Raw genomic sequence first — 115,343 nt, forward strand, 5'->3', positions numbered from 1 at the left:
AATTTTTTGAAAAAAAATGGAACTGTTTGGAAAAGGCTCGGTCTAAATATACGTAACAGTTAGGGCATTTGAAGTTTCACTGGCCGTCAAACTTGTTTCCATCTAATTGTTACGTTGCTGCTTTTTTCTTATTAACTCCTATGTTTGTATCCGCCCAGTCAAATTTTCGGCTGGGCTTTTTTTCGCCTGTAGATTTACCAAGCGCCTCTTTCGATGATTTGCCCCAACTCCATAAGCTAGACCTTAGTTGGTCACAAAAGTAACCACCCTGAAGTGGTTGATGTGCCAATCTGCAGACATAAAAAAGCCTCCCGAATGGGAGGCTTTACTAAACAGTGTGTATCTTACGCTTGCGCTTTCTTAGGCAAAGAAAAGTGCAGTAACGCGTAGCCAAGTAACGCGGCTGTCGTCGAGCCCATTAAGATACCTAGTCGAGCATAGGTATCAAACTCAGGGCTTACATTTCCAAACGCTAAAGAGGAAATGAATATAGACATTGTAAAACCGATACCGCACAACACAGATACCGCAAAGATATGTTTGAAGTTAATGCCTTCCGGTAGCTTAGCTACACCCATTTTCACAGCTGCCCAACTAAAGGTGAAGATACCTAGAGGCTTACCAACCAGTAGCCCCAAAGCAATACCTAATGGCAGCATTGAAGTTAGGCCTGACATCGATACGCCTTCTAGCGAAATCCCCGCATTTGCAAATGCGAATAGAGGTAAGATACCAAATGCCACGTATGGATGAAGTGCGTGCTCCATGTGCTTAAGTGGGGAATGTTCGCCCTGTTTACCCTTAAGAGGAATAGCAAAGCCGATCACTACGCCTGCAAGTGTTGCGTGAACACCAGATTTAAGTACCGCAAACCATAAGATCGCGCCGACTATCATGTATGGCGTCAGTTTCGTTACTTCCTTCGCATTCAACATGAACAGGACACCAGTCATGATGAAGCCAACAAGCAGCGCCATGCTAGAAAGATCACCTGTGTAAAACAGTGCAATAATAACAACCACGCCTAAATCGTCGATGATAGCGAGAGCTAACAAAAATACTTTAAGGCTTACTGGTACGCGCTTACCTAGTAGCGCCATGATACCTAGAGCAAATGCAATATCCGTCGCAGCTGGAATGGCCCAGCCAGAAACCGCCTCTGGGTCGTTAGCATTAAACGCAACGTAAATAAGAGCAGGGGCTAACATACCACCAACCGCTGCAATCGCAGGGAAAATTGCGGTTTCTTTTGATTTTAGCGCTCCTTCAAGTAGCTCTCGCTTCACTTCAAGGCCAATAAGTAAGAAGAAAACAGCCATTAGGCCGTCATTAATCCAGTGAGAAACTGACATACCGAATACATAAGTATGCAGTACAGATTGATAAGTTTCGCCCAGCGGTGAGTTAGCAATGGTCATCGCAATTGCCGCTGCAATTACGAGAAGAATACCACCTGCTGATTCCATTTTGAAAAAGTCACGAATGACATCGTTCATGGTTTCGTCCTTATATTTATTATCTTAATAAACGATTAACAAAGAGTGATAAGAGTGTATAGCTGTCGAAAACTTTAGAATAATCGCTTCTTCAGAGTATAAACTTCGGTTTTTTCGATGTTAAGTTTACTATACATCGTATTTTCCAACATGACACTCAATTTTGATCGGAGATCGTATTTGTTTTTGTCGCACCAAATATTTATCAAGATGATGAGAAAATCAGCATAACACGGCTTGTACCATCATGATAACCCCGTACTTTTGAGAAAAAGCTAGGAAGCTTCGCGCACTAAAAAACCACCCGTAGGGGGTGGTTTTCTTCACAACTCAATAGCCTGTCAGCTGCATAAAGCCCCAAGCCTCATTGGAGCCGGAAGCTAAAGTAGGCCCTTCCCAGTAAGGTATTACAAAGGGTAGCCACATATCTGACTTGATAATACGGGTAGTCAAGTTAATTTGATGCTTCGGAATATTGATAATCCACTGCAAAGGTAACCTTCTTCCATTGGATAAACTGGTCACTTGCATTGGTTTAATACTGATATCATCGTCTGAGAGGTTGATGACTTTACCTGAGCGTGTCGACAACGTGCCAAACACGTGCGGTGTTTGCCCATGGTGACGATAACGGCTAACAGTTAATGCTCGACCATCATCTAAATTGAAAACAAACCAATCCCAGCCTTGTTGCCCCTCACCAATTAAGCCGCTGCCCCACTCTTTTTGCGCCCAAGCAGAACCTGTCACTGAGAATCGCTTACCATTTAAGCTTAAGCTGCCTTTTACTTTTAAAAATGGAGCACTGAAGCTGAAAGAAGCAACAGATTGCAACGCATGTTTAACTTGGAAGCCTTTGTCTCCATTCACCACAAAGGGGCCGCTTGTCATGGTATTGAGCTCAAGTCCAAACGTATCAGTATTCACATTCAAGTTGCCCGGGAAAGGCGTCGCACCGAGTGATCGCCAAGTCCAATTATCAATCCATAACCTGAAAGGACGATTGATCATACCAGCTTGGCCTATCCCACCTCTAGCTACCCGTTGCTCTTTCCATACATGCGAGCCATGACTGACGACAACATGTGAAATGTACAATTGAGGGTTCTGCCAACCGCTGGTTTCTCGCTCGTCCGTCGCAACCCTGAAATAGCTCCATTGAACATTGTAGATCTTGCCTTGCTCATCTTTTAGTTTCGCAAAGTAGTGCCACCATTCATGCTGATACTCGGGATGAAAGCGAAAGTCTGAGGGTAAAGAGACATGCTCATTAGGTAGTACAGGCTCGAAAATCGTTTGATTTTCACGCGTTAAGATAGAATCAAGTTCGCTTTCTCGTGTTGCTGTCGCCTCTAACCAAAAAGTTGAGTAAAAAGCAGCCCCAGTCAGAAAAGCGAACGTAACAACAATGAGCGTTGAAACCAACAAGCGTTTTTTAGAGCCCATTTTTTTCATTACAACGCGTCCCTTAATGACTTCATCGGTGTACTTTTGATCATTCTAATAACTGGCAATGCGCCAGCAACCATAATGGCAAGCATCGCCCAAGCAATGGTTTGAGCATACTCCCATGGAATCGTTTGAAGCTCTAGAGACCAGCCAAATGATTGCTTAATGATAATATCAACGATCAAATGTGCGAGCGCCAAGCCGAGCGGCACTGCAATAATCGCAGAAATGGCTCCGAAGACGAATAGCTGCAAACCACCTAATACGACAAGTTCTTTTCCGGACACACCCATGCACCTTAATAAGGAAAAATGCCGCTGCCGTGAAAGTTCTCCTGCCAACGTCGCAAAGAATAAACCAAACACGGCAATAATCAGCGTGATATTGCCCAAGGTTCCTGCTATCGCAAAGGTATGATCAAACACTCTCATTGCTTGGCTATAAATATTACCGTTATCAAACACACGATCTTGCGGGAGACGGAATACATTCTCTAAGCGATTTTTCAGCCCTTCTCCATTGACGTTATCTTTTAATACGACGCCAAGACCAACATTACCCGTACCTGCAAATGCATACAGCCAATTCCGGTGCGACATCATCACCTGGTTATATGGGTTTCCATAATCGTAGTAAACGCCTACGACTTGCCAATCCCCACCAAGCGGTTCCTGCAAGTTAATGAAGTCTCCAGGGCGGATATCCAGCTTCAAGGCCATCGACTCGCTGACCATTAAGCTCTTGGTAGCGTGCAGTTGATACCAGTAATTTGGGACACCTAACTTGACGGTAAGTGAGTCTAGCTCACCTTCAGAAGAGCCCGTACTCACAACTTGCAGAGCACCATGCTCGGTCGGCATATCTTTTTCCCAGCGCCACCAAACCGAGTTCACCTCAGGCTGATTCTGGAGCCATGCGCTCATCCTAGCGGCTGAATTGTTGGTCGGATAGATGTACACATCAGCGGCTAATCGCTGATTTAGCCACTTATCGGTTGTATCTCGAAAGCTTCCGACCATTGTTTCTACACCAATGTTTGCCGCCAGCGCTAACATAAACGCCATCGTAGCCACACCGCGATAGCTCATGCTGGCTGCTGCATCAGCAAAAAACCAACGGACACGAACCCATCGCATGGTATAAGAAAAACTTTGGAACATATGCCACATAATAAATGGCATAAACAACGCCACACTAACCAACATCAGCGCAATAATAGCAAAGCCGGTTTCTTGTGTTTTCGGCGCCTGATATACCGCTATTGCAGCGACACAAAACGCACATGCCGCAAGCGCCTGCCAAGAGAACTCTCTTCCAGCAAATCGCATTAGCGACAGTCGAGAAGAAAGGCGGATTGGTTGTGACTTCAACAAACGGATTAATGGCCACAGACACGATATCAACGCACCCATCGCTGCCATGATTAGACTGTATAAGCTAGATTGCCATGACCATCCTATGGTTAAGCCTACGTTGGCATCATACAAATCACTCAGGCTCGAAGACACTGCTGGGATAAGTTCATTTGCTAAGATCAAGCCAAAAAAGTTACCACACGCCCACGCAATAAAGACAAGCAAAGACAACTCTAGTAATAAAGCTTGCGCTAACTGTGTTCCGTTAACACCAGTCTGTCTCAAAATACCTACCAAACGTTGTCGCTGGATGAAAGACAGAGACATCGCTTGATAAAAAATAAACAACCCGACCAAAAACGACAGCATTCCCATCGCGGTGAGATTCATATGGAATGCGTTAGTTAGCGACTCAAGCTCAGTACGCGTATTCCTAACAAGCGTCATTCCGTTTGGCAGCATGTTTTTCAGTGCTATTAGCTTTTCCTCTGGCATTTCACCACAAGAAATCGCAGACAAACCTGAGCTCCGCTTGAGCATACGCAACAACGATATATCAGTAACCAGCCGAGTACCCGAAAGCATCTTGTCCTTATCTACTTGAATAGGCCCAAGACGGCTTCCGTCATTCATCTCAATGAAGTCCCCATCCTGCCAACTCATGTAAGCGGCCAAATCTTGACTAACGAGAATAGGATAAGGAGGCTTCATTAGTGATAAAACAGGCATCTCACCTAGCGATTTTCCTTGTTGTAGTGGGATCATCGCGACAGGATCTATCCCCACCAACATCAGGCTCATATCGGTCTTGGCATCTAGATGAAGCACGTCAAACGGTGCACATTGGTTAAACCCAGCTCGACGTAACTGAATATAGAAACCTTGAGGAATTTTATTGGCAGAGTGCTTCGTTCGGATTCGGTATGGCAAAGGATTGGAGAAAAGCTTTTCCCCAGTAGCATAACTTTGTTTTGCATGCTGGTTGATAGAAGTAACACCAACAAGGAGGGACACGCCTAAAGTTAATCCCAGCCAGACAAGAATAATTTGTAGAGGGTAACGACGGTAATGACCGAGTAGTGCCTTAACTACGGGCCATAACATGTAACTGCCCTCCTTGAAGTCGAATCTTTCCTTCCATATGGGCGGCCACTTTTTCACTGTGCGTCACTAACAGCAAAGTACACTCCAATTGGCGAGCGAGACTCGTTAATAAGCGCATTACTGCTTCTGCGTTTCGCTCGTCTAGGCTACCAGTTGGCTCATCAGCAAGCAGGATTTTGGGTTCCATATAAAGGGCGCGAGCAATCGCCGCACGTTGTTGCTGACCACCAGACGCCTCTTCCGGATAACGTCCTAGCAATGGCATTAAGTCCAAAGCAGAAAGAATTTGACGCCACAACTCTTTATCTTCCGGCAGACCTTTTAACTGACGACAAAAACGAATATTGTCGGCAATATTAAGTGTAGGAAGCAGGTTGAATTGTTGGAAGATATTACCAATATTGTTGCGGCGATAAAGGGTTCTTAAATGCTCCGGTGCTTCATGCATAGCAAAATTTGGAAACTGCACTTCACCAGAGTCGGCAGTATCTAATCCGGCGATTAAATTCAGCAGAGTACTTTTACCCGAACCACTTTCTCCCATCAGAGCGACTTGGTCACCTTGCTGCAATGTTAATTCTGCCCCTTGTAATACAGGGTGAAACTCTCCCCCGTCTACATAGCCTTTACATAGGTCTGACAGTTTTAACATTGATTATGCCGCTCGGATGGTGTTTAAAAATTGGGATCAGAATCTACACTAAAATCCTGTTAGTAGAAAGTATTTTGAATGCTTGATCACACTATGGAAGTACAAATGCAACTCGATTCACTTTCTGTTGCTAATTTTGTTGACGTTTTGAGCAGATTTTTGCAGCCAAAATAAACTCTGTTCCTCTTTATTGGCCAATCAGGTTTCTCATCCATTTTCGGCTAACCATTCTTGGCAAGCAAATCGCCCACTTCACAACTTCTTCCGTCAAAAAGAGTAAGTAAACCCATTGTGGGTCCCAATTGAGATAAATCGCTGCAAATGCTGCGAGTGGAATCCCGATCACCCACTGTGCCAAGATGTCTTGATACAAACAAAACTTAACATCACCGCCCGCACGTAATACACCAACAATCGCCATCATCGGCACCGAGCGTAGCACAACACCCAACGCAAGAATCACCATAAACTGTTCAGCTAGCTCGCGAGTGTCTGTTGTCAGTGCACTAAACGCATTAAGGATCCATTGATTTGACACTATCAACAAGACGGCGACCACAAATGCGATAAGCACATTCAAAATGACCGTAGCCCATGCTTGATAATAAACGGGTTCAAAATTACGAGCGCCGAGCTGGTTCCCGACTAGAACTGCAGCCGCATTCGATAAACCAATCATCATCGCCAATGCGATCGACTCAACAGGTGTCATTACGGAAAGTGCCGCCAAACCTTGTACACCTGCTTGCCCCATGATGGCGTGATAAGCAAACAGCCCACCAGCCCACGCCAAGAAGTTAAATGTGGTTGGCAAAGAGAGGCTCAAGAAACGCGTAATTTTATCTAAGACCAATCCTGCGCGTATATCATCCCAACCAAATGCGATTATGTGTTTTTTCAACCATAGATAACCAAACAAGCAACCTACTTCGATCGCGCCACTGATTACCGTTGCGATCGCTGCTCCCGTAATACCCAGAGCAGGAAAGCCTAATTGACCAAAAATTAAAACCCAGTTAAGAAACACATTAGATAAAATGCCTATACCACTAAAAAAAGTGCTTAAGCCTGGTTGGTGCATCGCCCTTAGGCCCACCGACATACTGGCCACACATGCAACAGCAAACATGCTAACCGACGAAATAATGAGATAGCTGGCCCCTAGCTCAATCACTTCTTGTGAATCGGTAGTCAAACTCATGATGGGCTGTGGAAAAACAACAAACAAAGCAACAGCAATCGCAGCAAACATCATTGCGATCATCCATGTTAAAGCGGTACTGCGACGCACCCCAACTTTATCGCCAGCCCCCCAATATTGAGCGGTTAACAATGCACCACCCGTTGTCACCCCAACTAACATAATGGTGGTGACGAAAGTCGCGCGCGCAGCAACTCCAACTGCGGCAATTTCTGCTTCACCAAGTTGACCAAGCATAAGAACATCGACGAGGCTTCGGCTTGAAAACATCATGCTTTGCAGTGTAATTGGTAACGCGATTGCAAATAAACGACGTAAGAATGCTTTATCTGCGTGTATTGAGAGTTGAGAAAGAAAAGTCACAAGCGCTCCAACGACAACTTATTGATAGAATGGGGAAAGTGTCTCATGATTATACTCTGTGGTGTTTATTCCACCAACGATAAAAGGACAGATAATGAAAAAGGTGTTGGTGCTAGGCGCCTCGGGTTACATTGGCTCTCAACTTCTTCCGTTACTTTTAGATAAAGGTTACGCCGTCACAGCAGCGGCGCGACATATTGATTATTTAGAGTCAAGAACTCAGCCTCACCCTAATTTAACGTTAAGGTATCTCGACTTGGCTGACGCAGAGACCACGAAGGCTGTAGTGAACGATTTTGATTTAGTATTTTTTCTCGTGCACGGGATGGCTCAAGGTGATGACTTTGTTGAGTACGAACTAAACCTTGCTTTGAACTTCAAATATGCGTTGGAACAAAGCTCCGTCGAGCATGTTATCTATTTGAGTGCCATTCAACCTCAAACCGGAAACTCTCGCCATTTAGCCGCTCGTAAAGCCACGGGAAAAATAATTCGACAGTCTGGTATTCCAGTAACTGAATTGCGTGCAGGCGTTATCATCGGCCCCGGCTCTGCCGCTTTCGAAATCATGCGTGACTTTGTCTACAACTTACCTATTTTGATCGCGCCTAAATGGGTCGACTCAAAAGCGAACCCTATTGCCTTGCCCAATCTCAACCACTATTTGTTGAAGTTAGCAGAAGCCCCCTCTCCAGAAGAAAGTCAAATTTATGAAGTTGGTGGGCCAGATACACTTAGCTACCGCGAACAATTCAAAGTCATTTGCCGAATCACGAACAAGCCGTATCGACTGTGGTCGACCCCGCTACTTACTCCGAAAATGGCATCGTACTGGCTAGGTTTAGTTACCTCAGTGCCAACTAGTATCGGTAAAGCATTACTTGCGGGCTTAGAGCACGACTACATTGCAGACTCTAAAGCGATTGAAGAACGATTTCCTCAAACGCTGATCAGCTACGAGCAAGCGGTAACTGATACCATTCAAGATGAAGGCACATTTGTACGCAGTAATGTCTGGGGGTTTGAACCCGCAGCGCTTCGTCGATGGCAACCAGGATATGGCTATTACCCAAAACAAGCTGGAGCGAGCATTAAAACCCAAGCCTCAGCGGCAGCATTATGGAAAGTGGCGCAAAAGATCGGGAGTCGCGAAAAAGGCTATTACTTTGCCAACATCTTGTGGCGTACACGTGAATGGCTCGATATCTTTTTTGGTGGCGGAAAACCGATTCGCGTTTCTCCTCCTGGACCAGAGCTTAAAGTCGGTGATTTTATTGACTCTTGGAAAGTGATTCGCTGCGATAATAATCAGTTTCTTTCACTGTTTTTTGGTATGAAAGGCCCAGGCCTTGGGCGTTTAGAAATTACCATCAAAGATCTCGGTGACGAACGAGAGCTGGATATTACCGCCTGGTGGCACCCGCAAGGGTTTCTTGGGCTGCTTTATTGGTTTGCAATGATGCCAGCCCATCTTTTCATATTTAAAGGCATGGTCAAAGCCATCGCGAAAGAAGCAAACCGTTTAGAAAACAAAAAGCCCCAATAACAGGGGCTTCTAAACACTCAAAATGTCACTTTAGTCAGCTTTGAACGAGAGTGGAATTTCGGCTAACTGGTTGCCTTCGTTTGCTGGAAAAATAAGGTACTCGCCATGGTATTTCACCATCGATTTGTAGTCTGTTACCTTATGTACCATAAAGCCCGCTTGCGCTGCTTTCTCAACAAACTCAGCATGATTGCCACGTACAAACCAACTCATTGGCTTTACGAGCAACTCGCCATCAAAACAGCTTTCGCATTGGTCTGCACATAACGCTAAAGAGTTTTGACCTTCAGTGAAGATTTGTACTTTGCCGCACCCAATCAGTTGCTCAGACGTCGAGACTTCCCAGCCTGCTTGCTCCATCAAATCAAGAAAAGACTCAATATCTGAATCTTTGAACACTTTGGAGTCTTCACCTTCAGGGAAGAATTGCGCATAAAAAGCAGAAATACGCTTGAAGATAAACAACAAACTAGCATCGTTCCCCTTTGAGCGACCTGCTTTTTGCCAACGCGTTAAGTCATCGCCTACCGTACGTCCGAAACGTTGTGATTTTAGCGCCTTTGTTACCCAACGCACTAAATAATGGTTATTCGCAACAGGGGCATTGGCTAACTTACCCGAGCGATGCTCTTGATCTAACTCTTCAAGTGCTGAGTTAACCAAGTTTTGAATTTCTTTGGTGTAATTCGACATTACGCCTTTCTTCCTAAAGTCCAATAAAACAGTGCTGAAAGCACAGAACAAGCAAACATTACGATGATCATCGGCCAAGCAACATTCCCGGGCAGTGATGCCACCAGCGCACCAACCAATGAACCGATACCGAATCTTAATGTCCCCGCTAGAGACGACGCCGTACCCGCCATTGATGGGTAACCACTTAAAAGCAGCGCCATCGCGTTACTACCTATCGTCGACAATGTACCGATAAACAGCACAACAAAAGGTACAATGCCCCATAATCCGAAGTCCATTAACCAACTTACGAATAAACCAATCCCCGCCAAAAGTTGCACGAACAACCCAAAACGAAGCATGGCATGGGAACCAACTTTCTTCACCAAGCGACCATTAATACTGGTCATGATGATCATCGCCACAATGTTCAAACCAAATAGGTAACCAAAGTGGTCTGGTCGAACACCATATAAATCAATATAAACAAACGAACCCGCCGTCAAAAATGCAAACATTCCGGAAAATGAAAACGCACCTGAGAGCATCAAACCGATCGCTTCAGGATTGGAGCATAATCTGGCGTAGTTTCTCAGCGTCGTGCGGAAACGAAGAGGCTGACGATTTTCAGGCTGTAACGTTTCAGGGATTTTCCAAAGTACGAGAAAAATCACGACTACAGCGAAAATAGCTAATACCCAAAAAATGGAACGCCAACCAAACCAAATCGCGAGATGGCCACCGATCATCGGTGCCACCAACGGCGCAATAGTAATGACCAGAGTAACGAAGGACATTGCGCGTGCAAAGTCTTCACGGTCAAACATGTCACGCACGACAGCTTGGATAATGACCGCCGCTGCCGCGCCAGCAAAACCTTGTGCCGTACGTACATAGGTCAGCGCATCAATGCCATTTGTTGTCGCACTCACAACAGCAGCCAAGCCGAAGAAAAGTACGCCTAAAATCAACACAGGTCTGCGACCAAAGCTATCGGCGAGCGGCCCGTGAATTAACTGGCCGATCGCAAAACCCGCGGTATAAGCCGTCAACGTAATCTGAACCGCGCCAGGCGCGACCCCCAAATCTTTCGCAATTGTCGGCATCGCAGGCAAATACATATCGATCGCCAAAGGCGTCAAAGCACCAATCGCTCCTAGTACCAGAAACAATAGAAAACTGATTTGGGATTGCGGAGCACTTTGAGCTTTTTCTGTCATTCTTTTACCTCTTGTTGGAGCCCTACCGTCAATACTTGCAGAACAAAGTGAAAATAACGGAAGTTCTCATATCGCTGAATGTAGAAGCCAAAAACCTGTTCTATCCAACGTTCGAGAATCATAAGGGCAAATATGTACCAAGGTGTGACCTTGACGAACTCGACATAGAAAAGCATGTGAAAGCGAAATGTGTTTATGGGAAACAAACACAATGCAGTAAAAATGATGGCGTTGACACCATCATTCCATTCACCGTAGCCGAAGGCTTTGCAATAAGAGTATGCATGCATCAGCTAAATGCAAAGGCATATCACTGAGATGAGTAAGCACACCGGAATTGTCTAGGCACTAATTTTGGTAGGAAAATTTATTTTGAGCCAATTTCTACCAAAAGACTAGTTCCTATTAGGAACTAAAGAATTTCCCATGCCGACAATTAATTCCAAATAGAATCAATTTCTTCTTGCGTGAGGTAGCGATAATCACCTGGTTCTAGTGCCTCATCAAGTTCGATAGAACCAATACGCTCACGATGTAAGTACTCAACTTTATTTCCTAACGCCGCGAACATACGTTTCACTTGGTGATACTTACCTTCCACGATAGTCAACAATACTTCATTCTCGGCCTCGTTCACGATTTCCAAACGAGCTGGCAATGTTGCGTCTGATTCATTGCGCAAAATGATGCCTTGTTCGAGCTTTTCCGCGTAATCTGGCTGAATAGCATCGACGAGCCAAACACGGTACGTTTTCTCACACTTATGCTTAGGTGAAGTAATACGGTGAGACCACTTACCATCATCCGTAATCAATACTAAACCAGTTGTGTCGACATCTAATCGGCCCGCAAAGTGAAGGTTTTCAATTTTAGGCTCATCAAGCAATGCGAATGCAGTTTGGTTGTAGCCATCTTCATGTGAACAAACAAAGTCAGCAGGCTTATACAACATAATGTAACGAGGGCCAGGAGCACCAATAACACGGTCTTCCCACATCACTTCCGCACCTTTAGGTACTTTAAATGCACCACTTTTTTGAACCTCACCGTCAACGGTGATGTCTCCACTTTTGATGATCTTTGTTGCCTGTTTGCGTGTTGCACCCAGAGCGTCACACAAATATTTATCTAAACGCATGAATACCTCATTGAATTATACCCAAGTGATCTCTAAATCTTGGTTTAAAGGTCACTTGGGTATAAAAGTCAGGTATTATAGCGTTCCTCGTTCGAATAGTTGAGCAATTTCACATATTTTCATGTACACACTTCGTCCTTATCAAGCCGACTCGGTTAAAGCCGTTATTCATTACTTTCGTAAACACTCGACACCAGCAGTGATCGTGCTGCCAACCGGTGCAGGAAAAAGCTTGGTGATCGCAGAACTTGCTCGCCTTGCGAAAGGACGAGTGTTAGTCCTCGCCCACGTAAAAGAACTGGTCGAGCAAAACCACGCGAAGTATGAAGGTTATGGTTTAAAAGGTTCTATCTTCTCAGCAGGATTGGGACGAAAAGAAACTGACCAGCAAGTCGTGTTTGCTTCGGTTCAATCGGTCGTACGTAACTTAGATTCGTTCAAAAACCAGTTTTCTCTGCTCGTTATTGATGAGTGCCATCGTGTGCCAGATGACAAAAACAGCAGCTACCAAAAAGTTATTACTCACTTACGAGAACTGAACCCTGGCATTAAGGTGCTGGGATTAACTGCAACGCCCTATCGTTTAGGAATGGGCTGGATTTATCAGTATCATACCCGAGGTCAAGTGCGAACCGAAGAGCCTCGATTCTTCCGCGATTGTATTTTCGAACTGCCGATCCGTTACTTGCTCGACGAAAACTTCCTCACTCCAGCCCGCATGATGGATGCGCCCGTTTTGTCTTACGACTTCTCTCAGCTGAAGCCCGCTAACACCGGACGCTACAAAGAAGCAGAAATGGACATGGTGATCGATAAAGCCAAACGTGCGACTCCACAAATTGTTGAGCAAATCATGCAATATGCGAAAGAGCGCCAAGGGGTCATGATCTTCGCTGCAACTGTTCGACACGCACAGGAGATCCACAGTCTATTGCCAGAAGGCGAAACTGAAATCGTCATTGGTGATACACCTACGCCGGAGCGCGATGCGATCATCCAAGCGTTCAAGAATCGTCAAATAAAATACTTGGTCAATGTTTCGGTACTGACAACCGGTTTTGATGCGCCGCATGTCGATTTAATCGCGATTTTGCGACCAACAGAGTCAGTCAGTCTGTACCAGCAGATAGTAGGACGAGGATTACGCTTATCAGACGGAAAATCAGAATGTTTAGTGCTTGATTACGCAGGCAACAGCTACGATTTATACCAGCCTGAAGTCGGTGATCCAAAACCAGACTCTGACAGTGAAATTATCACGATTCCTTGCCCGGCTTGCGGATTCAATAACAACTTCTGGGGTAAGTTGGATAGTAACGGTTTCTTGGTTGAACACTTTGGCAGACGTTGCCAAGGTTACTTTGAAGATGAAGACACAGGCGAACGTGAACACTGTGGCTACCGTTTTCGTGCCAAATACTGTGGTGAATGTGGTGCGGACAACGATATCGCTGCACGAATTTGTCATGAGTGTGACGCGACGCTCGTTGACCCAGATAAAAAGCTAAAAGAAGCCCTTAGTCTCAAAGATGCATTAATCTTTGAATGCACAGAAATGGACCTATCTGTATTTAAGTCCAGTGATGGTAAATCTCAGCTAAAAGTGACGTATTCTGGTGAACCATACCAAGGCGAAGGCAATGCGTTAGTTCATGAGTTTTGGTCATTGGGTACCAAAAAACAAAAACAAACGTTTAAAGATCAGTTCGTACGTCCCCACTTAGCAGACAAGCATCGCCCTTTTGAAGAGGCTTCACCGACACGCGTTGTCGCTAATCAACATCGTTTCCGTTTGCCTCAGTTTGTTATTGCTAGAAAATCTGGTCGCTTTTGGAAGCTGCGAGATAAAATTTTTGAAGATGAGTTGAAATAACATCGACAACACATGGCAAAACTTAATTAGCTGATTCACTCTCTGTTCATCTATCTCCGATATACTGCGGCTAACGCTCCAGAAAAGGTTTGACTATGTATAAAGCAACGACTTCTCTACATTCTGCGTTACTTTTCGGCCTTATCACGACATTCATGTGTGCACCAAGTTTTGCCAAGCATGGCAACGAGTACACATCACAAAATGGCCACGCCATCGTGCAAGATGTCGAAAAGCCAGGAACACGCATCGAATTCGATGAAGATCAAGATGAGGTCTATCGCGCGGTTCAACAAGGATATATACGACCATTTTCGGAACTTTACGCCGCAGTAGAAAACGACCTATACGGCCGCATCATCAAGGTCGAGCTTGAAGAAGATGATGATGCTTGGGTGTATGAATTGAAAATTCTGTACAACAATAGCGTCCTGAAAGTTGAGTACGACGCCGCCACGCTGGAAATGCTTGAGATCAAAGGTCGCAGCTTTAACAAAGCGTTAAAACCGCAAAACAACTAAACTTGTCTAATGCGTAATCCAGACGCGATGCGTAGCTTACTTCGATAAAAATCCAAACATAATAAGAATCATCAATATGAAAATACTTGTTGTTGAAGATGATCCTCGTTTAGGCGAGCAAATCATCGAAACATTAGAAAGTACCGGCTGGGTACCAGAATTGTCCCAAGATGGCATAGACGCTCTGTATCGCGCGACTTCGGAAGAATGGGACGCCATTGTTCTTGACCTCGGCTTGCCAAAACTGGATGGTCTTACCGTCCTAAAAGGCATCCGAGATGAAAACATTAATACTCCTGTCGTGATTCTAAGCGCTCGCGACACCCTAACGCAGCGAGTTGAAGGCTTAAACGCAGGTGCAGACGATTACCTAACTAAACCATTTGAAATGGTTGAGCTTATCGCTCGTATTCGTGCACAGCTGCGAAGAGCCTCTGGTAATGCCTCTCCTGTAATGCAAATTGGCGACTTGAGCTTGGATACACGCACTTCTAAAGTCATGTGGCAAGGGCAAGCGGTAAGCTTGACTGCGCTAGAGTATAAAGTGGTCGCTTACTTTATGCATAACCCGGAAAAAGTGATTTCTCGAACCGAACTCGTTGAGCACATTTACAAACAAGACTTTGATCGTGACTCCAACACAATCGAAGTTTTTATCGGCCGAATTCGCAAAAAAATCGCACCAAAGATCATCAAAACTGTCCGAGGGTTGGGATACCAATTAAATGCCGAATAGAAACAGGCTACCGTTGAACGCAATAAAACGACTGAGTATCAAAAGTCGCCTCGTTTTAGCGGCGATCGTTTGGTTAACAGCAATGATCCTCGCCGCTGGTGTGACGATACCGACGCAGGTCTATAACTATATGGTTGATGACACTCGCTCACAGCTCAGCATTTTTATGGATGAAGTCGCCGCACAGTTAGAAGTCGATAACACCGGGCATCTTTCACTCGCAGCTCAGCTATCAGACCCTCGATTTAACCGACCTTACAGTGGTTTGTATTGGAGCGCCTCTACAGAGGCAAGCCTCGAACGTTCTCGTTCGTTGTGGGACAAAAAAATCGAATACAAAGGTTTGGATAAAGATGCGTATGGAGCAAGAGGCGAAAAACTAATTACGCTAGAAAAAGCGCTGTATCTTCCTGATTACGATGGTCCTATTCACATTATTATTGGTATTGACGAAGAGCCCATTAAAAATACCCTTCAGACGTTAATCGGCCAACTTTGGCTTATTTTGGGTTTATTATTCGCGGGCGTACTTACCGTCATTTTACTGCAAATTGCTTGGTCATTGAGTCCGCTTACAAAGCTACAAAAAGAATTAGCCGAGCTGAAGTCTGGTAATAAAAAGAGTCTAGAAGAAACCTACCCAAAAGAGATTTCTCCTCTAATCTTCGACCTCAACGCTCTGCTGTTCCATTACCAAGAATTACTAGAGAGAGCTCGCAATCATGCAGGTAACCTATCTCATGCACTTAAAACGCCACTTTCTGTTCTAAAAAATGAAGTTCAGACGTTAGAACCTGAGGCACAATCCCGTCTCCGAGCTCCAATCAATCAAATACAAGACCATATCGATTACCATTTGGGTCGTGCCCGTATGGCCGGATCGATGAACATATTATCAGTGAAGTCGAACCCAGCAGAGCGTGTGGATGCTATCTCAATGGCGTTTGATAAAGTGTATGCGAGCCGAAGCATTACCTTAATTAATGAACTTGATTCAGAGCTGAATGTAGCAGTAGAGCAGACCGATCTCGATGAAATGCTAGGTAACTTGCTAGAAAATTGCTATAAGTGGGCCAACAGCATGATTCGTGTGCACTCCTCTCAGGATAAGGAAAATATACACATCATTATTGAAGATGATGGGCCAGGCATCCCTAAAGAGAAACTGAGTCAAGTAATCAAGAGAGGAGTTAGATTGGATGAAACAACCCCTGGCTCAGGTCTTGGTCTAAACATAGTCAGTGAAATGGCACACAGTTACCGAGGTCAATTAACATTGGATACAAGCGCTTTAGGTGGATTAAAAGCATCTTTAGTCTTACATCTCAGCCGAACATAAAGCATATAACACATAAACTTTGTTTTTCGGACCATGATCAGTAAACCGATAAAAATGAAGTCGATGTGAACAAAACCCAAGCAAAGCGTTAAAAGGGATAGCCTTCCACCCCGCTAAATCATACCTTTTTGTTGATTTGGATACGATTTGGGTTGCCCATTTATAAGTGGAATGATAGTATCCGCGCTCGCTTGAACAGTTCCTGTTTCAAGCTTTACCACGAACAACAAGGTCGCATTGTTGATTGTGAACATTTGATTTTTACTAATTTGAGAGTAAATACTATGAAATTCGAAGCAGTAGTACGTACTGAACTAGGTAAAGGTGCGAGCCGCCGCCTACGTCACGCTGGCAAATTCCCTGCAGTTGTATACGGCGGTGAAGAAGCAGCAGTAGCTATCGTTCTTAACCACGACGACATCGTAAACCAAATGGACAAGCCTGAATTCTACGAAGGCATCGTTCTAGTTATCGATGGCAAAGAAGTTAAAGTTAAGCCACAAGACGTTCAACGTCACGCGTTCAAGCCAAAAGTTGAACACATGGACTTCATCCGCATCTAATTCCCTACCAAGGAATTAATCGGATTAAATCCAAACCTTTTGCATAAAAGATAATCGGACTTACCAACCGAGACATCTAAAAAATTTCAAAACCCCGGAGTCTTACCACCTCCGGGGTTTTACTATATTTGGCATATAGCATTTGATTTATGAGCGGGCAATATACTTCACTAAAGTGAGATCGGTCAGCGTCATACTCTCAATCACTTCCGACTCTTCCTCTCCAGTACGCACAAAACCACACTTCTTGTAAAAGTTAAGCCCCTGTTGATTAGTATCCAGTGCTTTCAAACTGATCTGCATAACTGACGTAGAGAGCAAACGTGTCTCTAACTCATCTAACAGTGCACTTCCTGCTCCTTGCCCATAATGTAGCGGCGTAACGTAGCAACATGTCACTAATGCCGTTTTATCTTCGCTGGTGTGGTTAGGTAACTCGTAACTTAAAAAGCCAACAATTTCTCCTTGCCTCTCAACTACGATCAATTGGGCCAGTTGCTCCGTCATCACTCGTGCCCACATCCTTTCTCGACGCTCAATCGTAAACTGCTCTATGTAGCTCTTTGGCATTAATCCTTTATACGCCACCTGCCAAGAATCAACGTGTATCTTGGCGATTTGGGCTGCTTCCTTTTTGAGTGCGTCCCTTACTGTGTATCTCATAAGCATCCTTTATTAGCGTTCACCACTTACAAATTCTTTTAACCCTACCCTTTAAACCAAAGCTCAAAGATAACAGCTACAGTCGCAACGCTTTACATTAATCCATTTCATTTTCATTAATTAAATGATAGTTCACATCATAATATTCGAACAAGAACGATCCATTATTTACTTTTCATTTTGACTCATTAGGTTGAATCTATTTGTTTAAACACTCGAGTGTCAAATGCGGAATAAGCACGATAAGGTATCGGATGAGGATAAATAAACGATGCCTAAAGCATAAGGTTTCTAAACGATCGCAATTATAGTAAAGAGATAAATACAATTTTTGATAGAGTTAGGCAGAATAAAGCCATAATCAAATGAGTTTCAATTCTGTGCTGTTCATTATGCATACAAACCGAGCCCCTCATCATTAGAGCGAAAATTTATAACGATTTGTGTCATACCTATTAGGGAAAACATAAACTTGGCAAAATTATCACCAAAATCAGCGTAATACTTCGCAAAAATGCGCATTGATTCACACAAACAACACACATTCAATTAACTACCTCACAAAAAATAGAGCTAGCTATATAAAATAAATACTAAATACCAATTCTGTTTATTTATAGACGTAGTTTGCAGGCTTATTAATTCATTTCTCCGATAGAAGTATAAATAAGAGATAGATCACTAAAGTTTCACATTAATTCCGTATATTTCACGCCGTAACAATAACAAAATCACAAAGAAAGGATCCCTTATGAAGTTTTCCAAATCTCTTTTGGTAGTGGCAGTGGGCGCTGCGCTAGCAGGATGCGGCTCAGACAGCGACAATTCTCCAGTAACCTGCGAGACTGCAGATTCTTGTACTAAGTTCACCGTTCTCCACACTAACGATAACCATGGTCGCTTTTGGCATAACAGCGACGGCGAATACGGCATGGCTGCGCGTCACACTTTAATCGAATCTATCCGCGCAGAAGTCGAAGCAAAAGGCGGTGAAACCATTCTGCTATCTGGCGGTGATATTAATACCGGCGTACCAGAATCAGACATGCAAGATGCGGTTCCAGACTTCGTAGGGATGAACCTACTTGGTTACGATGCAATGGCTGTCGGTAACCACGAATTTGATAACTCACTAGATATTCTCGATATGCAAGCCGAGCTAGCTGACTTCCCTATGCTGGCTGCGAATATCTATAAAAAAGATACAAACGAGCGTTACTTCGACCCTTACAAAGTATTTACTATCAACGGCCTTAAGATCGCTGTTATTGGTCTAACAACGCAAGACACTGCGAAGCTAGTCAATCCAGACAACGTATCAAACATCCACTTCGAAGACCCTCAAGTAGAAATCAAAAAGGTACTGAAGGAAATCGAAGAGAACGAAAAGGTAGACCTAGTATTTGCAACGACGCACATGGGTCACTACGAAGATGGCAAAAACGGTAGTGAAGCACCAGGTGACGTTAAACTCGCTCGCTCTCTTGAAGAAGGACAGCTAAACGCTATCATCGGTGGTCACTCGCAAAACCCTGTATGTATGGAACCAGGTACCAATGAGTATGCTGATTTCAAACCTGGGGATGATTGTGCCCCAGACCAACAAAAAGGTACTTGGATTATGCAAGCGCATGAGTGGGGTAAATATGTGGGTCGTGCAGACTTCGAATACTACGACGGCAAGCTTCACTTAGCAAACTACGCACTGATTCCTGTAAACCTTCTAGACGAAAACGATGAAGTTATCGGTGAACGAATTCAACAAGATGCAACAGTAAAAGCGTTACTACTGCCATACCAACAACAAGGTCAAGAGTTATTAGATGAGAAGATTTCTAATACGACGGGTAAGTTAGAAGGTGATCGTAACGTAGTTCGCTCTCAACAAACTAACCTAGGTCACCTACTCGGCGAGGCATACCGTACTTACAAAACGGTAAATGCTGACTTTGGTGTGATGAACTCTGGCGGCGTGCGTGATTCAATCCAAGATGGTGATATCACTTACCGTGACGTACTAACGGTTCAGCCATTTGGTAACTTCGTGACTAAAGCAACTATGACAGGTAAAGAAGTTAAAGAATACCTAGACGTGGTTGCGACGAAATCTGCAGGGTCTGGTGCTTACGCTCAACTAGATAACATCACTTTAGATGTAAATTGTGATGCTGGCTCAGTAACCATTACCGATATTAACAATAAAGGCTTCGATCTAGACGCAACGTACACATTCTCTGTAATCAGCTTCAGTGCTGCTGGTGGCGATAACTATCCAATTATCGATGTTCAATCTACACAGCTAACCGATGCATACGTTTTGCGCGAGTTCTTCGTAAACAACCCACAAATCTCTGCGGATAACTACAACAAGAACTTAGAGAACATCAAGTACTTCAGTAATGGCCAACCAGTAAAAGGTTGTCCTGCAACTGGTAGCTAATACTCAACACCTTACCCCTGGCGCTAAGAGCTTTTACAAGCAATTTCGTCAGGGCTTTCCTTAAAACCGAAGCTTTGTGCTTCGGTTTTTTATTTTCGATAAATTACTGAAAACTCTCCACCTTCACAATATGTTCAAAAATTGTTCATTTGTGTTATTGACGCCCCTGTGTTGGGCTTCTATGTTTGATAAGGTCTTTTAAATATGCAGGTTCATCGGCTAAATTTCGCGAAACATTTTTAATCGCATAGTCAATGATTCTGAGAAAGATGTGAATGGCGTTACAAACACTGCTCTCAAACAATTTGTCTTTGGACTTCAAACGATGGTGATGTGCCTCCACGCGCACACTAATGAGCAGCGATCTGGACGTCAATGTGTTCAAACTGCTGCCATCGAGTTCTGGAGGTCAAAAATGAAACGAGCCAGCAATAGCTACAGACTCCAAATGATCAAAGAAGTAGTTACCCGTAGAGAGCGTGAAGCTTGTACGGATCCTATGGCGAGATATATTCATCAACTGATGGATGAACGCCCAACAAGTAAATTAGATGTTGAATTCAATCATCGATTTTCAGGAAATCACTTCGACGAACAAGCGGGAGGCTGGGTTAGCGACCGTTGGTCGATGAAATAACGCCAATTACCGCTCTATAGGGAAAATGGATAGGAGATTCCCGGTTCTTAAAGGACACCTTGCCGGACCGGGAATATGTAAAAGCCTAATCAGAACCGAAAGCGTAAACCCATTGATTGAACAAGAGTTCTAGAATAAGTCTTGTTGAGGCGATGACTCATCTTGAAGCTGTTCTGGCTTCGTCTTCCCCGCCAACATCTTTCTTCTGTACCTTTGACGACACAACTTAATAACGTGCAACTGCTGAGCGGGGGTTAAGTTAAGCCAATTAAACCTTTCCTCTCTCTTTCTCATACACCCCTTGCAATACCCTTTTTCATCGGAGGTACATACTCCAACACAAGGGCTTGGGACAGTAAAAAACTCCAGTTGCTCCATACTAAAACCGCTCTTTCCATATTAGGGCGTATTGGCCTAGTTTAAATAATGAGAAGATTAGTCAGCAACAAAATCTGCTATATACTTCGTTATGTCAAAAACATACGAAACCATAACCTTATGCTGACAAAAACAGTGTTTTATTACTTATACTTACCGCGTTTATAAAAACGGAGTCTATAAAATGAAGCTTAGCCTAAAAACGTTAGTTACAGCAATCTCTCTCCCTGTTCTTATGACTGCTTGTGCTAGCAACGGTGATGATGTGAAAGAAATAACGGCTCAAGATTTGCAGCACCACAACTGGGAACTTGTTCAAGTTGATGGCAAAAATATCGTTCTAGACGAACACCAAAAAGCTGCTCGCCTAGAAATCGGTGAAAATCTAACCGCAAACGGCAACGCAGGTTGTAACAACTTCTTCGGTCAAGCCGAGCTGAAAAACAACCAACTACGCATCGAAAAAATGGGCATGACCATGAAGATGTGTATGGAAGATCAAATGAAGATCGAAAACGCAATGACACAAACACTATCTAACTGGAGCGATATCACGCTAACTAAAGATGGTCTTGTTCTGAAAAGTGCCGATCACGAATTGACGTTTACACTACGTGACTGGGTAAACTAATCCCAACTAAGTAAACCAAATAGTATTTTGAAAGCAGCCAGACGGCTGCTTTTTTATATCGATGAATCGTTAGTCATGCATGCTAAAGTCATTTAAATGGCCAACTTTCTTTCTCTTTTCGCCCTCAATTCCATGCTTTAGACATCAATTTTGCTCTGTAAAACAACCTATTCATATCTCTGGGGACAATAATTTTCAATTACTTGAAAGAATATCCTCAAACAAACGGTCCGCTCCTAAAATGACACCAAATTTGTCCTTTCTTCGTTTTGCTTCACATTGAGAGTAATTCTTTGAATCAATGAGTGATTCCGTTTGGGATTGGCATTGATAATAGAGAGAGATGAATTACTATCCTTGTAACAGAGCGGAACGACTTGCGAAAACATCAATAGAAACGAAAGCAAGCACCAAAAGACATAACACGGAATAGATATGAAAAAGCTACTCAGCAGCATTGGCATTTTAGCCACGACTTTTGCGACACCTTCTTTTGCCGATTCATCAGTGAATAGCGAATGGCAAAAAATCGAACAGCAAGCCGACGGGCAATCCGTCTACTTTCATGCTTGGGGCGGGAGCCAAGAAATTAATCGCTACATACAGTGGGCGAGTAGAGAGCTAAAATCACGTTATAACGTGACGCTAAACCACGTTAAAGTAACTGATATTTCTGAGACCACTACTCGACTTATCGCAGAAAAAGCAGCAGGCAAAAACAGCGGTGGTAGTGTTGATATGGTTTGGATCAATGGCGAAAACTTCAAATCAATGAAGGATAACCAATTGCTATTTGGTCCTTTTGTCGAAGGTTTGCCAAGCTGGCAATATGTGGATAAATCTCTACCAATTGATGTGGACTTCTCCGAGCCAACAGAAGGTCTAGAAGCACCTTGGGGAGTAGGACAATTAGTGTTTATCCATGACGAGCAAACCCTCCATAACCCTCCAAAATCATTCGCAGAAATGCTGAGCTATGCAAAAGCGTTCCCGAATCGCCTGACTTACCCTCGACCACCAGAGTTTCATGGCACAAGCTTTATCAAAGCATTACTCATTGAACTGTCTAACAACGCCCCTGAGCTGCAACAACCAGTTACCGATGACACGTTTGAGCAAGTCACTCAACCGCTGTGGTCTTATCTAGATGAGTTCCATAAAGTCGCTTGGCGCGGTGGTAAGCAGTTTCCAGGCGGTACAGCAGAAACCCTTCAGCTACTAGATGATGGTCAGACTGACCTGGCGATTACCTTTAACCCGAACGCGGTTTTCTCTGCGCAGTCGAGCGGTAATCTTGCAGAGAGCACCAAAGCGTACGCAATGGACGCAGGAGCACTCTCAAATATCCACTTTTTAGCGATTCCTTGGAACGCAAATGCCAGTGCTGGTGCACAAGTTGCGATAAACTTTTTATTGAGCCCTGAAGCACAGTCTCGCAAAGGTAACCTAAACATCTGGGGCGACCCTTCGGTACTAAACAACCAATACCTAACTGGTTCGGCCAAAAACACTCAACAATTCAAATCTATCGCTGAGCCACATCCAAGTTGGCAAGCGGCGTTAGAAAAAGAATGGTTGAAACGCTACGGGAATTAGTAAGAATCCATGTTAAGAGCGCTGTATTTAGTCATTATCGCAGTTTGTATTTTGCCTACCATTCCGGGACTATTTGGAGTGGTGGTCTCTGCGCTCGGTTATGTACCTCCTATCGGTCTACACCACTTTTCTTTTGATGGCTTCAATGCCGTCTTTGATTCGGAAGGTGTTTGGACATCCATCGGGCTTACTTTCTACTCCGCCATTTTCAGTAGCTACTTGGCTTGCTTCATCACGTTTGCCATTCTACAGGCGTCTTGGGGCAGCAAGTTTTGGCGAAAAATTGAAGTTAGCCTTTCCCCACTTCTCGCTATGCCGCACGTCGCGTTTGCAATTGGCTTTGCGTTCTTGTTTGCCCCAACTGGTATGGGCGTTCGTGTTCTCAACCAACTGTTTGGTTACGACCCGAATGCACAAACGGTGAATGACTTAGCATTGCTGATTAAAGACCCACATGCACTCGGTTTGGTCATCATGCTTGCGATTAAAGAAGTGTCGTTTTTATTGTTGATGAGCATTCCGATCCTTCAGCAATTGAAAGTCGACAAGATTGAAAAAGTCAGTCACTCGATGGGCTACAGTTCCGCGCAAGCATGGTGGAAATGCGTATTTCCGCAATGGTTAGCAAAACTTCGTTTCCCAATGCTGGCGGTATTGGCTTACAGTTTGTCCGTTGTCGATGTCGCCCTGATTATTGGCCCTACCAACCCACCCACGTTTGCGGTTTTGGTATGGCAATGGTTTAACGATCCAGATTTATCGCTCCTACCAAGAGCTGCCGCTGGCGCAGTAATACTGTTTGCGATCGCTAGCCTTTTGATTGGATTTGCACGCTTAATGGAATGGTGTATTACCAAAGGCTTCAAACGCTGGCAGTACTCTGGTCGAAACGGTTTTCGTTTACCCGGTAAAACCCTATTTTCACTGATTACCCTACTCGCACTTCTAATGATTCCACTCATGGTGGTGTGGAGCTTTGCTCAACGTTGGCGCTTTCCAGATTTGCTCCCAAGCCGTTACAGCCTGCGTTTTTGGGAATACGAATGGCACAGTATTCTTGGCACGCTGGAACAGAGCATGCTGATTGCCGTTATCAGCGCGACTGTCGCTCTAGCCCTTGCCTTGATCGCACATGAGTATCGCCTTCGTTATCGCTGGCAGGTGCCCGGTTACATCATCGCCATCCCAATGCTGATTCCTCAGCTATCCGTGCTATTCGGTATGCAAGTAGTGACGCTGTACTTAAACAGTAACGCGTATTTCTTTTGGGTATGCTGGGCGCATGTGTTCTTCGCATTCCCATTTATTTACCTCTCGCTAGACGGGCCGTGGCGCAGCTTCGATAACAGCTTAACTCGCGTCGCACTCAGCTTGGGTAAAACACCGATGCAAGCTTGGTTAAAAGTGAAACTGCCAATCCTCCTGCCTGCGATTGCATTCGCGTGGGCTGTCGGTATTAGTGTCAGCCTAGCGCAATACCTACCTACATTAGTGCTAGGGGCTGGGCGCATTAGCACCATCACAACCGAAGCCGTTGCACTATCCAGTGGTTTTGACCGACGTGTCACCGCTATTTACGCCATTTGGCAAGCTCTGCTGCCATTCTTGTTCTTCTCTTTTGCGATACTGCTTAGCCGCTTACACGTGAAGTATCGCCGCTTGTCTATAAAAGGTTTACTACTGAATGAGTCTTTGTCTCGAAAACCTCGCCATCCGTAAAACCAATGGCGACGCGCTTTTCTCGGCGTTCAATATGACCGTAGAAAAAGGTGAAATCGTTACCCTGATGGGGCCTAGCGGTTGTGGTAAATCCACTTTGTTGGATGCCATTGCCGGGCACCTATCCGCCGAGTTCAACTACTCTGGATCCATTACGCTTGATAACGAAAAGTTGGATGCCCTCCCTGCCCATAAGCGTCAGGTCGGTATTCTATTCCAAGAAGATTTGCTCTTCCCTCATTTAACGGTGTGGGAGAACCTTGCCTTCGCGCTACCAAACTCAATCAAAGGTGAAGAGCGTAAAGCTCACGCTATGCAAGCGCTGAAGAACATTTCATTGACCAAACTAGCAGAGTCCTTTCCTGACCAAATTTCGGGAGGGCAACGCGCCCGTATTTCATTGACTCGTATGCTGCTAGCAAAGCCGAAAGTTGCGCTACTTGATGAGCCCTATAGCAAGCTGGATAAAGACCTGCGTGTACAATTTCGCAATTGGGTGGTCGAACAATTGCAGCAAGCGAACATCCCTACTTTGATGGTAACGCACGATGAAGACGATATTCCTGATGGCAGCCGCTGCCTAAACTGGCCGTGGGAGACAAATCATGCTTGATAGCCTGAGTATAAAGCTCATCCGCAAACCGCTGGCACTCAGTGCGACATATATCGATAAATGTGGCATCACCGCAAATCAGACGACAGTATTTGGTTTTGTGCTTGGCTGTTTTGCCCTGCCTGCTTTGATCGCCGAACAGTACTTGTTGGCGTTGCTGTTTATTTTGCTGAACAGAATCTGTGATGGGTTAGACGGTGCACTGGCAAGGATTCAAGGCATTACCGATGCGGGTGGTTTTCTTGATATCAGCTTAGATTTTTTGTTCTATTCGTTGATTCCTTTTGGCTTTGTGCTTGCCAACCCAGAGCACAATGCCGTTGCAGGCGCATTTTTGATTTTTTCCTTCATCGGCACTGGTAGTAGCTTTTTAGCTTTTGCCATCATGGCAGGAAAACAAGGCATCGATAATCCGGTATATAAAAACAAATCGCTTTACTACATGAGCGGCTTAACCGAAGGTACAGAAACCATTGGCTGTTTGGTTTTATTTTGTTTGCTACCGCAACACTTTGCCGTCATCGCGTATATCTTTGGCGCGGCATGCTGGTTTACCACTTTTACACGTATTTATTCAGGGTTTCATACGCTTAACGATCATTAATACTGCTTAGACAATCGCGTTTCCTTAAGGGACAGGCCGCTAAGCCACTGTTTTATAAAGCACCAAAACGCAGGTTAAATTGGGGTATATACTCTTTGAATGAAGAAACCATTCGGAGGCTATATGAAAAAACAGATCAATTTAGGCATGTTGCTCACCATTACTTGTGCGCTCGTGCTTGGCGGCTGTAGCTCACCTAACCCGTACGGAGATGCATACGGCTCATCCGACACTCGCAAAGTTCAGCAGGTTTACTACGGCACAGTAGAAAAAGTAGAACCCGTAACCATTGATGCCTCTACCCAATCCAATGCCATTGGCACCATCGCTGGTGCTGCCGTGGGCGGGATCTTAGGCTCAAAAGTTGGGGGCGGTTCTGGCTCGGATATCGCTGCCATTGGTGGTGGTCTATTGGGTGGCTATGCAGGCAGCAAAGCGGCTGAAGCAACCGCGAAAAGAAATGGCGTGAATCTGACCATTCGTTTAGAGGACGGAAAGATTATCTCTATTGTTCAAGAAGCAAATCCAAACATGATTTTCCAACCAGGCCAAGCGGTCCAAATCAATGTTTCTGGTAATGACGCCAGAGTCGTTCCTCGTTAATTCGGACGAACCAAACCTTTGGCCTGCTTTAATTCAAACACCTAACCCGCGCAAGCTTACATCACTGGCTTGTTAACTTGCGCGTTTCTTTTCGTATCAAACTTGATCGTCGTCAATGGAACATCAATCTCCCACACCTTTCGATGTTCAAATGACATCAAGTTGCTAGCATGAGCCCATTCCAGATAACTTTGGGCTTGTTATGACTCCGACTGTTGACCACGTACTCCTTAATATCGCGCTAAACCTCAGCTCAAATCGCTCTCACGAGCAGCAATATCAAAATCTCATTGATGGGGTCGCGCAAGTATTCCCATGTGATGCGAGCTGCCTGTTTATCTTCGATGAGGATGGTTTTCTAACTCCTGTCGCGGTAAAAGGCTTATCCAGCTCGGTCTTAGGTCGTCGCTATTTCCCCAAGGCGCACCCTCGCTTAGATGCCATTATTCATAGCCGTGAACCGGTGCGTTTCGATGCCGATTGTTCACTGCCGGATCCTTTCGACGGCACACTATTAACTGAAGACCAATGCATTGATGTTCACGATTGCATGGGCTTTAGCTTGTATGTCGAAGGCCAACTTGTTGGCGCACTAACGATGGATGCACTAACGGTGGGCGCGTTTGATGGCATCGATCCTGTCGCTATCGAAACCTTTGCGGCTTTGACCGCTGCGACATTGCGTAACATTGCTCAGTTAAAAGCGCTCAAAGCGCAAAACCAGAAGCAAAAAAGCGTCACTCAAACCCTTATCCAGCAAGCCCGTTCTCAACATGGCGAAATGGTGGGTTTGAGTCCACAGATCAACCAGTTACGAAACAACATTGCGACTGTTGCTCAATCAGATTACGCAGTACTTATCACAGGAGAGACCGGTACTGGTAAAGAACTGGTCGCGCACTCGGTACACGCGCAATCTCATCGTAGCGATAAGCCGATGATTTACGTCAACTGTGCGGCCCTGCCTGAAGGTCTGGCTGAGAGTGAACTGTTTGGCCATGTCAAAGGCGCATTTACAGGTGCTAATAGCCACCGTGCCGGTAAGTTTGAACTGGCAGACGGTGGAACGATTTTCCTTGATGAAGTGGGCGAACTGCCTATGATTTTGCAAGCAAAATTGCTGCGCGTAATTCAGCAAGGCGAGCTGCAACGTGTGGGTAGCGATCAGCATTTGATGGTCAATGTGCGCATCATCGCCGCGACCAATCGACAATTAGAAAAAGAGGTCGAAGCTGGCACGTTTCGAGCAGACCTTTTCCACCGTTTAAACGTATTCCCAATCCAAGTTCCCCCACTTCGTGCCCGTGACGGTGATATTCCCGTTTTAGCCGGATATCTGTTAGAAAAGGTACGCCAACAATTTAATGCGCCCAATCTTCACGTTCACCCTAAAGTGTTGACTCAACTGGAGTCTTTACCTTGGTACGGAAACGTACGCGAGCTCGAACACACTTTAACTCGCGCGGCTTTACACGCTATTCAACAAGGTGCAAGCACGATCATGCTTAACCATTTTGACACCTCATTGGCTCTCGATGATGTAAAAAACACATCGCATTATCTGCCTAAAGAAAGCCAACCAATGCGAGAGCTAATAGAAAGCTATCAACGTGATTTAATTGAACATGCTTTGAGCCAAACTGGTGGCGTTTGGGCAAAAGCAGCGGAGTTTTTACAAATGGATCGCGGGAACTTATATCGGATGGGTAAAAAGCTCGGGATCAATAAATAACCGACCACAAGAAGTCGATGTGATTAAGACATCAACCCCGTTGTCTTAATTACATCAACCACTCTCCTAAATCTGATAAAATTCAATATAAATCAACAAGATAATAATTGGCACACATTCTGCTCTCTAGTGGTCAACATCACGACTATTAAAACAATCACTGGAGAACCCAATATGTTCTGTATTCAATGTGAACAGACAATTCAAACCCCTGCTGTTAAAGGTTGTTCTTTTGCACAAGGTATGTGTGGTAAAACTTCTGAAGTATCTGACCTTCAAGACGTGTTGGTTTACACACTGCAAGGGGTTTCTTTTTGGGCATCAAAAGCACTTGAATTCAACATCATTAACGATGAAATCAACCAATGGGCACCAAAGGCATTTTTCTCTACATTGACGAACGTAAACTTTGACCCTGAACGTGTCCTAGAGCTAACTTCTCAAGCGGCAACGTACAAAGCATTGCTAAAAGAGCAAGTAATGTCTGCTGCAACTTTGTCAAACACCAACCTTACTGACATTCCTGCCGTTGCCAACTTCGAGCTACCAAACAGCGCAGAAGCGATCTTAGCTTTTGCTCCTCAAGTCGCGGTTAACCGTGGTAAAGACCAAGTACATGAAGATGTTATTGGCCTACGCCTACTTTGCCTATACGGACTTAAAGGTGCAGCCGCGTACATGGAGCACGCACGTGTTCTTGAGCAAACCAACAACGATATCTATGCCGAATACCATGAAATCATGGCGTGGTTGGGCACAGACCCTGAAGATCTTGGTGAACTACTTGATTGCTCAATGCGCATCGGCCTGATGAACTACAAAGTGATGGAAATGCTCGACCAAGGTGAAACAATGACTTTCGGCCATCCAGAACCAACCACGGTGAACGTCAAGCCAGTAAAAGGCAAATGTATTCTTGTTTCTGGCCATGATTTGCATGACCTAGAAAAAATCCTGCAACAGACTGAAGGCAAAGGCATTAACGTTTACACCAACGGTGAAATGCTACCTGCACACGGCTACCCTGAGCTGAAGAAATACCCTCATCTTGTCGGCAACTACGGCAGCGCATGGCAAAACCAGCAGAAAGAATTCGCAAACTTCCCTGGCGCAATCGTAATGACGTCAAACTGCTTGTTGAATCCAAATGTGGGTCAATACGCAGACCGTTTATTCACTCGTAGTATTGTTGGCTGGCCTGGTGTGGCTCACATCGAAGGCGATGATTTTAGCCAAGTGATTGAATGTGCTCTAGCGCAAGACGGTTTCCAACACGATGAAATCGAACACCACATCACGGTTGGTTTTGGTCGAAATGCACTGATGAACGCCGCCCCTGCGGTTATCGACCAAGTGAAGCAAGGCAACATCAAGCACTTCTTCCTAGTCGGCGGTTGTGATGGTGATAAAGCGGAACGTAGCTACTACACCGATTTTACGGCTGAAGCACCAGAAGACACGCTAATCCTGACCTTGGCGTGTGGTAAGTTCCGCTTCAATAAGAATACGTTCGGAGATATCAACGGCATCCCTCGCCTATTGGATGTGGGCCAATGTAACGATGCTTACTCTGCAATCCAGCTTGCACTTGCACTGGCGAAAGAGTTTGACTGTGATATCAATGAACTACCACTCACGCTTGTGCTTTCTTGGTTCGAGCAAAAAGCGATCGTTATCTTGCTAACGCTATTTGCATTGGGCGTGAAAGGCATTTACACAGGCCCTACTGCACCGGCATTCCTAACGCCAAACCTAATCGCCATCATCCAAGAGAAGTTCGATATGCGCAGTATTGGCAATGTTCAGGATGATCTAAAAGCCATCCTAGCAGCTTAATAAACTTGCTTGTTCGCGCCTCCTTACGTGGAGGCGCTATCTATTTCGAACTAAAAATAGCCACAACCAAAGAGATTGTTATGTTTTTTGAATGGCAAGGTAACCAACCCGTCACACTCCGTTGCATCGACAAATACTTCGAAACACACGACACCGTCAGCATCAAATTGGCCGAACTAACCGAATCACTTCTGTTTCAGTTTAAGCCTGGCCAGTTTATTAACTTGGGCGTCGAAATTGATGGAAAAATGGAGTTTCGTGCCTATTCAATCAGCTCGATCAATGAAGACGATCACCTTCAACTCACCATCAAACGAGTATCTGGCGGTAAAGTATCGAACTACATCGTTGACTCGCTGCTGCTTGGTGATACCGTTCAAGCATTACCACCAGCGGGCGAATTTAACTGCATTGACCATCCACCCGTTTTACGTGATGGCGAAACAAAAGCCTTGCTTATCAGTGCAGGTTGCGGCGTCACGCCCGTATTTTCGATGGCAAAACACTGGCTGAGTAATCAAGATGAAAACGACAACGATGTGGACATCGCATTTCTTCATATCGCACGCAGCCCAGAAGAGACGATTTACTACGATCAGCTAGAAACGTTAGACGCCGTATATCCCAACTTCCATTTAAAGCTGTTGCTGAAAAACCGCGAAGGAACGTCACACCCACAAGGTCGTTTGAATGCCGACTGGATTAAAGAGCTTGTTCCTGATTTCAAGCAACGCACCGTTTACCTGTGTGGTCCAAGCCAGTTTATGCAAGATGTTCACGGCTATTTGAATGATCTTGGTTTTGACATGACGAACTTCTACCAAGAGAGTTTTACGCCAGCGACTGGCGCAGAATCATCGGTCTCCGATGAGACGGTTAACGTTTCTGTTCCTGATTTTGCTCAAAGCATCGATGCGCAAAAAGGTCAGGTACTGGCCGATGTGCTCGAAGGCGCAGGTTTACCATTAATCGTCGCTTGTCGAAGCGGGATTTGTGGCTCGTGTAAATGCAAGGTTCGTAAAGGCAACGTCTCTTCCACCAGCCTAGAAACATTGACGCCAGAAGAAATTGAACAAGGCTATGTGCTCGCCTGCTCATCAACCATCGAAGCGGATCTTGAAGTGCAGATCGGTTAATGCTGCTGGTATCGATCTTTTATTGTTTCCCGTCATTCCGGCGAGCCTAGGCGAGATCAGGAACCTAATATCAGCGTGTTAAGAATAACTCATTCTGATAATAGACTCTGAATCACACTCGCGTCTCGCTATTCAGATTGACGGGGTATCGCGGAAATGCCAGCCGTACTCAAACGGCTGGTATTATAGATAGGTACAACTTTCGTTTCGTCGTCATTGCTTCTCGCTAAACAACAACACTTTCAATGCTGCTTCGCTGTCTACGTCCATAAACTCTGGCGGGTTATCCAGACGCTCACGGAATGTCAACTCTGGCGCTTCTTCTTTCATGCTTTCAATCAAGAAGTCGCTTGTCACAGATGGTGAGTTCACACATGCCATCACTTGACCGCCTTCTGCCAACAAATCCGGCAATCGACGTAGAATCTTTTTGTAGTCTTTAGTCAGCGCAAAGCTGCCTTTCTGGAATGAAGGCGGATCGATGATGATCAAGTCATACTGACCAGATTTCTTAATCTTACCCCAAGATTTAAAGATATCGTGCCCCATAAAGCTTACCTGGTTGATGTTATGACCATTTAGCTTGTGGTTCTCACGACCTTTAGACAGCGATGCTTTCGCCATATCGACGTTAACCACTTTATCTGCGCCCCCCGCAATGGCAGCGACAGAAAAGCCACACGTGTAAGCAAACAAGTTAAGCACGTTTTTATGCTTCGCATTTTCGCGTACCCAATCACGACCGTAGCGCATGTCCAAAAACAGACCGAAGTTTTGGTTGCGGCCAATATCCAATTGGTATTTCAAACCGCTTTCTTCAACGACAGGGCGAGCGTCTAATTCACCGACAAGCACTTCTGAAGGCGCACCATCAGCATAACGGTGCTGAAGAACCATAGTGCGACCTTGCTTGTCTGCCCACAGTGGTGATTGTACCAACGCATTGAGGCCGCTTTTCAGCTCAGCGAGAAACGCGTCGTCGACTTCTTTAAACAAGTTGATGATCAACTGACCTTGTAACCAGTCACAGGTGATTTGCTCTAGGCCCTCAAAACGACGACCACGACCATGAAACAGTCGACGAATTTCATTCGGAGCTTGCGCTAGCTCGGTTTCTAGATGCTGAAAAAACAGCGGAAGTTGTGATGCTTGCATCGAGTTCTCTTATTAGTTTTCTTTGTGACGGTTATTTGATCGTAGGCCAGTTCAGTTCCCAGGGGGAAAGCCAAGTATCCAAACCCTGAGAGACGATTTCACTGTGCCATTTGTTACCAAGCACTTTGTATTCTCGTGGATCGCAAACAAAGCGATATTGCTCATCTCGGTATTGGAAGCAAAGTGAAAATGCATGCAGATAACCGCGATCAGCCTCATTGCCTGCATTGTAAATCGGGTCGCCAACAATACCTGAGCCAACCGATTTTAATGCCACGCGGATTTGATGCGTTTTACCAGTGTGCGGCTTACATAAAAATAAACGCTCTCCGGGCTCTGCCGCAAGAGAGAAAAACTGGGTAACGGCTGGGTTATTTTTGCTGTTGACCAGCTTCCATGATGAACGGCGCGAACGCTCCATATCACCAACGACCAAACCTTGTTTCTTTTTCGGCTTTTTAGAGCCAATCGCCAGATAGAACTTTTCCACTTGGCGGTCAGCAAAAGCTTGCGATAACGTACTGGCCGCTTTAGCGTTGCGTCCGAGGAGCAGAATACCCGATGTCATTTTATCCAAGCGATGGATAAGATAGAGCTGCTCATCACCACTCTGCTTAGCCACTTCTTGCAGCAGCATTGTGTCGCCATCGTCTTTATGAACAGAGACGTTAGGATGCTTATTGATGATCAGAAAATCGGGATGGGTATGTAGAATATCGAACATAAAAAACTGGCTCCACGTTTGGAGCCAGCAGTATACATAAGTTACCGGACAAAGCTATCGAGGCTTGCCCCCCAAGGTCTTTGCTAAAGCTTCTTCGAGAAAATGCCAGCAAGACCAATGATTGCGATACCCAGCAGCATGATTTCACCTTTGCCACTATCAAAGCCAGACTTAATCCCCATGAAGGCAACAATAGCAATCGCAACAGGAATCAGGTATTTAACTAGGTTGTACCACAATCCAAATAGCGGGAAGGATACTTCGCCGTCATTAGTGATCTCTTTTTCTAACTCAGCACGGCTTAGGCGCCATCCTGCAAAGATACAAACCAACATACCACCAACCGCTAAGAAGATTTTGTCCGTTAGTAAGTCGAAGATATCAAAGGCACCGGTACCAAACAGCGTTGGTCCCATTCCACCTAACGATAGTGACGCAAAAATACATAATGCCGCCATAACTGCACTTGCAGACAGAACTGCGTTAGAGCGCTTCATGCCTTTCTCGTCAATTAGGTAAGACACGACAACTTCCAATAGTGATACTGAAGAAGTTAATGCCGCCACCGTCAAACCGATGAAAAATAGCAACGCGAATAGCAACCCAATCACACCGCCCATTTCAGCAAATAGCTGAGGAACGACAACGAATACAAGACCAGGGCCTGCTGCAGGCTCCATGCCAAAGGCAAACATTGCTGGGAACATAGCAACACCAGCAAGAATCGCGACACCTGTATCCATCGCAGTAACCATACCGGTTGTTTGAACTAGGTTCTCTTTCTTCTTCAGGTAAGAACCGTACGTCATCATACAACCCATACCTAAGCTAAGTGAGAAGAACGCCTGCCCTAGTGCAGCAAGAACTACGTTGCTGTCGACTTTAGAAAAGTCCGGCATGAATAAGAACTCAAGGCCAGCCATTGCACCTGGCAGCATCAAGCCTTTAACAGAAACAACGATTAGGATTAAGAACAGAAGCGGCATCAGAACCTTACCAGCTTTCTCAATACCACCCGAGATCCCTTTCATCACAATCATGACGTTAAGGAACAGGTAAACACCCATCCACATTAAAGGTTGAATCGGATCTGAGATGAAACCGCCAAAGCTGTCGCCAATTGCTTCTGGCGCGCTGAGTAGACCACCACCCACTTTAAAGATGTAGGCCAATGCCCAACCACCAACCACAGGGTAGAAGCCCATGATCAAAAGACCACTGAAGACTCCCATAACGCCAGTGAACGTCCAGCGTCGGTCAGTTGTTTTGAATGCACCTACGGCAGAAAGACCTGTCTTACGACCAATAGCGAACTCTGTCAGCATCACGCTAAAGCCGATAAAAATTACAAAGATAAGATAGATAGCAACGAATGCACCGCCGCCACTCTCACCTGCTGTGTAAGGGAATTTCCATATATTGCCTAAACCGACAGCGGAACCCGCTGCTGCCATTACGAAGCCTAGTTTAGACCCCCACGTATCACGTGGTGCTGCTGTATTAGTTGTAGCCACGCTTTTTCTCCAAAATTAGTTTGTTGTGTATGCATAGAGATAGGCGTCTAAAAAGTTTATGTAAAAATTATTGTACACTTATAAAATAAGCGTTCGACGCACTATGTCTAGAAAGTAAAGCAGCTCCCCTTTAAAATTGGAACCCCAAAAAAGTACATTTATCGCACAAGTGTCGAGTTACGCAGGTTAAATGCTGCTTTTTTGTTCAAAAGTTAAAGAATGGCCTTATTTTTCACATTAAAATAACAGAATCAGCTGTTATGAAATTCGTTCCTCATATAAGGTCAATCCCACGTCTGAATGGGAAATCTATTCCCCCAACCCACTTTTATGCTTAATATCCTAGAAGGGCATATTACTCTGAGCGTATATGGACAAGTTTTATCACTTTCTTACTTTAGCTGGCATCGGGCTATATTGGTTACTGGTCGCAGGTGTGACCATTCGTGTCGTTTTAAAGCGCCGTGCAGTGAGCGTGTCTTTAGCTTGGCTAATGATCATTTATATCCTTCCCGTTCTGGGTGTCGCATGTTATTTCCTCTTCGGTGAACTGAACTTAGGCAGAAAACGAGCCGAACGTGCGAAAGAGATGTTTACACCATTCGAGAAGTGGTTCAGTCAGCTTAACGACTGTAACGCGCACAACCCAGAAACGATGGGAAGGCACATCTACCGAATTGATGAACTTTGTAACAACCGCCTTGGTCTTCCCGCATTGAGCGGTAATACATTGTCGCTGCAACAGTCACCTAATGAGATTTTGCATTCCATTATTGAAGACATCGAAAACGCGCAGAGCAGTATTCGAATGGTATTCTACATTTGGCATCCGGGTGGTTTGGCTGACTCTGTCGCTTCTGCACTTATCCAAGCGGCTAAACGCGGCGTAGATGTCAAGCTATTGCTCGATTCAGCAGGTAGTCCACGTTTTTTCAGAAGTCCTTGGTATCGAATGATGCAGGATGCTGGAATTGAAGTTATTCAAGCGCTAGAAGTGAAGATGTGGCGTATTTTCTTACGTCGTCTTGATCTTCGCCAACATCGCAAGATCATCGTAATTGATGATGAAATTGCTTATACCGGTTCAATGAACCTGGTTGACCCGGCTTACTTCAAGCAAAACAGTGGCGTCGGGCATTGGGTGGACATCATGGTTCGCATTACGGGACCAACGGTAAACGTATTGAGTGCCATCCACTGTTGGGATTGGGAAGTCGAAACTGGCGAACGTCATTTACCAAGACTACCTGAATGCAAGATCGATGAGAGTGAATTCCAACACCCTATTCAGGTTGTGCCTTCTGGCCCAGGTATGCCGGAATATCTGATCTATCAAGTATTAACATTGGCAATAAACCAAGCCAATCGCTCGGTACGAATCACAACACCATATTTCGTGCCCAATGCTGATTTACTCGAAACGTTAAAGATGACAGCACAACGAGGCATTGACGTTGAACTCATTATTCCCCATAAAAATGACTCTATGATGGTGCAATGGGCGTCACGCGCTTTTTATAGTGAGCTCTTGAGTGCAGGGGTCAAGATTTATGAGTTTTATGGTGGTTTGCTGCATACAAAATCTGTCGTAATTGACGACCAATTCTGTTTAGTTGGCACCGTAAACATGGATATGCGCAGCTTGTGGCTGAACTTCGAAGTGACCCTCGCCGTTGATGACGAAGAGTTCACCAAGCAAATGTCTTGGTTACAAGATAGCTATATTAAGCAATCTCACACTGTTGTATTGGAAGAATGGGAGAAAAGGAGCCTATTTTCTCGGTTCTTAGAGCGAGTGTTCTATCTCTTCAACCCACTCCTCTAATACCTCAAATACACCGACTAAAAAACCTCCAGCGCTACATGCATCCTGCTGGAGGTTTGTTCTTTTAGCTCCCTATCTACACGATACCTCTCGACATCATTACCTGTTCATCTTGGCTGTTATTGGCTGATAGTTGACTTTTCCCTTGCATAACCTACGTCGTCCATGTTTTAAATATTCAAAACCGCAATATTTAAGACAGGGAACTTTTATGTCAGAGGGAAAAAAAACCAAACTCATTACCGCTGGCCGCGATAAAAAGTGGACAAATGGTGTTGTAAACCCACCCGTTCAACGCGCTTCAACTGTGGTATTCAATACCGTTGCAGAAAAGAACCAAGCCACCATTAATCGTGCAAACAAAACGTTGTTTTATGGTCGCCGAGGCACCAACACGCACTTTGCTTTCCAAGACGCAATGGTTGAGATTGAAGGTGGAGCTGGTTGCGCGCTTTACCCTTGTGGAACGGCAGCAATTTCAAACGCCATCCTCTCTTTCGTTGAAACTGGCGATCACATTCTAATGGTGGACACTTGTTACGAACCAACTCGTGACTTTTGTAACACCATCATGAAGAAGATGGGTATCGAAACCACCTATTATGACCCAATGATCGGTGAAGGTATCCGAGACTTGATTCAGCCGAATACCAAAGTCCTTTTCTTGGAGTCTCCTGGTTCAATAACCATGGAAGTCCAAGATGTACCTACATTAGCACGCATTGCCCATGAGCAAGATATCATCGTGATGCTAGACAATACATGGGGAGCTGGCGTGAACTTCTCTCCTTTCGAGCATGGCGTAGACATTTCCATTCAAGCGGCAACTAAGTATATCGTTGGACATTCAGATGTCATGCTAGGTACTGCTGTGGCTTCTGAAAAGTATTGGGATCAGCTTCGTGAACAAAGCTACCTGATGGGTCAGTGCGTTTCTCCTGACGACGCATACCTAGGTCTTCGAGGTATTCGCACGTTGGATGTTCGCCTAAGACAGCACGCAGAAAGCAGTTTAAAAGTCGCTCAGTGGCTCGCTTCTCGCCCAGAAGTTGATCATGTCCGCCATCCAGCTTTAGAAACAAATCCTGGCCATGAGTTTTTCAAACGAGATTTCACAGGTGGAAACGGCTTGTTTTCATTTGTTCTCAAAACGTCTTATCCAAAAGCGACGACGGCTCTGCTTGATGGTATGAAACACTTCAGTATGGGTTACTCTTGGGGCGGTTATGAAAGCCTCATTCTAGCTAACGAACCTAAGAGCTTTAACAGCCTGAGAACCATAGCTCACCCACACTTTGAAGGTACTTTGGTTCGTATTCATATTGGCTTAGAAGACGTAAATGACTTGATCGCTGATTTAGAGGCTGGTTTTGCGCGTTATAATGCCTTAATGCTTGAAAAAGAAGCCTCCCTATAACAATGATTGAATCGCCCTGCATTGCGGGGCGTTTTTATAAGCCCCTGACTTAATTAGAATTAACTAACATTCACCCGAACCATCAATTAATGTTAATCATTTGTGTTGTTTTTCAATTGAGCAGTCACAGAATGAAATAATGTGCCACAAATAGGCTTTCCAAATTTAGAGTTTCTCTCCTACTTTTTATCATTCATAAGAGGTCATACCACAAGGAGATAGTTTTGAAACTCAAATTTATAGCGCTAATGCTTTTTACCTTAGTTACCGTCCCAATAACCTCCGTATCCGCTGCAACAGGTTATACCCAAACCAAGTATCCGATTGTTCTGGTTCACGGTTTGTTTGGTTTTGATACCCTGGCAGGCGTTGATTACTTTTTCGGAATACCACATTCCTTAACAAAAGATGGCGCTACGGTTTATGTTGCACAGGTATCCGCGACCAATAGCAGCGAAGTTCGAGGGGAGCAACTGCTTGCTCAAGTAGAAACCTTACTTGCAGCAACAGGCGCAGAAAAAGTCAATCTCATTGGTCACAGTCATGGTGGTCCAACAACGCGCTATGTTGCCTCTGTCCGTCCTGACCTAGTCGCATCAGTTACGAGTATAGGAGGCGTTAATAAAGGGTCTAAAGTAGCAGATTTAGTTCGTGGCACCGTATCTGAGGGTTCGGGTAGTGAGCAGCTCGCGGTAAAACTGGCGCAAGGCTTAACTACTCTTATTAATCTTCTATCAGGTGGTTCTGATCTCGACCAAGACCCTTTAGCCTCACTAGCAGCATTAACCACGGAAGGATCATTAGCGTTTAACCAACACTACCCGGAGGGAGTCCCTACCAGTGAATGTGGTAATGGTGACTTTCTGGCTTCAAATGGCGTTTATTACTACTCATGGACCGGATCATCCACTTTTACAAACGTTTTCGATCCGACCGACGCTGCCATGATGGTACTTGGCTTAGCCTTTGATGGGCCAAATGATGGCTTAGTTGGTGCGTGCAGCACACATTTGGGCAAAGTCATACGTGATGATTATCAAATGAACCATTTGGATGAAATTAACGGCCTACTCGGTATTCATCATCTTTTTGAAACCGATCCAGTCACGCTTTATCGCCAACATGCAAATCGTCTCAAACTTCAAGGTTTATAAGAGGTCATCACAATGAAGAAAGTCGCTCTCACCACTTTTATCCTGCTCTCGATATTTGGCGTGGGAGCGCTTTCTCTGTTGCAAAGCGACAAACAACAAGAGATAACCTCTAACCATTCGCCATCTCAGCAAGATATAACCGCCGATGTCTCTTCTCCAAAAGATTTCTTCGAATATTCTCTTAGCCGGCTGGGCGAAGAAGATCTCGATACGATCAAAGCGGAAGTCAATGATGACACTTTAGCAAAGCAAACTCTGAATATTGATGCCATACTTTTTCAAGCCTACCTTTCCTACAAGCAAGAACTCACTGCATTAGAGCCTTTTGAGCACAACCACCTAACGCTTGAACAGTTAACCATGCTGAATGAAGCAATACTGAACTTACAGCTTCAATACTTTAACGAGGTGCAGATAACCCAGTTGTTTGACGAAGAAAACCGACTTCGCCAGCTTGCATTAGAAAAGCTGACGATCAAAAAACAGGCATCGGATATCGAGAGTCAAACACACCTTCTCAATCAAGCGTTATCAGAACAACCGGATTACATACGAGAAAGTGAACGCAATAACGCATTAGCAGAGCAGCTCGAGCAAGCTTCTCAGCTTGATTCACAAGATAAGTACATCGCCCGTGTTGCTCTGGTAGGAGATGCCGGAGCGCAGAGGCTGCAAAAGCTTGATGAGCAAAGAGCATCATTTGAGACTCAACTCGCCACTTACTTAAAGCAGCGTCAAAATATTCTGAATAGGGATTTTCTAGGGCAAGACGAAAAACAGGCAGAAATCATTGCTTTAAGAAAACAAAGCTTCGATGCCACTCAATGGCGTCGAATCGAAGCTTTGGAACGTATTCATGATAGCCAGAACTAACAACATTAGCTTAATAGCCAAACGTTACTTATGCTACTTTTTAGGACATCCAACGATATGGTCATCCACCATGCCGACGGCTTGCATGAAAGCATAACAGATGGTTTCACCGACAAACTTGAAGCCTTTCTTTTTTAAGAATTTACTCATGGCTTTGGATTGCTCTGTCGAAACTGGCACGTCACTCATATGTTGCCATTGATTAATGATTGGTTCGCCGTCCACGAACTGCCACAACGCGTCTGATAAACTTCCGTATTCAGCAATTAACGCTTTGGCCGCTTTGGCATTACTGAAAACCGAGTTAATCTTTCCGCGATGCCTCACAACATCGAAGTTTTCCACGATGTATTCAGCGCGTTCTTCATTTCTTTGTTCCAACGCATCTAGGTCGTAGTTCTCGAACGCTTCTCTATACCCTTCGCGCTTTTTAAGAATGGTGATCCAACTAAGCCCGGCTTGCGCACCTTCCAACGTAATAAATTCAAACAGGACTTGGTCGTCATATACTGGCACGCCCCATTCGGAATCATGATATTCGCGCTCTAATGGGTGATTCATCGCCCACGCACACGTTTTTTGTTCTGTCATTATTCTTCCTTAAAAAGCGCCTCTAACTGATGAGCTAGAGGCGCGATATTTTTCATCGTTATATCAGTAGCACTAAGCCTTTTTCGGTACTGCCACTTTATGGAACAAACGATACAACACTGGCACGACAATCAGTGTCAGGACTGTCGCAAAACCCAAACCAAACATAATCGTAACCGCCATTGGTTTGAAGAAAATATCTGACAACAGTGGGATCATACCAAGGATCGTCGTGATAGCAGCCATACAAACGGGACGGACGCGACTTACCGCAGCATCAACGACCGCGTCATAAGCCTCTTTACCGGACTTCATTTCAATTTCAATTTGGTCCAGTAATACGATGCCATTTTTGAGCACCATTCCCGATAAGCTTAAGAAGCCGAGCAATGCCATAAAACCAAACGGCGTGTTGAGTGCCAACAAACCGGTAGTGACACCAATTAACGCCAGCGGCACGGTAAGCCAAACAATGAGTGGCTCTTTGATAGAGTTAAATAGGAATACAGTGATCAAGAACATGAACAAGTACCCCATTGGCATAGTAGTAAACAGTGACTCTTGAGCATCACCAGAAGATTCGTATTCACCACCCCACTCTAGTGAATAGCCAGGAGGCATTTGAATCGCTTCGATTTGGGGCTGTAAACGTTTTTGCAACGTCGATGCGGTTTCTTCACCTAGAATATCAGGGTCTGCCATCACAGTGAGCATACGCTTACGGTTCTTACGCACAATAATAGGATCCTCCCAACGCATGTCGTAACCCATTGTGACTTGTTGAAGTGGAATAAACTCACTCTGTGCTGGACTCCATATTTTCATGCCTTCGATGTTACGAATATCAATACGTTCATCTTCAGGTAAGCGAGCCACGATAGGCATGAGCGTCGTGCCGTCTCGGTAAAGGCCTATCGTCATTCCAGAGAATGACATGGACAAGAAGTCATCGACATCTGATTTTGTAATGCCATAGCGACGTGCCTGACTCTCGTTAAACTGCGGTTCAAGAACTTGGGTTCGTTCACGCCAATCATGCCTGATATTTGTTGCCTGAGGATCGGCGTACATGATGTCCTTGACCTGAGCGGCTATCGTACGAAGGACGGTTGGATCTGAACCAATAATGCGCGCTTCAATTTTTGCACCACCACCAGGTCCTAACTCAATCTGTTTGAGCTTGTAATTGATTTCTGGGTAGTTGGCTTTTAAATACTCTCGAAACTTCGCCATTAATGGTTTTAACGCTTCGTAGTTTTCCATACGAGTGGTTATCTCACCATAAGCCGCATAACTTTTCTCTGGCGCGTACGTTAACATGAAGCGCTGTAAGCCTTTACCTGCGGTCGTCGTGATATGGTCAACATGCTCTTGCTTAGCTAACCAACTTTCTAACTCTTTAAGCGTTGTGTTGGTTGCTCGAATATCAGTTCCTTCTGGCATCCATACATCTAACTGAAAAATAGGCGTTGTCGACGATGGGAAAAACGCTTGCTTCACAAAAGTAAATCCATAAACACTTGCCGCTAATCCCGCAATCAGCACCACAACGGTAAACCAAGCACGACGCATACAAAACTGAAGAAACTTTTTATAAATAACGAAAATAACCCCGTTATATGGATCATTTTCTTCCCCTTCACCTTGTTTAATCTTCTGGCCTTTAAAGAAGATGTCAGCAAAGAATGGTGTCAACGAGATAGCGGTAAACCAGCTCAACATTAAAGAGATCAGCAGAACCGTAAATAAAGTGCCACAGTATTCGCCCGTCGAGTCTTCAGACAGTCCAATGGGCGCAAATGCAGTTACCGCAATCACAGTTGCCCCAAGTAATGGCCACTTGGTTTGGGTAACGATGTCAGTCGCCGCTTGGAGTCGAGTTCGCCCTTTTTGCGTACCAATCAAAATCCCCTCAACCACGACGATTGCATTGTCCACCAACATACCTAACGCGATAACCAAGGCACCTAATGAAATCCGCTGCAAATCTATCGCGAGATACTTCATGAAAATGAACGTACCCAACACCGTCAGCAGTAAAATTAAACCGATAAGCAGACCTGAACGTAGCCCCATAAAGAACAGAAGTACGATAATGACGATACCGACAGCTTGAGCCAAGCTGACAACAAAACCGCTAACCGATTTATCCACCTCTTTAGGCTGACTGTAAATTTCCGAGATTTCGATACCAACAGGTTGTTGGTACTTTAGCTCTGCAAGGCGATGATCAAACGCTTTTCCGACTTCAACGACGTTGACGCCTTCAGCAAAAGAAACACCCACGTTTAGTGCGAGGCTGCCGTTAAAATTAATAATATTATTCGGGACTTCTACGTAACCACGTTTTATTTCCGTCACATCTTTCAAGAAGATGAGCCCCTGAGCACCCGACTCAGTAATCAACAAATCGCCTAGCTCATCCACACTCTGGAACTCGCCAGTCGGCTGAATTCTGATGTACTCATCACCAATTCTGATCGCTCCTGCGTCAGAAACTACGTTTTGCGTCGAAAGAAGATTAAACACGGTATCCGGAGCAAGACCTATACTGCTCAATTTTTTCATCGATACTTCGATGAACACTTGCTCTTGCTGTTGCCCAGATACCGAAACTTTACTCACGCCATCAACCAGTTCGAGCTCTCGGCGTAAGTAATCGACGTAATCCAGTAGTTCTTTATAGCTATAACCGTCGCCAGTCACCGCTAACAAAATCCCGTAAACATCACCAAAATCATCGATCACTTGAGGTTCATTCACACCTGGAGGCAACGTCCCTTTAAGGTCGTTCACTTTACGGCGCAACTCATCCCAAATTTGTGGTAGATCATCAGGGCCATAATTGTTCTTCATCGTGACCGTGATTTGAGATAAGCCTCGGCTAGAAATCGAATTTACTTCATCAACATAAGTAAGCTGCTGAATCGCTTTTTCGATTGGATACGTCACTTCTTCTTCGACTTGTTGCGGTGTCGCACCAGGGTAAGAGGTCACTACCATCGCATCTTTAATAGTAAAAGCAGGGTCCTCAAGACGCCCTAAACCAAAGAATGCGGCGATACCACCAATCAAAAATATCAGTGCGACCATCCAACTGATGACGCGATTTCGGATGAAGTACGCAGCAATACCGGTCACATCATCATCACTTTGAGGCACTGATTTATTAAGATCGCTCATAGACCGGCCTCCTGCGTAGCCATTTCCTGTATCACTTCCACTTTCATGCCATCCCTTAATCGAGAAACACCGGCAATCACAACTTTGTCTTTGAGCATGAGACCATCAAGGATTTGAATGGACGTTTTAGATGCCTTACCTGCTCGCACCTGTTTGCGCGATACCGTATTGTCGTCATTCAGTACCCAAACAAATTTGTTTTCGCGCCCCAGCTCGTCACCATCCGCATTAAAAATGGCTTCGATAGGGACATTAATTCCTAGGTTGAGATCAAGCCCAACATTCTCGTCTTTAGACGTTACTTCAACAGCCATCCCATCTAGGATATACTCTTCTTCCGGCATAGGAAGCGACAGTGTGACAGTAAACGTACCTGTTGTTGGGTCGGGTTCGGTTGTAAATTCTTTTACCGTCGCGTTATATTCGTTACCACTGGGCACGCGCACTAATGCTTTGATCGCGGTAAGCCTTTCTTCCGTTGGCGGTTGGTTCACATAGAGGCGGTCAGGAAGCTGAATCAACACTTCGACTCGCTCCAAGCTGTGAATATTAACGATATGCTGTCCGACTTGAACATTTTCGAATTGGTCGATATTAACTCGCGAAATAATCCCATCCACGGGCGCTTTTAAGGCAGTAAATGATAGACGAAGTTTGGCTAACTGAAGCTCAGCTAAGGCGATTTGTCGTTGTGCTGCAATTTCATCAAACTGAGACTTAGCTAATAGGCCTTTATCAACCAAAGGGCGTGAGCGGCGATACTGACTGTCGACAACAGAAAAACGCGCACTCGCATTATCTACATCCAACTCATAGTCAGTGGGATCTAGCGTTGCAATAACATCACCCTTCGTGACTTTGTCGCCCTCTTTTACCATGATGCGGCTGACTTCTCCTGTCACTCTGAAGCTCAAATGAGAGCGATCCGCTGCATTCGCAACCGCAGGGAAGTACAAGTTGTCATCCACCTTGTTTCCCGCTAATGACGTAACTCTAACTCGTGGCGTTTCGAGCTCTTTTTCTGGCGCCTTATCCCCACAGCCAACGAGAAAAAGCGTTGAAAGTAAAGTCGCTAGAGAGATGATTCCTTTCATATTACAACCCTCTTTCCTTAATCCACGCTCTTACCTTAATTCCGGGTTCAATTACACTGACACCCGAGATAATGATTTGGTCGCCATCGTTAAGCCCGGCTAACACTTGATTTTTGTCATTCATCTCAATTGCGGCTTTGGATACAATGCCTTGCTCATCGACACGCCAAACGTATGTTTTGCCGTTTTCTTCTAGCAACGCGGAGTTAGGAATCTTTGTCGCTCCTGCACTTTTGGACAGGAGGTAAGCATTGCCAGACATTCCCGGCAAAAGGCCAATTTCTGCTGGCCGCTCCATGACCATCGTGACTTTGTAACTGCCCGTTTTAGGGTCGGCTTCTGTATCGATTTCCTGAAAGGTTAAGTCAAAGGCTCGCTCGGGGAACGCATCAAATATCATTCTGGCAGAGACATCGCTCCCCTGCGTGTAACGATTTAGAAGATAGTCTGGGATTTGGAATATCACTTTGAGGAGTTGGTTGGACTGAATATTCATCACCCCTTCTTTCGCGGCAACATATTCATGGTTTTCTGCTGGAATGTACGAAATAGTTCCATCATATGGCGCGACAAGTTTGGTATACCTTAAGTTTGCCTTTGCTTGATTCCATTGAGCTTTTGCCGAGTTGTGGTTCGCTTTTGCCTCATCAAAATCTTGCTCAGATACTACTTGGTCTTTACGTAGCTTTTGGTATCGCTTGTATTGCACATCTGCGAGCAAAAAATTTGCCCGAGCTTGCTGTTCGAGCAGAGAATATTCATCTGGGTTTAATGACGCCAAAACATCACCTTTACTGACGACTTGACCTTCATTCACTTCTATCGTTTGAAGAAGCCCAGGAACTCGAAATGTCAGTACTGCTCTATCGCCAGCTTCCGTCGTGGCAGGAAAATGTCGCTCAAACTGGGCATTGCCAACAGATACTGTAAATAGCTTCGCAGGGCGCGATTCAGGTTCAGGAACAGGAGGAAGTTCTTTACCGCACCCCGACAAGACAGCCGAGATGGCAATAGGAATGAGCAATTTTCTCATTACATTCATCCATAAAAATTGGGGGATTATTTTTAAAGTAGATGAATTTTGAACGAACTTCCAGAGCAGAAAAGATTAATAGTGCTTTAAAATTAGTAATTTGTGATAAAAAAGCAGGCTTTATGCCTGCTTCAGTTAAATCTTCTTTGGATACAAAATGCCTAAAGCTTACTGAATTCTCTGTTCACCCTATATGTATCAGACGTAACATAAGCTTCCATGTTACGAATTTTGCCATCAAGACGGTCAAAATCCCTTTCCAACACACTGAGCAGTTGATCAGGGCTTTGCCCTTTCTGCCAAGGCTTACTTTTGAGCGTATGCTCTTGCTGCGCTCTGATATTTTCAGAATACGTTACTGGTTGCTTTTCTAACATAAACGCCATCGCGACGTACGCTAACAATACCAAAAACGTACCACCTAACAGCGCTGCAGAAATCACTACAATACGAATCAACCAAACTTCTGCACCAAAGTAGTTGGCAATACCGGCGCAAACACCGGAGATTTTGCCATTTACTGGATCACGATACAGTTCTCGATTATTCATACTTGCGTCTCCATGTTGGTGACTCAGCATCCAAGATGCGCTCCAATGTATCAACTCGGGACTGCATCGCTTCTGCTTTTTCAGATAGTACCTGAAGGCGCTCTAAATCCTGGCTCGACAGTGCACTATCTGTTTTGCGTTTGCTGCGATAGTGTAAGAAGAGCCATAGTGGAGCGACAAAGATTAAAAAGACAATCACTGGTCCTGCTATAAAAAATGCCGACATAAATGGCTCCTTTCTTATTTATCTTTCGATGACATCTGTTCTTTCAGTTTTGCCAACTCTTTTTCAATTTCGTCTTGTGCCTGCAACTCTGCAAACTCTTGTTCTAGCGATTTAGCATTACCGGTTTGAGCATACAGGTCTGCTTCCGCTTCCATTTCATCCACTTTACGTGAGTATTGCTCGAATTTCGCCATCGCTTCATTAGTACGGCTAGTGTGCAGGTGTTTTTGCACATCACGACGGTTAGATGCAGTTTGGTTACGAATTGCTAGTGCTTGCTGTTTTGCGCGCGTTTCAGCAATTTTGCTTTCCAACTTACCAATCTCGCCAGTAAGCTTATCGATCGTTTCTTCCACTAAGGTTTGCTCAGTGTGGAGGCCTTTAATCACTTGCTCTAGCTTTTGCTTTTCAATTAACGCTGCACGAGCTAGATCTTCACGCTCTTTAACTAATGCTAAGCTCGCTTTTTGGCCCCATTCGCCAATTTGCTCTTCTAACGTTTCAACCTTACGAGCCAACTCTTTCTTGTCTGCAATCGCTTTAGCCGAGTTAGTACGCACTTCAACAAGTGTGTCTTCCATTTCTTGAATGATAAGACGGATCATTTTTTCAGGATCTTCCGCCTTGTCCAGTAATGCACTGATGTTTGAGTTAACGATATCTGCAAATCGAGAAAAAATACCCATAACGGAACTCCTCTTTTTTCCTATTAAAACTCGACAAGGTGGTGATTAACCTTGTGTCTCCCTGAATATATAACAAGTAACGTGCCAACTTATAATTTTCTTTTAAATCAGAGTGTTATTCATTTTGTTGTCGTTACACACTATTGTGCTATGATGTTTTTCACCAACTGTTGGTGAAATTTACCAACTCTATCTCTAAATCATGGCTCGGCTGTTAAATAAGAAGGACTTTATGAAGCAAAACCTGATTGGTGAATCACCTGCTTTTCTCGCTGTACTAGATAAAGTATCACAACTTGCACCCATTGAGCGCCCTGTCCTCATCATTGGTGAACGAGGTACGGGTAAAGAACTCATCGCTCAGCGTTTGCATTATTTATCAAGACGTTGGGATAAACCACTACTATCACTCAACTGTGCGACATTAAGCGAAGGGCTAATAGATTCCGAATTGTTTGGACATGAATCCGGCTCCTTCACAGGCTCTAAAGGTAAGCATAAAGGGCGTTTCGAGCGTGCCGAGGGCGGTACTTTGTTTCTTGACGAGCTGGCGACCGCACCACTTTTAGTTCAAGAAAAGCTATTACGCGTCATCGAATATGGTGAATATGAGCGAGTTGGCGGTCATACCGCTCTCAATGCGGATGTTCGACTTGTTTGTGCAACCAATGCCGACCTACCAAAATTGGCAGAGCAAGGTGATTTTCGTGCAGATCTGCTCGACAGGCTAGCCTTCGATGTCATTATGTTACCGCCTCTTCGCGAGCGCAAAGAAGACATTCTCTCTTTAGCAGAGCACTACGCGATGAAAATGTGTCGTGAACTGCAACTGGAATACTTTGTCGGTTTTACCCCAAAAGCGCAGCAGTCGCTTATTGAATATGAATGGCCCGGTAACGTCCGCGAACTAAAAAACGTGATTGAACGTGCGATTTACCAACATGGTCTGAATGCTCACCCAATTGATGAACTGGTTTTCAATCCTTTTGAAACGGTTTGGCACAGCGCGCTTGGCCATAGTGCAAAACAAGCAGAACAACAAGAAGAGGAAGCATCAAGCAACACCATCCAATTCCCTCTAGACTATAAACAATGGCAAGAGGAACAAGATATCCATTTACTCAATCGTGCATTGGAAGAAGCCAAGTTTAATCAACGACAAGCAGCCGAGCTACTTGGCTTGAGCTATCACCAATTACGAGGGATGGTTAGAAAATATGGTTTGGTCGGACAAAGCTAACTTGACCGAGAGTACTCAATCAATACACGAGCTCGTGACTGCGCTCTAATTCGCATGCATTTATGGCATAACACCTTACAGTGTATGGATTTTATGTTTGGAGCGAGTTCACAAAGGTGATAAATTAGCGAGATCATTTTCGCTTGTTAGCTTTGAAAGAGTAAGATCAAACGAAACGAGCAAGATCCAATGAACATTTCATATTATGAATGCTTTTATAAGATTATCGCTGAGCCTTATTGGGATTAGCCTACTGACCGCTTGTGGCGATGAAATTGACCACAATGATATTCGCAAAGCTGGCTTTGTGTTTTGCGGACAAGGTAAGCCGACCACGTTTAACCCTCAGCTTATTGATAGCGGTATTACCGCAGAGGCTCTGAGCCCGCAGCTGTACGATACGCTGCTCACGCTCGATCCTAAATCACATCAGCCCGTGGCAAGCATCGCCGAGAGTTGGTCAGTAAATGAATCAGGGACGGAATACACGTTTAAGCTTAAACGTGGTGTTAAATTCCAAACCACACCTTGGTTCACACCCACTCGCCCATTGAATGCAAAAGATGTGGTATTTAGCTTCAAGCGAATCATCGATGTAGACCATCCTTTTCACCAAGTAGGTGGTGGTTTTTATCCATGGTTTGCAGGGTTAGATTTTCAAAACCTACTCCAAGACGTGGTTGCAATAGATGAGTATACGGTAAGGTTTACGTTATCTCAGCCAAACTTTTCTTTCTTGGCCAATATTGCCACCAGCCATGCGGTTATCTTGTCTGCGGAGTATGGACAGCAATTGGCAGCAAAAGATCATAAAGAAGAAATCGACCAACTTCCTATCGGTACCGGCCCTTATCAATTAAAAGAGTACCAAGTGAACGACTTGATTCGATTAGAGCGTCATTCAAATTACTGGAAGTCACCAGCAAAAATGGAACAAGTGGTGTTCGATATCTCTCACAGAGGGACGGGTACATTAGCTAAACTTTTAAGAAACGAGTGTGACGTACTCTCTTCACCTATTTCGAGCCAAATACCTGTCATTCAAGAAAATGACAACCTTGAGCTGACGGCTACACCAGCTAACAACGTTTCCTTTATTGCGATAAACACAGAAACCACCGCGCTGAGTGATGCTCGAGTTCGCCAAGCTCTTAACTTAGCAATCAACCGTCAAAATATTTTAGATTCGGTTTACTACGGAACTGGCTCCCAAGCTTATACCTTGCTACCACCTAATTCATGGGCTTATCAAAAAGACAGCGTAAAAATTCGTTATGACCGGAATTATGCATTGGCACTACTTCGAGATGCAGGCTACGAAGACGGCCTAGAATTGACCATGTGGGTACCACTTGAACCACGTGCTTTTAACCCAAGCCCTCGCAAGACCGCAGAGCTAATCCAAGCGAATTTTGCCGATATTGGGGTTAAATTAACGCTACTTACCGATGATAGGTTTGAACGTGTGGATTTGGAGAACATCAACGATATCGATTTACTTTTAACTGGTTGGATTGGTGATACCGGGGATCCTGACAACTTTTTCCGCCCTTTATTATCTTGCGAGTCTGACCGCGTTGGCCTTAACGTGTCCATGTGGTGTAACGATGACTTCGATTTCTTGCTCGATTTGGCTTTAGAAACTCAAGAACCGCGTTACCGTTTGAACCTATATCGCCAAGCACAGAACATTTTGAATCAAGAGTTCCCGGTTATTCCTCTGGCGCATGGCGTGCAGTTCCGTGTGCACGACAAATCGCTGACAGGCTTCAAATCAAGCCCTTTCAATGCCCAACCGTTTGATAGAGTTGAGAGAATTCACTGATGTTTTGGTATACCGTTCGACGCTTTAACCTATTTATCATCACTTTGATGATCCTTACATTAGTGGGTTTTTCTCTGCTGCGCCTTGACCCTCTCTCGCACTGGGCAAACGTTGATTTTTGGTCTGGCTGGCAAACTTACTTGATCAACCTTTCTCAACTCGATTTTGGCATAAGTAAAAACGGCAATGCGATTTACGACGAGCTCGCCGTTGTATTCCCAGCCACTTTGGAATTGTGTTTCTTTGCCTTTTTGGTGTCCCTTTTGATCGGCATTCCACTTGGAACCGTGGCTGGGATGAAGCAAGGTAAATGGCTCGATACCAGCATTTCATTCATGTCAATGTCTGGTTATTCCGCCCCAATCTTTTGGGTTGCTCTGTTACTTATCATGGTCTTTTCATTGGAATACCAACTCTTTCCCGTTGCGGGACGGTATGATTTACTTTACGAAATTGATCATGTAACCGGGTTTGCCATTATCGACGCATTCATGGCGAAAGGCGAATACCGCGCTCATGCACTGCAAAGCGTTATTGAGCATATGGTGCTGCCATGTTTGGTGCTCGCTTTGGCTCCAACCACCCAGGTTGTCGGACTAATGCGTTCCTCGGTAGCGGAAGTGATGAGCCAAAACTACATCCGTGCAGCGAGAATCAAAGGTCTTTCTAACCGCGAAATCGTAACTCAACATGTATTGCGGAATGCGATACCGCCTATCATTCCCAAAGTTGGTGTTCAACTTTCGAGTATGATTACCTTAGCTATCATCACGGAGTCTATTTTTAACTGGCCAGGTATTGGTCGTTGGCTTTTAGATGCGCTAGCAAGCCAAGACTATGCATCTATCCAAGCTGGCGTGATGGTACTTGCGACTTTGGTTCTTACCGCTAACATACTCTCGGATTTGATTGGCGCGATGATTAACCCTTTAGTTCGAAAGGAATGGTATGCTAACAAATAACGTTTATCAGGAAGAGCGTATTCCAACACAGTTTGAGCGTTTTTGGCGAAGCTACCGCGCCAACGGACTAGCCATGTTTGGCTTGTGGTGCTTGGTGTTTATCGTCCTTATTACCATTTTTGCCCCCCTACTTGCACCATTTGACGCCCAAGCACAGTCAGGTGAGTTGCTTGTGCCGCCATCATGGGCCCCAGCAGGAACGGTTGATTACTTTTTGGGGACCGATGACTTAGGTAGAGATATTCTTTCGCGCCTGATTATGGGCTCTCAGCTGACATTTGGCGCTGCTGTCGCCATCACCGCAATTGCTGCCGTTGTAGGCTGTTTAATTGGCGTATTGGCAGGTATGACGAAAGGCTTACTGTCGAGTACTCTCAACCACTTGCTCGATACCGTCATGTCGATCCCGTCGCTCTTATTAGCAATCATTTTTGTGGCATTTCTCGGCTTTGGTGGGTTCAATATTTTACTCGCAATCTGCTTGGCTTTGATTCCGCGTTTTATTCGCTCCGTTTATATCGCAGTCCACACCGAAGTTGAAAAAGACTACATAATGGCAGCACGCCTTGATGGCGCTAATGATTTCTACTTACTGTGGAGTTCAATTCTTCCTAACATTCTGACGGTCATTGCCGCTGAAATCACACTCGCGCTCTCTGCTGCGATTTTAGATATTACGGCACTGGGTTTTCTTGGCCTAGGCGCACAGGCCCCAAGCACCGAGTGGGGAGCAATATTAGGTGACTCTGTCGAGCTTATTTATATTGCACCTTGGACAGTGACCCTACCCGGCCTGACCATCATGTTTACTGTTATTACCCTAAACTTAGTAGGTGAAGGTGTACGTCAAGCGCTTAATGCGGGGATCGAATAATGCCGTTGTTAGATATTCGACATTTGACCATTGAGATCGAAACACCTCAAGGGTTGGTCAAAGCCGTTGACCGAATGAGCCTAACTTTGAACGAAGGCGAAATTCGTGGTCTTGTAGGTGAGTCTGGCTCTGGAAAAAGCTTAGTTGCAAAAGCGATTGTCGGGGTAAGTAAAGATAACTGGCGCATCACCGCTGACCGTATGCGCCTTGGCAATATTGACTTGCTTCAGCTTACGCCAAAAGAGCGTCGGCGCGTCATTGCTCGTGATATTGCGATGATTTTCCAAGAGCCTTCAACTTGTCTTGACCCTTCAGAGGAAGTCGGGCGTCAATTGATTGAATCCATTCCATCTCGCGCATTTGAAGGGAAATGGTGGGAGCGATTTAAATGGCGTAAAAAACAGGCCATCGCGCTTTTGCATAAAGTGGGTATTAAAGATCACAAGCGTTTAATGGGTAGCTACCCTTATGAACTGACTGATGGTGAGTGTCAAAAGGTCATGATTGCCATGGCGATTGCGACCAAACCAAAGTTGCTGATCGCAGATGAGCCAACCAACGACTTAGACCCGATTACTCAATCGCAAATTTTGCGTCTGTTGAGCCGCATGAACCAACTTAATAACACAACCATTTTGCTTATCGGCCACGACTTAGCGACCATAACACAGTGGGCAGGACGTATTACGGTAATGTATTGTGGTCAGTCGGTGGAGTCTGCCGATACCAGTAAAATCATTGCGGCACCCAAGCACCCGTACACCGATGCCTTGCTTAAAGCGATGCCTGACTTTAATGATTGGGTACCACACAAGCAAAAACTCCAATCCCTACCGGGCTCGATTCCGCCATTGCAGCATCTGCCTATCGGTTGTCGCCTCGGACCACGTTGCCCATATGCGCAGAAACAATGTGTAGAAATTCCACACACCAGACGAATTAAGAATCATAAATTTAACTGCCACTTTCCATTGAACACGGAGAAAAAGTCATGAGTGCGTTACTTGAAGTCGATAATTTATCGAAGCAATTTGTTACGCGCTCCCGTCTGTTCAAACGTCAGGTTAATGAGGCAGTTAAACCGGTAAGCTTTACTTTAGAGCCAGGACAAACTATTGGTTTTATTGGTCAAAACGGGTCAGGAAAATCCACACTAGCTCGTATGCTTGCTGGCGTTGTTGAACCAAGCTCCGGAGAGATCCGTGTGAATGGCGAACGATTGGAGCACAAAGATTACGCGACACGCTGCAAGCTCATCCGCATGATTTTCCAAGATCCAAACACATCGTTAAACCCACGAATCCAGATTGGTCGTATTTTAGAAGGTCCGCTAAAGCGAAATACCAACATGCCGCCAGATGCGCGCATGCAGCGTGTAAAGAACACCCTACTCCGCGTAGGATTGCTGCCTGAGCACGCCTATTTTTATCCACAAATGCTAGCGGCAGGTCAAAAACAGCGCGTGTGTTTGGCTCGTGCACTTATTCTTCAACCTTCCATCATTGTCGCTGATGAGGCGTTAAACGGTTTGGATATGGCAATGCGCTCGCAGATCATTAACTTATTCCTCGAGTTGCAAGAAGAGATGGGATTGTCATTTGTGTACGTGTCTCAGCATATTGGCATTGTTAAGCATATTACTGATAAAGTGATGGTGATGCATGAAGGTGAAGTGGTCGAGTTTGGCGAGACCAACCAAGTACTGACTCATCCCGAGCATCCTATTACTCAACGACTAGTCGAAAGCCACTTTTATAAAGCGCCAAGCCATCAAACAAAATAGCTTATCAAAGATGTAATCGTGCAAATGTAAAGAAGCCTGCTTTAACGCAGGCTTCTTTATTGCATGGGTACTAATCAAAGAACTAACGGCGGCTCGCTTGTTTGCGCAGTTCAAAATCAAACTCGTCAGGAAACAATACGACCCCTTCTTCATTTTGATTTGGGAATACAACAATCGATAGCTCGTCATCCTCTAGACCAGAGGTCCAACGGCTGTGCCACTTGTTTAAAGAGATCGCCTCAGGCTCGCAATCTTCCCAATCACCATTCGCCCATTGCAAAGCAAACTCTTCGTTTGGCCATACTGGTACACAATCATCATCTTCTGTATTTAACATGACACAGCCATGTTCGTCTTTCAGAATCCAAACCTTACGATTCGCCACAATCTCTTTTACGCAGTACTTTAAACGTTGCTCTTCGTTGTAGCGATTAATGGTATCCATCTGCTCTTGGGTCAGTTGCTCAGACATATTCGTCTCCTATTTCCCATAGAAAAATGCCCGCAGCTAGGCGGGCATTTAAAGTATATGCTAGAAAATTAAGCTAGCTCAGTTTGAAGCCAAGGCCAACCTTGCTTCTTACGGCTTAGCGTGTTTTCCATCATTAGCATGCCGTCTTTTTCGTGCTTAACAAGCTTCTCAGCCCACTCACCTTTGTATAGAAGACGAGTTTGAGCAGTCGTGATGTCTGTTAGCATTACAGCAGCGAACGCTAGGTTATCTTTCTCACAACGAGATTCTAGGTCTGCTTCTAGTGCTTCGATCATACCGTCAACTTGCTCAAGAGTTGCAAGTTCAACCTGACCAACCACTACGTCACGACCGTTGAATGGGTAACCTTTAAGGTCTTTCTCAACAAGCTCAGCCGCTGATAGACCTTCGATGTTTGTTTTAGCAATTAGAAGATCTTTAGTGAACGCGTCAACATCTTGTACGTCTGCGATTGCCGCTAGTTCAGCAACGGCATCTTTGTCTTTTTGTGTACAAGTTGGAGAAGCAAAACCTACTGTGTCAGATAGAATTGCTGACATCATTAGCTTAGCAATTTGTGGAGTAATCGCGTGACCTTCAATCTTGAACATGTTGAATAGAACAGTGTTGGTACAACCAACAGGCCAGATCCATGCTTCCATTGGGTTTACTGTCATCACGTCACCTAGACGGTGGTGGTCAACAATACCCGCAATTTCAGCTTCTGCGATATCGTCTGGTGCTTGTGCTAGATCTGAGTAATCTACTAGCCAAACGGTCTCACCCGCAACTGATGTGCGAAGCTCAGGAACTTCAGCGCCAGCAACTTCTAGGATGTGCTGAGTTTCACGGTTGATTTCGCCTTGGCGAATTGGCATAGCTTCAACGCCACGCGCTTTTAGAAGTTCAGTTGCAACGAGTGCACTACAAATACTGTCACTGTCTGGGTTCTTATGACCTACAACTAGAATCATGTTTCTTCCTATTCAAGTCAATTTTATACGCCGCCTAATACAGTTAATTAGGGCGTGTTTGCTCACAAAGGCCGATACTTTACCTGATTTCAGAGAGTTTGACACGAAGAAAAGTTCACAATGCTATTGCGAATAAATCTCATTTACATATAATGATAATTATTCCTATTTGCATTTGAGTAAACGATGAACGCGACCCAATTATTACACTCTGCACAACAGTTGTTTCAGCCTACTCAGTTTCGTTTAGCTTATAAGCGATTGCTGATCCCTATCGTCATGCTCATTTTGCTAGGCAATGAAAATACACGTGACGTAGCCGTACAGACGCTATCCGACTCATTCTGGGCGGTGTCATGCTATGTTGCTGCCACATTGGCTATTTATCATTATCTTTCAAACTTTATGTCGAAAACCAATCGAATTACCGAGCTATATCATCGCTCGCGTAATCATCAGGTTTTCTTTGCTTCTTTGTTGGGTGCTTTGCCTGGCTGTGGTGGCGCTATTGTTGTGACAACGCAATTTATTAGTGGCCGAGTAGGATTTGGTGCGATTGTCGCGGTACTTACTTCAACAATGGGTGACGCTGCCTTTTTACTTCTGGCCGCCAAACCAAGTGTTGGATTAGGCGTGGTTGGATTAGGCATTATCGTGGGTACTCTTTCAGGGTTAGTCGTTAATGCTTTTCATGCTGATAACTTTCTGCGACCAGAACCAAAAGAAGCACCTCAGACACATGCTTGTTGCCAACACCAGACAGACCGACACACACCCCTTGAACAACGTGCAATCAATCTACAAGGCGCATTTTGGAAATGGCTTATTGTGCCTGCTAGTGTCGTTGCTGTGTTAATGTCTTTCCAAATAGATATTAATCAGTTGCTATCTTTGAAAGCCAACACCATTGAATGGCTGGGCGCTATCTTCGCGGTGATCACAATGTCGTTGTGGGCTATGACAAAAGAGCTCGGCGATTATCAGTCAACGGTCTCTGAAGATGAAAAAATCGTGGACTCACACCCGATTCAAAAAGCAGCACAAGATACGAATTTCGTCAGTGCTTGGGTGATCGTTGCTTTTCTGGCGTTTGAGCTGACAACCTATTTTTCTGGACTCGACCTTGTAGAAACCTTTTCTCATTGGGGAATTTGGATGCCATTAGCTGGCCTAGCCATTGGTATGTTGCCTGGTTGCGGACCGCAAATTTTAGTCACTAGCCTATACATTTCTGGTGCAGCGCCACTTTCTGCGCAACTGGCCAATGCGATTTCTAACGATGGTGACGCCCTATTCCCCGCCATTGCAATGGCACCGAAAGCTGCTTTGGTCGCGACTATTTATTCGTCCATTCCTGCGTTTATTGTTGGATACGGGTATTACTTTTTATTCGAGTTCTAACGCCCAGAGCATCAAAACGAGAAAGGAGCCGCAATAGGCCCCTTTCTTGATCTTGGTATTGGGCGATTTACTTCACGTTATGCTGTAACGATCGCTTTCGCATTGAGCCCTTTATCCACGCTCACCATTAACAACTGGCAAGGTTCTTGGTTTAGCTTTTCCCCTGTCCAGTAATCATACCAGTCCACCGGTTGATCAGACGTCAGCGTAAATTCCATCGCTCCGTAACTCGCATAATTAAACAAACAATGGAGGTCATTCTTCGTCGTTAGTTTTAAAAACGCGTGATTTAAACTCAAAGCGGTAAACTTTGCAGATTGTTGGTTACGTTGTTGACGTAACATGAGCTTAGCCAGTGTCTTCTTAGCAAACGGCGTAATCTCAGGGAGCGGGTCACCAGACAGCAGCAAACCACCACTCGCTAATAACACCGTGCGATGAAATTCATACTCTTCTCTGGATGCAGATTGATTAGCTAATGAAGTGAACGTGGCGCAATCCGGGTCAATTTGCCACAATTTTCGATGCTGCCAACTACGGTAAAAGGTTTCTTTGGCTATCTGTTCGAATCGACGACTATGACGCTCTACATCGTCAGAAACACGCATTGCATCCACAAGTCCCAGAGATGGCCACATTGGCGCGTTACAACCTAATAGCCATGCATCTCCTGCGCCTTTAGCAATCGCTTCCATTCCTAAGCGATACGCCTCAACGCCTGTAATACCAGATTGTTTACGAACACCTTTTAAGGTGCCCCAATAGTTCGCGTCTAGCTTGAACAACTCAACGCCCCACTCTTGTCTCATGACAGAGACCACATGCGTCAGATGGTCTTGCACTTCTGGGTTTGAGGTATCGAGTATGTACCAAGGCGTGCATCGCCAACCACCGTATGTGACATCTTCTGCTTTAAGTAAGCCACCATCCTTGTGGCGAACAAACCAATCTGGATGCTGTTTGAAGATCTCCGACTCAGGCTGTGCAATGAAAGGCGCCATCCAAATCGCCGGCTTTTTGCCTTTTGCACGGATACTATGAATGAGCTCTTTCACACCACCAGAAAACTTATCCGATGGGATTAACCAATCGCCCATAAAGGCTTGATAGCCATCATCCAGAAGTAGCCACTCTAGGTCTTCGAGCTTATCTTGCATGCAATCCACGTTCTGCATGATGTTTTGCTCTGTCACGTCCGCGTAGTACGCGTACCACGAACACCAACCAACAGGCGCATCTTGTGTCACACCTTGGCGAACAGGATGATGCTTTGCAATCATCTCGCCATAGGTTTGATAAAGCTCGGACAGTGATTGACCGCAGAGTACCGCCACGGATTCAAGTTGATTACTTTCCCAATCCGCCACTTGAGTCAACTCACCATCAATTGCGGCTGATAAAACCCAATGACCATCACGCAGTACAACATCAAAATAGCCAGCAAAGCGATGACATGATGTGAAGCCAAACAATGTGTAGCCCGCTGAACCTTCCACCACTAAATAGTTGTAATAACGCTTAGGGGCATCTTTAGGGTAGATTCGATAAGAAGGATTATTGTCTGGGCAGCGACCAATATCAATGGGGTGATTGATCGTTCCCGCCGTTTGCGCCAACATTTGAAAACCATCCCCAATTACGTTGGCCTCGTGCTCGTACAAAAACGGCATTTCGAATAACACTTCACGGTCGGTAAAGGTTTTATTGTGAAGACCAGCAAAAGAAAAATGTAATTGATTACCCTCGACTTCAACTTGGAAGTCATTGTTATTCACAGTGATCTCAGTGTGATTTGCTAATTGAATGCTCTGAGCCATAAAGAGTCTACTCACTTAATTATTATTGTTTAGCTTGGCGCATTATCTCCTGCTTGTCTCACCCAATTCGTTACCATCATCACGAATACCAGTCTTGTTTAACGTTATGAAGTTACTATTGAGACAACGCTCACTGAAATTTTGATAAAAAAATACCAGCCCTGAGGCTGGTATTTCGATTTATGCAAACTGCACTAATTAAGCAACTTCGATCGGACCACCAAATGAAGTGACTGGCGGCACTTTACCTGTGAACTTCTCGAAGTCTACGATACATGTGTTCGCAGAAGTCGCCTGTGCAAGCTCAGAAGAACCGATGTCTTGCGTTAGCGTGTTAGGATCACCGTAGGTACAGATTGCGCCCTCTTTCTCGTTTAGAGGACCGTACCATGCACCTTCTTCGATACGAATAACGCCACGTGGGTAGCTGTCAGTCAAAACAGCACCAGCTAACAGCTGACCACGACCGTTGAATACACGTACCAAATCACCATCTTTGATGCCTTTTGCTTTGGCATCCGCTGGGTTGATGTAAACCGGCTCACGACCTTGTACCGCGTAAGTCGCGCGGAACTCTTCAGACTCACACATTTGAGAGTGAAGACGCTTATCAGGGTGGCAAGACTGCAACCAGAATGGATATTTATCTGAACCAGGACCACCGTGTGAACGCTCTGATTTTTCGAACCACATTGGGTGCTCTTGACAGTGTTCGTAACCGTAACGGCCGATCTTGCGTGATGTAATCTCGATGAAGCCAGACGGTGTACCTAGTGGGTTAAGCTCAGGATCTTTACGGAAGTCCGCATGACGAACCCAAGGTTTACCTTCACCGAAGTCTAGTACGCTCTTCTCCCAGAACTCGTTGAATTCTGGCATTTCGAACTTACCTTCGTTCGCTTTTTTACAATCGTTGTAAAGGCTTTCGATCCATTCCATCTCGCTCATACCACGAGTGTATTCTTCGCGGCGACCAAAACGCTGAGTGAGTTCACTCATGATTTGGAAGTCAGGCTTAGATTGGAACAATGGATCAACGAGGCGATGCATCGCAATCAGACCTTTGTTCGAGTATGAACCGTATACGTCGATGTCGTTACGTTCCCATTGCGTACACGCCGGTAGAACGATATCTGAGAAACGACATGTCGCAGTCCAAGCAAACTCGATCGTTACAACCGTTTGAAGTTTGCGGAACGCTTTCTTCATGCGGTTACGATCTTGATGGTGGTGCCATGGGTTACAACCCGAGATAACCATCATCTTGAAGTCTGGCAGTTTCACTTTACCGCCGTTGTAGTTGATCTCTTTGCCAGGTTCTAGCAGACAGTCGATCCAACGTGCAACTGGGATAGTACGACTGTAACCGTTAAAGTCGTTGTTGTCCCACTTCGGTTTCATACCTTGGTCAAGGTTACGAGGGAAACCACCAGGGCCCGCGAAACCAGTAGAAGGCACACCGATACTTGAGTAATGGTGACCGTAAGAGATACCACCGCCAGGTAGACCGATTTGACCAACCATTGCAGCAACCACAGCCGCTGCCCAGTATGGCTGCTCACCGTGCTCTTGACGCTGGATACACCAACCCATCAGGATCTGTGTACGACCGCTGACTAGCATGCGTGCGAATTCACGGATCTTGTCCGCTTTCACGCCACAAATCGCTGCTGCCCATTCGGGCGTCTTCTCTACTTTGTCTTTTGTCTTACCTTGAACGTATTGAATGAACTCTTCAAAGCCTAGACAGTAAGTATCAATGAATTTCTTATCGTACAGGTTTTCGTTGTACAACACGTGTGCCACAGCGAGCATGAACGCTACGTCTGTCAGCGGGTTGATGTACAAGTGATCGTTCTCTAAGTAGCGCTGAGTTTTGTTCTTCACTGGGTCTACAGATAGAACGTTGATCTCACCTTTCGCCACTTTTTCTTTTAGTTGTGCAAGGTACTTAAACGACTCATGCGTTTCGCAGTTCCAACCTACTTGAAGGTTTTTCACTGGGTCGTTAGCCCAAAGAACGATGTTGTCAGAGTTTTCTAGGATCTCAGACCAAGACGTACCTTGTGCGTAAACTTCGGTTGAACCTAGCACGTACGGCATAATGGTTTGGCCTGCACCCGTCGAGTAGTCACCTACTTTCGTGATGAAGTTGCCATGCATACCCACTGCACGTTGCATGTGCGCGGTACAGTTGTTAAATGAACCCGTTTGATTCCAACCTGTTTGACCTGCATGCAGCGCCCATGGGCCGTAGTCTTTTTGAATACGTTCTAGCTCACGGTAGAACAAGTCTAGCGCTTCATCCCAAGTTACTCGGATGAAACGGTTGTTACCGCGAGTATCCGCGCTGTATTTGTGTTTCTTCAACCAATCTAGACGAACCATTGGGTAACGAACACGTGAAGGGCTGTAGATAATACCCTTAATGCCGTTCAACATTTCTGTTGGGTTTTTGTCTAGCTCTAGCGGCTTGATCTCTTGAACTTTACCCGCGTAGATGTGGGCGCGGAACGCGCCCCAGTGAGAACCGGTTACTTTCCAAGTACCTGTCGTCTCAACGGCATTTGCAGAGGCGGACGCCAATAAGCTAGGACCAATTACTGACGCTGCACTTGTGGTTGCTACACCTTTAAGAAAACTTCTTCGTGTAATAGCCATTTAAAATTACTCCAATCCGACGCTTATTAGTGGTGACCTTCAGCATAATCTGAAGAGTGTTTCTGTAGATACTTCAAGATCAGTGCTTCACTGTCTGTATCTAGGTTAACGAACGCCAACATACCGTCGAACATACCTGGCCAGGTGTTCGCGTCGAAGTGCGCTTCCGCAGGTTGAGTGTGACATACAGAACAATTGGTCTTGTAGGCTTCACGAGATTTTTCCCAAACAGGATTGATGTCGTTCAGCATAGACTCTTTCTTAATCCATACTTTCGCCGCTACTTTTTCCCAAGGAAGGCCTGTTAACTCATCCACTTTTTTCTCACCAGTCGTCACAATGCTGCTGTCTGTTGCTGCTTCTTTCATCAGAGACGCAGTCGCAATGTTCTTACCGAAGTCTTCTTGAATTACACGACCAAAACCTTTTGCTTTGCGCCAACCGTCAATTTCGATCTCAACAAACTCGCCTTTGTCTTCAAGAACTTTAACGGTCGATGCAGGATTAAGAAGACCAGCTTCTTTACTGCCTTGCGCATCAAAGTAAATTGGTAGGTGACGAACGCTCACGAGTTGCTGACCAACGCCGTAATCTGTGTTAGAAGTCATACCCTCTAGATCACCCACGATACCGCCAATGCTGTCCATGCCTGCTGGTAGGTTGTGTGCAATACCCTTGTGACAGTCAACACAGCTTTGATCTTTCTCAGCGGCTTGCTTCATTTGGATACGAGCCGTAGGAGACATTTGCTCGAAATCCATCGATTCGTAGTTGTGACAGTTTTTACACTCCAGAGATTTGTTTGCCGAGAAACGATCCCATTCGTGTTTAGCAAGTTCGATACGACGCTCTTCGAACACACCCGGTTCGTCGTAGTTGCCAAATACTTGTGCAAATACTTCTTTAGAAGCTTGCATCTTACGAGCGATCTTATCTGTCCAGTTATGTGGAACGTGACAATCAGGGCAGGTAGCACGAACACCAGAGTGGTTTTTCCAGTGCACCGTTTCTTGTAGCTCAACGTACACGTTGTCACGCATTGTGTGACAACTAATACAGAATTCTTCTGTGTTGGTTGCTTCTAGAGCGGTGTTAAAGCCACCCCAAAAGATAACACCAGCAATAAAGCCGCCCATAGTCAGCACACCTAGGCTGATATGTACAGCTGGGCGCGTCATGGTACGCCACAGTTTAATGATTAATGATTTCATTATTTGCTCTCTTAAAATCTTTTCAAAAGTGTGGTTATGAGCTCACTGGCTTACATGCCGTGCGCGCCTGGAGGCCCAAAGAAGAAGACTTGCAACATCCAAACTATGAACCCGTAGCCGCCAACAAAGGCCACACTCAGAATTGGGAAGAGAACAACTGCAATGAAGAGGAACGACTTCCACTCCAGGGAGCGTTTTTCACCACTCTCAATTTTATTAACATCACTCATACATTTGCCTATTTTGTATCTAGTGTTATTGAAAAGCCCGCGTAACCAAGCTTAAGTTTTTTACAATCTCTAATGGAAAATGTTAGACCATACTAATAGTAGGGTTCAATCAAATAAGCGACCTCAGACCTTGTAATTCAACACTTTTTTGAGCTCATCCAGAGATATGATGGATTGATGTTATTTATTAAAAAACATGAACAGATGTGACAAAATAAGTCTTTTAAGGGGTTGTTAAATAAACAACATTTAAGAAACATCGATCACATTTAAATCGTAATTACCATGCCATAAATCGACTTAAAAACTCCGAAAAAGATAACCGTTTGTAAACAAAATGCTGCGTATTAATGTCGAAAATAGCACTCAAGATTTACTTTAAGAACAGCAAAAAGTGCACGTAGTGGTTCATATAAAGGGGAGGCTTAGATACAATTATTCGCGTATTTTCAAGGAGCGATTATGGATAACGTGGTGGATATAAGCTGGGTCAAACTGGCACTGTTTGGTTTGATTTTATTGGTCCCCTTTTTTATCAATGCTCGCTACAAATTAGGGATAGCAAAAGACACCATAATCAGTGTTATCCGAATGACACTTCAGCTCATATTGATTGGCGTGTATTTAGAATATCTTTTTCAATCAAACAGCTTACTTGTCAATATACTTTGGCTTGCCATCATGCTACTGATTGGTGCCAGCTCAATTGCGGGAAAAGCTCGCTTACCTAAAAAGCCACTTATGCTTCCGCTACTAACGGGCCTTACCTGTGGTCTAATACCACTTCTGATAGCAATTACAGCAGGCTTAGTGCAACCATCCCCTATTTACAATGCGCAGTACATGATCCCACTTGCTGGTATGTTATTGGGTAACAGCTTGAGTAGTAATATCATCGCTCTTCAGAATTTGTTTACGGCTTTTGAGCAGAGACAAGCAGAATATGAGGCTGCAATCTCACTTGGAGCATCTCCTCGCTACGCATCCTTCCCCTTCATTCAAGAGGCTCTAAGAAAGTCCCTTGCCCCGACTTTAACTTCTATGGCCACTACAGGGCTGGTTACCTTACCGGGTATGATGACCGGTCAAATTCTAGGTGGCGCGAGCCCGATGGTTGCGATTAAATACCAGTTAGTAATTATGCTGGCGATTTTCGTTATGTTGAGTGCCTCCGTAACCATAACGTTAGAAATGACATTGCGCTGGGTACAAACCAAAGAAGGCCGAATCAAGATAAAAATCGAGCAACCCGAATCGACCAAAACTCATGGTTAGCTGGCGCTTGTAGGTAAAGACCGTTAAACAACTTATATTGCCAAGTCGAACGTACTTATAACTGAATAACTCAACTATTCTTCGAGCACTCATCAAGACGCTTTCAGATGAAAAGTCAGGCAGAATTCTTTTTGATATAAGCCTCTAATTTTATGAAATTTTCTTTGCAAGTTTAGATACGCACGACCTTTGATACAGGTTATCCACAGAAAATGTGGATAAGCCCCCAAAACCTATACGCAACCAGAAACATAGCAACATAAGTGATCAATCGAATCGTCATGCATTGATCACGTGACTGACATGTTCTAATTTTAAAGTAAAGGCAGTGACCACAAACTTGGAGAGACGTACATGGATGTCTTAATGATCAAAGAAAATTACGATGAACTCCTGTCCGATGCACCTCTGGATTGGCTAGTTCAAGAACCAAAGGAAGTAACTTCTCATTGGCTCCCAACCGATTTTGGCATCAACGAAGAGTTGATTTAGCATGACTCGACTTATTTGGCATTTGCAGAGACAAATAAAAAGAAAGGCGAACCATCTGGTTCGCCTTTCTTGTGATCTTCTAAACTTATCGCAAATGGTTATCTTCATCGCGTAGATAAATCATCCAATACCACATGCCAACAAATACGCCACCACCAATAATGTTTCCTATCGTAACAGGAATTAGGTTGTTTACGATGAACCCCATCATGTTTAAGTCCGCGTAGTTTGCAATATCTACCCCTGTCATTTGCCAAAACGCTTCTGGCGCAAAGTACTTAATACCAATCGCCATAGGAACTTGGAACATATTCGCAATACAGTGCTCAAAACCTGCCGACACGAACATAGCCACAGGCAAAATCATGACCGCTATTTTATCTGTCAATGTTCGCCCACTAAACGTCATCCAAACTGCAATACAAACTAATACGTTACACATAATGCCAAGCGCAACAGCAGCAAAGAAACCATGATGTAATTTGTGTTGGGAGATCGCCATCGCGTTAAGACCAACTTGGCCATGATCAAACATATATTGCTTGGTAACTAGCATACAGGCCACGAGCAAAATGGCCCCAACCATATTGCCAAAGTAAACCACCAACCAGTTTTTGATAAGTGCTTGCCAAGAGATTTTTCCACTCGCACGCGCAACTAGTGTTAGCACAGAGCTAGTGAAAAGCTCGCCGCCAGTAACCACCACCAAAATCAAACCAAGGCTAAATGCCAGACCACCAATGAGTCGTGTAATGCCCCAAGGCAGCTCGCCTGCGCCTGTCGTTACTGTGGTATAGAAGATGAAAGCAATACCAATATGAAGCCCCGCAGAAATGGCGAGCAGAAAAGATTTGATTGGAGCTTTCGTTGCTTTGCCTACCCCCACTTCAGCCGCGCGTTCCGCAGCTTGTGGCGGTAATAGTGAGTCAAACTGATTAAAGTTCATTCTGGTGTAACATTTAGAAACATTTAAAGAGGCGCGGATAATCGCTCTATTTCCCTATTTTTTCAAGTGCTATTTGGCGTGTTTACTAAAATCGTTGTTATTGGGAGATCAAGCAATAAATAGCGCCTATCATTCGCTACCGTAAGTATCATTGATACTTAACAAGTATTCGGCCTTTCGAACAAAGATCCTGCGTTATATCAGCCTGATAGCGCCATACTTAACACTTCTTGTCGTTGAATGTTGCCCAACGCTACTTTTCAGACTAGCTTGGTAAAAAAAGCGCAAAGGAATCATTTATGAAATATTCAGCTGAACATATCGCCGAATTGAATCTACTTCTTCAGTTCGACCTAAGTAGTGCTGCAACTGGTATTAAAGTTCATACAGACGCGTCAGAAGAAATGCAGGCAGCCGTTGCTCGTCTATATGAGAAGCAACTTTGTACACAGCCTGACGGTGGTTATCTAACAGACGAAGGCATTGAAGTTGCAGAACATGCAGATAAGATTTTAAGAGTTTTGTCTGTGTAATTTGAACAAAAAACGCCACCGAACTCGGTGGCGTTTTTTAGTCCTATATTTTTCCTGTCGATGCCTGCGGCAATAATCGCTTTTTCATTTTGCTAAATGGTTGAACCTTGTCATACAACCAGTTAAAACCAGTAGCATAAAATAGGAAGAAAACGAGGAAGCCGGCTTCCAGCATCAGAGCTTGAAGAAGCGTAATTTCTAAGAACCAGGCAATCACAGGTAGAGAGATAAAGATCAATCCTCCCTCGAAACCAACAGTGTGTCCAAGCCGCATCGCTAAACTTCGCTCAGCTCGATTGCCACCAAACCACTTATCAAAGTACAAGTTGTAGATGTAGTTCCATATCACGGTATACATGCTCAACCCGACCCCAACCAACGCAAGATCACTAGAGCCCTTTCCAGTGATCAATGAAGCCGCTGGTACAATAATCGCGAGTGCGATTAACTCAAAAAGTACTGCATGAAAAATTCGTTCGTTACGAGTCATATTTCTCTGTCCAAATAGTTCTACTCAATGCTTAGAATTTTATCTATTATTTAGATAACCAAAAGTTAGATACCATCGGTTTAAGCGATATGTTTACCATCGAACAACTGCAAGCTTTTATTGCTACATCAGAAGCAGGATCATTTTCAGGAGCAGCTAGAAAACTGGGGCGAGCTCAATCTGTAGTGAGCCAGCACATCATGAATATGGAGATCGACTGTGGCGTTGAGCTTTTTGATCGATCAGGCAGGTACCCTAAATTAACTGAGAATGGCCTCGCGCTCGTACCTTATGCACAAGCAACAATCAGCCAACTCGACCGCCTAAACAATAGGGCATCGCAGCTCTTTTCCACGCCAACGAACAAATTAGTCTTAGCTATTGATGAAGGGATTCCTCTGACTCGCTTGCCGGATGTGCTAAAGAAGTTAGAGCAACGCTTTCCACACTTACAAGTTGAATGCTTAACGGCATCAAGCCCTGATATCATTGAATTGGTTAAGTCGGAACGCGCCACGACTGGGATTATTTTGAGTGATTTACAAATGCCAAGGCACATCGATTTCACCAATCTTGGCAATATTGCATTTGATGTCTATGTCTCTTCAACGCATCCTTTAGCAAAGCAGCAAATCACTCACATTGATCAACTAAAACAACATCGTCAATTGGTCATACGATCCAAAAGTGCAGAGCCATGTGGTCTCAATCAAGCATTTAGCCCAGATATCTGGTACGCTGATAACTACTATATTTTGTTGGAATTGGCGAATAAAGGGTTTGGTTGGTGCTTTCTACCACAGCATTTAGTCGCGTATTCACCTAATACATTAAAAAAAGTTGGGGATGATTTCACAAAACTGGCTTGGCAAGTCAATGTTGACCTTATTCAGCACCAGAAATGGCATTCAGATCCCCTCCATCAACAAGCCAAAGCAGAACTGCTCAACCTATTCGGGCAGACATAAGTAAGTAGGAAGACCCAAATGGCAAATACATTGATCGTAGGTGCAGGCTGGCTCGGAACTCCGCTAGCAGAAACATTGATGAAAGATGGACACTATGTTGTCGTCACTCGTCGTAGCCAAACTCGATTAAAAGAGTTACCCACCTCATTAACTCACTCCGCATTGTTCGATTTCAATCAATTGAACGCCACAGCACGGCTAGATGAGCTGCTCAAACAGCATCAAATTACGCACGTTATCGGTGCTTTTCCTCCAGGATTTCGTAAAGGACGCGGTCAAGAATATGCACAGCAATGGCAAATACTTGCCAACGCAGCTAAGCAAAACAACGTTGAAAAACTTCTCATGATCAGCTCTACCACGGTTTACCCTAACCTTGCTTCCGATATGGAAGAAGCTGACGCGTCACTCTCTTTAGCAGCCGAAAGCCCTTATTTCTCTGACAATGCACGTATTATGCTTCAAGCAGAGCAGCATGTTATCGACTCGAATATTAACTTTGTTATTCTACGTTGTAGCGGATTAATCGGGCCAGATAGACACCCATCTCGCTTTGCAGCAAGGCTTCAACAAGTTAGTCGTAAAGCACCAGCTAATATGCTTCATCAAGATGATGCTGTCTCGGCTGCGAAATTTGCCTTAGGCAATTTAAGCAACCAAGTCATTAACGTTACGACACCTCATACTGTCAGCAAGGCTGAGTTCTACCAAGCTGCCATAAACAAAATCGGAAGTGAGATACCTCTTCCACCCGTCACAGAGCAAGCTGACAAGCGTATTCTTGCTGACAAACTACTCTCACTTGGTTATCGATTTCACTTCAATTCAACTTTGGATGCGCTATGAGACTCTATAGACATATAGAAACGCTTTGGGATTACATGCAACTCAAACATGAACTGAAACCTGCGGACTGTTTGTTTGTGATGTGCAGTAATGATGTGCGTGTAGCGGAGCACGCTGCCAAGCTCTACCACCAAAAGTTGGCACCTTTGATTGTATTTTCAGGGGGTGAAGGTCGCTTCACAGATGGACTGTTTGAAAAAAGCGAAGCAGAAACCTTTGCCGAGATTGCAAAGATGTCGGGCGTTCCAAGTGAAGCAATTTTGCTCGAAACTGAATCCACAAACAGTGGAGAAAATGTTCGCTTTACTGAGCAACGATTAAAAGAGGAAGGAAAACAGTGTTCCTCGTTTATTCTGGTACAAAAACCGTTTATGGAGCGTAGAGCAATCGCGACATTTGAAAAACAGTGGCAGTCACCCTACACTCAGCTCCAAGTAAGCTCTGCGGCTCTTCCATTTTTTGAATACATTAATGAAGACATGCCATTAATGATGGTGCTAGAAGCACTAATGGAAGATTTCTCTCGCGTAAAAAGCTATCCAGAGAAAGGATTTCAAACCGAGCAGAACATCCCTCAGCAAGTCGAATCTTCTTACCAGGTTTTACTCGAGCGGTTTGGTTTTGACTTAGTCTAACTTTTTCTAACCGGCAACAAAAAGCCACCAAGTTCGGTGGCTTTTCTGTATCAATACGGCTTATTTACCGAGCGCTTCTTTGTAATGTTGGCGGCATACGGAGACATACTTATCGTTACCGCCGATCGCAACTTGATCGCCTTCTTTAATTGCCACGCCGTGTTCATCGGTACGAATAACCATATTCGCTTTGCGGCCGCAATGGCAGATTGTTTTGAGCTCAACCAGCTTGTCTGCCCAAGATAATAGATACTTACTGCCTTCAAAAAGTTCGCCTAGAAAATCGGTGCGAAGGCCGTAACACAATACTGGAATATGCAACTTATCAACGACTTCAGTAAGTTGATAAACTTGTTCTTTCGACAAGAACTGACACTCATCAACAAGAATACAGTGACGTTTTTCAACCTCATTCAGAGCTGCGATCTCCTGATACAAATTGGTATCCTGACGAAATAAATGTGCGTCAGATTGAAGACCAATACGAGAGCTCACTTTACCGACACCAAAACGATCATCTAGCGCAGCCGTAAAAATAACTGGCGTCATGCCGCGTTCTTGATAGTTGAAAGAGGATTGAAGAAGCGTTGTTGATTTACCCGCATTCATTGCTGAGTAATAGAAATACATCTGAGCCACAGAGCATTACCTAAAGTTAAAGTTTTAATTTATGGAAATGGAAAATAAAAGGGCTGAATTATCAGCCCTTTAAAAATGAAAATTCAATTACTTACGACGCCACGTTGTGCCTTCTGGACCATCCTCCAGAACAATGCCCATTTCGGTCAGCTTGTCACGAGCCATATCTGCATTCGCCCAATCTTTCGCAGCACGAGAGTCGTTACGCAGCTTGATCAGAGCTTCGATTTCAGCCACTTCATCATCGTTACCCGCATCACCTTTTAGGAAGGCTTCAGGATCTTGGTGAAGAATACCGATCACGTCAGCTAGTTCACGCATTAGCGCACCGAGTTCGCTCGCTTTCTCTAGGTTTTCTGTCTTCAGGCGGTTAACTTCGCGCGCCATGTCGAACAGAACTGAGTACGCTTCTGGTGTGTTGAAGTCATCGTTCATCGCTGCAGTGAAGCGAGATACGTATTCTTCACCACCAGCAGGCGCCGCGTTTAGGTCTAAACCACGTAGAGATGTGTACAGGCGCTCAAGCGAAGCACGTGCTTGGTTTAGGTTATCTTCGCTGTAGTTTAACTGGCTACGGTAGTGACCAGACATTAGGAAGTAACGCACTGTTTCAGCATCGTAGTGACCAAGAACGTCACGGATAGTAAAGAAGTTACCTAGAGATTTAGACATCTTCTCACGGTCTACCATTACCATGCCGCTGTGCATCCATGTGTTCACGTATTGTGTATCGTGTGCACAGCATGATTGCGCGATTTCATTTTCATGGTGTGGGAACTGAAGGTCAGAACCGCCGCCGTGAATGTCGAAGTGGTTACCTAGGATTGAAGAGTTCATTGCTGAACACTCAATGTGCCAACCTGGACGACCAGGACCCCATGGTGACTCCCACGTTGGTTCACCCGGCTTAGACATCTTCCAAAGTACAAAGTCTAGAGGGCTGCGTTTTGCTGTTTCGATATCAACGCGCGCGCCAGCTTGAAGCTGATCAAGGTCTTGCTTAGAAAGCTTGCCGTATTCGTTGAACTTACCCACTTCAAACATTACGTCACCGTTATCTGCAACGTATGCAAAACCGCGCTCGATTAGCTTCTCAACCAATTCGATGATTTCAGCAATAAACTGTGTCGCACGAGGTTCAACGTCCGGACGTTTCATGTTCAGCGCATCAAAATCAGCGTGCATTTCACCAATCAAACGCTCAGTCAATGAATCGCAAGACTCACCATTTTCTGCGGCACGTTTGATGATCTTATCGTCGATATCTGTGATGTTACGTACAAACGTCAGATCATAGCCCAAGTAGCGAAGGTAACGTGATACAACGTCAAAAGAGACGAAAGTACGACCGTGACCAATGTGACAGAGATCGTAGATGGTAACTCCACAGACATACATACCGACTTTGCCAGCTGTAATTGGTTTGAATTCCTCTTTCTGTCTTGTGAGTGTGTTATATATCTTTAACATGATCTCTATCTATGATTGTGAATGAATAAAAGAAGATGAGTATATCAACTCCAACCTAGTTAGGTAATAGCAATTAACCGATAAAACGATAATCGGCTAAACTTCAAGCACAAAACGAAGAATTTCCTCTTCCTGAGTTTTTAAAGCACTAGAACTTAGGCTAGAATCTCGGGCTCAACACAACACAGTAAAGGAAAGTAGCATGATCACCCTTCACACTAATTTTGGTGACATCAAGATTCAACTAAACGAAGAGAAAGCGCCAGAGACAAGCGCAAACTTCCTTCAGTACTGCCGCGACGGTTTCTACGACAACACGCTTTTCCACCGTGTAATTGACGGCTTCATGATCCAAGGTGGTGGTATGGAGTCTGGTCTACGTGAAAAAGCGACTCGTGCACCTATCAAGAACGAAGCAAACAACGGTCTTAGCAACAAAGTGGGTACACTTGCTATGGCACGTACTATGGAGCCGCACTCAGCAAGCTCTCAGTTCTTCATCAACGTAAACAACAACACATTCCTAGACTTCCGTAGCGAAAGCCTAGACGGTTGGGGTTACTGTGTGTTCGGTGAAGTAATCGAAGGCATGGACATCGTAAATAAGATCAAAGGCGTTAGCACTGGTTCTTACGGCATGCACCAAGACGTACCTCTAGAAGACGTAGTAATCACTGGTACAACAATTGAAGAGTAATTCTTAGGAATTATTTTTAAAAGATAAGTTAATGGGGAGGCATAGCTTCCCCTTATTTCTATGACGACATTATTTATTTCCGATCTTCACCTTACCCCATCACGTCCTGATATCACGGAATGTTTTGTGACGTTCATGCGAACAGAAGCAACAAAAGCTGATGCACTTTATGTACTCGGCGATCTGTTTGAATTCTGGATTGGTGACGATGACAACACCCCTTTTGCAGACCAAATCCGTGCAGAATTTAAAGCACTGACGGATGCGGGTGTGCCAACTTTTTTCATCCAAGGCAATCGAGATTTTTTACTCGGCAAACGCTTTTGCAAAGAAACCGGTATGACATTACTCGACGATGTCTGCACGATTGATCTTTATGGTCAAAAAGCCGTAATCCTACATGGCGATACGCTCTGCATTGACGATGTGAAATACCAAGAGTTTAGAAAAACCGTTCACAAGCCATGGCTACAATGGTTGTTTAACCGTATTCCTTGGTTCATTAAGAAGAAAATTGTCTCAAAAGTTCAATCCGATATTCGTGATGATAAAATGAGCAAGTCATTAGATATCATGGACGTCAACCAAAATGAGGTCGAGAAAGTGATGTCTCAGAACTGCGTCAACTTAATGATTCATGGTCACACACATCGCCCGAACACACATTTTTTTGACGTCGATGGCGTTAAAAAGACCCGAATTGTTTTAGGGGATTGGTATACGCAAGGCTCAGTTTTAAAAGTAAATTCTGATAGTTTTGACCTACAAACGAGACCGTTCATACAGAATTTGCGTTAAGCATGTAGAGCGCGTAGAAGATTCACGCTCAAGTCGTAGATATTTTGTAAAAAATCGCTATTATCATAATACTAAGTTAAACAGAACGAAGTACCTAATTGAAGTATTCTTACGTAGCTCGCCAACCGATTCTGGATAGAGAAAAACGAACCATAGGTTACGAACTCCTCTTTCGAGACGGCCCTAAAAATACCTTCCCTGAAGTAGAACCAGAGCTGGCTACTAGTCGACTGCTATCCGATCATTTTTTATCGACGCATTACAACACATTAGGAAACAAACTTGGCTTTGTTAACTTTCCGCATCAAAGCTTGGTGAACTTGGTCCCAACTTTGTTCCCTAAAGAATCTCTCGTCATTGAAGTCCTTGAAGACTGCGAACCGACAGAAGAACTGTTAGAAGCCATCAAGCACCTTCATGAGTGCGGATACAGAATTGCTCTGGATGATTTTGTTCCGACGAAAGCTTGGAAGCGTTTTCTTCCATACGTTTCCATGATCAAGTTTGATATTAGACTTGTGCCGATTAAGAAAGCTGCCATTTTTATTCAGGCGTTGAGCCCATTTAAAATCGACTTTCTTGCGGAAAAGGTAGAGACCTATGAAGAGTTTGAGCAAGCTCTAGAAGCCGGTTTTAACTATTTTCAAGGGTATTTTTTTAGCAAACCTGAGATGATCCAGAAAAAGCGGTTGAACCCCGCGTTTCTTACCGTCATCCAACTTTGTAAAGAGATTGCAGATAAGCCCATCGACTTCAATGAGGTTGAACGTCTGTTTTCGATTGATGTGACGCTGTCATACAAGCTGCTTACTTACGTAAATTCAGGCTATACATTAACGACTAAGATCAAATCGTTCAGACAGGCGCTTATTTATCTGGGTGAAGAGCGACTACGACGCTTTATTTCCTTAGTTGCAATTGCCTCCGTTCAAGAAGATAAACCTGACTCTCTTTACTCTTTAGCGATTCAGCGTGCACGAATGTGTGAACTGCTACTTAGTCAAATGAACACTAGGTATGACCCTGGGCAGGCTTTTTTGACAGGCATGTTTTCTTTGCTCGGATCTTTGCTCGATCAACCGCTCTCGGATGTCATTGAAGATATCCCCGTTGACGAAGATATAAAACTCGCATTAACCAGTCGAAAAGGCGTACTTGGTCACTTACTTTCGATGACGATCGCCTACGAACAAGCGGACTGGGAGTTAGCCGAGCGATATTGCACCGTTCTTAAATTAACCGAACCTCAATTAGCAGACGCTTTTAATCAATCGACGGAATGGGCTCAAGAACTGCTGTCTCAAACGCCCTAAACGGCTATAATGCCCCAAAGAATACCTGCGACCTCACTTATGTGGGGTTGTTTGTTTTTACCGCTTAATTAATCGAGATTTCATTTTATGGCTTCTTCTTGTCCTTGCGGCTCTAACCGCACCTACCAACAGTGTTGTGAAATTGCCCACAATAACCACGCTGACGTCACCACTCCGGAGCAGCTAATGCGCTCTCGTTACAGCGCGCATGTGTTAGGTCTAGTGGATTACGTGGTGAACACATACCACCCAAGCTGTAATGCAGAAGAGCAACGTGAAGGCATTGCCCAATCTATCGACAGCGATTGGTGCAAGCTTGAGGTAGTGAAAGCTGAAGCGGGTTGTAACGAGAATGAAGGTTTTGTTGAATTCAACGCTTACTTTGACGAAGACGGCAAACGCTACTGCATGACAGAGCGTTCTCGCTTTGTAAAAGAAAATGGGCTTTGGTACTACATTGACGGCACGTTTCCAGAAGAAGAGCTAGAAGAAGAACCAGAACAAGATCCTCGCCTAAACCAACCAGTGAGTAGCCTAAAAGTAGGTCGTAACGACCCGTGTATCTGTGGAAGCGGTAAGAAATTTAAGAAGTGTTGTGGGTAAGAGCATCCACTCCTAGCTTATTGAGCTCGATTTAATTGGATTCTTGACTTCGCCTAGGTTCGTTGGAGTGACGTGAATATATGTACCTATTTGAAGTAAATAACTCTACTGCAAGTACCATTAGAAAATATACCGTCATTCTGAACAGCTAGGGACGAGCGTGATTCAGAATCTAATCGCCACCAGCACTGTTGCCGGTTTTTGCCCCGAATCAAGAACACTAAAGTAAAAAGCCCCTAGGCTCGAGAGCATAGGGGCTTTCACTTATCGCAAGCTTACTTATGACGCTCTTTCAGTTTGTTCACTACGTCATTCATCGATAAGCCTTGGTCTTGAAGCAATACCATTAAGTGATAAATCAAATCTGCAGATTCACACACTAACTCCGCCTTATCGCCCGACGTCGCCGCAAGCGCGACTTCAACGCCTTCTTCGCCCACTTTTTGCGAAATACGCTTGGTGCCACGGGCATAAAGACTGGCAGTATAAGAGGAATCTGGGTCGGCACTCTTGCGGGCAGCCAATAGCTGCTCAAGTTGATGAAGCCACACCATTTGTGACTCCTCTTGAGGGTCCACATCCCAACAAGTTGTGTTACCCAAGTGACACGTAGGACCAATGGGATTCACTTTCACCAGTAGCGTATCGTTGTCACAATCGAGCTGAATGTTCACCAATTGCAATACGTTGCCAGAAGTCTCACCTTTCGTCCAAAGACGTTGCTTGGTTCGAGAGAAAAACGTCACTTGACCCGTTTCGCCCGTTTTTGCCAACGCATCTTGGTTCATGTAACCCATCATCAGTACTTGACTTGATTGGAAATCTTGTACGATGGCAGGTACCAGACCATCCACCTTTTCCCAGTTGATTCGCTCAGCTAGCGAACTTACTTCGGCGGCTTTTACACTCATAGTCGTACCTCAATGCCTTGTTGTTTCAAATACTGCTTTAGTTCACCAATATTGATGACTTGCTTGTGGAATACCGATGCGGCAAGCGCGCCATCCACATTTGCTTTTTGGTAGGCTTCTGCGAAGTGCTCTATGGCACCTGCACCACCCGATGCAATCAGCGGTACATTACATACTTCGCGCACCATATTCAGTTGTTCGATATCGTAGCCGTTACGCACACCGTCTTGGTTCATCATGTTCAGTACGATTTCACCAGCGCCGCGTTTTTGTACTTCTTGCACCCAATCACGCGTTTCCCATTGGGTCGCTTTGGTGCGTTCTTCATCACCAGTAAACTGGTAAACCTGATACTTGCCCGTCTCTTTGTCGTAGTATGAATCGATACCAACGACGATACATTGCACACCAAACTTATCAGCAAGGTCAGTAATCAACTGAGGGTTCGCCAAGGCAGGAGAGTTAATAGATACCTTATCTGCACCAAACTCAAGAATGCGCGCCGCGTCCTCTGCTGATTTAATGCCACCAGCCACACAGAACGGAATATCAATCACTTCTGCAACGCGAGCGACCCAACTTTTATCAACGACACGCCCATCACTTGAAGCGGTAATATCGTAGAACACAAGCTCGTCAGCGCCTTCTTCAGCATAACGCTGCGCCAGAGGAACGATGTCGCCAATGATTTCGTGGTTGCGGAACTGGACGCCCTTCACCACTTGTCCATCACGAACATCAAGACATGGAATTATTCGCTTTGCCAGCATGCAAATGCCTCCTCTGCTGTGAATTTACCATCTAACAGCGCACGACCAACAATCACACCAGCCACACCGCTGCCTTTTAGCGCTTCGATATCTGCTAATGAGCCAATGCCACCTGAAGATTGAAACTGCACTTGTGGGTACTGTTTACATAGGTCGACATAAAGCTCTACGTTTGAGCCTTCTAGCGTACCGTCACGAGAAATGTCCGTACAAAGCACGTGCTGCAAACCTACCGTCAGGTAATCGTTGATCAGAGCTTCGATAGTCACGCCTGAATCTTCTTGCCAACCAGAAATCGCTACTTTACGTGTGCCGTCTTGATCGATGTTGATGTCTAGCGCGAGAACGATTTTCTCTGCACCGTATTTTTCCATCCAACCTTTCACAAGCTCTGGCTGTTTTACTGCTGTTGAGCCAACGACAACACGCTGAGCCCCCGCTTCTAGCAGATCAATCACGTCTTGCTCTGTGCGCACTCCGCCACCGATTTGGATGTTCGCTGGCGTGCTTGCTAGTAGCTTTGCAATTAAATCAAGTTGACGTGCTGTCGTGTCTTTCGCGCCAGTTAAATCCACCAAGTGCAGCCAGTTAGCACCAGCTTGGTGGTACAAGTTGAACTGCTCTGCTGGGTCGACTTTGTACTCAGTTACTTGGCCGTAATCACCTTGATAAAGGCGAACCACCTGTCCTTCAATTAAATCAAGAGCTGGAATAATCACACTAAATCCCTTTTATAATTCTAAGAAGTTTTGAATAAGCTTCGCGCCCGCTTTTGAAGAACGCTCAGGGTGGAATTGCACGCCGTAATAGTTACCGCTTTGTACTGCTGCTGTGAACGGGTTGCCGTATTCACATTCCGCAATCGTGTAATCCCCAACAGGCATCGCAAAGCTGTGCACGAAGTAGAAATACTCTCCTTCTTCAATATCTTTGAAAAGTGGATTACCTGCTTTTGCAGAGACCGTGTTCCACCCCATATGCGGCAACGGCAAATCGCCAGTTTGTAGTAGCTTCACTTCGCCATCACAAAGTCCAAGACACTCAACTAACACGTCGGCTTTCTGCCCTTTCTCTTGAGACACTTTGCCCAACAGTTGCATGCCTAAACAGATACCTAGTAATGGCTTTTCTACCTGTTTTACCAAGCTGATCAGATCGCGCTCTTCTAGGTTCTTCATCGCTTCGCTGGCGGTTCCCACACCCGGTAGGAATAGCTTATCTGCGGATAATACGACTTGCGGATCTTTTGAAATCGTTACGTCATAGCCTAGGCGTTCAATGGCAAACTTCACCGAAGAAACGTTGGCACAGCCAGTATCGATAATGACAACTTTCTGTTCTGTCACTGTTTTTCTCCTTGCTAACGTTAGCCTTAAAGCACGCCTTTACTACTTGGTAGCTCAGTGCCTTCTACTTTGATTGCTTGGCGTAACGTACGACCAAACGCTTTAAATAGACTTTCAATGATGTGGTGATCATTGTTGCCCGCAGAAGAAAGGTGCAACGTACACGCTAATGTGTCAGTCAGAGAGCGGAAGAAGTGAACCACCATCTCTGTTGAAAGATCACCCACTTGCTCACGGCTGAATTGCGCGTCGAACTTAAGGTAAGGACGACCTGATAGGTCTAGTGCGCATTGCGCCAAACACTCATCCATTGGCAAACTAAAGCCAAAGCGACCAATACCACGCTTGTCACCCAGTGCTTCTTTCAACGCTTGACCCAACGCAAGAGCGGTATCTTCTACTGTGTGGTGATCATCAATGTGCAGGTCACCTTCTACTTTGCACACCATCTGGAACCCGCCGTGTGTCGCGATTTGATCCAGCATGTGGTCGAAGAAGCCAAGACCTGTAGAAATGTCATTACCGCCTTGCTCGTCAAGATTAACGAATACTTTGATGTCTGTTTCTTTTGTGGTGCGGACCACTTCAGCCACGCGCGCCTTCACTGTGAGATCTTTTAGGATCTGTTTCCAGCCCATGGTTTCTGGGTTGTATTGAATACCACGAATTGCCATGTTTTCTGCAAGTTGAAGATCGGTTTGACGATCGCCAATCACAACAGAGTTTTGGAAATCTACTTTGCCACCTTGAAGATACTCTTTTACCAAGCCTAGTTTAGGCTTACGGCAAGAGCAGTTATCTTCCTCAAAGTGAGGACAAATCAGTACGTCATCGAACTTCACACCTTGAGACTCAAAGATCTCCATCATCATGTTGTGCGGTGCATCAAAATCAGCTTGTGGGTAGCTGTCTGTACCCAAACCATCTTGGTTCGTGACCATCACTAGACGATATCCTGCATCCTGCAACGACAACAGGCTTGGGATAACAAATGGCTCTAGCTTTAGTTTGTCTAAACGGTCTACTTGAAAATCAATCGGCGGCTCGACAATTAAGGTGCCATCACGATCAATAAAAAGGATTTTTTGTTGTTTGCTCACTCGAACTTCCTTATTGCTATTCTTTTGGCGCTCCCGCTATTGAGCGAGAGCGATAAATTCTGTCTCTATTTATGCGTAGTAGTTTCTGATAAATCCAAGCGTTTTTTCGCACTCGTCACGGTTACCCACACTGATACGCACACAATTTTCAATTGGCGAGTTACGCAAAATAATGCCCGTATCCCAAGCCGCTTTGAAAAGGTCATCGCCATCTGGGAATTTCACCAATAGGTAGTTCCCCCACCCTTCAAACACTTCCAAGCCCGGAATCATTGAAAGGCCAACTTGCAAGTAAGCACGGTTTGCATTCAAATCGAGAACTTGAAACTTCGCTCGCGCTAAACCAGCTTCCGAAAGCGCCTGAGTCGCAATTTCTGCCACTGGAACTGGGACTGGGTAAGGTGCGATAACTTTAAGAAGTACATTAATCAGCTCTTCGTTCGCAAGCGTAAATCCACAACGCAGACCTGCAAGCGCAAAAGCTTTCGACAGAGTACGCAGAATTGCAAGGTTCGGGTATTGCGCCAGCAAATCTACCGTTGACGCTTCTGGACAAAAATCAATATACGCTTCATCCATCACCACGATTGCACGGTCTTTTGTCATCTCAAGCAGAGAGACAATATCTTCACGCTTAACTAAGTTACCTGTTGGATTGTTTGGCGAACATACAAAAACCAGTTTCACGTTATCCAGATTGGCTTCGATACCTGCAAGGTCTAGTTGCCAATCTGACGCTAGCGGCACAGTTTTTCTCTCTACACCAATGGTTTCTGCACTAATGGCGTACATACCGTAAGTTGGTGGACAGTAAAGAATCGCATCTTCGCCCGGCTCACAGAATGCACGAATTAATAACTCAATACCTTCGTCTGCGCCGCGAGAAGTCAGTGTTTGTTCTGGTTTCACACCCGCATAGGCTGCGTAAGCAGAAATCAGTTCTTTCGGCTGACATTCGCTGTAACGATTGAGACGAGCAAAGTCTGTTTTGTATTCATTGTTAAATGGTGATTCGTTGGCATTTAGCCATACGTCACCCGTACCACCGATTCGGCGAGCCGACATATAAGGGGTAAGCTGTTGGACTTGTTTACGCGCTAGCTTTTCCATCTCATTACTCTCTTATTCTTTCTTACTTGCTAATTTTTCTACGCGGATAGTAACAGCACGTTTGTGAGCGTCCAGACCTTCTGCTTCAGCCATCGTGACTACCGTTGGTGCAAGGTTCTTTAAACCATCAGCAGAAAGCTCCTGAACCGTCATTCGTTTAGAGAAATCCGCCAAACCTAAGCTTGAATAAGTACGTGTGTAACCGTAAGTAGGAAGAACGTGGTTAGTCCCCGATGCGTAATCTCCCGCAGATTCAGGCGACCAATCCCCAAGGAAGATAGAGCCTGCATTATCAAGTAGAGGTAGAAGCTCACGAGGGTTCTTAGTCTGAACAATCAAGTGCTCAGGACCGTAGTAATTGGAAATAGAAACTGACTGCGTCATCGACTCGGAAATAATGATCAAGCTTGATGCCAGAGCCTTTTCTGCGATGTCTGCACGAGATAGCTCCTTAAGCTGACGTTGAACCGCATCCGTCACTTGATCAGCAATCACAGGAGAAGGAGTCACAAGTACCACTTGAGAATCAGGACCGTGTTCTGCTTGGCTCAAAAGATCCGCAGCGATGAAGTCTGCATCTGCGGTTTCATCTGCAATCACTAACACTTCTGATGGCCCTGCTGGCATATCAATCGCAGCACCGCGGAAATCATTGCTAACCTGTCGTTTTGCTTCGGTCACGTAAGCGTTGCCCGGACCAAAGATCTTATCTACTTTCGATACAGTCTCAGTGCCATAAGCCATTGCAGCAACTGCTTGGCCACCACCGACGTTGTACACTTCATCAATGCCACACAGCTTCGCGACATAAAGGATCTCATCAGCGATTGGCGGTGGAGAACAAAGAACGACTTTACGACAACCTGCAATTTTTGCAGGAACGCCGAGCATCAAAACAGTCGATGGCAAAGGCGCACTGCCACCAGGAATGTACAAACCCACTTTTTGAATTGGACGTGTTACTTGTTCACAAAGAACACCTGGCTGCGTTTCCACCTTGAGCGGTTGCGGCTTTTGCGCTTTGTGGAACTTAGAAATATTGGCGTAAGCTTGCTCTAGTGCGCTCTTCATTGACTCTGACAAACGCTCTGACGCTGCCTTAATTTCCTGAGAAGAAACACGAATGGATTCAGGCTTAACACGGTCAAACTTTTCTGTCAGCTCAATAAGAGCAGAGTCACCTTCTTCTCGAACTTTAGCAATAACTTCGGCCACAGCAGTGGTGATATTGGCACCTTCTGCAATAGCAGGGCGCTCCAAAATAGAGTCTTGCTGATTCTCACTTAATGATTGCCAAACGACTGTTCTCATGATGCTTACTCCATCATTTTTTCAATTGGTAGAACGAGAATTGAACTTGCGCCCAACTCTTTCAGCTGTTCCATTGTTTCCCAGAATAGGTTTTCAGAACTCACTAAGTGAACAGCCATTTTCTGCTTATCTGCAGAAAGAGGAAGAACAGTTGGGTCTTCAGCACCTGGCAGTAGTGCTTTAATTTGATCTAACTTCTCTGCTGGGGCGTGAAGCATAATGTACTTAGATTCTTTCGCTTGCTGCACGCCTTGCATGCGAGTTAACAGCTTTTCGATTAGCGCCACTTTGTCTGCGTCGAACTCACCTGTGCGTTGAATCAATGTCGCTTTTGATTTAAAGATAATTTCAGCTTCTTTAAGGCCGTTCGCTTCCAGTGTTGCACCTGTAGAAACCAAATCAGCGATAGCATCAGCGAGACCCGCGCGAGGGGCAACTTCTACAGAGCCTGTCAGCATACATGTAGAGAATGGAACGCCGGCTTCATCCATGTACGCTTTTAGAAGTTGAGGATACGTTGTAGCAATACGCTTGCCAGCTAAGTCTTGTGGACCGTTGTACTCTTCGTCCTTGTCGATTGCGATAGATAAACGACAGCCACCAAAATCAAGTCGACGAAGCTGAACAAACTCGCAGGGTTCACCTAATGCTTTGCGGTCAAGGCGAACTTCTTCTAGTTCATTTTCGCCAATAAAGCCAAGGTCAACCACGCCATCCATAATTAAACCTGGGATGTCGTCGTCACGAACCAAGAGTAAATCAATTGGCATATTTTCAGAATGGACAACTAAACGCTCGCCCATTACGTTGAACTTTACGCCGCACTGTTTTAGTAGAGCTTGACTCTCTTTGCTAAGACGACCTTTTTTCTGAATTGCGATTCTTAAACGTTGTGTTTGCATTGCTTTGTCCCTATGCAAGATTTTGATATCTAAGTATTTTTCAAACTAATAAAACTAAAAAACCCTCGGGAGATTGAAGTCTCCCGAGGGTTTAAAATCTGCTTTTACTTTGATTTTACCTCCGGGAGTTTCCTGCCTCCCGGGTATGCGTACATCGCCCGAAAGACTAGATTGGGTGATGATGGTGATGAATGTTCATTACAAAATTACGCATACTTATTTCAAGGCTCTTCTCATTTGCTTTGTTACCAACCACACTAACCAAGCTGATTACTTTTTTCAACCCTTAATTTTAAAAAAATTCGAATTGTATAATACAAATAAAAAAGGAGGCCGAAGCCTCCTATAAATTTACTTTTTAAATCAGTGAATTACGCACTCTGGCAAGACGCTATTTTAGACTTTGAAAGCCATGACAAAATAGCGCAAACGATAACGAATGTTATCGACGCTGCAATGAACGAGAACGCTATTGAAGCAGTCATACCAAGGGCAATAAAGCCGACGCATGAAACAAGCGCGACTGATAATGCATAAGGTAGCTGTGTTGATACGTGATCAATGTGGTTACAACGTGCACCCGTCGATGACAAGATAGTCGTATCTGAGATTGGTGAACAATGGTCACCGAATACCGCACCAGCTAAAACCGCACTCAGCATCGGTAGCATTAGCGCTACGTCTGTTGCGCCAGCCATGTCTCCAGCGATTGGAAGCATGATGCCGAACGTACCCCATGAAGTACCTGTTGAGAACGCCATCAGGCCAGACAACAAGAATAGGATAACTGGGAGCCAATGAGGGTTGATATTGCCCTGCGCCATTGTCGAAAGGTAAGTACCAGTCTTCATATCACCGATAACAGAACCAATGGTCCAGGCAAATACTAAGATTAGAATCGCACCAAACATAGACTTAGCACCAATCCAAAGTGTACGTGCGATCTCAGCCATTGGTAGACCTTGCTTCACAACAGTAAACAGTGCAACTGCTAAGCCAAGCAAGCTACCGTAGATTAGTGATGTACCTACATCTGTATTTTCAAAAGCACCAAGAAGCGCAAACTCCTTACCATCAGCAGCCAATGCTTGGCCACCCGTGTAAAGCATTGAAGCGATAGTCGCGATAATCAGCGTCACGATAGGAAGTATCAAATCTGACACTTTACCCTTTTCACTTTCACGGATATCTAGCTCTTCGTTTAGGTCATGCGCTTCTTGCGAGTCATTTTCTTTGTCTTTATCAAAGCCACGACCTTGCGATGCAGAGATCTCATGCTCACGCATTTTACCAATATCAAGACCAAACCACGCAACAGCGAACACCATTAGCAGCGCAAAAACGGCGTAGAAGTTCATTGGAATAAGACGAACATATGCGCCAAGAGCCGAATACTCTGTGATCCCATGTGAGACTAAGATCCCGCCAATAATAGTAATAATGTAAGCACCCCAGCTAGAAGCAGGCATAATTACACACATTGGAGCAGCGGTTGAGTCTAGAATGTACGCAAGCTTAGCGCGAGACACATAAAAGCGATCGGTTACTGGGCGAGAGATCGCACCAACAGCAAGGCTATTAAAGTAATCATCGACAAAAATGAATACGCCTAAAAAGGCGGCAAGAAGTTTGGAGCCGCGTTTACTCTTCACTCGAGATTGTGCCCATTCAGCAAAAGCACGAGTACCGCCAGATAGCGTTAATAAAGCTGTTGTCATACCTAATAAGATTAGGAAACCAACAATGCTCATGTTCCAAGTGTTAATTCCGCCATCTTCAATAAAGACAGAAGAAACTTGAGAACTGACGTAACCTGCGGTGTCGCTGATAGACCAGCTATTAAGTAGCACCGCACCTAGCACGATACCTACACCCAAGGAAACTAATACACGTCGAGTCAAAATCGCCAAAGTCAAAGCGACAATAGGTGGCAATAATGAAACAGGAGAACTAGAAAAATCTATTAAATTCATGATCTTCAAAAACCAAAGTTTGGCTAGAGATCTACTGCAGACAAGTCACGTAGCATACGATACGTGCTCATGTTGAACTTAGCGACAGGGAAGCGAACACTCCACCCAACCCTACAGTAGCGCTCCATAGTTTAATGTGAATATATACTATGGCAGTGTTGTTCCTTTCAGATACAACCCCAGCAAGTAACTTTGATGAGTTACTTACTTCGGCAATCTTCGCCTTCCACTATTATTCATTGGCATCACCCCAATAATAGCTACTCTTCGAGACCGCGCCTCTACGGCAACAACAAACAATTAACCACTAACTGTACAAATTAACAACAAATTGTCTGCAATATTGCATCAGGTGGCAGCCATTGTACTTATGATGAGAGTCAATGCAACACATCAAACTAAATTAAACAAATAAATAATGGCTGAGATAATTTATAAACCTTGCCTAATTCCATAAGTTTTGTGCAACTGAAATCACATCAATCATGTTATTTATGAAACATTATTACTACCTTAGAAATATCATGGTTTATCTTATATCAATAAATTAAGGATATATGACACACCATTAAAGATGGATGCTTCATATTTTTAAGTAATAACTCAAATTTTTTTATAAAAAACCAAGCTGTCACTCTCTCTATACAATAATGATTGTTGATTTTAGTTCTCATCTAATAATGATTTATTTCGAGTGTAATAATATTAATTGCTTTAAAAAATAGTCAAATTTAAACAAAATCTTGATTTAGCATTTGCACATAAGGAAAAGATAAAGTTAAATATAAGGACTCTTTGTTTATTTATAGATTGGCATTATTTAATCGTAACGATAAAAAGTGCCCAACACATTAACCTTTTAATAGGAATCGTTATGTCAGAGCTGACTAAAACCCTTCTAAATATCCGTAGCCTTCGTGCATTTTCTCGTGAGCTGACTCTAGAACAATTGGAAGAAGCTCTAGATAAACTCACTACTGTCGTAGATGAGCGTCGTGAAGCAGAAGAAGCAGAACGCGCAGCACAAGCAGAGCAAGAAGCTAAGCTTGCAGAGATTGCTGAGAAAATCGCTCAAGACGGTATTGATGTAGAAGCACTTATTACTGCGCTATCTGGCGAAACTAAGACGAAAGGCAAAGCGAAGCGCGCACCTCGCCCTGCTAAATACAAATACACAGATTCAAACGGTAATGAGAAAACTTGGACTGGCCAAGGTCGTACACCTTCGGCGATTCAAGAGCAACTTGATGCAGGTAAATCTCTGGATGAGTTCCTAATCTAGATCCGTGCTATTTTTAAAAGGCTCCCATAGGGAGCCTTTTTTATTTAAACCATTACAAATAAAAAAGGCACATTTCTTAATGCGCCTTTTACTTTAGTTACAGAATAGTTAATTAAACCGCTTCGTATTAACGTTCCCAGTATGCTTCTTCTAGGCTATCTTCTCGCTCAGGAAGTCCGCGCGACAATCGTGGTGAATGTTGCACGAGAACTTCGTAGCTCGCACGGTTTGCGTATTTGCAGACTTGAGAAAAAGAAGAGTAAGTTAAATACTCGTTACTGTGCTTGCTTGAATTAGGCACATTTTCTTTATGGTATTTATTTGCTGCCATATCATGAAGAACCGCAGATAACGCGGCATCACCTGCGCCATTTGTATTCTTAATTTTTTCTGGACCACCCATATATGGCGAGATATGCGAGTACACTTTTATTGGCGTCTCGCATGAGTCTTTTTTCGCCGGACGACTAAATTCATAACGATTAAATTCAGCAATTGACCCTGGAAGTAATGGCAAAGAAGTTTCGCGCTTCGCGCTATCTTCCGTATACCCAGCCATAAATAGACCTACAGGACCCGCCGTGCACAATACTAGATCAGCCCACTCCAATGTTTTATCAGACGCAGCAAGTGGATCAGATTCCCCCGTCAGTGCTTCTGCTTCATCTTCATTCATCGCAACGACTGAAACGTTATCTCTAATGAATTCTTGCCAATATTTAGGGTCATCTTGAATAACAAACTTTGTGCCTAAAGTCAGAACAACAGGCACATCATTCTTTTTCGCGTACTCAATCGCTTTCATTGTTGCTTCCGGCATTGGGTCGCCGTCTTTGCAACGTACTAGATATGACGTCAGTACAAGTGCTGATGCATTTTTAAAGATTTTCTCTGGAATGCTATCAGGATGGAGTTGGTTCATTTGCCCTTCGCTGATAGCAAAAGTACGTTCACCGTCTTCTGTGATAAGAGCAAAACAACGGCCAATTGCACCATCTACACCTTGTAGGTAGTTCAAGTCCATGCGGCTTGATGTATTACAAAGATAACGGTAACCGTAGCTGCCAATCTTAATATCCTGGCTCATCACTCCAAGTAGTGTGGAGCGATCATCCGCTAGCACGGAGTAGTTATGTAGCGTGTTACCAATTGTACCGCCCGCATACTCATTGGTAATCAAGTTCTCTTCTTTCAGTTGCTGGTATAACTCTTCTGCTCTTTCGTCATCGATAACCAGAGAGTGACCTTTACTCAGACCGTACTTTTCAATCACATCCGTTGTAACTTTTGCTTCAATATCAACCAAGGTTTGGTCAATACCAATGATGTGAGTGCGCGTCATCTTCTTGCTTTCTTGTGCTTGGCTCACCAGCGGGTCACGAGCATGAACAGGAAAATAGTGCTTCGATTTGCGTTGTCCAGGAAATTTCATATTGTCAGTCTGAGTAAGGGGATGAAAAGGAGAGCGGATTCTATACCGCTAATAATAAAGCAGCAATAAAAGCGATTATAGCAAACGTTTGCTGACTACTTTTTTCTTTTAGGTGGCTTATTCACCTTCCATAAAGCTGAGATCTGGTAGTTGCTCAAGGTGCTCGCTATAACGCTTTAGGTTGAACTCACCTTCATTCTTCATCACATCAAAAATCTCAATTGACATCGCACATGCCATCATCGCAACCGCATCTTCACGTGGTGTGCCAGTCATCATTAAACGCATAAGGGTTTCTTTTACTTTAAGCGGGTTGCCATCTTCGAGCTGATTTTCAACAATTTCAATCAACTCACTTTCTTGCATAAATTGGTTTTCTTCTGTCATTTGGTGTTTCCTCTTGGATTTTGGCCAACTATGCCATATATACCTCTTCTATACTTGCGAAATTACTCGTTCGAATCTTTGTTGAAGAAAAATCCAGCGAAACGAATTGTGATTTCGATCTCGGATCTGTCACCGGTCTGTGGATTCTGATAGAATCTGCATCCCGTTTATTTAAGTGGTGTTTAGTAATGTCTGATAACAGCCAAAAGAAAGTCATCGTCGGTATGTCCGGCGGCGTTGATTCATCTGTTTCCGCGTATCTTCTAAAGCAGCAAGGCTACCAAGTAGAAGGCCTTTTCATGAAGAACTGGGAAGAAGATGACAACGAAGAATATTGTACAGCGGCAGAAGATCTTGCTGACGCTCAGGCAGTATGTGACAAGCTAGGCATCCACCTACACACTATCAACTTTGCTGCCGAATACTGGGATAACGTATTTGAGTACTTCCTTGCTGAATACAAAGCTGGCCGTACTCCGAACCCTGACATTCTTTGTAACAAAGAAATCAAGTTCAAAGCATTCCTAGAATTCGCTGATGAAGTACTTGATGCTGATTACATTGCAATGGGCCACTATGTGCGTCGCTCTTTCCCAGAAAACGGTGAAAAACCACAGATGCTACGTGGTCTAGATGGCAACAAAGATCAAAGCTACTTCCTGTACACATTAAGCAACGAGCAAATTGCGCGTAGCCTATTCCCTGTTGGTGACCTAGAGAAACCAGAAGTACGCCGCATTGCGGAAGAACAAGACCTAATTACTGCTAAGAAGAAAGATTCAACTGGTATTTGTTTCATCGGTGAACGCAAGTTTACGGAATTCCTAGGTCGCTACCTTCCAGCTCAGCCTGGTAATATCGAGACTCCAGAAGGCGAAGTGATTGGTCAACACCAAGGCCTGATGTACCACACACTTGGTCAGCGTAAAGGTCTACACATCGGTGGCCGTAAAGGCGGCGGTGGTAACGAGGACCCATGGTTCGTTGGTGAGAAAGATCTAGAACGTAACGTTTTGATTGCTGTTCAAGGTAAAGACCATCCAATGTTGAAATCAGAAGGTCTACTTGCATCACAACTTCATTGGGTAGATCGTGAGCCAATTCGCGATGTTATGAAGTGCACAGTGAAAACTCGTTACCGTCAGGAAGATATTCCTTGTACAATCATCCCTATCGATGATGAAAACATTAAAGTTATCTTTGACGAGCCACAAATTGCTGTAACTCCAGGTCAATCAGCAGTGTTCTACAAAGGTGACGTGTGCCTAGGTGGCGGCATCATCGAGCAACGCATTAAATATTCTCAAGCTTAGGAGTCGTTACGTGGCGAATACACTTTATGACCGTACTATCGCTTTCGCTGGGATTTGCCAAGCTGTTGCTTTAGTTCAACAGGTAGCGAGAAACGGACATTGTGATCAAGATGCTTTTGAAACATCAATCAACGCTATTTTGAGCACGAACCCTGCTAACACAGTTGGCGTATTCGGTCGCGAAGCCGATCTAAAGCTCGGCCTAGAATGCTTGGTTAAAGGGATTGATAGCACACCATCAGGCAGTGAAATTACTCGTTACATTATTAGTTTAATGGCGTTAGAGCGTAAGTTAAGCTCTCGTAACGATGCTATGTCTCAGCTTGGTGATCGTATTCAAATGGCCAAGCGTCAGTCAGAGCACTTTGAGCTACTAGACGATCAAATGATCAGCAATTTAGCGAGCATCTATCTGGATGTCGTTAGCCCTATTGGCCCACGCATTCAAGTAACGGGCACGCCATCTGTACTGCAGCAGACGGCAAGCCAACACAAAGTTCGTGCGCTGTTGTTATCTGGCATTCGTAGTGCAGTTCTTTGGCGTCAAGTTGGTGGTAAGCGTCGCCACCTAATCTTCGGGCGCAAGAAGATGGTAGAGCAAGCACAAATCCTTCTTGCTCGTCTGTAGTAAAATATCAAATAAGCAGCTCGCGTTTATCGCGAGCTCATTTTTTTCGACTAAAACAAATCTCGCGCAAACGTTTGCGCAATATTCGTGACAATTGCCACAGTTATTGGTATAAAGCTCACGAAATTTAGAAACCCAATTCAGGAGAACATCATGGAACTGTCAGCATTGACTGCTGTTTCACCAGTAGACGGCCGTTACGGAAGCAAGACAATTGCGTTACGCGAAATTTTCAGTGAATACGGTCTACTAAAGTACCGTACTATCGTTGAAATCCGCTGGCTACAAAAGCTTGCTGCTACTGCTGAAATTGCAGAAGTGCCAGCGTTTAGCGCAGAAGCAAACCAATTCCTAGACGACCTTGCTGCAAACTTCTCTGAAGAAGATGCACGCCGTATCAAAGAGATCGAGCGTACAACTAACCACGACGTAAAAGCGGTTGAGTACTTCCTAAAAGAGAAAGTAGCAGACGTTCCTGAACTGCACGCAGTAAACGAGTTCTTCCACTTCGCATGTACTTCTGAAGACATCAACAACACATCACACGCTCTAATGCTTAAAGAAGCGCGTGAGAACGTGATTCTTCCAGAAATCCGTAACCTAATCGACGCTATCAAAGCACTAGCAGTGGAATACCGCGACATTCCTCTTCTATCTCGTACACACGGTCAGCCTGCTTCTCCATCTACTATGGGTAAAGAAATGGCAAACGTGGCGTACCGTATGGAGCGTCAATTCAAGCAAATCGAAAACGTTGAGATCCTAGCGAAAATCAACGGTGCAGTAGGTAACTACAATGCACACCTTTCTGCTTACCCAGAGCTAGATTGGCACAAGTTCTCTGAAGAGTTCATCACAGAGTCTCTAGGCGTAACTTGGAACCCTTACACAACTCAAATCGAACCGCACGATTACATCGCTGAGCTGTTCGATGCTATCGCTCGTTTCAACACTATCCTGATTGACTTCGACCGTGACGTTTGGGGTTACATTGCACTAGGCCACTTCAAGCAAAAAACTATTGCGGGTGAGATCGGTTCTTCAACAATGCCTCACAAAGTTAACCCAATCGACTTTGAAAACTCAGAAGGTAACCTAGGTCTTGCGAACGCTGTATTCGGCCACCTAGCACAGAAACTGCCTATCTCTCGTTGGCAACGTGACCTAACTGACTCAACGGTTCTACGTAACCTTGGTGTTGGTGTTGGCTACGCTATCATCGCTTACACTTCTACGCTTAAAGGCATCAGCAAGCTAGAAGTAAACCGTGAAGCGCTTCTTGCTGAACTAGACAAGAACTGGGAAGTACTAGCAGAGCCAGTACAAACAGTTATGCGTCGTTACGGCATCGAGAAGCCATACGAGAAGCTGAAAGAGCTAACTCGTGGTAAGCGTGTAGACGGCGAAGCAATGCGTAACTTCATCGACGGTCTTGAGCTTCCTGAGCACGAGAAAGCACGTCTGAAAGAGATGACGCCAGCGAACTATATCGGTCAAGCAATCGAGCTGACAGATAAGCTGTAATCCTCCTGTAACGACCAGATACCTAAAAGGTTGACGCGAAAGCGTCAACCTTTTTTAGTTAGGAGAGTTAGGTCGGGAGAAAATAATTTTAGTTATATGGAATGGATTATTAATTGAAGATCAGCCCCATTTGTTATGGCTGCTTTTGGAAGAACAAGGTTATTGTTCCTACTTCCACACCAAACTTTTTTATTTTCGTTAGATTGAAAACGTGTCTGTCATCCTGACGATAAAGCCAATCATCAAAAGCAACCGTCACTGATGAATCCTCCATTTGTAGCTCAAAGTCATATTGCCACTGTAGCGCATTGCCCTGCTCTTCCCCTGTTGCTACACCTATAATATCGTCTGCCTTACCTTCATAACTACCGTCTTCTAATCTAGTGATAACCCAAATTCGCTGGTCCACCTCTCCGTCATCAAACACGAAGTCTTCCACCAGCGTCAGCGTATCACCTTCTACAGTACCCACTATATCGACTTCAAAGCGACGGGTTTGCTGTTCGGTATAATCTTGCACCATCCCCCACGCCTTTATGTCGCCTTCGAAATAACCGAATACGTCAAAAGTCGGTGTAGAAGAGCGGTAATTATCAATGTCTGCGGAACATGCCGAAAGAAAAACAGCTGCCACTAAAGTCGCTGATTTAAAAATTCGTTTAAGCACTATCTAACCTGCCCTATCAATTGTTTTCGGAGTTTCGGGAATTCTGTGTTGGGTGATAACCATATAGCCAAAAATGCATCGTTCATTCGTTCGTCTTCAATGATGCCAACGTTCTTTACTTGCACGTCCCCAACCTGCTTATAAAACAGCTGACCAGATTTTCCATCTGTTAGATAAGTAAGCTCGTCACCTTTTTGAATATCAAAAAACATACGATCGAGCTCGCTGATCCAAGTTTTTCGATATGAGTCAGTAAAACCCAGTTTCGCCCACTGCTCATCCGTCACATCAAGCAGCTGTTGCTTACTGATGTCTCTCTTGTAATTAATTTCCAATGCAAGGGGATGTGGCGATACGTCATCGCTTACGATGAACTTTCCATCAGGCGCTTTTAATCTTGAGTGATAAATATCGAAGATGAACCAAGTAAGTTGGGCTTCTCCAACAGTTTTCCACCCCTTCCAATTCGCAATGTTGCTGGCAGCTTCGCTATTTCCAACAGGTTGAGCTTGCAGAGCAAAAGAACCAGTTACTATTACCAACGCAAGCAACCTAGTCAGTCTCTGAGTTAAGTCTCTCTTCAAGCTTTTCATTTCCGTACACCTTGAGTATCAAGAGCATCATGACGCACCATTCGACAAACAACATTGCCAGTGTAGCGCCAGTGCTGAATCCAAATTCAACGGCTTGGAGTTTATGGCCAGCAAAGTAGCTCGCCGTTCCTCCGAGTCCGCCTACTATTGATACGTAGGTTTTTGGGAAACGGTACAAAATTGACTTGAGTTGATAGGCATACCAGGCGAACAGAACCCAAAGGCACAAAAGCCAAAGGGGTAACCATTGAGTGGCAAACATGAAAATTGAAAATTGCTGATTTAATGTATCAAGCACGAGACCAATCGTGGCGATCACACCAATACTTTTGAGCGAAGATGCGTCAGTTTTCAAACAATATAGTAGGGTTGCCAAAGTAAGGAATAACGTCACCCATTGCCATTGATAGGTTCCAAGCACCGCTGCAAACCAGCAGAGTTGGAACCATGTCGAAGCAAGAAATACCTTCATAACGAACTACGGGCGTTGAAACGTCATGTGAACTGCACTGATCGTGCGAGCCAAAAAGCCACCTTCACAGTAGCTCAAATAGTAGCGCCACATACGCACAAAGCGGTCGTCGTAGCCAAACGAGCGCACTTCACTCTCTGCTCGATTAAAACGAAGGTGCCATTCGTTCAGCGTCTTGGCGTAGTCCAAACCAATATCGAACAAGTCTCGCGTCACTAAGTCACTGTACTTTGTTGTTGCTTGGGTTAGTGAGGTTACCGACGGTAAAAAACCACCCGGGAAAATGTACTTTTGGATAAAGTCGACGTTGTTACTGTAGTAATCGTAACGCTGATCGGCAATCGTAATCGCTTGAATCGCCATCACGCCACCGGACTTTAATAAAGACTCACAGACCTTAATGTACGAAGGCAGGAATTGTTTGCCCACAGCTTCAATCATTTCAATAGAAACGAGCTTGTCATAAGTTCCGGTTAGGTTTCGGTAATCTTCTTTGAGTAGAGTGATTTTGTCTTCTAAGCCACGCTCTTTGATTTTTTGCTCCGCGTACGCGTGTTGCTCTTCAGATATCGTTGTTGTGGTGACCTGACAACCGTATTGTTCTGCCATGTAAATCGCCATAGCGCCCCACCCAGTGCCAATTTCAACAACATGATCAGTGGGCTTCAGCTCAAGTTGCTGACATAGACGATCCATTTTGTTGATTTGAGCCTGCTCTAGAGAGTCATCCGCATGATTGTAAAGCGCCGACGAGTACAGCATATTGGTGTCAAGGAACGCTTCGTATAGGTTGTTACCCAAGTCGTAATGCGCATGGATATTTTTACGTGAGTTCTCTTCAGAGTTTCTGTTTGACCAATGGCTGAACTTGTACAGTATTTTAGTCAACCAACTGCCTTGCTCTTCGAGTTTATCTAGAGCACGCATGTTAAGGGCCATCAGCTTCATTAATGAGGTTAAATCGGGGCTATCCCACCACCCATCCATATAAGCCTCACCAGCAGCAATACTGCCGCCCTGCAAGATCCGTGAATAAAAACCTGGATGTTTTACCTCTATAGTAGCGACAACAGGTTGACCACTGTACTCCCCATTTGGCGCACTAAAACGCTCGCTTCGCTCTGTCGTTTCCGTCTTAAAACTTTCAATAACTGTTAAGCAGCCGATTTCCATTTTTTGCAGACATTGAAAAATAACTCCGCGAGCCGCTTTTTGCGTTGTAGTCAATTTACGCGGCAATGTCATAGAACTAGTATTTAACATGCAGAATTCTCCTTGTGCTTTTTATTTTTTTTGTCTGTTTTTTCAGTATCGGCTTCTATTTCTTCATGCGTTGAATATTTAGGATGAGAATAAAAAGGTGCGCCTTTCACCCAAAGTTTTAATGCGTGCCAATAAATACCAACCATTACTTTTACCGTTTGTATTGGTGTAACGATCAAACACCTCAATAAGGTTTTGCTTGAAAGTGGCTTGGCTTTCATAACCATGGTGGCATCAAAGTGTTTCTCTCCTTTGTGACATTCAAGATGAATATTCAACTTGTCTGTCAAAGGTTTAATTCTCCAGCGGTAGAGTTGGTCAATCGGGTTGAATGGTGAAACATGGAATGCTTTAACTTGTTCCCAACCAAACTTTTCTTCTTCTTTATCTGCTGACACCACGTAGTAATGTCGTTCATTCCAAGGAGTGTTACTCACCTCTGCGAGGAGATACTTCCATTCTCCTTCCGCGTTATAAACGTAGTAGAAATTAACGGGACTGAAATAAAGTCCTAGATAACGCAAGTGACAGACTGCGATTACCTTGCCGGTACAGCGAACACCTGTCAGTTCTTCAATTTTGCTGTGCACTGCCGACTTGACGCTACCTTCACCAATGTAATCACTGCGCTTGAAGCGAGCCCAATGCCACCAACGCGAACCAAAACCCCATACTTTTTTCTCTAAAGCATCGATCTCGTCTACATCAATGGCGGGCATAAATAAAGAGTAGTTCAACTCATGATTCACCGGCGTGAATCGACGGTGACGAACGTTGCCTATAAACAATCGGCTGTTCATTTGGCTATCCATATCACGCTGCGCCTTTTTCGAAAGGAACCACATTTTGTTCGCGGTACTTTTCTTCTAGTTCTTTCACAACATCAAGCGCGCTACGCACGCCATCTTCATGAAAACCGTTGTACCAATAAGCGCCGCAGAACCAGGTACTTTGTTTACCCTGTATCTCATTTTTGCGCTGCTGCGCTGCAATAGACTCAGTGGTGAATACTGGATGATGATAAGTTAACGAACGCAAGACTTTATTTGAGTTAATTTGCTCAGTACTATTCAACGTTACACAAAACGTGTGTTCTGATTGAATATGCTGAAGAATGTTCATGTTATAAGTGAGCGAAGGGAGGCGTTGCTGTTCCTCCTCACTGCCTTCCAATAGGTAGTTCCATGATGCCCATGCTGCCTTACGTTTTGGTAGTACGGCAGAGTCGGTATGAAGAACAACTTCATTTGCTTGGTATGTCATATCCCCCAAGATTTCCTGCTCAATTGGGCTGATATCCTCTAGCATTCTCATTGCTTGATCACTGTGACAAGCAAAGATAACGTCATCAAACCAATGCGTTTCTCCGCGAACTTGAACGCCAACCCCTTTTTCGTTGCGAACCACTTTTTCGACAGGACTATTAAGACGAATATTCTCGGCAAAGCCTTTGGTCAATGGTGGAATGTATGAACGTGAACCACCTTTAATCACATACCATTGTGGTCGGTTAGTCACATCTAGCAGACCGTGGTTGAGGAAGAAACGTAAGAAGAACATAAGAGGGAATGCGCGCATGTCAGCTAAAGTCGACGACCAAATCGCAGCACCCATCGGTAAAATGTAGTTATCGGTAAAGAAAGCACTGAATTTGTGTTCGTCAAGGAACTCACCTAACGTCTGAGAGTGCGTGGACTGCTCGCTAGCGAAGCGCTTGGCAAGTTTATTGAAACGAAGTATCTCGAAGATAAATCGATAAAATTTAGGGTTTGCCCAGTTACGTTTTTGAGCAAACAATGTCGACACTGTGTGGCCGTTGTACTCTAGTCCGTTCCCATCATTTCTGACACTGAAGCTCATTTGAGTCGGCAGACCTTCAACGCCAATCTCGCTCATCATTTTAATGAAATTAGGGTACGTACGATCGTTATAGACGATGAACCCAGTGTCTATCGCGTATTCTCTACCATCAAGGCTCACATCAACGGTTGCAGTATGGCCACCGATGTAATCGTTCGCTTCAAAAAGCGTTACATCATGTTCTTTATGCAAGTAATAACCACAAGTAAGGCCAGAGATTCCCGTTCCCACAATCGCTATCTTCTTTCTTCCTGCTGTTTTCATTTTTATTCCTTCTTATGATACGAGTTTAGCAGTTAGGCGAGCTTGCCAACTGTATGGAAGTAACGAGATAAAACGTAAAATACTGGTAAATCTCGCTGGGAAATAGATATAGGTCTTGTTGGCGGCTAACTGCTTCCTGATAGAGTCCGACGCTTGCTGAGTAGAAATGATCATTGGCATTTCGAAGTCGTTTTTGTCAGTCAACGGCGTTTCAACAAAACCAGGAAACACCGTTACCACTTTGATCCCTTTCTTTTTCAAGTCGACGGCGAGCGTGCGTGCAAAATAACTGACTGCCGCTTTGGATGCGCCGTAAGCTTCTGCACGAGGCAGTGCCACTTCTGATGCGATAGAGCCAACAATAACAATGCGGTGCCCTCTCTCTAAATGTACTTGGCAGCCTTCAACGCAGTTGGCAACACCGACAACATTTACGTTCATCACACGCGCCATGAGTTTCGCGTCGACCACTCCCTCATCCATGTACTCACAATCGCCTGCGTTAAAAACCCATGTGTTTGGCGTAAAGGGCAAATTAGAGAGCGCCTGCTGAGTTTCCTCATAATTTGTCACATCAAACTGCAATGTATGAATTTTGGAAGAAACTGCCTCCAGTTCTGCAAGAACATCTTGATTCCGACCACAAGCAATCACATTCCATTCTGAGGTCGCGTAATCTAGGGCAAGCTGTCTTCCTATTCCGGAGGTGGCGCCTGTGATTAAAATGGTGTTGTTCATTGTCCTAACCTCTGCTTGATGGTTTTAACGACTGAACCAAGTAATGGTAAATGCTCATAGAGCATCTCTCCGAGATCAAAATAGTCTCGGTGATAAATGACCTGACCTTCGCTAAATTTGAGGTGCGAAACACCATTGACGATAATAGGCGCACCCTTCTGAAGTTTGGGATGCTGAAGGTCCATTGTCCAAGTTAGGAAGCCTGTATCTCCGACTTGTTGATGCTCATGGATTACAAAATCACAACTGATGACGTTGGCATATAATGAGGTGAAATAATCCGAAAGTGCTGGCCATCCTTCTAAACGATGCGCTGCGTCCTCAAATACTACATCTTGGTGATATATATCCTTAAGCAGATGTAAGTTCGCTTTGTTGAGCTTTTGATAGATATTGCCAACAGACTGTATGTCCATTTTTTACTCCTACACGCCCATTAAGTTGTACAAAATTATTATATGTACAAGATAGTTCATTCCTCCAAAGTTGTACAAAAATAATTTTGTATAACTTTATTTCTGTAAGTAGTACGTGATGAAGTTCGCACGCGATCAATCGGCGAAAAAAAAAGGCTTGGTCAAAACCAAGCCTTTTCAGCAGATTAACAATTATTTAAGTAGGAACAATTAGTATTGCTGGCCTCGCAACGCTGCAATACGTTTATCTAGCGGAGGGTGGCTCATTAGTAGCTCAGTCAGCGACTGCTTGCCATTGATACCAAACGCCATCATGGTGCCATCCAGTTGAGATTCATGACTCACCTTCAAACGCTCTAGAGCCGCAATCATTTTTTCTTTGCCAACGAGGCGCGCAGCACCTGCGTCCGCGTGGAATTCGCGATGACGGCTGTACCACATAGTCAAGAAGCTAGCTAGGAAACCAAATACCAGTTCAAGCACCATGGATACGCCAAAGTAAACCATCATATTTGTACCTTGGCCTTCTTCATCATCGTTCGATGCCACGATATTGGCAATAAAGCGTGATAGGAAGATAACAAACGTGTTCACGACACCTTGCATCAACGTCATCGTGACCATATCACCATTTGCAATATGGCTCACTTCGTGTGCAAGTACTGCCTCTGCCTCATCACGAGTCATATTGTGTAAAAGACCGGTAGAAACTGCGACAAGAGAGTCATCTCGTTTTGCACCTGTCGCAAATGCATTGATGTCTGGTGAATCATAAATAGCCACCGTTGGCATACCAATACCCACTTGTTGAGCTTGACGACCCACAGTTTCGACTAACCAATGCTCCGTTTCGTTGCGCGGGCTTTCAATGACCATACCACCAACCGAGCGTAGCGCCATACCCTTTGACATCATCAACGAAATAAATGCGCCACCAAAACCAAATACAGCAGCCATTACAAGTAAACCTGACAGACTGCCTGGTTGCATTCCAGTTACAGCGTAAACAATATTCAGAACAACACTAAGCACTAGCACGACAGCTAGGTTAGTTGCTAGGAATAACATAATTCGCTTCATTACTTTTCTCCGAGGAAGCTTATCGTTTTTTTAAAACGGATTGTTATAAGGAACAAATGGTAATCGCTATAAAAGCCAATTCCGTTGATTTTCATGTTCCGTACGTTATAGATATAGTCTATCCGCGATAAAAACAAGGTTAAGCAATAAATTGCAACATTTGTTTTCGGGACTGAAATATTTGATTCAAGCGATTTCAAAACATACTTTGGTAGGAGCTGGAACCTCCGTTCATATACATTTATCAAAATGATAAAATAAGCTCTGAGCTACCCATCATCTATTGATAGATGATCTTGGTGTTAAATCTATCACCTCTTCGCAACTTAGCTAGAAATTTTTTAATAGACCAAAAACAGTACGTTAGCTCTGCTATAGACTTTGGTCTTATTGTGCGGCTACATGGACATGCTAAATTCGAATGAGATGAACAAAACAGAGCCACTCTAAGTACATTGCAAAAAGTGCATTGGGTGAGCTCAAAAACTCCATGTATTGAGGGAAAAACCATGGTAGAAACTAACGACTATCAAATGGCTATTGATTTACTACGTTGTCACCTAGGCATCTCAGAGGACGAGGCAAAGCAACAACTTGGTATTTCAACCGATCATCATATGTCTCAGCGTGTTGCAGAAACACAACAAGCATTGATGGGGCTCAGCCAAGATAAGTAATCTGACTTTTTAGGTTACACCAACAAGAAAGGGCTGCATTGCGCAGCCCTTTGGTTTTTTAGTCTTTTATCCTAAACACCATTAGTCAGTGTTTAGCAACGGCTCTACATTAATGTACTTGCCTAGCTCTTTGCGTTTAGCACTTGGAATATATGGAATTTCCCCAAGCTTAGGTGCATCGATACGTGCTTCTAGCATCTCGATAATGTCAGCGTAGTGCTCTGTGCCTGGGTTGACGCGGTTTGCCACCCAGCCAACAAGATTCAAACCATCCGCTTTAATACTCTCCGCTGTGAGTAAAGCGTGGCTCAAGCAGCCTAATTTAATGCCAACCACCAGTACAACAGGTAACTGCTCTTCTTTTACCCATGTAGATAAACAGTCCGTATCGGATACTGGCACACGCCAGCCTCCAGCACCTTCAACGAGAACAACATCGGCTTGCTGCTTATGTTGAGCCAGTTTTTGACTCAGAACATCGTAACTTATTTCGACATGTTCATGCTTCGCTGCAATGTGGGGAGAAGCAGGCAACTCTAAAGCGTATGGGTTCACATCATCATAGGCCACATCGAGTGTTGCGGCGTCTTGTAAGTGTAAAGCATCAGAGTTACGCCATCCGGCTTCAGTCTTGTCACTCCCTGCTGCCACTGGCTTATAACCAATAGTGTTTAGTCCTTTTGCAGCGATCGCTTGCAAAATGGCTTTAGACGCTACCGTCTTTCCAACATCAGTATCCGTACCAGCAATAAAAAAAGCATCAATCATAGATGTATTACTCCAAAACAAACCTGATAACTTGCAGGTAGAAGACCTTGATCGTTTTTAAACGCTTGGTACGCATGCTCAACTTTTAACAAAGTCTCGCGACTAGTTAAACCGTGTGAGCGCCCGCTTACGTGATTTGCACCTATACCTTTGAGGTCACGCATAACTGAAAATGCAGAGTCGTACCAAACTGTGATGGTGGTCAAGTCTAGTTGATGGCTGTCACATCGAGATTGCGCTAACGCAATTTTTACCTGATTGAGCGTTAGAAAGTTATTGACGTGTTGATATGCATCAATTTTTTCCCATGATGCACGCAGCTCATACAGTGATCCATCAACCAGTGTAGAGAACCACGCTTTCCCACCATTTTTTAGCACGCGGCGCACTTCTTTTAGTGGGTAACTTAAATCTGTACACCATTGCAGCGCTAAACTTGAAAACACGTAATCGAAGCTATCATCGTCAAATGGTAAGTTTTCAGCATCAGCAACTTGGTAATGCATTCGTACTGCACCACAACGCTGCTCTGCTTTATCTAACATGGCTTGAGAGATATCGCCGCAGACTACTTCCGCACCGCGTTGTTGAAGTAGTTGGGAGAAATAACCCGTGCCACAACCTAAATCCAATACACGTTTTCCCGTCAAGTTTTCAGGAAGTTTATCAAGCAGCTGATGCCCGACATCACGTTGAAAAGCCGCATGTTTATCGTATGTTTCTGCTGCTTTACCAAACGAAGAGGCAATCGCGTCTTTATCTTGATGGAGACTCTCTAACGCGAGCGTTTGCGCTAATGCGGTAGTTGCATTATCCATTACAGCGCTCCTAATGCTTGCTTCAATGCGATTGAAAGCGTTTTAACTTGTTCATTAGTGTGATTGGCAGTGAGTGTGATTCGAAGACGAGACGTTCCTTTAGGCACCGTCGGAGGGCGAATAGCAGTCACCCAAATACCGTTTTGGCGACAAGCTCCTGCTACTCGCAAAGCCAATTCAGATTCACCAATCAAAAAGGGCTTAATCGAAGTTTGAGTCTCAACAAACCCCTCAAGGTCGCTAAGACTATCTCGATATACTTCACTAAGCTCAGAGAGCTTTTCACGTCGCCAAGACTGCTCTTGAACCATCGAGACTGCATGAGTCAACGCATACGCTTGTGCTGGCGGTATCGCCGTGGAATACACATGGTGACGAGCAAACTGAGTTAAAAAGTCCCCCGTTGCGTGGTCACATAAAATAGCTGCGCCAGACGTACCAAACGCTTTACCGAAGGTAACGACCAATAACTCAGGCTTAACCGCGGCAAGCTCGCAAGAGCCACCACCGGATTGACCAAGAACGCCAATACCATGAGCGTCATCGACAGCAAACCAAGCATCATGACTGCGAGTGACTTCAGCTATATCACTGAGCGGCGCACAGTCGCCGTCCATGCTGAATACCCCTTCAGTCACAACTAGGTGGTTGTCTTCGCTATTAATCAGCGACTTTAGGTGCTCGATGTCATTGTGTTTGAAGCGCTTCATCTTAGCTGGTGACAACGCCCCCGCTTCCATCAGTGAGGCATGGTTCAAACGGTCTTGGATCAATACGTCTGATTTTTCCAACAAGGTGAACAACAAGGCTTGATTAGCACTGAATCCAGAACCAAACAGAATTGCTCTGTCGTAACCCAACCATTCGGTCAGTGCGGCTTCTAAATTGCTGTGCGCGGCACTAAAGCCAGTCACCATCGGCGATGCTCCACTGCCACTACCATATACGCTTAAACCTTGCTGCCAAGCCCGAACAAGCGCTTGGTCATTAGCCAATCCCAAATAATCATTACTTGAGAAATTAATGTAGCGTCTACCTTCGTGTTCCAAAACGGACTGGTTACCGGCAAACACCACATTCATAGAACGATTCAACCCTTGCGTTTTACGCTCAGCAAGGGCGGACTCGATACGAGATTTAAACGCTGGCATCGTAGAAAAGGTCGTCTTTTGTCGGACGGGCAGCAACGCGCTCTACGACGCGATCGAGTAACTCGTTTTCTTCGATTTCATCAGGCTTTTGAGACACCTCTTGGCTGTTAATACCGAGCTTGTTGAACAGCATCATGTCTTTGTCTTCAGAAGGGTTTGGCGTGGTCAGAAGCTTGCAGCCATAGAAAACGGAGTTTGCACCCGCCATAAAACACAGCGCTTGCATTTGTTCGTTCATGTTTTCACGGCCAGCGGATAAACGAACGGCTGATTGAGGCATCATGATTCGTGCAATCGCAATCAGGCGAATGAAATCGAAAGGCTCAACATCATCCACTTCTTCCAGTGGTGTCCCCTTTACCTTCACGAGCATGTTGATTGGAACGCTTTCAGGGTGTACCGGTAAGTTAGCCAATTCAACCAACAAACCAGCTCGGTCGTTAGCACTTTCACCCATGCCGATGATGCCACCGGAACAAATCTTCATGCCAGCATCACGAACGTGAGACAAAGTATCTAAACGGTCTTGGTAAGTACGTGTGGTAATGATGTTGCCGTAAAATTCAGGTGAGGTATCTAGGTTGTGGTTGTAGTAATCCAGACCTGCGGTTGCCAATTGCTTTGCTTGATCTGGCGTCAACATGCCTAATGTCATACACGTTTCTAAACCCATGCCCTTCACGCCTTTGATCATGTCGGTCAAATGTGGCATGTCACGCTCTTTCGGGTTTTTCCATGCTGCGCCCATACAGAATCGAGTAGAACCAGCATTTTTGGCTTTTTGCGCAGCATCGAGTACGCGTTCTACTTCCATCAGACGCTCTTTTTCGATGTCTGTGGTGTAACGAGCACTCTGAGGACAGTACTTACAATCTTCTGGACAAGCACCTGTCTTAATCGACAGAAGCGTGCTTACTTGAACATGGTTGGTTTGTTGATATTGACGATGTACAAGCTGCGCTTCGAATAGGAGATCCATGAATGGTTTTTCCATGAGATCGCGCACTTCAGCATGCGTCCAGTTATGACGAACTTCCACGTGTATTCCTTTAGTCACTTTTGTTGTTGTGTTGACAGTCTACTGAGTCTCGATAAACTGTCAACACAACACAAAAGAGCAAAGTTTACACCTGTTTATTTTTTAACCTCAATTACTATTGGAATCGCACATGGATCTCGCCTTCGACCGCCAGCATATCTGGCATCCTTACACTTCTACATTGACACCTCTGACCTGCTACCCAGTGGCATCGGCAAATGGTGTGCACATTAAATTGGAAGATGGTACTGAGCTGGTCGATGGCATGTCTTCTTGGTGGTCGACGATCCACGGCTATAACCATCCGCACTTAAATCAAGCCGCTCACCAGCAAATCGATAAGGTCTCTCACGTGATGTTTGGCGGGATTACCCACCAGCCAGCAATCAGTTTGTGTAAGAAGTTGCTATCCCTAGCACCAAGTAATCTTGAACATGTATTCCTTGCCGATTCAGGCTCTGTTGCCGTAGAAGTCAGCTTAAAAATGGCACTTCAATATTGGCATGCAAAAGGCGAACGCCGACCGAAGTTTCTTACTTTGCGACACGGTTATCACGGCGATACGTTTGCGGCGATGTCGGTCACCGATCCTGACAACTCAATGCACTCTCTCTACAAAGGCTTTTTGCCTGAGCATATCTTTGCGGAGTCACCAACTTGTGGTTATTGGGATGAATGGAAGCCAGAAGACCTTACCGACTTCGAGCACAAGATTGAGACGCACCATCAAGAACTTGCTGCGGTGATCCTAGAGCCTATCGTTCAAGGCGCAGGTGGCATGCGTATCTACCATCCAGAATTTCTCAAAGGCGTGCGTAGACTTTGCGACAAATACGGTCTGTTATTGATTGCAGATGAGATCGCTACCGGTTTTGGACGCACAGGTAAATTGTTTGCCTGCGAACATGCGGATATTCAACCAGACATTCTGTGTGTCGGGAAAGCACTTACTGGCGGCTACATGACCCTCTCTGCGACCCTCGCGAGCAAACACGTAGCAGACACTGTTTGTGGTGGTGATGCTGGTTGTTTTATGCACGGTCCAACCTTTATGGGGAATCCACTCGCTTGTGCCGTAGCTACTGCAAGTTTGGAATTGATCGAGCAAGGTGATTGGAAGCAACAAACCCAACAAATTGAAACGCTGTTTTCTGAGTTACTACCAAAACTTGAAGAATACGACTTGGTGAAAAACACCCGTTGGTTGGGTGCTATTGGCGTAGTGGAGACGCTTCGCCCTGTGAATATGGAAACCATCCAAGCCTTGTTTGTTGAACACGGAGTGTGGATTCGTCCATTTGGCAAACTGATTTATATGATGCCGCCGTTCATCAGCAAGCCGGAAGATATTGAGAAGCTAGTTAACGCGATTGATGCGGCGTTGCAACGTAAAGACTGCTTCGCTTCATAGTCCAATTCAATACGAAAACGGTTTGAGTATGAGACTCAAACCGTCTCATTATTTATTAGAACAGTAAAGTTATCGGAGTTGACTGTCTTTACTCGCTCGTCGATTGAACAATGCTTGGCGTTGAGATACCAATTCGATTGTTGACCGACATTCGATACACAAACGAACGCCTTTCATTGCAAGACGACGCGCTTCTGGAATCTCATCACCACACTCATCGCAGTAATGGGCGCTCTCACCCTTTGTGATACTGCCACGAACACGGGAAATCTCGTCGTCTATTGTGTTTTGAATTTGTTGGCTGACGCTATCGTCATTTGCCCACCCTACGGCCATAAGCCCTCCTCGTTACTTGAATGAGAAAATCTACTTACCGTGGTAAGGTGGACGATTATATCGATTACAAATAACAAGATAATTAGGGTAAATTCGAAAACATTATTACGCTTTGGTAATAATTACTCTGCAATCGATTATTCAACACTCTCATGGAAAAGCAATGCAAGGTTACTCATACTCCCTTCCTCACATTCAAAGTACTGCGTTTGCTCAGGCTCTCTCAAAGTAACACTGAGTATCTTCTCTACCTCACCAAACTCCTCGCTAAAGTACTCACTGACTAATATGACGCGCTCACCAATACTAAATTCCAGTGACTTCTCATCTACCAACGCTCGATGATACTGGTCTAATTTAAAGTCCTTTATAACTAAGGTTCTTTCAATACTGCTCCCCCCTAAATTAAGCTCCGACAGTAGAACCTGACTGTTTATATTTTCTATTGATATTTCTAGACGGTTAGGATGTGAAACATCACACTTAAATAGCGCAGTATTAGTGTGGCTGGAAGCACAAGCAGATGAACTAAAAATAAGTCCAAGCAAAGAAATGTTACGCAGCATTTTTAATCGAAGCATATTTTTTGTAAGCCTTTTCTAATTTGACGTCGTATTGATTTTTCTGATACTCAGAACCATTGTAACCACGAGCAAAGGCAGCCCAATTTTTATCTCTTATATGTTCACCTAAGCCAGACTTTTGGATAAACGTAACAAAAGCCTCAAGTTGTTTCTTCTCCGACTCGAATACAGCTTTAACAAAGGATTCAGCGGTAACATGGCCAGCTAACTTGAAATTAAAGCCCATAATTTGGAAACGTCCCCAAGATGCGGAGCGGATTGCTGCATTTGAATTCAGTTCAATCGCTTTATTTAAACGTACGTATTCTGAGATACCACCAACGTACAGACTTCGATTCCAATGCCGACTTGAAATACTTGGATGACTGTTATCGTAGGCTCTTGAAGTGAGTCTCGAAAATATATGAGCCTCAAACAAAATCTTTGGCTTACCATTGCTAAAGTAGGCTTCTCCTCGGCTCTCAACTTCCGCTACAGCTTTAATAGCAGCGACTTCGCATTCAAGGGTTTCAGCTACTTTGCGATAATCCAAGTCCGTCAACGCATCTCTTGAGCCAACCAAAGGTAACGTATATGCCACCGCGGTCTCAGGTGTTCGTTTTAAATAATCATTCAGCTTACGATGGCTTCTTCCATTCACATCTATCCTTCCATCTGGACGAGCCATCCCAAAAAGGTTTTTCTGAAAAGCTTTAATTGCGCCGACAGTTTTGGAGTTTTCCGGTCTAGAGCCTAGTTTCCCATCCACTTTAAGTTCCTTTACTCCCTTTAAAGAACCAAGCAATTGGTTAATAGACCTTTGTACCGTACGAATGTCACCATCCACATTTTTACCACCCAAGCCAACAGAGCCGCTTATTCTTATTGAAGCCATGAAAGTACCTCCTCTTTATATTTTGGAGGAGCTTGTCATGCTCAATGAAGCTTAGAAAAATATCATTAGGGACTGGTTTTAATAATTTAGGCTAACTATGCAATACCTCATCCTACATTTACATAACAACGTATTTTCACTCGACGCAGATAACAAGAAACCCAGCACTAAGGCTGGGTTTTGGTGTTCTAGTGGTTAATGGATTAACCGATGTGCGTTGCGCCCGCCATGTACTTCTGAAGTACTGTAGGGATTGCAATGCGGCCGTCTGCTTCTTGGTTGTTTTCTAGGATAGCAACCATTGTACGACCTACAGCAAGACCAGAACCGTTTAGCGTGTGTACAAGCTCAGGTTTCTTCTCGCCTTTACGACGGAAACGCGCTTGCATACGACGAGCTTGGAAGTCCCACATGTTAGAACATGAAGAGATTTCACGGTAAGTTTCTTGAGCAGGAACCCAAACTTCTAGGTCGTAAGTCTTACGAGCGCCGAAGCCCATGTCACCTGTACATAGAACCACTTTACGGTAAGGAAGCTCAAGAAGTTGTAGAACTTTCTCAGCGTGACCTGTTAGCTCTTCTAGTGCGTTCATTGAATCTTCTGGCTTAGTGATTTGTACTAGCTCAACTTTGTCGAACTGGTGCATACGAATCAAACCACGAGTATCACGACCGTAAGAACCTGCTTCTGAACGGAAACATGGCGTGTGAGCTGTCATCTTAATTGGTAGATCCGCTTCGTCAGAAATCGTGTCACGAACTAGGTTCGTTACAGGTACTTCTGCAGTAGGGATTAGAGACAGTTTACGTGGCTCTTCGTCGTTTACTTTTTCTACTAGCGGCTCAGTGTGGAAAAGATCTTTACCAAACTTAGGAAGCTGACCAGTACCGAATAGGCTGTCAGAGTTTACTAGGTAAGGTACGTACATTTCTGTGTAGCCGTGCTCTTCAGTGTGAAGATCCAGCATGAACTGAGCGATTGCACGGTGTAGACGAGCAAATTGGCCTTTCATCACGATGAAACGTGCGCCAGTGATCTTAACTGCACTTGCGAAGTCTAGACCGTCGCCCATTTCGCCTAGGTCAACGTGATCTTTCAGTTCGAAGTCGTAAGACTTTGGCTCACCCCAACGAGAGATTTCAACGTTGTCGTTTTCATCTTTGCCATCTGGCACTTCATCTGCTGGGATGTTTGGTACAGAAAGCGTGAATTCGTCTAGTTGAGCCATTACTTGCTCAAGTTCAACTTTCTTCGCATCAAGATCGCTACCTAGCGTACCGATTTGTTTCTTGATCTCTTCTGCGCCTTCTTTGTCGCCAGCCGCCATTTTTTGGCCGATTTGCTTGGAGATGGAGTTACGCGTGGATTGTAAATTTTCTACTTCTACTTGAATGGACTTACGTTGTTCTTCAAGTTTACGAATAGTATCTACGTCTAGCTTAAAGCCACGACGCGCCAGTTTAGCAGCTGTTTCATCCAGCTCTGTACGAAGTAATTTAGAATCCAGCATTGTTAATCCTATGCTTTTTGTTGTGAAATCACGCGCACTTTCCAAGCGTACGCGTTAAAAAAATTTACTGAACAAATGTATCCAAAAACGCCTACTTTTCATAGCGCTTTTGTGGGCTATTTGCGTCTAAAGTAGCCAAGTAATCTAACTTTTCGCCGATTTTGGTCTCTAGACCACGATTTGTCGGCTGATAGTACCTACGATCGTCCATTTCAGGCGGCAAATATTGCTCACCGGCTGCGTAAGCACCAGGCTCATCGTGAGCATAACGATATTCAGCCCCAAAACCCATGTCTTTCATCAAACTGGTTGGCGCATTTCGAAGGTGATGCGGCACTTCATATTCAGGTAAGTTATGAGCGTCCGTTAGCGCTTGTTTCCAAGCAACGTAAACGGCATTACTCTTTGGAGCGCACGCGAGATAAACAATAGCTTGAGCAATCGCACGTTCACCTTCTGCTGGACCAACGCGCGTAAAACAGTCCCACGCGGAGAGTGCCACTTGCATGGCTCTAGGGTCCGCATTGCCGACATCTTCCGATGCTATCGCAAGTAATCGACGGGCAATGTAAAGAGGATCACATCCCGCTGCAATCATACGTGCAGCCCAGTAAAGCGCAGCGTCCGGGTTTGAACCACGAATGGATTTGTGGACCGCAGAGATTAAGTCGTACCAGATATCACCTTTGTTATCGAAGCGAGAGACTTTCTCCCCTGCCACTTCAGCCAGCAACTTAAGCGTGATCTCTTTTTCACCTTGCGCATTGTCTTCTGCCATGTCGTAGAGCAGCTCAAGATAATTGAGAGACATGCGAGCATCACCGTTTACCAGTTCTGCTAGGCGGTCTAATACGTTATCAGCGAAGTGTGCAGGTGTATTGCCCAAGCCACGCTCTTTGTCACTGATCGCTTGGTTCAGCGCCAGTGAGATTTCATCTCTATCAAGAGACGTCAGCTTGTAGACACGTGCACGTGACAGCAATGCGTTGTTTAACTCAAACGATGGGTTTTCTGTCGTCGCACCAATAAAGGTAACCGTGCCATCTTCGATATGCGGTAAAAACGCGTCTTGTTGAGATTTGTTGAAGCGATGCACCTCATCCACAAATAAGATGGTGCGGCGGCCCGCCATTTTGTTCTCACGTGCTTTCTCGATTGCAGCACGGATTTCTTTCACACCAGACGTTACCGCAGACACACGCTCTACTTCAGCATTGGCATAGTTTGCAGCCACTTCCGCTAATGTCGTTTTGCCTGTGCCTGGTGGTCCCCAAAGGATCATAGAGTGAATGTGACCCGCCTCTAGCGCACGGCGCAGTGGCTTACCGGGGCCTAAAATGTGCTGCTGTCCGATGTATTGTTCGATCGTTTCCGGTCTCATACGAGCAGCAAGGGGACGAAAATCTTCGTCCCCCGAGAAATCTAATGTGTAATTACTCACTACCAATTAATTCCTTTGGTCATCCACTTCCACACCTTTTGGAATTGTGAATGTGAATCTGTCTGCTTTTGGTTTACCCAGCTTCACGTTGTTAAAGGTGAACAAACCTTTTTGACCGTCTTGCTCAACCACGTTGAAGCCTTTCACCACACCTTTGGCATCAATATTAATCTGGAATTGACCTTGTGTGGAGTCTACTGCGGTAGGAATGAGAGTGAACTGGTCACCTTTTTGAGATATTTTGTAGTTATTCCAATCACTTGCTCGGTTACGCGTTAGCAAAACAAATGGCGTTTGCTCTGTTGCTTGCTCTTGCCAGTAGATGCTCACTTGCTCGATGAATGGGCTGTAGTACCACAATGTCTTACCGTCAGAGACCAATAGGTTCTCATCGGGGAATGTTGTACTCCAACGGAACAGGCTTGGGCGAGCGATTTCAACCGTACCTTCTCCTTCCATCACCGTTTCGCCTTCAGGGCTGATAACCTGCTGAGAGAAATCCGCACTGAAGCCATCATTCATAGAAAGGCGTTTGTTTAATTCATCTTTAGGAGATGCTGCGTGTGCGGTAGAAAAGAGGGAAAAGCTTAAAACAAGCGCAGAGAAAAGTTTCGCTGAAAATAGTTTTTTCATTCAGATACCTATTATTAGAACCACTCACCTCAGTTGGACTGAGGTGAGTAACACAAGTTCATTAATCTTTTGGTGGCGCAGGTGCCAGTACTTCACGGTTACCATTATGACCCGGAGCACTTACGATGCCCTGCGCTTCAAGCTGCTCTACAATACGGGCGGCACGGTTGTAACCTATCTTAAATCGGCGCTGAACACCGGAAACCGAACCTCGACGTGATTGAACCACGTGCTCAACAACTTGATCGAAGAGCGGGTCTACATCTTCATCCGCTTCCATTTGCTCACCTGGCAATAGACTTTCTGGAGTTTGATCTCCACTGATGATCTCTTCAATGTAGTTCGGTTTACCACGCGCTTTCCAGTTGTTTACAACAGCATGAACATCATCATCTGATGCAAATGCACCGTGAACACGAGTTGTATGACTTGATCCCGGCGGTAGATACAACATATCACCCATACCAAGTAGTGATTCTGCGCCGCCTTGATCTAGGATTGTACGAGAGTCCGTTTTAGTCGATACCGTAAACGCAACACGAGTTGGAATGTTCGCTTTAATTAGACCGGTAATAACATCAACCGATGGACGCTGAGTCGCAAGAATTAAGTGAATACCTGCCGCGCGCGCTTTTTGCGCCAAGCGAGCAATCAGTTCTTCAACTTTCTTACCTACCACCATCATCAGGTCAGCAAATTCGTCAACAACAACGACGATGTAAGGCAGCTTTTCTAGCAATGGCGGTTCAGTATCCATGCTGTCGCCTTCCTGCCAGAACGGGTCATGGATTGGGTGGCCCGCTTCTGCTGCCATCTTCAATTTTTCGTTGAAGCCCTTCACATTACGTACACCTAATGCCGACATCAATTTGTAACGACGTTCCATCTCGCCCACACACCAACGTAGAGCGTTTGATGCGTCTTTCATATCAGTCACAACTTCAGAAAGAAGATGAGGGATACCTTCATAAATAGAAAGCTCTAGCATTTTCGGGTCAATCATGATGAAGCGTACATCTTCTGGGCCTGCTTTATACAGCATGCTCAAAATCATCACGTTCACACCCACCGACTTACCAGAACCTGTTGTACCTGCTACTAGCACGTGAGGCATCTTCGCAAGATCGGCCACCACAGCTTCACCCGCAATGTCTTGACCTAACACAACCGTTGTTGGTGACGTTGCTTGCTCAAACTGAGGGCTACTGATGACATCAGATAAATAGACCGTCTGACGACTCATGTTTGGCAGTTCCAAACCGATGTAAGGCTTGCCAGGGATTACTTCCACGACACGTACCGCCATCGCAGACAATGCACGCGCTAAGTCAGTTGAAAGACCAGAAATACGACTTACTTTCACCCCCGGCGCCAAATCAAGCTCAAAACGAGTGATCACTGGACCAGGATAAATACCAACCACATCGGCTTTGATTTTGTAGTCAGCGAGTTTGCTCTCTACCAATCGAGCGACCTGCTCTAACGCATCACGGTCGATAAAGTTATCACGTTTTTCTGGATGATAAAGCAACTCGAGCGTTGGGAGTGGCTCTTCCGGAACTGGCAAGTTTTCTTCTTTCTGTACCAAAAATGGGTTCTGTGTTGCAGCGACTTTGGCTTGCGCATTGGAAACCATATCTTGGAATGCGGTAACGTCTTGGTCGTTGTCTTGGACCTCTTCTACCTCCACTTTTTGAGGTGCAGGTTCAAATGTTGTTGAAGGTGTTGCAACTTGCTGATGAGGCGTTGTTGGCTGTACTTGCTGCGCAGGCTGAGACTCCACTTCGTCTTCATCATCTAACACATCAAAGTCAGAGATCGTAGGCTCAATATGTTGGCTCGATTCCGTTTGCGCCGTGATGCTATCTAATACAGCAGAATCAATTGCAGGCTCTTCATGTACAGGATGCTCAATACTTGGCTGCTGTACTTGCTCTGCTTCAAATTGTTCGTACTCCGCATAATCTGGTTCAACACTGATCGGTTCTTCTGTAGCTGTATGTTGCTCGACATAGGAAGAATAAGTGTCTGCAAATGATGGGGTAGCCTGTTCTTCAGTTCCCCAGTCATCTGCTTGTTGCGCCGCTGCTTCAAGCTCCTCTATCGTAACATTCAGTTGCTTGGTGCGTTCCAAGAGCGGATCAACGTTATCAGTGTTAACCGTATGGATAGGTTGTATTTTAGGCTCAGGTTCAGAATAAACTGGCGCAGCATTAACCGTAGCCTTGCGTTGTGGTGGAGTCGGTTCTACCATCGCCTGTTCCGCAGGCTTATCAGGTTTCGCTTGCGGCATATAAATAGGATACTCATGCGCTGGCGCCGACTCTTTCGGTTCATCGACATCGTACGCCGTTAAATGAGGAAGCGGCTCATCATCAATTTCATGGTCTACATTATGTTTAGGCGTAGAGACTTTATCTTCTACAAACTCATCAAGCTGAGGTTCTAAAACTTCCTGCTCTGAACCTCTTGCCTTATTTGCAAGCGCGGCGATTAGTGCTAATGCACGATCACCAAGCCATTCCACGATGTTAAGCCATGAGATGCCAGTGAAGAGCGTAAAGCCCGCTCCCCACAAGAACAGCAGTACCAATGTGGTACCGAGTACATTTAATGTAGGTAAAGCGAGGCTAGACAACACATCCCCGACCACACCTCCGGATGAAAAATACCAAATGTCATCAAAATTAATATCGGCAAGACCGCAACTGGTCATAATAAGGACTACAAGACCGAGCAGCCTTGTACCCCATAGCATGAAATCAATGGGCTCATCTTCTCCTCGTTTACGGCAAATCACCCATGCAGCCGCCGCTAGCAAGAAAGGGATTGGGTAAGCGAGAGAGCCAAATGTGAAGAATAGAGTATCGGCTAGCCAAGCGCCGAAAAGGCCACCAGCATTATCGATATCCCCTCCCCATGCGGTTTGGGACCAAGAAGGATCGGCCGGACTGAAGGTAAATAGTGCAACCGCAAGCAATACCGAGCTAAGAACGCCAACGATAAAGCAGCACTCTTTTAAGCGTTGGAAGCCATTTAAGCGTGAAGACTGGGGCTCTTCACTGGTTTTGATAATGGTTTCGACTTTCTTTGCGTTCTCTTTGAACATAAATCAACTTGAATATGGAAATGAAATAGGAAATTGCAAAACATTCCGAGCGGCATCAAGCCGCTCGGTAAATTGATTTAACCATATCAAGGAGAAAAACCCAATTACTCTCTGGCGAAAGCGGAAGCATATACCGCTTTCTTTGCAAGAAATTAACGAGTTTTGATCACAAGCTGGTTAGATTGTTTCACTTCTTCCATAACAACGTATGTGCGAGTGTCATTTACGCCAGGTAGACGTAGTAACGTATCGCCCAATAGTCGGCGGTAAGCACCCATATCTGATACACGGGTTTTAAGAAGATAGTCAAAGTCACCTGAAACAAGATGACACTCTTGTATGTCGTCTAGCTTTTGAACAGCTGAGTTAAACTGCTCAAACACATCCGGCGCACCACGGTTTAGCGTAATCTCAACGAATACTAATAGTGATGCATCCAGGAACTGCGGATTCAATAATGCAGTATACCCTGTGATATAACCCTGACGCTCTAAGCGACGTACACGCTCCAAACATGGCGTTGGAGAAAGTCCCACACGTTTTGAAAGCTCAACGTTTGAAATACGACCGTCTTTCTGCAGCTCATTAAGAATGTTGCGGTCGATACGGTCTAGTTCCTTGGACGGCTTTTTATAGTTGTCTGCCATTTTTTATTCCACCTTATTACTTCCTTGCAAAAAAATATACTACAACTTTTTAATATTTGGTGCCAAATTTTACAAATCTATAACTATACTAGTTATTAATTCGACAATAACACCCTACTAACAGTTAATACAACCATTATAGAAAGAGGATACAGGATGATCATTGGCGTACCTAAGGAAATCAAGAATCACGAATATCGTGTTGGTATGATCCCAGCTAGCGTGAGAGAACTCATCTCACATGGTCACCAAGTTTTAGTTGAGACCAATGCAGGTGCCGGCATTGGTTTTTCAGACGATGATTACATCGCTGTCGGCGCATCCATTCTCCCTCATGCTGCTGACGTATTTGCGCAAGCAGACATGATTGTAAAAGTAAAAGAACCCCAAGCAGTAGAGAGAGCAATGCTCCGCGAAGGGCAAATTTTATTTACTTATTTACACCTAGCACCAGATTTTCCACAAACTGATGAGCTAATCAAGAGCAAAGCTGTCTGTATAGCCTATGAGACTGTAACAGATAATATGGGTCGTTTGCCACTGTTAGCACCAATGTCAGAAGTGGCAGGTCGGATGTCTATCCAAGCTGGCGCGCAAACGTTGGAAAAATCGCACGGCGGTCGTGGTCTACTCCTAGGCGGCGTACCTGGTGTTGAACCTGCAAAAGTCGTTATCGTTGGTGGTGGCGTTGTTGGTGCAAACGCTGCTCGTATGGCGGTTGGCCTTCGCGCTGACGTCACTATTCTAGACCGTAACGTAGACACACTTCGTAAGCTTGACGAAGAATTCCAAGGTCGCGCAAAAGTGGTTTATTCTACTGAAGACGCTATCGAGAAGCATGTTCTAGAAGCGGACCTTGTTATCGGTGCCGTTCTAATTCCTGGCGCAGCAGCACCTAAACTGGTCACTAAAGAGCACATTGCTAAGATGAAGCCTGGTGCGGCAGTGGTTGACGTGGCAATTGACCAAGGCGGTTGTTTCGAAACTTCGCACGCAACAACTCACGCAGATCCAACTTACATCGTTGATGAAGTGGTTCACTACTGTGTAGCAAATATGCCTGGCGCAGTTGCTCGCACTTCAACATTTGCACTCAACAACGCTACACTTCCATACATCGTGAAGTTAGCAAATAAAGGCTACCGCGAAGCACTTCTAGAAGATAAAGGCTTCCTTGAAGGTCTAAACGTTATTCACGGAAAAGTAACGTGTAAAGAAGTAGCAGAAAGCTTTGACTTGGAATACGTTGAACCAACTCAAGCTATCGCTATGTTTAATTAATGACAAAATAAAACATAACTTGTCACGTTTTGTTTACAAAAGCCCACTCATAAGTGGGCTTTTTCATATAGAGCGTTTGGCTATAAAGAATAACTAAATCTTATATGCACAAATTAAAATATTTCTAGGCGTGACCGATTTAGGGCAAAACTCTGACAATCTAACACGGTAACCACGTTCTTCAAGATAAAGCACTTTGTCTAATGCGAGCCAGATCTCCAACGGACGTTGAAAAACAAGTTGCACTAAGCTCATTCTCTCCATTTGCCAGAAGCGTTGTTCGCTTAACTTTTCAAAATGAGAGAAATCGATTTCTTGAGGAAGAACAATGCCTTTTTGCTCCGCTGCCCAGCGACATAAAGATTCAAAACCATCACTTAATTGCGACTTACGGATACTCGGCACAGGCTGATACTCTGCCATTCCCAAAGCTTGTCGCGTGATCAAATCAAACCCAAGACGAAACATCATTTCCTGCTGACGATGACGACGCACGCGCTCTCCTCCTGTCACCGTTTGTTGTAATGGGATACGCAGTTCTTGCTTAGACAATGAGAGAGAAGAAGCCCTGCCCGATTCCGACATCGGCTGGTATTGTTCCGACTGAATCAAGTGGTAACAACAAGGTGATATGGTCATCGCAGCAATCCCATTTTCACTGCCGTACTGCATTAGACGAACGTGAAGGTCACCGCATGCATGCAGTGCTACTGCGTGTTGC

Annotated in this window: 108 protein-coding genes, 1 riboswitch and 1 other annotated feature (1 of these 110 cut by a window edge); of the genes, 45 read left to right on the forward strand and 63 right to left on the reverse strand. The window is 44.7% G+C overall.

Annotated elements, in window-relative coordinates:
* Positions 1 to 344: 344 nt before the first annotated feature.
* The 5 genes from nhaA to J4N43_RS09440 all read right to left on the reverse strand — a co-directional run bounded on the left by nhaA (position 345) and on the right by J4N43_RS09440 (position 7,620).
* Complete coding sequence (nhaA, locus tag J4N43_RS09420; RefSeq protein ID WP_005378034.1) at positions 345 to 1,496, reverse strand: Na+/H+ antiporter NhaA; 1,152 nt, start codon at positions 1,494 to 1,496, stop codon at positions 345 to 347.
* 330 nt (positions 1,497 to 1,826) lie between these two features.
* The gene (locus tag J4N43_RS09425; RefSeq protein WP_042521997.1) at positions 1,827 to 2,951 is read right to left on the reverse strand and encodes a lipocalin-like domain-containing protein; all 1,125 of its coding nucleotides are present in this window, start codon (positions 2,949 to 2,951) and stop codon (positions 1,827 to 1,829) included.
* Positions 2,951 to 5,404 carry an ABC transporter permease gene (locus J4N43_RS09430; RefSeq protein WP_005378038.1) on the reverse strand — a complete coding sequence of 818 codons (2,454 nt, stop codon included), beginning with the start codon at positions 5,402 to 5,404 and terminating at the stop codon, positions 2,951 to 2,953. The genes J4N43_RS09425 and J4N43_RS09430 overlap by 1 nt, the downstream gene beginning before the upstream one ends.
* The gene (locus J4N43_RS09435) at positions 5,385 to 6,056 is read right to left on the reverse strand and encodes an ABC transporter ATP-binding protein (protein ID WP_005378040.1); all 672 of its coding nucleotides are present in this window, start codon (positions 6,054 to 6,056) and stop codon (positions 5,385 to 5,387) included. The genes J4N43_RS09430 and J4N43_RS09435 overlap by 20 nt, the downstream gene beginning before the upstream one ends.
* A gap of 187 nt (positions 6,057 to 6,243) precedes the next feature.
* Positions 6,244 to 7,620 carry an MATE family efflux transporter gene (locus J4N43_RS09440; RefSeq protein ID WP_033905119.1) on the reverse strand — a complete coding sequence of 459 codons (1,377 nt, stop codon included), beginning with the start codon at positions 7,618 to 7,620 and terminating at the stop codon, positions 6,244 to 6,246.
* A 94-nt stretch (positions 7,621 to 7,714) separates the two neighbouring features.
* Here J4N43_RS09440 and J4N43_RS09445 point away from each other — a divergent pair, with 94 nt between their 5' ends.
* The gene (locus tag J4N43_RS09445; RefSeq protein ID WP_053349522.1) at positions 7,715 to 9,166 is read left to right on the forward strand and encodes a DUF2867 domain-containing protein; all 1,452 of its coding nucleotides are present in this window, start codon (positions 7,715 to 7,717) and stop codon (positions 9,164 to 9,166) included.
* Positions 9,167 to 9,196: 30 nt separating this feature from the next.
* On the opposite strand, the gene J4N43_RS09450 is transcribed toward J4N43_RS09445, so the two are convergent.
* The 3 genes from J4N43_RS09450 to rsuA form a co-directional block, all read right to left on the reverse strand.
* Entirely contained in the window at positions 9,197 to 9,859 is a 663-nt protein-coding gene (locus J4N43_RS09450; RefSeq protein ID WP_053349521.1) for a DUF2913 family protein, read from the reverse strand.
* Positions 9,859 to 11,061 carry a Bcr/CflA family multidrug efflux MFS transporter gene (locus J4N43_RS09455; protein WP_017820848.1) on the reverse strand — a complete coding sequence of 401 codons (1,203 nt, stop codon included), beginning with the start codon at positions 11,059 to 11,061 and terminating at the stop codon, positions 9,859 to 9,861. The genes J4N43_RS09450 and J4N43_RS09455 overlap by 1 nt, the downstream gene beginning before the upstream one ends.
* A 436-nt stretch (positions 11,062 to 11,497) precedes the next feature.
* The gene (gene rsuA, locus J4N43_RS09460; RefSeq protein ID WP_053303189.1) at positions 11,498 to 12,199 is read right to left on the reverse strand and encodes a 16S rRNA pseudouridine(516) synthase RsuA; all 702 of its coding nucleotides are present in this window, start codon (positions 12,197 to 12,199) and stop codon (positions 11,498 to 11,500) included.
* A gap of 121 nt (positions 12,200 to 12,320) precedes the next feature.
* Here rsuA and radD point away from each other — a divergent pair, with 121 nt between their 5' ends.
* The 5 genes from radD to rplY all read left to right on the forward strand — a co-directional run bounded on the left by radD (position 12,321) and on the right by rplY (position 17,231).
* Positions 12,321 to 14,072 carry a DNA repair helicase RadD gene (radD, locus tag J4N43_RS09465; protein WP_047100738.1) on the forward strand — a complete coding sequence of 584 codons (1,752 nt, stop codon included), beginning with the start codon at positions 12,321 to 12,323 and terminating at the stop codon, positions 14,070 to 14,072.
* A gap of 155 nt (positions 14,073 to 14,227) precedes the next feature.
* A complete protein-coding gene (locus J4N43_RS09470; RefSeq protein WP_372008595.1) occupies positions 14,228 to 14,593 on the forward strand; it encodes a PepSY domain-containing protein in 366 nt (121 codons plus the stop codon).
* Positions 14,594 to 14,669: 76 nt separating this feature from the next.
* Positions 14,670 to 15,329: a response regulator transcription factor gene (locus J4N43_RS09475; protein WP_005378073.1), complete on the forward strand. Its 660-nt coding sequence runs from the start codon at positions 14,670 to 14,672 to the stop codon at positions 15,327 to 15,329.
* A complete protein-coding gene (locus J4N43_RS09480; protein WP_054576423.1) occupies positions 15,319 to 16,668 on the forward strand; it encodes an ATP-binding protein in 1,350 nt (449 codons plus the stop codon). The genes J4N43_RS09475 and J4N43_RS09480 overlap by 11 nt, the downstream gene beginning before the upstream one ends.
* Before the next feature lie 284 nt (positions 16,669 to 16,952).
* The gene (gene rplY / locus J4N43_RS09485) at positions 16,953 to 17,231 is read left to right on the forward strand and encodes a 50S ribosomal protein L25 (protein WP_005378066.1); all 279 of its coding nucleotides are present in this window, start codon (positions 16,953 to 16,955) and stop codon (positions 17,229 to 17,231) included.
* A gap of 147 nt (positions 17,232 to 17,378) precedes the next feature.
* Here the strand turns inward: rplY and J4N43_RS09490 are convergent, their stop codons facing one another.
* The gene (locus tag J4N43_RS09490; protein ID WP_017634886.1) at positions 17,379 to 17,894 is read right to left on the reverse strand and encodes a GNAT family N-acetyltransferase; all 516 of its coding nucleotides are present in this window, start codon (positions 17,892 to 17,894) and stop codon (positions 17,379 to 17,381) included.
* A gap of 751 nt (positions 17,895 to 18,645) precedes the next feature.
* On the opposite strand from J4N43_RS09490, the gene ushA reads away from it, so the two are divergent.
* Both ushA and J4N43_RS09500 read left to right on the forward strand, forming a co-directional pair.
* Positions 18,646 to 20,334, forward strand: a complete 1,689-nt coding sequence (gene ushA / locus J4N43_RS09495) for a bifunctional UDP-sugar hydrolase/5'-nucleotidase UshA (protein WP_005378064.1) — start codon at positions 18,646 to 18,648, stop codon at positions 20,332 to 20,334.
* Between the two features lie 415 nt (positions 20,335 to 20,749).
* Positions 20,750 to 20,971: a hypothetical protein gene (locus J4N43_RS09500; RefSeq protein ID WP_005386686.1), complete on the forward strand. Its 222-nt coding sequence runs from the start codon at positions 20,750 to 20,752 to the stop codon at positions 20,969 to 20,971.
* Positions 20,972 to 21,100: 129 nt separating this feature from the next.
* Here J4N43_RS09500 and J4N43_RS09505 read toward each other — a convergent pair whose 3' ends face one another.
* Positions 21,101 to 21,349: a DUF1289 domain-containing protein gene (locus J4N43_RS09505; RefSeq protein ID WP_005378062.1), complete on the reverse strand. Its 249-nt coding sequence runs from the start codon at positions 21,347 to 21,349 to the stop codon at positions 21,101 to 21,103.
* A gap of 184 nt (positions 21,350 to 21,533) precedes the next feature.
* Between J4N43_RS09505 and J4N43_RS09510 the strand changes: the two genes are divergently transcribed.
* The 9 genes from J4N43_RS09510 (at position 21,534) to J4N43_RS09550 (ending at position 31,819) form a co-directional block, all read left to right on the forward strand.
* Complete coding sequence (locus tag J4N43_RS09510; protein ID WP_005378077.1) at positions 21,534 to 21,980, forward strand: META domain-containing protein; 447 nt, start codon at positions 21,534 to 21,536, stop codon at positions 21,978 to 21,980.
* Positions 21,981 to 22,415: 435 nt separating this feature from the next.
* A complete protein-coding gene (locus J4N43_RS09515) occupies positions 22,416 to 23,576 on the forward strand; it encodes an ABC transporter substrate-binding protein (RefSeq protein ID WP_053349520.1) in 1,161 nt (386 codons plus the stop codon).
* 9 nt (positions 23,577 to 23,585) lie between these two features.
* Complete coding sequence (locus tag J4N43_RS09520) at positions 23,586 to 25,295, forward strand: ABC transporter permease (protein WP_053349519.1); 1,710 nt, start codon at positions 23,586 to 23,588, stop codon at positions 25,293 to 25,295.
* Positions 25,261 to 25,908 carry an ATP-binding cassette domain-containing protein gene (locus J4N43_RS09525; RefSeq protein WP_042522013.1) on the forward strand — a complete coding sequence of 216 codons (648 nt, stop codon included), beginning with the start codon at positions 25,261 to 25,263 and terminating at the stop codon, positions 25,906 to 25,908. The genes J4N43_RS09520 and J4N43_RS09525 overlap by 35 nt, the downstream gene beginning before the upstream one ends.
* Positions 25,901 to 26,512, forward strand: coding sequence for a CDP-alcohol phosphatidyltransferase family protein (locus J4N43_RS09530; protein ID WP_005386693.1), 612 nt, complete (start codon positions 25,901 to 25,903; stop codon positions 26,510 to 26,512). Before J4N43_RS09525 ends, J4N43_RS09530 begins: the two co-directional genes overlap by 8 nt.
* A 123-nt stretch (positions 26,513 to 26,635) precedes the next feature.
* A complete protein-coding gene (locus J4N43_RS09535; RefSeq protein ID WP_005386695.1) occupies positions 26,636 to 27,115 on the forward strand; it encodes an outer membrane lipoprotein in 480 nt (159 codons plus the stop codon).
* Between the two features lie 202 nt (positions 27,116 to 27,317).
* Positions 27,318 to 28,847 carry a nitric oxide reductase transcriptional regulator NorR gene (gene norR, locus J4N43_RS09540; RefSeq protein ID WP_053349518.1) on the forward strand — a complete coding sequence of 510 codons (1,530 nt, stop codon included), beginning with the start codon at positions 27,318 to 27,320 and terminating at the stop codon, positions 28,845 to 28,847.
* A 174-nt stretch (positions 28,848 to 29,021) separates the two neighbouring features.
* Positions 29,022 to 30,683, forward strand: coding sequence for a hydroxylamine reductase (gene hcp / locus J4N43_RS09545; protein ID WP_053349517.1), 1,662 nt, complete (start codon positions 29,022 to 29,024; stop codon positions 30,681 to 30,683).
* An 80-nt stretch (positions 30,684 to 30,763) separates the two neighbouring features.
* Positions 30,764 to 31,819: an FAD-binding oxidoreductase gene (locus J4N43_RS09550; protein WP_062730697.1), complete on the forward strand. Its 1,056-nt coding sequence runs from the start codon at positions 30,764 to 30,766 to the stop codon at positions 31,817 to 31,819.
* A gap of 213 nt (positions 31,820 to 32,032) precedes the next feature.
* Here J4N43_RS09550 and J4N43_RS09555 read toward each other — a convergent pair whose 3' ends face one another.
* The 3 genes from J4N43_RS09555 to J4N43_RS09565 all read right to left on the reverse strand — a co-directional run bounded on the left by J4N43_RS09555 (position 32,033) and on the right by J4N43_RS09565 (position 35,152).
* Positions 32,033 to 32,974: a class I SAM-dependent methyltransferase gene (locus J4N43_RS09555; protein WP_158159622.1), complete on the reverse strand. Its 942-nt coding sequence runs from the start codon at positions 32,972 to 32,974 to the stop codon at positions 32,033 to 32,035.
* Positions 32,975 to 33,005: 31 nt separating this feature from the next.
* Complete coding sequence (locus tag J4N43_RS09560) at positions 33,006 to 33,698, reverse strand: TIGR01621 family pseudouridine synthase (RefSeq protein ID WP_158159621.1); 693 nt, start codon at positions 33,696 to 33,698, stop codon at positions 33,006 to 33,008.
* Between the two features lie 83 nt (positions 33,699 to 33,781).
* Entirely contained in the window at positions 33,782 to 35,152 is a 1,371-nt protein-coding gene (locus J4N43_RS09565; protein ID WP_042522154.1) for a sodium-dependent transporter, read from the reverse strand.
* Between the two features lie 430 nt (positions 35,153 to 35,582).
* Here J4N43_RS09565 and cls point away from each other — a divergent pair, with 430 nt between their 5' ends.
* The 4 genes from cls (at position 35,583) to J4N43_RS09585 (ending at position 40,481) form a co-directional block, all read left to right on the forward strand.
* Complete coding sequence (gene cls, locus J4N43_RS09570) at positions 35,583 to 37,037, forward strand: cardiolipin synthase (RefSeq protein WP_005378105.1); 1,455 nt, start codon at positions 35,583 to 35,585, stop codon at positions 37,035 to 37,037.
* 211 nt (positions 37,038 to 37,248) lie between these two features.
* Positions 37,249 to 38,454 (forward strand): cystathionine beta-lyase, encoded by a 1,206-nt coding sequence (locus J4N43_RS09575; RefSeq protein ID WP_053349514.1) that lies wholly within the window; start codon positions 37,249 to 37,251, stop codon positions 38,452 to 38,454.
* Positions 38,455 to 38,678: 224 nt separating this feature from the next.
* Positions 38,679 to 39,608, forward strand: a complete 930-nt coding sequence (locus J4N43_RS09580; RefSeq protein WP_136976062.1) for an esterase/lipase family protein — start codon at positions 38,679 to 38,681, stop codon at positions 39,606 to 39,608.
* A 12-nt stretch (positions 39,609 to 39,620) separates the two neighbouring features.
* Complete coding sequence (locus J4N43_RS09585; protein WP_053349512.1) at positions 39,621 to 40,481, forward strand: lipase secretion chaperone; 861 nt, start codon at positions 39,621 to 39,623, stop codon at positions 40,479 to 40,481.
* 33 nt (positions 40,482 to 40,514) lie between these two features.
* On the opposite strand, the gene J4N43_RS09590 is transcribed toward J4N43_RS09585, so the two are convergent.
* The 7 genes from J4N43_RS09590 to pspA form a co-directional block, all read right to left on the reverse strand.
* The gene (locus J4N43_RS09590) at positions 40,515 to 41,072 is read right to left on the reverse strand and encodes a DNA-3-methyladenine glycosylase I (RefSeq protein WP_053349511.1); all 558 of its coding nucleotides are present in this window, start codon (positions 41,070 to 41,072) and stop codon (positions 40,515 to 40,517) included.
* A 72-nt stretch (positions 41,073 to 41,144) separates the two neighbouring features.
* Positions 41,145 to 44,255: an efflux RND transporter permease subunit VmeI gene (gene vmeI, locus J4N43_RS09595; protein ID WP_158159620.1), complete on the reverse strand. Its 3,111-nt coding sequence runs from the start codon at positions 44,253 to 44,255 to the stop codon at positions 41,145 to 41,147.
* Complete coding sequence (locus J4N43_RS09600) at positions 44,252 to 45,349, reverse strand: efflux RND transporter periplasmic adaptor subunit (RefSeq protein ID WP_158159619.1); 1,098 nt, start codon at positions 45,347 to 45,349, stop codon at positions 44,252 to 44,254. The genes vmeI and J4N43_RS09600 overlap by 4 nt, the downstream gene beginning before the upstream one ends.
* Position 45,350: 1 nt before the next feature.
* Positions 45,351 to 46,382 (reverse strand): efflux RND transporter periplasmic adaptor subunit, encoded by a 1,032-nt coding sequence (locus J4N43_RS09605; RefSeq protein WP_005378114.1) that lies wholly within the window; start codon positions 46,380 to 46,382, stop codon positions 45,351 to 45,353.
* Between the two features lie 161 nt (positions 46,383 to 46,543).
* Entirely contained in the window at positions 46,544 to 46,933 is a 390-nt protein-coding gene (gene pspC, locus J4N43_RS09610; RefSeq protein ID WP_017634673.1) for an envelope stress response membrane protein PspC, read from the reverse strand.
* Complete coding sequence (pspB, locus tag J4N43_RS09615) at positions 46,926 to 47,159, reverse strand: envelope stress response membrane protein PspB (RefSeq protein WP_005378117.1); 234 nt, start codon at positions 47,157 to 47,159, stop codon at positions 46,926 to 46,928. Before pspB ends, pspC begins: the two co-directional genes overlap by 8 nt.
* Before the next feature lie 14 nt (positions 47,160 to 47,173).
* Positions 47,174 to 47,845: a phage shock protein PspA gene (gene pspA, locus J4N43_RS09620; protein WP_005378119.1), complete on the reverse strand. Its 672-nt coding sequence runs from the start codon at positions 47,843 to 47,845 to the stop codon at positions 47,174 to 47,176.
* 232 nt (positions 47,846 to 48,077) lie between these two features.
* Here pspA and pspF point away from each other — a divergent pair, with 232 nt between their 5' ends.
* From pspF to J4N43_RS09650, 6 genes are all read left to right on the forward strand, one after another.
* Positions 48,078 to 49,085 (forward strand): phage shock protein operon transcriptional activator, encoded by a 1,008-nt coding sequence (gene pspF, locus J4N43_RS09625; RefSeq protein WP_017820869.1) that lies wholly within the window; start codon positions 48,078 to 48,080, stop codon positions 49,083 to 49,085.
* A 205-nt stretch (positions 49,086 to 49,290) separates the two neighbouring features.
* Positions 49,291 to 50,910, forward strand: a complete 1,620-nt coding sequence (gene sapA / locus J4N43_RS09630) for an ABC transporter substrate-binding protein SapA (RefSeq protein WP_033905101.1) — start codon at positions 49,291 to 49,293, stop codon at positions 50,908 to 50,910.
* Positions 50,910 to 51,872 carry an ABC transporter permease gene (locus J4N43_RS09635; RefSeq protein WP_005378122.1) on the forward strand — a complete coding sequence of 321 codons (963 nt, stop codon included), beginning with the start codon at positions 50,910 to 50,912 and terminating at the stop codon, positions 51,870 to 51,872. The genes sapA and J4N43_RS09635 overlap by 1 nt, the downstream gene beginning before the upstream one ends.
* Entirely contained in the window at positions 51,859 to 52,746 is an 888-nt protein-coding gene (locus J4N43_RS09640; RefSeq protein ID WP_005378123.1) for an ABC transporter permease subunit, read from the forward strand. Before J4N43_RS09635 ends, J4N43_RS09640 begins: the two co-directional genes overlap by 14 nt.
* Positions 52,746 to 53,741 (forward strand): peptide ABC transporter ATP-binding protein, encoded by a 996-nt coding sequence (locus tag J4N43_RS09645; protein WP_005378126.1) that lies wholly within the window; start codon positions 52,746 to 52,748, stop codon positions 53,739 to 53,741. The genes J4N43_RS09640 and J4N43_RS09645 overlap by 1 nt, the downstream gene beginning before the upstream one ends.
* Positions 53,738 to 54,529 carry a peptide ABC transporter ATP-binding protein gene (locus J4N43_RS09650; RefSeq protein ID WP_005393308.1) on the forward strand — a complete coding sequence of 264 codons (792 nt, stop codon included), beginning with the start codon at positions 53,738 to 53,740 and terminating at the stop codon, positions 54,527 to 54,529. The genes J4N43_RS09645 and J4N43_RS09650 overlap by 4 nt, the downstream gene beginning before the upstream one ends.
* Before the next feature lie 82 nt (positions 54,530 to 54,611).
* Here J4N43_RS09650 and J4N43_RS09655 read toward each other — a convergent pair whose 3' ends face one another.
* Both J4N43_RS09655 and J4N43_RS09660 read right to left on the reverse strand, forming a co-directional pair.
* Positions 54,612 to 55,001: a DUF2750 domain-containing protein gene (locus J4N43_RS09655; protein ID WP_005378129.1), complete on the reverse strand. Its 390-nt coding sequence runs from the start codon at positions 54,999 to 55,001 to the stop codon at positions 54,612 to 54,614.
* Positions 55,002 to 55,069: 68 nt separating this feature from the next.
* A complete protein-coding gene (locus J4N43_RS09660; protein ID WP_017634678.1) occupies positions 55,070 to 55,975 on the reverse strand; it encodes a manganese-dependent inorganic pyrophosphatase in 906 nt (301 codons plus the stop codon).
* Between the two features lie 186 nt (positions 55,976 to 56,161).
* Here J4N43_RS09660 and J4N43_RS09665 point away from each other — a divergent pair, with 186 nt between their 5' ends.
* Positions 56,162 to 57,376 (forward strand): putative manganese transporter, encoded by a 1,215-nt coding sequence (locus J4N43_RS09665; protein WP_005378133.1) that lies wholly within the window; start codon positions 56,162 to 56,164, stop codon positions 57,374 to 57,376.
* 77 nt (positions 57,377 to 57,453) lie between these two features.
* Here J4N43_RS09665 and J4N43_RS09670 read toward each other — a convergent pair whose 3' ends face one another.
* The 4 genes from J4N43_RS09670 to torE form a co-directional block, all read right to left on the reverse strand.
* A complete protein-coding gene (locus J4N43_RS09670; RefSeq protein ID WP_053349507.1) occupies positions 57,454 to 59,193 on the reverse strand; it encodes a glycoside hydrolase family 36 protein in 1,740 nt (579 codons plus the stop codon).
* Between the two features lie 198 nt (positions 59,194 to 59,391).
* Positions 59,392 to 61,854, reverse strand: a complete 2,463-nt coding sequence (gene torA, locus J4N43_RS09675; protein ID WP_005378138.1) for a trimethylamine-N-oxide reductase TorA — start codon at positions 61,852 to 61,854, stop codon at positions 59,392 to 59,394.
* A 26-nt stretch (positions 61,855 to 61,880) separates the two neighbouring features.
* Positions 61,881 to 63,065: a pentaheme c-type cytochrome TorC gene (gene torC / locus J4N43_RS09680; protein ID WP_033905099.1), complete on the reverse strand. Its 1,185-nt coding sequence runs from the start codon at positions 63,063 to 63,065 to the stop codon at positions 61,881 to 61,883.
* A gap of 50 nt (positions 63,066 to 63,115) precedes the next feature.
* Positions 63,116 to 63,295, reverse strand: coding sequence for a trimethylamine N-oxide reductase system protein TorE (gene torE / locus J4N43_RS09685; RefSeq protein ID WP_005378141.1), 180 nt, complete (start codon positions 63,293 to 63,295; stop codon positions 63,116 to 63,118).
* A 462-nt stretch (positions 63,296 to 63,757) separates the two neighbouring features.
* Between torE and J4N43_RS09690 the strand changes: the two genes are divergently transcribed.
* Together J4N43_RS09690 and J4N43_RS09695 are read left to right on the forward strand one after the other, a co-directional pair.
* Positions 63,758 to 64,570 carry an ABC transporter permease gene (locus J4N43_RS09690; RefSeq protein ID WP_158159618.1) on the forward strand — a complete coding sequence of 271 codons (813 nt, stop codon included), beginning with the start codon at positions 63,758 to 63,760 and terminating at the stop codon, positions 64,568 to 64,570.
* Between the two features lie 354 nt (positions 64,571 to 64,924).
* Positions 64,925 to 65,062, forward strand: coding sequence for a hypothetical protein (locus J4N43_RS09695; RefSeq protein ID WP_005378145.1), 138 nt, complete (start codon positions 64,925 to 64,927; stop codon positions 65,060 to 65,062).
* 85 nt (positions 65,063 to 65,147) lie between these two features.
* Here J4N43_RS09695 and focA read toward each other — a convergent pair whose 3' ends face one another.
* Positions 65,148 to 66,008, reverse strand: a complete 861-nt coding sequence (gene focA, locus J4N43_RS09700) for a formate transporter FocA (protein WP_054577945.1) — start codon at positions 66,006 to 66,008, stop codon at positions 65,148 to 65,150.
* Positions 66,009 to 66,307: 299 nt separating this feature from the next.
* Between focA and J4N43_RS09705 the strand changes: the two genes are divergently transcribed.
* Complete coding sequence (locus J4N43_RS09705; protein ID WP_005378148.1) at positions 66,308 to 66,541, forward strand: TIGR02647 family protein; 234 nt, start codon at positions 66,308 to 66,310, stop codon at positions 66,539 to 66,541.
* A gap of 43 nt (positions 66,542 to 66,584) precedes the next feature.
* On the opposite strand, the gene J4N43_RS09710 is transcribed toward J4N43_RS09705, so the two are convergent.
* Positions 66,585 to 67,031 (reverse strand): PACE efflux transporter, encoded by a 447-nt coding sequence (locus J4N43_RS09710; RefSeq protein WP_005378150.1) that lies wholly within the window; start codon positions 67,029 to 67,031, stop codon positions 66,585 to 66,587.
* A gap of 89 nt (positions 67,032 to 67,120) precedes the next feature.
* Here J4N43_RS09710 and J4N43_RS09715 point away from each other — a divergent pair, with 89 nt between their 5' ends.
* Genes J4N43_RS09715 through J4N43_RS09725 form a run of 3 tightly spaced genes read left to right on the forward strand, consistent with a single transcriptional unit; the run spans position 67,121 to position 69,480 of the window.
* Positions 67,121 to 67,999, forward strand: a complete 879-nt coding sequence (locus tag J4N43_RS09715) for a LysR family transcriptional regulator (RefSeq protein WP_005378151.1) — start codon at positions 67,121 to 67,123, stop codon at positions 67,997 to 67,999.
* Between the two features lie 18 nt (positions 68,000 to 68,017).
* Positions 68,018 to 68,845, forward strand: coding sequence for an NAD-dependent epimerase/dehydratase family protein (locus tag J4N43_RS09720; protein ID WP_025766873.1), 828 nt, complete (start codon positions 68,018 to 68,020; stop codon positions 68,843 to 68,845).
* A complete protein-coding gene (locus J4N43_RS09725; protein WP_025766874.1) occupies positions 68,842 to 69,480 on the forward strand; it encodes a YdcF family protein in 639 nt (212 codons plus the stop codon). The genes J4N43_RS09720 and J4N43_RS09725 overlap by 4 nt, the downstream gene beginning before the upstream one ends.
* 60 nt (positions 69,481 to 69,540) lie before the next feature.
* Here J4N43_RS09725 and J4N43_RS09730 read toward each other — a convergent pair whose 3' ends face one another.
* Both J4N43_RS09730 and cysS read right to left on the reverse strand, forming a co-directional pair.
* The gene (locus tag J4N43_RS09730; protein WP_005378154.1) at positions 69,541 to 70,119 is read right to left on the reverse strand and encodes a thymidine kinase; all 579 of its coding nucleotides are present in this window, start codon (positions 70,117 to 70,119) and stop codon (positions 69,541 to 69,543) included.
* Positions 70,120 to 70,206: 87 nt separating this feature from the next.
* Entirely contained in the window at positions 70,207 to 71,589 is a 1,383-nt protein-coding gene (gene cysS / locus J4N43_RS09735) for a cysteine--tRNA ligase (RefSeq protein WP_005378155.1), read from the reverse strand.
* 202 nt (positions 71,590 to 71,791) lie between these two features.
* On the opposite strand from cysS, the gene J4N43_RS09740 reads away from it, so the two are divergent.
* The 4 genes from J4N43_RS09740 (at position 71,792) to J4N43_RS09755 (ending at position 75,000) form a co-directional block, all read left to right on the forward strand.
* Complete coding sequence (locus J4N43_RS09740) at positions 71,792 to 72,286, forward strand: peptidylprolyl isomerase (RefSeq protein WP_005378156.1); 495 nt, start codon at positions 71,792 to 71,794, stop codon at positions 72,284 to 72,286.
* 60 nt (positions 72,287 to 72,346) lie between these two features.
* Entirely contained in the window at positions 72,347 to 73,084 is a 738-nt protein-coding gene (gene lpxH / locus J4N43_RS09745; protein ID WP_005389817.1) for a UDP-2,3-diacylglucosamine diphosphatase, read from the forward strand.
* Positions 73,085 to 73,182: 98 nt separating this feature from the next.
* On the forward strand, positions 73,183 to 74,397 hold the full coding sequence (locus J4N43_RS09750; RefSeq protein ID WP_053349504.1) for an EAL and HDOD domain-containing protein: 1,215 nt from the start codon (positions 73,183 to 73,185) through the stop codon (positions 74,395 to 74,397).
* 87 nt (positions 74,398 to 74,484) lie between these two features.
* Positions 74,485 to 75,000, forward strand: a complete 516-nt coding sequence (locus J4N43_RS09755; protein WP_005378159.1) for a YchJ family protein — start codon at positions 74,485 to 74,487, stop codon at positions 74,998 to 75,000.
* Positions 75,001 to 75,275: 275 nt separating this feature from the next.
* Here J4N43_RS09755 and hisIE read toward each other — a convergent pair whose 3' ends face one another.
* From hisIE to tet(35), 9 genes are all read right to left on the reverse strand, one after another.
* Positions 75,276 to 75,911, reverse strand: a complete 636-nt coding sequence (gene hisIE, locus J4N43_RS09760; protein WP_038882807.1) for a bifunctional phosphoribosyl-AMP cyclohydrolase/phosphoribosyl-ATP diphosphatase HisIE — start codon at positions 75,909 to 75,911, stop codon at positions 75,276 to 75,278.
* On the reverse strand, positions 75,908 to 76,681 hold the full coding sequence (gene hisF / locus J4N43_RS09765; protein ID WP_053349503.1) for an imidazole glycerol phosphate synthase subunit HisF: 774 nt from the start codon (positions 76,679 to 76,681) through the stop codon (positions 75,908 to 75,910). The genes hisIE and hisF overlap by 4 nt, the downstream gene beginning before the upstream one ends.
* Positions 76,663 to 77,400 carry a 1-(5-phosphoribosyl)-5-[(5-phosphoribosylamino)methylideneamino]imidazole-4-carboxamide isomerase gene (hisA, locus tag J4N43_RS09770; protein WP_005390889.1) on the reverse strand — a complete coding sequence of 246 codons (738 nt, stop codon included), beginning with the start codon at positions 77,398 to 77,400 and terminating at the stop codon, positions 76,663 to 76,665. Before hisA ends, hisF begins: the two co-directional genes overlap by 19 nt.
* A gap of 12 nt (positions 77,401 to 77,412) precedes the next feature.
* Complete coding sequence (gene hisH / locus J4N43_RS09775; RefSeq protein WP_158159617.1) at positions 77,413 to 78,027, reverse strand: imidazole glycerol phosphate synthase subunit HisH; 615 nt, start codon at positions 78,025 to 78,027, stop codon at positions 77,413 to 77,415.
* 26 nt (positions 78,028 to 78,053) lie between these two features.
* Positions 78,054 to 79,127, reverse strand: a complete 1,074-nt coding sequence (gene hisB / locus J4N43_RS09780; protein WP_053349502.1) for a bifunctional histidinol-phosphatase/imidazoleglycerol-phosphate dehydratase HisB — start codon at positions 79,125 to 79,127, stop codon at positions 78,054 to 78,056.
* Between the two features lie 69 nt (positions 79,128 to 79,196).
* Entirely contained in the window at positions 79,197 to 80,237 is a 1,041-nt protein-coding gene (gene hisC / locus J4N43_RS09785) for a histidinol-phosphate transaminase (protein WP_053349501.1), read from the reverse strand.
* 12 nt (positions 80,238 to 80,249) lie between these two features.
* On the reverse strand, positions 80,250 to 81,548 hold the full coding sequence (gene hisD / locus J4N43_RS09790; RefSeq protein ID WP_053349500.1) for a histidinol dehydrogenase: 1,299 nt from the start codon (positions 81,546 to 81,548) through the stop codon (positions 80,250 to 80,252).
* A 5-nt stretch (positions 81,549 to 81,553) separates the two neighbouring features.
* On the reverse strand, positions 81,554 to 82,450 hold the full coding sequence (hisG, locus tag J4N43_RS09795) for an ATP phosphoribosyltransferase (protein WP_005378180.1): 897 nt from the start codon (positions 82,448 to 82,450) through the stop codon (positions 81,554 to 81,556).
* 53 nt (positions 82,451 to 82,503) lie between these two features.
* Positions 82,504 to 82,641: a sequence feature (His leader region), on the reverse strand.
* Between the two features lie 180 nt (positions 82,642 to 82,821).
* The gene (tet(35), locus tag J4N43_RS09800) at positions 82,822 to 84,423 is read right to left on the reverse strand and encodes a tetracycline efflux Na+/H+ antiporter family transporter Tet(35) (RefSeq protein WP_005378182.1); all 1,602 of its coding nucleotides are present in this window, start codon (positions 84,421 to 84,423) and stop codon (positions 82,822 to 82,824) included.
* A 109-nt stretch (positions 84,424 to 84,532) separates the two neighbouring features.
* Positions 84,533 to 84,715, reverse strand: a riboswitch (Lysine riboswitch).
* 582 nt (positions 84,716 to 85,297) lie between these two features.
* On the opposite strand from tet(35), the gene J4N43_RS09805 reads away from it, so the two are divergent.
* A complete protein-coding gene (locus J4N43_RS09805; RefSeq protein ID WP_005378185.1) occupies positions 85,298 to 85,705 on the forward strand; it encodes an H-NS family histone-like protein in 408 nt (135 codons plus the stop codon).
* Positions 85,706 to 85,832: 127 nt separating this feature from the next.
* On the opposite strand, the gene J4N43_RS09810 is transcribed toward J4N43_RS09805, so the two are convergent.
* Complete coding sequence (locus J4N43_RS09810; protein WP_005378187.1) at positions 85,833 to 87,137, reverse strand: inosine/guanosine kinase; 1,305 nt, start codon at positions 87,135 to 87,137, stop codon at positions 85,833 to 85,835.
* 117 nt (positions 87,138 to 87,254) lie between these two features.
* Entirely contained in the window at positions 87,255 to 87,524 is a 270-nt protein-coding gene (locus J4N43_RS09815) for a hypothetical protein (protein ID WP_005378190.1), read from the reverse strand.
* A 188-nt stretch (positions 87,525 to 87,712) separates the two neighbouring features.
* Here J4N43_RS09815 and mnmA point away from each other — a divergent pair, with 188 nt between their 5' ends.
* The 3 genes from mnmA (at position 87,713) to purB (ending at position 90,989) form a co-directional block, all read left to right on the forward strand.
* Positions 87,713 to 88,837: a tRNA 2-thiouridine(34) synthase MnmA gene (gene mnmA / locus J4N43_RS09820; protein ID WP_005378192.1), complete on the forward strand. Its 1,125-nt coding sequence runs from the start codon at positions 87,713 to 87,715 to the stop codon at positions 88,835 to 88,837.
* 10 nt (positions 88,838 to 88,847) lie between these two features.
* The gene (gene hflD / locus J4N43_RS09825) at positions 88,848 to 89,465 is read left to right on the forward strand and encodes a high frequency lysogenization protein HflD (protein ID WP_005378194.1); all 618 of its coding nucleotides are present in this window, start codon (positions 88,848 to 88,850) and stop codon (positions 89,463 to 89,465) included.
* A 153-nt stretch (positions 89,466 to 89,618) separates the two neighbouring features.
* Complete coding sequence (gene purB / locus J4N43_RS09830) at positions 89,619 to 90,989, forward strand: adenylosuccinate lyase (RefSeq protein ID WP_005378198.1); 1,371 nt, start codon at positions 89,619 to 89,621, stop codon at positions 90,987 to 90,989.
* A gap of 133 nt (positions 90,990 to 91,122) precedes the next feature.
* Here the strand turns inward: purB and J4N43_RS09835 are convergent, their stop codons facing one another.
* The 9 genes from J4N43_RS09835 to htpX all read right to left on the reverse strand — a co-directional run bounded on the left by J4N43_RS09835 (position 91,123) and on the right by htpX (position 98,342).
* Positions 91,123 to 91,656: a DUF3833 domain-containing protein gene (locus J4N43_RS09835; RefSeq protein WP_005378200.1), complete on the reverse strand. Its 534-nt coding sequence runs from the start codon at positions 91,654 to 91,656 to the stop codon at positions 91,123 to 91,125.
* A complete protein-coding gene (locus tag J4N43_RS09840) occupies positions 91,656 to 92,249 on the reverse strand; it encodes a chalcone isomerase family protein (protein ID WP_158159616.1) in 594 nt (197 codons plus the stop codon). The genes J4N43_RS09835 and J4N43_RS09840 overlap by 1 nt, the downstream gene beginning before the upstream one ends.
* The gene (locus J4N43_RS09845; protein WP_054576397.1) at positions 92,209 to 92,721 is read right to left on the reverse strand and encodes a DUF2878 domain-containing protein; all 513 of its coding nucleotides are present in this window, start codon (positions 92,719 to 92,721) and stop codon (positions 92,209 to 92,211) included. The genes J4N43_RS09840 and J4N43_RS09845 overlap by 41 nt, the downstream gene beginning before the upstream one ends.
* A 6-nt stretch (positions 92,722 to 92,727) precedes the next feature.
* Entirely contained in the window at positions 92,728 to 93,984 is a 1,257-nt protein-coding gene (locus J4N43_RS09850; protein WP_158159615.1) for an SAM-dependent methyltransferase, read from the reverse strand.
* Positions 93,978 to 94,796 carry a DUF1365 domain-containing protein gene (locus J4N43_RS09855; protein WP_025766884.1) on the reverse strand — a complete coding sequence of 273 codons (819 nt, stop codon included), beginning with the start codon at positions 94,794 to 94,796 and terminating at the stop codon, positions 93,978 to 93,980. Before J4N43_RS09855 ends, J4N43_RS09850 begins: the two co-directional genes overlap by 7 nt.
* A 1-nt stretch (position 94,797) precedes the next feature.
* Positions 94,798 to 96,108, reverse strand: coding sequence for an NAD(P)/FAD-dependent oxidoreductase (locus J4N43_RS09860; RefSeq protein ID WP_158159614.1), 1,311 nt, complete (start codon positions 96,106 to 96,108; stop codon positions 94,798 to 94,800).
* Between the two features lie 12 nt (positions 96,109 to 96,120).
* Positions 96,121 to 96,846 (reverse strand): SDR family oxidoreductase, encoded by a 726-nt coding sequence (locus J4N43_RS09865; protein WP_054577961.1) that lies wholly within the window; start codon positions 96,844 to 96,846, stop codon positions 96,121 to 96,123.
* Positions 96,843 to 97,262: a nuclear transport factor 2 family protein gene (locus J4N43_RS09870; protein WP_158159613.1), complete on the reverse strand. Its 420-nt coding sequence runs from the start codon at positions 97,260 to 97,262 to the stop codon at positions 96,843 to 96,845. Before J4N43_RS09870 ends, J4N43_RS09865 begins: the two co-directional genes overlap by 4 nt.
* Before the next feature lie 210 nt (positions 97,263 to 97,472).
* Positions 97,473 to 98,342, reverse strand: coding sequence for a protease HtpX (htpX, locus tag J4N43_RS09875; RefSeq protein WP_005388085.1), 870 nt, complete (start codon positions 98,340 to 98,342; stop codon positions 97,473 to 97,475).
* A gap of 509 nt (positions 98,343 to 98,851) precedes the next feature.
* Here htpX and J4N43_RS09880 point away from each other — a divergent pair.
* Positions 98,852 to 99,019: a hypothetical protein gene (locus tag J4N43_RS09880; RefSeq protein ID WP_005378215.1), complete on the forward strand. Its 168-nt coding sequence runs from the start codon at positions 98,852 to 98,854 to the stop codon at positions 99,017 to 99,019.
* An 81-nt stretch (positions 99,020 to 99,100) separates the two neighbouring features.
* Here the strand turns inward: J4N43_RS09880 and bioD are convergent, their stop codons facing one another.
* From bioD to bioB, 4 genes are read right to left on the reverse strand one after another with little or no spacing between them, the layout of a single operon-like run.
* Positions 99,101 to 99,787, reverse strand: coding sequence for a dethiobiotin synthase (bioD, locus tag J4N43_RS09885; RefSeq protein WP_005378217.1), 687 nt, complete (start codon positions 99,785 to 99,787; stop codon positions 99,101 to 99,103).
* Positions 99,784 to 100,605, reverse strand: coding sequence for a malonyl-ACP O-methyltransferase BioC (bioC, locus tag J4N43_RS09890; protein WP_005378220.1), 822 nt, complete (start codon positions 100,603 to 100,605; stop codon positions 99,784 to 99,786). Before bioC ends, bioD begins: the two co-directional genes overlap by 4 nt.
* Positions 100,605 to 101,756, reverse strand: coding sequence for an 8-amino-7-oxononanoate synthase (gene bioF, locus J4N43_RS09895; RefSeq protein WP_053349495.1), 1,152 nt, complete (start codon positions 101,754 to 101,756; stop codon positions 100,605 to 100,607). Before bioF ends, bioC begins: the two co-directional genes overlap by 1 nt.
* A complete protein-coding gene (gene bioB, locus J4N43_RS09900) occupies positions 101,743 to 102,795 on the reverse strand; it encodes a biotin synthase BioB (RefSeq protein WP_005378222.1) in 1,053 nt (350 codons plus the stop codon). The genes bioF and bioB overlap by 14 nt, the downstream gene beginning before the upstream one ends.
* Positions 102,796 to 102,925: 130 nt before the next feature.
* Here bioB and bioA point away from each other — a divergent pair, with 130 nt between their 5' ends.
* Positions 102,926 to 104,206 carry an adenosylmethionine--8-amino-7-oxononanoate transaminase gene (gene bioA, locus J4N43_RS09905; protein WP_033905079.1) on the forward strand — a complete coding sequence of 427 codons (1,281 nt, stop codon included), beginning with the start codon at positions 102,926 to 102,928 and terminating at the stop codon, positions 104,204 to 104,206.
* 69 nt (positions 104,207 to 104,275) lie between these two features.
* Here the strand turns inward: bioA and J4N43_RS09910 are convergent, their stop codons facing one another.
* The 8 genes from J4N43_RS09910 to lrp all read right to left on the reverse strand — a co-directional run bounded on the left by J4N43_RS09910 (position 104,276) and on the right by lrp (position 113,341).
* On the reverse strand, positions 104,276 to 104,542 hold the full coding sequence (locus J4N43_RS09910) for a DksA/TraR family C4-type zinc finger protein (protein WP_053349494.1): 267 nt from the start codon (positions 104,540 to 104,542) through the stop codon (positions 104,276 to 104,278).
* Between the two features lie 137 nt (positions 104,543 to 104,679).
* Complete coding sequence (locus J4N43_RS09915; RefSeq protein WP_053349537.1) at positions 104,680 to 105,108, reverse strand: hypothetical protein; 429 nt, start codon at positions 105,106 to 105,108, stop codon at positions 104,680 to 104,682.
* On the reverse strand, positions 105,098 to 106,000 hold the full coding sequence (locus tag J4N43_RS09920) for an N-acetylmuramidase domain-containing protein (protein ID WP_053349493.1): 903 nt from the start codon (positions 105,998 to 106,000) through the stop codon (positions 105,098 to 105,100). Before J4N43_RS09920 ends, J4N43_RS09915 begins: the two co-directional genes overlap by 11 nt.
* A gap of 203 nt (positions 106,001 to 106,203) precedes the next feature.
* Positions 106,204 to 107,511 carry a serine--tRNA ligase gene (gene serS, locus J4N43_RS09925; RefSeq protein ID WP_005437179.1) on the reverse strand — a complete coding sequence of 436 codons (1,308 nt, stop codon included), beginning with the start codon at positions 107,509 to 107,511 and terminating at the stop codon, positions 106,204 to 106,206.
* A 91-nt stretch (positions 107,512 to 107,602) separates the two neighbouring features.
* A complete protein-coding gene (locus tag J4N43_RS09930; protein ID WP_250159047.1) occupies positions 107,603 to 108,958 on the reverse strand; it encodes a replication-associated recombination protein A in 1,356 nt (451 codons plus the stop codon).
* Complete coding sequence (lolA, locus tag J4N43_RS09935; protein ID WP_005388103.1) at positions 108,959 to 109,585, reverse strand: outer membrane lipoprotein periplasmic chaperone LolA; 627 nt, start codon at positions 109,583 to 109,585, stop codon at positions 108,959 to 108,961.
* A gap of 61 nt (positions 109,586 to 109,646) precedes the next feature.
* Complete coding sequence (locus J4N43_RS09940; protein ID WP_062730708.1) at positions 109,647 to 112,694, reverse strand: DNA translocase FtsK 4TM domain-containing protein; 3,048 nt, start codon at positions 112,692 to 112,694, stop codon at positions 109,647 to 109,649.
* 152 nt (positions 112,695 to 112,846) lie between these two features.
* Positions 112,847 to 113,341 (reverse strand): leucine-responsive transcriptional regulator Lrp, encoded by a 495-nt coding sequence (gene lrp / locus J4N43_RS09945; RefSeq protein WP_005378234.1) that lies wholly within the window; start codon positions 113,339 to 113,341, stop codon positions 112,847 to 112,849.
* Between the two features lie 156 nt (positions 113,342 to 113,497).
* Between lrp and ald the strand changes: the two genes are divergently transcribed.
* A complete protein-coding gene (gene ald, locus J4N43_RS09950) occupies positions 113,498 to 114,622 on the forward strand; it encodes an alanine dehydrogenase (RefSeq protein ID WP_005378241.1) in 1,125 nt (374 codons plus the stop codon).
* Positions 114,623 to 114,715: 93 nt separating this feature from the next.
* On the opposite strand, the gene J4N43_RS09955 is transcribed toward ald, so the two are convergent.
* Positions 114,716 to 115,343 carry the 3' portion of a methyltransferase gene (locus J4N43_RS09955; protein WP_053349491.1) on the reverse strand. Its footprint extends 569 nt past the window's final position, so 628 of the gene's 1,197 nt are visible here — the last part of the coding sequence; its start codon lies off the right edge, out of view — the gene reads right to left on this strand; the stop codon is at positions 114,716 to 114,718.

This window comes from Vibrio sp. SCSIO 43009 (assembly GCF_023716525.1).
GTDB classification, from domain to species: domain Bacteria; phylum Pseudomonadota; class Gammaproteobacteria; order Enterobacterales; family Vibrionaceae; genus Vibrio; species Vibrio alginolyticus.

Excerpts from the sequence above, each read along its gene's own strand:
- nhaA (WP_005378034.1), bottom strand. The coding sequence starts at position 1,496 with ATGAACGATGTCATTCGTGACTTTTTCAAAATGGAATCAGCAGGTGGT.
- J4N43_RS09425 (WP_042521997.1), bottom strand. The coding sequence starts at position 2,951 with ATGAAAAAAATGGGCTCTAAAAAACGCTTGTTGGTTTCAACGCTCATT.
- J4N43_RS09430 (WP_005378038.1), bottom strand. The coding sequence starts at position 5,404 with ATGTTATGGCCCGTAGTTAAGGCACTACTCGGTCATTACCGTCGTTAC.
- J4N43_RS09435 (WP_005378040.1), bottom strand. The coding sequence starts at position 6,056 with ATGTTAAAACTGTCAGACCTATGTAAAGGCTATGTAGACGGGGGAGAG.
- J4N43_RS09445 (WP_053349522.1), top strand. The coding sequence starts at position 7,715 with ATGAAAAAGGTGTTGGTGCTAGGCGCCTCGGGTTACATTGGCTCTCAA.
- J4N43_RS09450 (WP_053349521.1), bottom strand. The coding sequence starts at position 9,859 with ATGTCGAATTACACCAAAGAAATTCAAAACTTGGTTAACTCAGCACTT.
- J4N43_RS09455 (WP_017820848.1), bottom strand. The coding sequence starts at position 11,061 with ATGACAGAAAAAGCTCAAAGTGCTCCGCAATCCCAAATCAGTTTTCTA.
- rsuA (WP_053303189.1), bottom strand. The coding sequence starts at position 12,199 with ATGCGTTTAGATAAATATTTGTGTGACGCTCTGGGTGCAACACGCAAA.
- radD (WP_047100738.1), top strand. The coding sequence starts at position 12,321 with ATGTACACACTTCGTCCTTATCAAGCCGACTCGGTTAAAGCCGTTATT.
- J4N43_RS09470 (WP_372008595.1), top strand. The coding sequence starts at position 14,228 with ATGTGTGCACCAAGTTTTGCCAAGCATGGCAACGAGTACACATCACAA.
- J4N43_RS09475 (WP_005378073.1), top strand. The coding sequence starts at position 14,670 with ATGAAAATACTTGTTGTTGAAGATGATCCTCGTTTAGGCGAGCAAATC.
- J4N43_RS09480 (WP_054576423.1), top strand. The coding sequence starts at position 15,319 with ATGCCGAATAGAAACAGGCTACCGTTGAACGCAATAAAACGACTGAGT.
- rplY (WP_005378066.1), top strand. The coding sequence starts at position 16,953 with ATGAAATTCGAAGCAGTAGTACGTACTGAACTAGGTAAAGGTGCGAGC.
- J4N43_RS09490 (WP_017634886.1), bottom strand. The coding sequence starts at position 17,894 with ATGAGATACACAGTAAGGGACGCACTCAAAAAGGAAGCAGCCCAAATC.
- ushA (WP_005378064.1), top strand. The coding sequence starts at position 18,646 with ATGAAGTTTTCCAAATCTCTTTTGGTAGTGGCAGTGGGCGCTGCGCTA.
- J4N43_RS09500 (WP_005386686.1), top strand. The coding sequence starts at position 20,750 with ATGAAACGAGCCAGCAATAGCTACAGACTCCAAATGATCAAAGAAGTA.
- J4N43_RS09505 (WP_005378062.1), bottom strand. The coding sequence starts at position 21,349 with ATGGAGCAACTGGAGTTTTTTACTGTCCCAAGCCCTTGTGTTGGAGTA.
- J4N43_RS09510 (WP_005378077.1), top strand. The coding sequence starts at position 21,534 with ATGAAGCTTAGCCTAAAAACGTTAGTTACAGCAATCTCTCTCCCTGTT.
- J4N43_RS09515 (WP_053349520.1), top strand. The coding sequence starts at position 22,416 with ATGAAAAAGCTACTCAGCAGCATTGGCATTTTAGCCACGACTTTTGCG.
- J4N43_RS09520 (WP_053349519.1), top strand. The coding sequence starts at position 23,586 with ATGTTAAGAGCGCTGTATTTAGTCATTATCGCAGTTTGTATTTTGCCT.
- J4N43_RS09525 (WP_042522013.1), top strand. The coding sequence starts at position 25,261 with ATGAGTCTTTGTCTCGAAAACCTCGCCATCCGTAAAACCAATGGCGAC.
- J4N43_RS09530 (WP_005386693.1), top strand. The coding sequence starts at position 25,901 with ATGCTTGATAGCCTGAGTATAAAGCTCATCCGCAAACCGCTGGCACTC.
- J4N43_RS09535 (WP_005386695.1), top strand. The coding sequence starts at position 26,636 with ATGAAAAAACAGATCAATTTAGGCATGTTGCTCACCATTACTTGTGCG.
- norR (WP_053349518.1), top strand. The coding sequence starts at position 27,318 with ATGACTCCGACTGTTGACCACGTACTCCTTAATATCGCGCTAAACCTC.
- hcp (WP_053349517.1), top strand. The coding sequence starts at position 29,022 with ATGTTCTGTATTCAATGTGAACAGACAATTCAAACCCCTGCTGTTAAA.
- J4N43_RS09550 (WP_062730697.1), top strand. The coding sequence starts at position 30,764 with ATGTTTTTTGAATGGCAAGGTAACCAACCCGTCACACTCCGTTGCATC.
- J4N43_RS09555 (WP_158159622.1), bottom strand. The coding sequence starts at position 32,974 with ATGCAAGCATCACAACTTCCGCTGTTTTTTCAGCATCTAGAAACCGAG.
- J4N43_RS09560 (WP_158159621.1), bottom strand. The coding sequence starts at position 33,698 with ATGTTCGATATTCTACATACCCATCCCGATTTTCTGATCATCAATAAG.
- J4N43_RS09565 (WP_042522154.1), bottom strand. The coding sequence starts at position 35,152 with ATGGCAGCAGCGGGTTCCGCTGTCGGTTTAGGCAATATATGGAAATTC.
- cls (WP_005378105.1), top strand. The coding sequence starts at position 35,583 with ATGGACAAGTTTTATCACTTTCTTACTTTAGCTGGCATCGGGCTATAT.
- J4N43_RS09575 (WP_053349514.1), top strand. The coding sequence starts at position 37,249 with ATGTCAGAGGGAAAAAAAACCAAACTCATTACCGCTGGCCGCGATAAA.
- J4N43_RS09585 (WP_053349512.1), top strand. The coding sequence starts at position 39,621 with ATGAAGAAAGTCGCTCTCACCACTTTTATCCTGCTCTCGATATTTGGC.
- J4N43_RS09590 (WP_053349511.1), bottom strand. The coding sequence starts at position 41,072 with ATGACAGAACAAAAAACGTGTGCGTGGGCGATGAATCACCCATTAGAG.
- vmeI (WP_158159620.1), bottom strand. The coding sequence starts at position 44,255 with ATGAGCGATCTTAATAAATCAGTGCCTCAAAGTGATGATGATGTGACC.
- J4N43_RS09600 (WP_158159619.1), bottom strand. The coding sequence starts at position 45,349 with ATGAAAGGAATCATCTCTCTAGCGACTTTACTTTCAACGCTTTTTCTC.
- J4N43_RS09605 (WP_005378114.1), bottom strand. The coding sequence starts at position 46,382 with ATGAGAAAATTGCTCATTCCTATTGCCATCTCGGCTGTCTTGTCGGGG.
- pspC (WP_017634673.1), bottom strand. The coding sequence starts at position 46,933 with ATGAATAATCGAGAACTGTATCGTGATCCAGTAAATGGCAAAATCTCC.
- pspB (WP_005378117.1), bottom strand. The coding sequence starts at position 47,159 with ATGTCGGCATTTTTTATAGCAGGACCAGTGATTGTCTTTTTAATCTTT.
- pspA (WP_005378119.1), bottom strand. The coding sequence starts at position 47,845 with ATGGGTATTTTTTCTCGATTTGCAGATATCGTTAACTCAAACATCAGT.
- pspF (WP_017820869.1), top strand. The coding sequence starts at position 48,078 with ATGAAGCAAAACCTGATTGGTGAATCACCTGCTTTTCTCGCTGTACTA.
- sapA (WP_033905101.1), top strand. The coding sequence starts at position 49,291 with ATGAATGCTTTTATAAGATTATCGCTGAGCCTTATTGGGATTAGCCTA.
- J4N43_RS09635 (WP_005378122.1), top strand. The coding sequence starts at position 50,910 with ATGTTTTGGTATACCGTTCGACGCTTTAACCTATTTATCATCACTTTG.
- J4N43_RS09640 (WP_005378123.1), top strand. The coding sequence starts at position 51,859 with ATGCTAACAAATAACGTTTATCAGGAAGAGCGTATTCCAACACAGTTT.
- J4N43_RS09645 (WP_005378126.1), top strand. The coding sequence starts at position 52,746 with ATGCCGTTGTTAGATATTCGACATTTGACCATTGAGATCGAAACACCT.
- J4N43_RS09650 (WP_005393308.1), top strand. The coding sequence starts at position 53,738 with ATGAGTGCGTTACTTGAAGTCGATAATTTATCGAAGCAATTTGTTACG.
- J4N43_RS09655 (WP_005378129.1), bottom strand. The coding sequence starts at position 55,001 with ATGTCTGAGCAACTGACCCAAGAGCAGATGGATACCATTAATCGCTAC.
- J4N43_RS09660 (WP_017634678.1), bottom strand. The coding sequence starts at position 55,975 with ATGATTCTAGTTGTAGGTCATAAGAACCCAGACAGTGACAGTATTTGT.
- J4N43_RS09665 (WP_005378133.1), top strand. The coding sequence starts at position 56,162 with ATGAACGCGACCCAATTATTACACTCTGCACAACAGTTGTTTCAGCCT.
- J4N43_RS09670 (WP_053349507.1), bottom strand. The coding sequence starts at position 59,193 with ATGGCTCAGAGCATTCAATTAGCAAATCACACTGAGATCACTGTGAAT.
- torA (WP_005378138.1), bottom strand. The coding sequence starts at position 61,854 with ATGGCTATTACACGAAGAAGTTTTCTTAAAGGTGTAGCAACCACAAGT.
- torC (WP_033905099.1), bottom strand. The coding sequence starts at position 63,065 with ATGAAATCATTAATCATTAAACTGTGGCGTACCATGACGCGCCCAGCT.
- torE (WP_005378141.1), bottom strand. The coding sequence starts at position 63,295 with ATGAGTGATGTTAATAAAATTGAGAGTGGTGAAAAACGCTCCCTGGAG.
- J4N43_RS09690 (WP_158159618.1), top strand. The coding sequence starts at position 63,758 with ATGGATAACGTGGTGGATATAAGCTGGGTCAAACTGGCACTGTTTGGT.
- J4N43_RS09695 (WP_005378145.1), top strand. The coding sequence starts at position 64,925 with ATGGATGTCTTAATGATCAAAGAAAATTACGATGAACTCCTGTCCGAT.
- focA (WP_054577945.1), bottom strand. The coding sequence starts at position 66,008 with ATGAACTTTAATCAGTTTGACTCACTATTACCGCCACAAGCTGCGGAA.
- J4N43_RS09705 (WP_005378148.1), top strand. The coding sequence starts at position 66,308 with ATGAAATATTCAGCTGAACATATCGCCGAATTGAATCTACTTCTTCAG.
- J4N43_RS09710 (WP_005378150.1), bottom strand. The coding sequence starts at position 67,031 with ATGACTCGTAACGAACGAATTTTTCATGCAGTACTTTTTGAGTTAATC.
- J4N43_RS09715 (WP_005378151.1), top strand. The coding sequence starts at position 67,121 with ATGTTTACCATCGAACAACTGCAAGCTTTTATTGCTACATCAGAAGCA.
- J4N43_RS09720 (WP_025766873.1), top strand. The coding sequence starts at position 68,018 with ATGGCAAATACATTGATCGTAGGTGCAGGCTGGCTCGGAACTCCGCTA.
- J4N43_RS09725 (WP_025766874.1), top strand. The coding sequence starts at position 68,842 with ATGAGACTCTATAGACATATAGAAACGCTTTGGGATTACATGCAACTC.
- cysS (WP_005378155.1), bottom strand. The coding sequence starts at position 71,589 with ATGTTAAAGATATATAACACACTCACAAGACAGAAAGAGGAATTCAAA.
- J4N43_RS09740 (WP_005378156.1), top strand. The coding sequence starts at position 71,792 with ATGATCACCCTTCACACTAATTTTGGTGACATCAAGATTCAACTAAAC.
- lpxH (WP_005389817.1), top strand. The coding sequence starts at position 72,347 with ATGACGACATTATTTATTTCCGATCTTCACCTTACCCCATCACGTCCT.
- J4N43_RS09755 (WP_005378159.1), top strand. The coding sequence starts at position 74,485 with ATGGCTTCTTCTTGTCCTTGCGGCTCTAACCGCACCTACCAACAGTGT.
- hisIE (WP_038882807.1), bottom strand. The coding sequence starts at position 75,911 with ATGAGTGTAAAAGCCGCCGAAGTAAGTTCGCTAGCTGAGCGAATCAAC.
- hisF (WP_053349503.1), bottom strand. The coding sequence starts at position 76,681 with ATGCTGGCAAAGCGAATAATTCCATGTCTTGATGTTCGTGATGGACAA.
- hisC (WP_053349501.1), bottom strand. The coding sequence starts at position 80,237 with ATGGAAAAGCTAGCGCGTAAACAAGTCCAACAGCTTACCCCTTATATG.
- hisD (WP_053349500.1), bottom strand. The coding sequence starts at position 81,548 with ATGAGAACAGTCGTTTGGCAATCATTAAGTGAGAATCAGCAAGACTCT.
- hisG (WP_005378180.1), bottom strand. The coding sequence starts at position 82,450 with ATGCAAACACAACGTTTAAGAATCGCAATTCAGAAAAAAGGTCGTCTT.
- J4N43_RS09805 (WP_005378185.1), top strand. The coding sequence starts at position 85,298 with ATGTCAGAGCTGACTAAAACCCTTCTAAATATCCGTAGCCTTCGTGCA.
- J4N43_RS09810 (WP_005378187.1), bottom strand. The coding sequence starts at position 87,137 with ATGAAATTTCCTGGACAACGCAAATCGAAGCACTATTTTCCTGTTCAT.
- J4N43_RS09815 (WP_005378190.1), bottom strand. The coding sequence starts at position 87,524 with ATGACAGAAGAAAACCAATTTATGCAAGAAAGTGAGTTGATTGAAATT.
- mnmA (WP_005378192.1), top strand. The coding sequence starts at position 87,713 with ATGTCTGATAACAGCCAAAAGAAAGTCATCGTCGGTATGTCCGGCGGC.
- purB (WP_005378198.1), top strand. The coding sequence starts at position 89,619 with ATGGAACTGTCAGCATTGACTGCTGTTTCACCAGTAGACGGCCGTTAC.
- J4N43_RS09840 (WP_158159616.1), bottom strand. The coding sequence starts at position 92,249 with ATGAAAAGCTTGAAGAGAGACTTAACTCAGAGACTGACTAGGTTGCTT.
- J4N43_RS09845 (WP_054576397.1), bottom strand. The coding sequence starts at position 92,721 with ATGAAGGTATTTCTTGCTTCGACATGGTTCCAACTCTGCTGGTTTGCA.
- J4N43_RS09850 (WP_158159615.1), bottom strand. The coding sequence starts at position 93,984 with ATGTTAAATACTAGTTCTATGACATTGCCGCGTAAATTGACTACAACG.
- J4N43_RS09855 (WP_025766884.1), bottom strand. The coding sequence starts at position 94,796 with ATGGATAGCCAAATGAACAGCCGATTGTTTATAGGCAACGTTCGTCAC.
- J4N43_RS09860 (WP_158159614.1), bottom strand. The coding sequence starts at position 96,108 with ATGAAAACAGCAGGAAGAAAGAAGATAGCGATTGTGGGAACGGGAATC.
- J4N43_RS09865 (WP_054577961.1), bottom strand. The coding sequence starts at position 96,846 with ATGAACAACACCATTTTAATCACAGGCGCCACCTCCGGAATAGGAAGA.
- J4N43_RS09870 (WP_158159613.1), bottom strand. The coding sequence starts at position 97,262 with ATGGACATACAGTCTGTTGGCAATATCTATCAAAAGCTCAACAAAGCG.
- htpX (WP_005388085.1), bottom strand. The coding sequence starts at position 98,342 with ATGAAGCGAATTATGTTATTCCTAGCAACTAACCTAGCTGTCGTGCTA.
- J4N43_RS09880 (WP_005378215.1), top strand. The coding sequence starts at position 98,852 with ATGGTAGAAACTAACGACTATCAAATGGCTATTGATTTACTACGTTGT.
- bioD (WP_005378217.1), bottom strand. The coding sequence starts at position 99,787 with ATGATTGATGCTTTTTTTATTGCTGGTACGGATACTGATGTTGGAAAG.
- bioC (WP_005378220.1), bottom strand. The coding sequence starts at position 100,605 with ATGGATAATGCAACTACCGCATTAGCGCAAACGCTCGCGTTAGAGAGT.
- bioF (WP_053349495.1), bottom strand. The coding sequence starts at position 101,756 with ATGCCAGCGTTTAAATCTCGTATCGAGTCCGCCCTTGCTGAGCGTAAA.
- bioA (WP_033905079.1), top strand. The coding sequence starts at position 102,926 with ATGGATCTCGCCTTCGACCGCCAGCATATCTGGCATCCTTACACTTCT.
- J4N43_RS09910 (WP_053349494.1), bottom strand. The coding sequence starts at position 104,542 with ATGGCCGTAGGGTGGGCAAATGACGATAGCGTCAGCCAACAAATTCAA.
- J4N43_RS09915 (WP_053349537.1), bottom strand. The coding sequence starts at position 105,108 with ATGCTGCGTAACATTTCTTTGCTTGGACTTATTTTTAGTTCATCTGCT.
- J4N43_RS09920 (WP_053349493.1), bottom strand. The coding sequence starts at position 106,000 with ATGGCTTCAATAAGAATAAGCGGCTCTGTTGGCTTGGGTGGTAAAAAT.
- serS (WP_005437179.1), bottom strand. The coding sequence starts at position 107,511 with ATGCTGGATTCTAAATTACTTCGTACAGAGCTGGATGAAACAGCTGCT.
- lolA (WP_005388103.1), bottom strand. The coding sequence starts at position 109,585 with ATGAAAAAACTATTTTCAGCGAAACTTTTCTCTGCGCTTGTTTTAAGC.
- J4N43_RS09940 (WP_062730708.1), bottom strand. The coding sequence starts at position 112,694 with ATGTTCAAAGAGAACGCAAAGAAAGTCGAAACCATTATCAAAACCAGT.
- lrp (WP_005378234.1), bottom strand. The coding sequence starts at position 113,341 with ATGGCAGACAACTATAAAAAGCCGTCCAAGGAACTAGACCGTATCGAC.
- ald (WP_005378241.1), top strand. The coding sequence starts at position 113,498 with ATGATCATTGGCGTACCTAAGGAAATCAAGAATCACGAATATCGTGTT.